Genomic DNA, 115343 nt, shown 5'->3' on the forward strand with positions numbered 1-115343 from the left:
TAATTACGATGTTCTCTATTTTTAGCATTCCAATTTTTACATGCTTTTTGTTGGGGTGTTAATGCTTTTTCCATAGTTATCTCCAAATTAAATAAACGATTAGTGAGATGACAACAATCCAAGCTAATAGTGCTTTCCAATCAAATGGCTGTTTTATGATTCTAAACTTTACTTTCATATAATAGTTTGATATAGTTAAGACAAATCCCCAGGTTGGGGAGGATAGTCGTTTGACTATCCGATTTCAATTTTCCACTCAAGTATTAAAAAAATATAGGTTTAAGCGGACCATTAATGATTTTTTAATACTTGGTGGTTTTAGTTTGTCTTTTCTATCTTATTCCTTTCTATCAATTTATTATACAATATAAAATCCATATTATTAACAATTATTTAAAAAAATAAATAAAAATTAATAAACATTAATAAAAAAATGAGATTAGCAGTTAAGCATTACCACTATTAATGATTATAAGCGATGTGGACTTACGAAAGAAGATCTTAATGAAAATAAGTAACATTATTAGGGCTTTCCTTAAATATTAAATGAACTATGCAAATAGTCATGATTAACCGTCTAATATTTATGACATATGATATACATTTCGACAATTAACTAATGACATTGAAAAAACCTTGTTAAATCAAGGTTTTTATTTTTGTATATATATAGTAAGTGTAAGCTAAAATAGTTCTTTTGTTTGAGCTTAACTATTTTTACTTCTGAAATATGTTGATTAGTCTGAAAACTTGTTCGCTAGTATTTTCTAGGTTATTTTTAGCAACTTCTGGTTTGAGAGCCTGTTCTAGTGTTGTAATGTCTCTTAAAATAGGGAAAAAAGCATCAATACCAGCTGTATGACACCTATTAGCTTCAGCTGTTACTATTCCTGAAAAAGCAATCACAGGTTTATTGAAGGATTTTGCAAGTTTGGCGATGCCGATAGGTGCTTTTCCCATGCTAGTCTGAGAGTCAAGTTTACCTTCTCCAGTTATAACAATATCTGCTTTTTCAAGATAAGTCCTAAGGTTTGTTTTTCTTAAGATGAGATCAATTCCTGATTCTAAGGTCGTCTTAAAAAAAGCCATAAACGCAAAACCTAACCCCCCAGCTGCACCACTACCTGGTGTATTTGAATATATCAATTTTACATCTTGGTTAACTAAATGTGCATAATTTGCTAGCCAAGTATCCATTTTTAAAATCATTTCAGGATTTGCTCCTTTTTGAGGGCCAAAGACACGGCTGGCTCCATTATTTCCTGTTAAGGGGTTAGTGACATCACTAGCGATACTAAAATCACATTCTTTCAATTCAGGAATAGCAGTAGTGATATCTATTTTGTGGAGTTCTTTAAGTCCTAGAGCACCACGCGAAACAGCTTTATCATTTTTATCTACAAGTGTAAAGCCAAGGGCTTGAAGCATACCAATACCACCATCATTTGTAGCACTACCACCAATACCTATGATGAAATGTCGAGCACCTTTTTTGATCGCATCTTTTATTAATTCCCCTAGTCCATATGTTGTTGTCAATAGGGGATTTCGGTGTTCTGTGGCAATCAGAGTTAGTCCTGAAGCAGTTGCCATTTCAATGATAGCTGTTTTTTGATGTTCAATAAATCCATAAGTAGCCGAAACTTTTTGGCCAAGTGGACCTGTCACAGTCTTTGTTATGATTTTTCCACCCATATCTTGAGTCAGTGCTTCAACTGTTCCTTCACCACCATCTGCGATTGGTCTAACAATAATTTCAGCGTTAGTATCAGCTTTTAATATGCCTTTTTTTATAGCTAAGCCAGCATCAAGTGATGATAAGCTTCCTTTAAAAGAATCAACAGCTATCACAATACTCATCATTTTCTCCTTAATTTGAAAAAACTTCAGAAAAATCCGAAGTTTCTAGTTAGCTAAGATATCTGTATAAGTTTCATCTTTTTCAAAAAGTTTTTGTGCATATGAACAAGTTGCGCTGACTTTTATTTGATTGAGTCGTGCTTGAGACACAACTTGGTCAACTAATCGACGTGCAATACCTTGACCTTGATAGTTTGAATCAACGATAGTATGATTGATTGTCCAAATGCCATTATTAGCTATAAAAGTGCATTCTCCAATTTCTTTATTATCATCTAAAGCAATAGCTCGCTGATTTGTTTTATCAAAAAGTATAGAAATCATAAGTCCCTCCAAGTGATTATGGCATCACTAAATTAAGTCCAACGGTTGTTAGAGTTCCCATAAGAATACCAGCTAAAATAACGCCAAGCATTACTGCAATAACACTCTGTTTAAATTCCCAATCTAAAATACTAGCAGCTAAGGTACCCGTCCAGGCACCTGTTCCAGGAAGTGGAATACCAACAAAAAGAATCAAGGCAATAAAGAGTCCTTTTTCACCAGCGGTAGCTGCTAATTTTTGACCACCACTATGTCCTTTTTTCAAGCACCAAGTAAAGAATTTACCAATGTATGCTTTGTTTGCTCCCCACTCTAAAACTTTGCGTGCAAAAAAGAAAATAATTGGAACAGGAAGCATGTTACCGATTACTCCTATAGCTAAAGCTTGCCACATAGGAATACCAGTTGCAATGGCGTAAGGCACAGCTCCTCTTAATTCAACAAGAGGAATCATTGAAATTAAAAATGTAATGAGATAATTCATAAATTATTGTAAAAAAACCTTTCGTCATATATCCAACTCTATTTTATCTTAGAATGAAAAGGAATACAACTGATAGTTAACAAGTAAAAATATCTGATAATAAAATAACATTAGAAAAAGTATTTCATTTTTAAAAAAGATAGAATTCTGCTATAATGTGATTAATAGTCAGTTTTAGTCAAAGAAAGAGAAAAGGAGTGACAAAATGCCTACAAAAAATACTTCTGATAATATTGAAGAATATATCAAAGAACTCTTGGCACAATCAGGCATAGCTGAAATCAAAAGGTCACATTTAGCGGATACTTTTCGAGTCGTTCCTAGTCAAATTAATTATGTTATTAAAACCCGCTTTACAGAGAGTAGAGGATACGTTGTTGAAAGTAAACGTGGTGGAGGAGGTTACATTAGAATAGCCAGAGTCCACTTTTCTGATAGACATCATATGTTTGGTAACTTACTAACAAATGTTAGTGATCAAGTCAGTGAACAGGTTTTCACGGATGTGATTCAACTTTTGTTTGATGAATCTATTATCAGTGAACGTGAGGGAAACCTTATCTTAGCGACAGCTTCAGATGATGTCTTGGGTGCAGACGCTCCAAAAATACGGTCACGTATGTTACGAAAAATTTTACAAAGATTAGATAGAAAAGGATTCCATCTATGAGTGATTATTCATACAAAATGCAAGAAATATTTAAACGAGCACAATTTCAAGCAGCTCGTTATAGAAGTTTATACCTTGAAACTTGGCATATATTATTAGCTATGGTAGCCGCAGAAGATTCTTTAGCAGGTCTTGTTTTTTCAGAATTTGATTCAAAATTTTCACCAGAAGAATATGAAGCGGCAGCAATTTTAGCTTTAGGTAAAGTGCCACAAGAAGTTGGTTCAGATATTCAATTAGTTCCCCAATCTAGAGCTTTAACTGAAATCTTGCGTTTCTCAGATGCTATTAGACAAATTACTGGTTCCAATGCAATTGGTTCAGAACATGTTTTATTTTCAATGCTTTTTACTCCAGATTTGTTAGCAACGAGATTGTTAGAAATCGTTGGCTTTAGAGTAAAAGATGATGGAAATAATGAGCCTCGTCTTATTGATTTACGTCGGGTTGTTGAAAAGCATGCTGGTTTTACAAAGGAACATTTAAAAGCTATCCATGAATTACGTAAACCGAAGAAAAATAAAACTGCAGGTTCATTTTCTGACATGATGAAACCCCCTATAACAGCAGGAGACTTATCAGATTTCACTAGAGACTTAACTGAAATGGCAAGACAGGGACGTTTAGAGCCAGTTATTGGTCGTGATAAAGAAGTGTCTCGTATGGTTCAAGTTTTAAGCCGAAAAACAAAAAACAACCCTGTTTTAGTTGGTGATGCTGGGGTTGGTAAAACTGCTCTAGCTTATGGTTTAGCACAGCGTATTGCAACTGGAGCTATTCCTTACGAACTTCAAGATATGAAAGTGTTAGAGCTTGATATGATGAGTGTTGTTGCAGGAACGAGGTTCAGAGGTGATTTTGAAGAACGAATGAATCAGATTATTGATGACATTGAATCTGACGGCAACATTATTCTCTTTGTTGATGAGTTACACACCATAATGGGTTCAGGGAGTGGTATTGATAGTACTTTAGATGCCGCAAATATTCTAAAGCCAGCTCTCTCTAGAGGAACACTTCATATGATAGGTGCAACAACACAAGAGGAGTATCAAAAACATATTGAAAAAGATGCGGCATTATCTCGTCGTTTTGCAAAAGTTTTAATTGAAGAGCCAAGTCTTGATGATGCTTATCAAATTTTATTGGGTCTCAAATCATCTTACGAAGATTATCATCATGTAACCATATCAGATGATGCTGTATTGACAGCAGTTAAAGCAGCAAAACGGTATTTAACCAGTAAAAACTTACCGGATTCAGCAATTGATTTATTAGATGAAGCGAGTGCGACTGTCCAAGGTCTTGTTAAAAAATCTCAAGAACCTTTGTTAAGTCCAATTGATGAAGCAATCCTTTCTGGTGACTATAAGAAAGTTGCAAAGCTTATTAAATCAACAAATGAGAAAAAAGAAAAGACACATACTCCAGTGACGTCTGAGGATATTATGGTAACGCTAAGTAAGCTTTCTGGCATTCCTCTTGAAAAATTAACAAAAGCAGATAGTCGTAAATATTTACAACTTGAAAAAGAACTCCATAAACGAGTTATTGGTCAAGATGATGCTGTTTCAGCAATTTCTAAAGCAATCCGACGTAATCAATCTGGTATTCGCACTGGAAAACGCCCAATTGGTTCTTTTATGTTTTTAGGTCCAACAGGTGTTGGTAAGACAGAATTGGCCAAGGCATTGGCAGAAGTGCTATTTGATGATGAATCAGCTTTGATTCGTTTTGATATGTCTGAATATATGGAAAAATTTGCCGCCAGTCGATTAAATGGAGCACCTCCAGGCTATGTTGGCTATGATGAAGGCGGTGAATTGACAGAAAAAGTAAGAAATAATCCTTATTCAGTCTTACTCTTTGATGAAGTTGAAAAAGCACATCCGGATATTTTTAATGTCCTTCTACAAGTTCTTGATGACGGTGTCTTAACAGACAGTAGAGGTCGTAAAGTTGACTTTTCAAATACCATCATTATCATGACAAGTAATCTTGGGGCAACAGCAATTCGAGATGATAAAACAGTTGGCTTCGGTGCGAAAGATATTTCATTTGATCATTCGGCGATGGAAAAACGGATTATGGAAGAACTTAAAAAAGCCTATCGACCAGAATTTATCAATCGTATTGATGAAAAGATTGTATTTCATAACTTATCTGAAACAGATATTAAAGATATTGTTAAAATCATGGTTCAACCCCTTATTAGTAATCTAGCAGAAAAAGGTATTAGGCTAAAATTTCAACCTTCTGCTCTAAAACATCTGGCTCAAGATGGTTATGATGTTGAAATGGGTGCTCGACCACTGAGAAGGACAATCCAAACACAAGTAGAAGATACGTTATCAGAATTGATTCTTTCACAAGAAATAAAAGCTGGAGATAGCTTAACAATTGGTGTTTCAAAAGGAAAATTAAAATTTACATATTGAGAAAAAAGCTTATTAAAAATAAGCTCTTTTTTCTTGACTATTTTTGACCAAGTGATAAAATAGATACAGAAATTAGCACTCGTTACTAAAGAGTGCTAGATACTAGAAATTATTGGAGGTCTAAACATGTTAAAACCATTAGGTGATCGTGTTGTCGTAAAAATTGAAGAAGAAAAAGAACAGACAGTTGGTGGCTTTGTTTTAGCAGGTACTCATAAAGAAGATACTCAAATCGCTACTGTTGTAGCGGTAAGTGAGACTGGTATAAGGACACTAACGGGCGAAGTTATTCCGACTGATTTAACAGTCGGCGACAAAGTTGTATTAGCAGTAGGAAGTGGCCTAACTGTAAAAGATGGCGATGAAACAGTGACAATCGTTAGAGAATCAGATGTTTTAGCTGTTTTAGCTTAAAACATTAAATTGAAAAAATAGAGTAAAGAAGGAATTAGATATGGCAAAAGATATTAAATTTTCAGCAGATGCTCGTTCAGCAATGGTTCGAGGTGTTGATATGCTAGCAGATACAGTCAAAGTAACCTTAGGTCCCAAAGGGCGTAATGTTGTTTTAGAAAAAGCATTTGGTTCACCATTGATCACAAATGATGGTGTCACAATTGCCAAAGAAATTGAATTAGAAGATCATTTTGAAAACATGGGTGCTAAGTTGGTTTCTGAAGTTGCATCAAAAACTAACGATATTGCTGGTGACGGAACAACAACAGCAACTGTTTTAACACAGGCAATTGTCCGTGAAGGGCTTAAAAATGTCACTGCTGGAGCAAATCCAATTGGAATCCGTCGTGGGATTGAAGCAGCAACAGCAACCGCTGTTTCAGAATTGAAAGCTATCGCACAACCTGTATCAGGTAAAGAGGCAATTGCTCAAGTAGCTGCAGTTTCGTCACGATCTGAAAAAGTAGGTGACTATATTTCTGAAGCAATGGAACGTGTTGGTAATGATGGTGTTATCACTATTGAAGAGTCACGTGGTATGGAAACAGAATTAGAAGTTGTTGAAGGAATGCAATTTGATCGTGGTTACTTATCTCAATATATGGTAACTGACAATGAAAAAATGGTTGCTGACCTAGAAAATCCATATATCTTAATCACTGATAAGAAAATCTCAAATATCCAAGATATTCTTCCATTGTTAGAGGAAGTCTTAAAAACAAATCGTCCATTTTTAATCATTGCTGATGATGTTGATGGTGAAGCACTCCCAACCCTAGTTTTAAATAAAATTCGTGGAACATTTAATGTCGTAGCTGTTAAAGCACCTGGATTTGGTGATCGTCGTAAAGCGATGCTGGAAGATATTGCCATTTTAACAGGTGGAACAGTTATTACCGAAGATCTTGGCCTTGATTTGAAAGATGCTACAATGGAAGCACTTGGTCAAGCAGCACGCATTACAGTTGATAAAGATAATACAGTTATTGTTGAAGGAGCTGGTAGTACAGAAGCCATTTCAAATCGTGTAAGTCTTATCAAATCTCAATTAGAAACAACTACTTCTGACTTTGATCGTGAAAAATTACAAGAGCGTTTAGCTAAGTTATCAGGTGGTGTGGCAGTGATTAAAGTTGGTGCTGCAACAGAGACAGAATTAAAAGAAATGAAATTACGCATTGAAGATGCTCTAAATGCAACACGCGCTGCTGTTGAAGAAGGAATCGTAGCAGGTGGTGGAACAGCACTTGTCAATGTTATTGAAAAAGTTGCTAGTTTGGAACTTGATGGTGATGATGCAACAGGACGAAATATTGTTCTTCGTGCTCTAGAAGAACCAGTTCGTCAAATTGCCTACAACGCTGGTTTTGAAGGTTCTGTCATTATTGATAAATTGAAAAATAGTCCTCTAGGTACTGGTTTTAATGCCGCAAATGGTGAATGGGTTGATATGATTGAAACTGGAATTATTGATCCAGTAAAAGTGACTCGTTCTGCTTTACAAAATGCCGCATCAGTTGCTAGTTTGATTTTGACAACTGAAGCAGTTGTTGCTAATCAACCAGAACCTGCAGCACCAAGTATGCCAGCAGGAATGGATCCATCTATGATGGGTGGAATGATGTAAAAAAGAAGCAATTAATTGCTTCTTTTTGTTTTTTACAATAAAAAAGCCCATCTAGGGATGGACTCTTTCGAAAAAGAAAAGTTTTAATTTAGGAGTAAAGATAGTATAGGAAATTTTTCCTAAAAAAGCTTAAGCATAAAAAGGTATATTTAAAATTAAAAAGTAATATTATTTAAGTTTTCTTTAAGTAAGCCTGGTTATACTATATTTATCCTAAAATTTTTCATAAAATCTCCCGAAAACACCTGACTTTTTAAGACCAGGTGTTTTCTTGTCTTTTCCTAAGCATCTCAATTAGCTTTTTGTTATAATGAGAGTGATTGGAAAAGAAAGTGAGAAATGATATGAAAAAACTATTACAACGTAAATCAATCAAAATCGTTGCCATAGTTACTGCTATTATTGCAGTCCTTTTAATAGCATGGGGTGGTTTTTATTATTCAAAAGCCAATCAAATGAATCGTTTTATTAATGCTTACAAAAAATCAAATGGAGATACTTTTGAAAATATTAAAGAGTATCTTGTTTGGTCTGATACCAAAAAACAAGTAACAAATGATGAAGCTCAATTTGCCAACTACAAACATTTGACTTCAAGCCAGGCCGATACTCTTAAAACGGAACTAAAATTAGCTCAATCCGGTGATGACAGGTATATGGTCAGTGTCGGTAGACGATTTTTCATTTTTCCAGATTATCGTGTAGCTATTAAACCTATTTCTTTAACTCTGAAAACAAATGTTCCAAATGTTGATATTCTATTGAATCAAAAAAAAGTTACCACTTCTAATTCTGAAGATTTCAGTACTAAAGTCAATCATATTCCTAAGGCTAATTATACTGCAAAATTATCTGGACAATATAAAAACCAGGCTATTGAAGTCAGCAAAGATTTTGATGGTGAAAATACAACTCTTGATTTGACAGTAACATTTAAAAATTTCACCGTCACCAGTAATTTGGGTGAGGGAGAGCTTTATTTTGATAAAACACGTATTGGTAGTTTAAAAGAGGGACAGTATCAAGTAAAAGAGTATCCCTTAACAGATTCTGCAAAAGCTTATGTGGAGAAAAACTTTTCTGATGGTTCATTATTGTCAGAGAAAAAAGATATTTCAAGTATTGATGATAATGCGACAGTTTCTTTAGATGCAACAAATCTATTGAATAATGAAACTGCAGGACAACAGTTAGTAACTATCTTTAACCAACTTATTCAATATGTTAACAGCGGTCAAGATGCCGCAAATATAGAATCCATTTTTGAAGGTGGGACGTCAAATCCATTTTATATAGGTCTAAAAGATAGTGTTAAATCAAGGATGAGTACTGATAGTCGGAAGGCTTCAAGTTTTAATATTCCAAATATCAATCTAACAAGTCTGACTCAAATAGGTAAAAACAGCTATCAAGTTAACTTCACCGCTGTCTATGACTTCTTTTATGATAAAGCAACAGATTCTGAGAAAGGAACAATTGGTCATGTTGTTCAGGATATTTCAGGACAATTAGTATTAAAAAAATCTGGTCAGTCTTATATTGTGACACAAAAAGGCCAACAAGAACTAAATGTGACAAAAGAAGATAACCAAGTTAAAGCTGAAAGTGTTTTTCCAGAATCACTGATTGGGACTTGGACTGGAACTCAGAATGAATTAGAAGTGGAAATGACTTTTGCAAAAGACGGGACGATTACTCGTAAAATCCATCAAAAAGATGGGAAAATACCTGATGAGACCAAGACTGCTAAAGTAACCTCGCTTGAAGATAAAGGAAATCATAATTACCTTTATCATTATGATTCGTGTACTGACACAAGTGCCTTTATTACCAGTGGAATTGGTGGTGCTGGTGTTAAATATGCTTATGGTATACAGATTAATGATCAAAAAATTAAAATTATTATCTGGCAAACAAGTATCAATTCAGACTTTAACTATGATAAACCAATGACTGGTCCCGAACTTAGTAAGAAATAAAAAAAGAGCATATCCTTGTGGTATGCTCTTTTAAAAGTAAGTAGCTAATATTTTTTCAAATGAATCTGAGATTGCATTTACCCTAATTTTTTCAAGTGATAATGGATGGATAAAACTTAATCTATGCGCGTGTAACATTAAACGACTAGCTTTTTCAGTAGCATATAGTGGATCACCAATAATAGCATGTCTATGATAAGCTAGATGAACTCTAATTTGATGGGTGCGTCCGGTTTTTAAACGGCAATTAATCAAACTGACATGACTTCCTTTTTTAAGTAACCTGACCTCAGTAATAGCATTCTGACCGTATTTTTGATCCACGATACGTTTTCGTCTATCGTGACGGTGACGCCCGATTTTATCTTTGTAGACGACCGTTTTAGAATCAAATGGTCTTTCGGTTACTGCCCAATACTCCCGATAAATGGTTTTATTTTCTAGAAGACGATTTAAGATAGGCAAAATAAAGGGATTTTTGGCAAATAAGATGGCACCACTTGTTTCCATATCTAGACGATGAACAACATAACAAGTTTGCTTTGTATAAGCGCACACATGGTTTAATAAAGCAATCTCGTTAGGTTCATTGCCATGCGTTTTAATGCCCTCAGGTTTGTTGACAACAATCAAGTGTTCATCTTCGTAAAGACAGTCTATTTTATGACTATCTCCCCAAAGGATTTTCTTTTCAGGATAGACAGAATCTTCAAAATAAAGTTTAATCAAATCACCAGGTTTGACGACAGTTTGCCAATTAATATTGTGTCCGTTTATCCAAATATGCTTAGTTGTTCTTAGATAATGTCTGACTTTACGTGGAATGAGTAAAGAATCCTCCAGCAAAGTTTTAACTGTGGATTCAGGATATGGGTTTTGAAATCCTATTTCAAATGTCATTGTTCATTATCGCTATCATTTAACCAAGCTTGGTATTTATCCACTAAGTTGATGGCCATTTGAGTCGCAATCGCAGCAGAGAAAGCTTCAGTTCCTTCTAACTCTTCATCGGCAACTTCTAATTTCGTTTCATCGTAAATTTCTTTTAAACTTTCTGGTGATAATGTTTCTTTAAATGCATCAAATTTATTCATATCAAATATCCTCTCAAGTATACAGTCTGCTTATTAATAACAAGTCAATGTTTTTTATTTATTATACCATTATTTTTTTCATAATTTATGGAAAAAAGAAGGAAAAAAGCGACAAAAAATAGCTTTTTTAAGGTTGTTTTTTTAAGAAATTGTTATAATAAAGTATTGTTAAAAAAAAGAGTTTAAATTTGGATGAGGGAAAGAAATGAAAAGTATTACAAGATATGATGTTAGTGATGAATCTGCCTACACAGGATTAGTTGGTGCTGGTGATTTTTATTTCATTAACTTTTGTACAGGACCTGTCGGAGAGTCTATTGAAGCACAAATCAATGGTGCTTTTGATGAGTTAGAACGTCGACTTGGTTTAGTAGGATTAACATTAGAAGCAGTGGTCAAAATGGATTGCCTGTTTAGAGATATTTGGAATGTCTCTATTATGGAGAAGGTTATTAAAGAACGTTTTGATGGAAAATTCCCTGCTCGAAAATCAATTCAAACTGAGTTTGCACACAGTGGTGGTGAAAATGGAATGCAATTCCAGGTTGATGCTATGGCATACTCAAAAACCATTACTATAAAATAAGGAAAGCCGTTTAAATAACAGTTAATTTTGACATATGTATTTATTGACATTATTAAAAAAGAAATTTTTTCCTGATCGCCCACGTCATTCAAATCAAAAGGCGATCAAGAAGCATCAAGAAGAGAATTTTGAGGAAACAAAAGCGTATTCCTTTAGCCAAGAATCTAAAGAAGAACAAGTATCAAAAAATGAGTCAAGAAAAGGCTATACCAGAAGTCATTATGATACAGAAGAAAAAAAGACTTACCCAGCCTGGATTGAGACATTCAGGCATTTTGTTCCTTCTCCACAACATCCAATAAGACGTTTTTGGAGAAGATACCATATTGGGAAAATTTTAATCATTGCCATTTCATTATTTATCTTGACAATGGGGTCTTATCTGTTTTACCTTTCAAAGACTGCTAAAGTATCAGACTTGCAGTCTGCCTTGAAAGCGACAACTATGATTTATGACAATAAGAATAAATACGCAGGTAGATTATCAGGTCAAAAAGGAACTTATGTCGAATTAGACAAAATTTCAGATAATCTTGAAAATGCCGTTATCGCTACTGAAGATAGAACATTTTACACAAATAATGGTATCAATATAAAACGGTTCTTACTTGCTGTAATCACTGCAGGTCACTTCGGTGGTGGCTCAACCATTACCCAACAATTGGCAAAAAATGCTTATTTGAGTCAGGATCAGACGATCAAACGTAAAGCAAGAGAGTTTTTCTTAGCTTTGGAGTTGACTAAAAAATACAGTAAAAAAGAAATCTTAACCATGTATCTCAATAATGCTTACTTTGGTAATGGTGTATGGGGTGTTGAAGATGCTAGTCAAAAGTATTTTGGGACTAGTGCAGCAAATCTGACAGTTGATGAATCTGCTGTTTTAGCTGGCATGCTAAAAGGACCTGAAATATACAATCCTATTTATTCCATAAAAAATGCCACAGCGAGACGAGACACTGTTTTGCAGGCCATGGTAGATGCTAAAAAAATTACTCAAAGTCAAGCAAATCAAGCAAAACAAATAGGTATTGGGAATCGCTTGTCTGATAATTACATTGGTAAAACAAATGATTACAATTACCCATCCTATTTTGATGCTGTAGTCAACGAAGCCATTTCCAAATATGGAATATCAGAAAAAGATTTGGTTAACAATGGCTACAAAATCTATACAGAACTAGATCAAAATTATCAGACTGGTATGCAGACTACTTTTGATAATACTGCTCTATTTCCAACTTCTGACTACGATGGTACCACAGCACAAGGTGCAAGTGTTGCTTTAGATCCAAAAACTGGCGGGGTAAGGGGATTAGTAGGACGAGTAAGTAGTACAGAGAACCCAACTTTTAGAAGTTTTAACTATGCTACTCAGGCAAAACGAAGCCCAGCTTCAAGTATCAAACCCTTAGTTGTTTATTCTCCAGCAATTGCTGAGGGGTGGTCTATTTCTAAAGAGTTACCAAACCAAATTACTAATTTTAATGGCTATGAACCACATAACTATGCAAATTATGAATCCGAAGATGTTCCTATGTATCAAGCATTAGCAAACTCTTACAATATTCCTGCCGTGTCTGTTTTAAATCAAATTGGAATAAACAAGGCATTTACTTATGGAAATAAGTTTGGTCTTGATATGTCTAATGTTAAAAAAGAATTTGGAGTTGCTTTAGGTGGTGGTGTCGTAACAAATCCTCTTGAGATGGCGCAAGCTTATTCTACTTTTGCTAATAATGGCGTTATGCATACAGCTCACTTGATTACAAAAATTGAAACTGCAAGTGGTAAAACGGTTAAAACCTATACGGATAGATCGAAGCGCGTGATTAGTCAGTCAGTCTCTGATAAGATGACAAGCATGATGCTTGGAACCTTTTCAAATGGTTCTGCTGTTAATGCCAATGTTTATGGATACACATTGGCTGGTAAAACTGGGACAACCGAAACAGATTTTAACTCAGATCTAACAGGTGACCAATGGGTCATTGGGTACACACCAGATGTTGTCATAAGTCAGTGGATAGGTTTTAATAAAACAGATGAACATCATTATTTGACAGATTCTAGTGCAGGAACAGCATCTCAGATTTTTAGTACACAAGCTTCCTATATATTGCCATATACAAAAGGCACGCTGTTTGATGTGAAAAATGCCTATTTCCAAAATGGAATTGATCCTATTTATCGGGCAAATGATAGTACAAATGAGACGGCGACGGAGTCTAGAAGTATCATCGATGACTTGAAAGAATCAGCATCAAATGCGACGAAAAAACTCAATGATGCAGTAGACAAATCTGGTATAAAAGAAGATGCACAATCACTTTGGAATAGCATTAAAGACTACTTTAGATAACTTGCTAAAACGATAGAAGCATGCTACAATAACATCTACGGAGGGATTATGGCACAGAAAAAAGCAAGCCTAGCGTGCGTCGAATGTGGGAGTCGCAACTACTCTATCGGAGTGAGCAGTAATCCAAAACCAACGCGTCTAGAAGTTAATAAGTATTGTAAATATTGTAAAAAATATACCTTGCATAAAGAAACAAGATAAAAGAAAGGATGAAGCTCGTGAAATTTATCAGCGGCACCTTCAGATTACTGAAGGACACAACATGGCCAGACCGCAAACAACGCTGGAAAGATTTTCTTTCAGTGCTTGAATACACACTCTTTTTCACTGTTGTCATTTATATATTTGACAAAGTACTCTCAACAGGAGTTGTTAAACTACTTGATTTATTTTAATGTCATTAAGTGAACCAGCCTCTAGGCTGGTTTTTTACTGGACTAAACAACGGTAATTCATTGACACTTGTTTTGAAATCTATTATAATTTAAATGAAAAAGTCGCACAAGAAAGCCTAAGGAGGCTTTTTTATAATGAAAGGAAATGCTAATGTTAGATTCTTTTGATAAAGGTTGGTTTGTTTTACAAACTTACTCAGGTTATGAAAATAAAGTCAAAGAAAACTTACTTCAACGTGCCCAAACTTATAATATGCTTGACAATATCTTACGTGTGGAAATCCCAACACAAACAGTTAATGTCGAAAAAAATGGAAAAACGAAAGAAGTTGAAGAAAATCGTTTTCCAGGTTATGTTCTCGTTGAAATGGTGATGACTGACGAAGCTTGGTTTGTTGTTCGTAATACGCCAAATGTTACAGGTTTTGTGGGTTCACATGGTAACCGTTCTAAACCAACACCATTGTTGGAGGAAGAAATTCGTTCTATCTTAATTTCTATGGGACAAACGGTTGATGTCTTTGATACCAATATTAAAGAAGGTGACGTTGTTCAAATCATTGATGGTGCCTTTATGGGACAAGAAGGTCGCGTAGTTGAGATTGAAAATAACAAAGTAAAATTATTGATTAATATGTTTGGTTCTGAGACACTTGCAGAAGTTGAATTATACCAAATTGCCGAACTCTAAGATAAAACCGACTTACAATAAGTCGGTTTTTTAATGTCTTATTCATTTTTAAATAAAAAATTATCAAGTATTTCTTAAAAAAAGAGATGCTTTTTTTATTAAACCAAGATAAGTTACTTCCTTTCAAAATAGCATTATTAATATTGAAAGAACTCATCCAAATATGAAATAAAGATGAAAATGGAAAGAAAACATTAAATTTTTAAAAACATTACTTTTAATGTTTATTTATAAAAAATTAAGGTGTATAATAAAAATGAAATTTATATTAGGATAATTTCACATAAAAATATTACTTACTCTTAACAATAAGATTGTTTAGAAAATGTTAAAAGGGGAAAAGATGAAAAAAGGTTAAATACTTTTTAAGAAAATCTGCCTACTGTCTTGCTTCTGTATCGGCAGCTTTTATTGTGTGTAATGCAACTATCCACGCTGATGCAACAACAGGATTAGATGAAAACACAACGTTAACTGCAAATGAAGCTTCATCTGCTGAGGATAAGTTTGCAAATACATGGGAAAATGTAGCAAATGATGTAGCTGAGAAAGATAATGTTGATCCAAGTAAAGTAAAAGATGCACAATTTGCTACTTTAGAAAAACTAAAACAACTTGGTACAGATGTAGTTGATCCTGAAATTACAAGAATTGTTAATGAAGCAACGGATGCTATTTTTAATGCAACTTCAGTTTCTGCTGTAAACCAATTATTGAATCAAGCAGTTCAAGATGTACAACATGTACAACAAGAACTGAAAGATAAAGCTGCTGTTGAAGCAAAAGTAACATCAGATGCTGAAAATTTGACTAAAGTAGAAGCAGAAACAGCTATTGCTACTGAAACAGAACGATTACAAGATGCTAAAGTAGAGGATATTACTCGTCTATACGCTGACACTTCACTTACAGATCAACAAAAATCTGATTTTGAAGAAAAAATGATTGAAGCAACTTCAATTGATGAATTAACAACAATAAATAGTGAAGTTGAAGAAACAAAATTAGCTAATAATGCTTCAGGAATCTCAGATGGTTTGAACGATATTACTGGAGGGGAAGTAAAAACTGTAAAAGATTATGCATTAGAAGATGCTAAATCACTTGCCAAATCTGCTCTAAAATCAGAGGGTGCTTCAGATTTTTACATCAATAAAATTGATTCAGCTAATACAGTTGAAGGTGTTAATTCACTTAAAGATTCTATCATTGAATCATTAAAAGCTTCAAATGCTGAAAAATACAATGCCAATGTATTAGTTTCTTACGTTGATACTGAAGGTAATGTCCTTCGCGAAACAGTTGCAGTTTCTCAAGGTCAAAAAGACTTTGATTACAACACAATTCCACTTCGTCTTGATAACTTAACAGTTAACGGACAAGAATATGCTTTCAAGATGGTTCAAGAAGGATCAGCTCCAGAAGTTGGAACAACTAAAGAAGGCGATACTCGAGTTGTTTACGTCTATAGTAAAGTAGCTCCTATGATGTCATTAACTCCAGCTGAAAAAGTTGAAACACCAACTACAAATGCTTACTCATTAGTATTAGATAAAACTGGTGAGACAGTAGCACTTGGTAATTTTGCAACACCAAAAGAAGCAAAAGAAGCAGCCTTGACAGAATTAGCAAAACCATTTGGAAAATACGCTGGTTACTCATTTGATCGTTTCGTTGGCACACGTATTATCGCTAAGAAAGCTGAAAATACTGTAGTACCAGAAACACCTGAAATGGCACCAAAATCACCAGAAACAATTCCTCCAATGACCTTAGCACCAGCTAAGAAAGCTGATCCAGTTATAAAAGAAACAAAATAAGATAAAACACAAGCACCAAAAGCTTCAACTGTTAAAAAAGAAGAAGCTAAGAAAGCTGAATTACCTACTACAGGTGAAACAACAAATCCATTCTTTACAGCAGCTTTAGCAGTTATTGCAACAGCAGGCGCAGTAGCAGTTGTTGGAAAACGTAAAGAAGATTAATTATTAGCATTTCTCTAAACTTATCTTATTAAAAGGAGACCGATTTTGGTCTCTTTTTTTGTATAAAGATAATATTATTTTTTGAATTATGTATTAATGTATTGATACAATAAAAAGTTATTGTTATTATAAAAAATGTCAAGACAAGACAAAAAATTATTTTAAGGAGGGTCTTTAATGAACCTAAAAAACATTTTTTAACTTTTTCTAGCATAGCTTTACTGGGTGTCATCTCAACAGTAAGTGTTTCAGCGGATCACAGAGATGCCAAAACTTGGAATAGCTTAGAGTCAAAAGCAACTTTACAACTGACAGATGATCAACTTTGGGAACATTTGGAAAACATTTTTACCACAACACCGTGGTCAAGGTTTAATAGTTATGGTGTACCTGAAAAAGTTTATTACCCGCTAGCAGAGACAGCTGATGAATTTCAAAGTATTAAGACACCAATTGCTTTTTCATCATTTGAAGATATCAAAGCAGAAACAGCCGATGAACATCAAAGTATTAAATTACCTTTAAAAAATGTGACTTACAATAGCTATGGTGTTCCTGAAATTGAAGAACCATTGGCAGAGACGGCTGATGAATTCCAAAGTATCAAAACACAATTACCGACTGAAGATGTCAAAGCAGAAACAGCCGATGAACGTCAAAGTATTAAATTACCTCTAAAAAATGTGACTTATAATAGCTATGGTGTCCCTGAAATGGAAGAACCATTAGCAGAGACGGCTGATGAATTCCAAAGTATTAAAACGCAATTACCGGCTGAAGACGTTAAGGCAGAGACAGCTGATGAACACCAAAGCATCAAACTACCCTTAAATCAACTGTAACTAAGACATAACCATTATTCCTAATAAAAAACACTTTCTATAAAGACATTACTTATCTAAGTAAGAACAGTTATTTCTGTTCTTACTTTTTTGTTTTAGCTATAAATAGGATAATAAATGACTCTATTTAATTAATCTTAATATCGTGCTATAATGAAGAAGACTATACTTTTTGACATGGAGATGTGAGATGACATTTTACAATCACAAATCAATTGAACCAAAATGGCAATCATTCTGGGCTGAAAATAAGACATTTAAAACTGGGACAGATGCTAATAAACCAAAATTTTATGCCATGGATATGTTCCCTTACCCTTCTGGTGCTGGACTTCATGTTGGGCATCCAGAAGGCTATACAGCTACAGATATTTTAAGTCGATACAAACGTGCTCAAGGCTACAATGTATTACACCCTATGGGTTGGGATGCCTTTGGTCTTCCGGCCGAACAATATGCTATGGATACAGGAAATGATCCAGCTGAATTTACCGCTGCTAATATTGCTAATTTTAAGAGACAGATCAATGCACTTGGTTTTTCTTATGATTGGGATCGTGAAGTTAATACAACTGATCCAGAATTTTACAAATGGACACAATGGATTTTTACCAAGCTTTATGAAAAAGGCTTAGCTTATGAAGCTGAAGTTCCCGTTAACTGGGTAGAAGAATTAGGCACGACAATTGCCAATGAAGAAGTGCTTCCAGATGGCACTTCAGAACGTGGAGGCTACCCTGTTGTTCGTAAACCAATGAGACAATGGGTGTTAAAAATCACTGCTTATGCTGAACGCTTGCTTGAAGACTTGGAAGACTTGGATTGGCCAGAATCTATTAAAGATATGCAACGTAATTGGATTGGGAAATCAACAGGTGCTAATGTGACTTTTAAGGTTAAAGAGACTAACCGTGATTTCACCGTCTTTACAACTCGTCCTGATACGCTTTTTGGTGCTACTTATGCGGTACTTGCACCAGAGCATGAATTGGTTGATGCGATTACAAGTGAGGCTCAAAAAGAAGCTGTTTCAGAATACAAACGTCAAGCTAGTTTGAAATCAGATTTAGCCCGTACAGATTTAGCCAAAGAAAAGACTGGTGTTTGGACTGGTAGCTATGCTATTAACCCAGTAAATGGAAAAGAAATTCCAATTTGGATTGCAGATTATGTCCTTGCAAGTTATGGTACTGGAGCTATTATGGCAGTTCCTGCCCATGATGAAAGAGACTGGGAGTTTGCAAAACAATTTGACATTGACATTATCCCAGTGCTAGAAGGCGGTAACGTAGAAGAAGCTGCTTATACTGAAGATGGCCTTCATATCAATTCAGACTTCTTAAATGGTCTTGATAAAGAGCAGGCTATTGCCAAAATGATTGAATGGCTTGAATCAAATAATGTTGGTCATGAGAAAACAACTTATCGTTTACGTGATTGGTTGTTCTCACGTCAACGTTATTGGGGAGAACCTATTCCAATTATTCATTGGGAAGATGGCACTTCAACAGCTGTTCCAGAAAATGAATTACCGGTTGTTTTACCTGTGACAAAGGATATTAGACCTTCAGGAACAGGAGAATCACCTTTAGCTAACTTAACAGACTGGCTTGAAGTAACACGTGAAGATGGTGTTAAAGGTCGTCGTGAAACGAACACAATGCCACAGTGGGCTGGTTCAAGTTGGTATTATATCCGTTATATTGATCCACATAACAAGGAAAAAATTGCTGATGAAAAACTTTTAAAAGAATGGTTACCAGTTGATATTTATATCGGTGGTGCTGAACATGCCGTTCTTCACTTACTCTATGCACGTTTCTGGCATAAAGTACTTTATGATTTAGGGGTTGTTCCAACAAAAGAACCATTCCAAAAACTGTTTAACCAAGGAATGATTCTAGGAACGAGTTACCGTGATCATCGTGGTGCTTTAATTGCAAGTGATTTAGTGGAAAAACGAGATGGTTCTTTCTTCCATATTGAGACTGGTGAAGAATTAGAACAAGCACCGGCTAAAATGTCTAAATCACTTAAAAATGTTGTCAATCCAGATGATGTCATTGACCAATTTGGTGCAGATACTTTACGTGTTTATGAAATGTTTATGGGACCACTCGATGCTTCAATTGCTTGGTCAGAAGAAGGCCTTGAAGGATCGCGTAAATTCTTGGATCGTGTTTACCGTCTTTTGACAAGTAAATCAATTGTAGCTGAAAACAGTGGCAAACTAGATAAAGTTTATCACGAGACAGTAAAAGCAGTAACGGAACAAATTGAATCTATGAAGTTTAATACTGCTATTGCACAACTCATGGTATTTGTTAATGCAGCCAATAAAGAAGATGATCTATTTATTGATTATGCAAAAGGCTTTATTCAACTAATAGCACCATTTGCACCACATTTAGGTGAAGAATTGTGGCATAAAGTCACTGATTCTGATCAATCTATCTCTTATGTTGCTTGGCCAACTTGGGATGAAACAAAATTGGTTGAAGCAAATGTTGAAATTGTTGTCCAAATAAAAGGAAAAGTAAAAGCAAGATTGACAGTACCAAAAGATTTGTCTAAAGAAGAATTGGAACAAGCTGCGCTTAGAAACGAAAAAATTGCTTCTGAAGTTGAAGGAAAAGAAATTATCAAAGTTATTGCTGTTCCCAATAAATTAGTTAATATTGTAATCAAATAAGAATAACGCTCTAATTATTTGGTTGGAGCGTTTTCTTTTGTGAGAAAGACATGTTTTGGAACTTCTTTTTGCTATAATAGGGTTATGAAGAAAATAGGTATCGTGCTTTTATTATCTGTTTTTTTATTTGGTCATCTACATCCTGTTTTTGCTGACGACTCAAGACAAAAAAACAATAACATCACTTTAGTACATCTAAAAGATTATTTAATGAAAACCTTTAAGATTTCAGATCAAGAAGCAACAACTGTTGAAAAAGATATTTTATCTAAAACCAATCAATTGAGACAAAAAGGTTGGAGTAAAAAGACCGTAGAAATGGTTTTTCTTAAAAAAACAAAGAAAGAAAAGACTCTTAAAGAATATCAGTCACTCTTATCAAGTCGTTTTCAAAATGATTTACTGTTTGGGTCTAGTGATTTCCAAGAGATGTGGCTATCTCAGATGAATCAAGCAAATACTCAAAAAATGAAAAAATTATTAAGTATTGCAATGAAGACCATTGGTATGCCAGATGACCTCTCTGGGAAACAGACTGAAACCCAGCAATTATTAACTCACTTTTCACCATCACTAGCACCAGATGATCCTTTTTGGAAAGATATCTCTAAAAGTGTTCAAAAAGCATTTCCTAGACAGAGCTTATTAGCAAAAGGGACATTAAATCAGCAAGTCCATCAATTTCGCTATGTGATTTCAGCTCAACAAGCACAATGGATCCGTCATCATATAAAAAAGTCTGGCGAAACAGATGCACAAGCTCTAGCTAGATACCTTAAAAATATGGATGAGATGAATACCTTTTTGGAAGAACAAGGTATTGATAAATCAGATTACTATTTTGATTATAGTTATAGTGAATCGTCAAGATTACATAATAAAATCGCCTTATCAACAAGAAATGCCTCTCATTATATAAAGATATATCCAGATGGTAAGTTAAGAACAAATTATAAAATCGTTTTACACTTTTATTCTGAATTTATTCTTGATAATGAAGGACAATTTGTAAATGAATTGGATCCTGAACACCAAACTGAAAATGGCATCATTAATGGAGCTAGCTTTAATTATGCAGATCGCAATAATTCTAGGCATAGAGAATTGGATGTTTTTCCTGTCAGTCATCATGATCCGACATTTAGAATCAAAGCTTATAGAAAGTACCCATATCCTATTAAAGTACCCATATCCTATTAAAGCACCAAATGGACTTTTTGAAAATACAATGAGTCAACGTTGGTTGTATAGTTATTATAATGCTGAAGGATTTTACAGTCAGTCTGATAATAGTTTGTTCAATCGTGTGAAAGCAGAAGTATTAAAGTTTAAAAAATTAGTCGAGAAGGAGTCAAAATGAGAAAACATAAAAAATTCGTAATGCTATCATCGCTCTTTTTAGGACTTTGTGTGATTGTTTTTATTATTTGGCAACTTCTCAGTTACCGTTCTGTTACAACATTACGTATTGGTCAAACTTATGAAGCTGATGCGATTTTTAAACTCGTTGATAATAAACATTGGGTGATGAAATGGGATAATAGTCATTATAGATCTGAAGAAGAGCTTGAAGAAGAAAGAGCAGAAAATTATCCTAGTAAAATTTACCCTGAAATAACTTATTTAGAAGGAACTTATATTAAGAAGAAAGAAGGCTATTATTTCACAATTACAAAGTCAGTTTTAGTGAAATTTAAGTCTGTTAAAGCAGTCAATCGCAAGGAGATTTTTAAAAAATCGATAGATGATACCAAAGAAACGCTTTATCCAGACATTCCCTTATTAGCAAAGAAAAAGGGACAGTATGTTTATCATAATCAATATAGTGTATTGGTAGGTGATAAAGAAAAACTAAAAACAGAAAGTATCCTGATTGACCGTTCAAAAGAAGACCTACCAAATTCTATATCTGAGTTTTTGAAACAATATAAAATGACAAAATAAAAAGAGATCTTGATGAAAAGATCTTTTTTTATTTTTGATAAAGATGAACACATAAAGATGATTAAAGTCTAATTTTGAACACTTTATTGTGTGATAGTTGGTCTTTTTTAAAACGCTTTCAAAAACTATAATAAACATGTAAAGAAAACAAATAAAAAAACTTTGAAAAGAGGTAGTCGTCATGGATATTATCCTAGCTCCCCTAAATTGGTTCTCGCAAAATATTTTGCAAAATCCAGCATTCTTTGTAGGTCTTTTAGTTTTAATTGGATACCTACTTTTGAAAAAGCCATTTCATGAAGTCTTTGCTGGTTTTATAAAAGCCACAGTTGGTTATTTAATTTTGAATGTTGGTGCAGGTGGACTTGTTAGCACATTTAGACCAATCTTAGTGGCATTAGCTAGTAAGTTTCATTTGAAAGCAGCTGTTATTGATCCTTATTTTGGTTTAGCTGCTGCCAATGCAAAACTTGAAACAATGGGATTCATAAGTGTTGCTACAACAGCTTTGTTGATAGGATTTGGTGTTAATATTCTATTAGTTGCACTTCGTAAGATTACAAAAGTACGTACTCTATTTATCACTGGTCATATCATGGTACAACAAGCAGCAACGATTTCTGTCTTTGTACTATTGTTAATTCCAAAATTCCAAAATGCTTTTGGAGCGTGGGCAGTTGGTATTATCTGTGGTTTGTATTGGGCAGTAAGTTCAAATATGACTGTTGAACCAACACAACGTTTAACAGGTAGCGGTGGATTTGCTATTGGACATCAACAACAATTTGCTATTTGGTTTGTTGATAAAGTGGCTCCATTCTTTGGTAAAAAAGAAGAAAATCTTGATAACTTAAAATTACCAGCATTCCTATCTATTTTCCATGACACTGTTGTTGCTTCAGCAACGTTAATGCTTGTCTTCTTTGGTGGTATCTTAGCTGTGCTTGGTCCAGATATTATGTCAAATGTGAAATTGATCGGTCCAGGAGCTTTTGTTCCAGCAAAACAAGCATTCTTCATGTATATTCTTCAAACATCACTAACATTCTCTGTTTATCTCTTCATTTTGATGCAAGGTGTTAGAATGTTCGTTGCTGAATTGACAAATGCCTTCCAAGGTATCTCTAATAAATTACTTCCAGGTTCATTCCCAGCGGTTGACGTTGCTGCTTCATATGGTTTTGGATCTGCTAACGCTGTACTTTCAGGATTCGCATTTGGTTTGATTGGACAATTAATCACAATTGCTCTTCTCGTTATTTTCAAAAATCCAATTCTAATTATTACTGGATTTGTACCAGTATTCTTCGATAACGCTGCAATTGCAGTTTATGCTGATAAACGTGGTGGATGGAAAGCAGCAGTTGCCTTATCATTCATCTCTGGTGTTTTACAAGTTGCACTTGGTGCCATCGCTGTTGGTCTCTTAGGCCTTAAAGGTGGTTACCATGGAAATATCGACCTTGTTTTACCATGGTTACCAATTGGTTATATCTTTAAATACCTTGGTATTGCAGGATACGTTATTGCTTGTCTCTTCTTCTTAGCTATTCCACAATTACAATTTGCTAAAGCTAAAGACAAAGAAGCTTATTATCGTGGTGAAGCTCAAGCAGAAGATTAATGATTAAAGTCAAAAAACATTAATAATGGAGGAAAAAACAATGGTTAAAGTTCTTACTGCATGCGGAAATGGCATGGGTTCATCAATGGTTATTAAAATGAAAGTTGAAAATGCACTTCGTCAACTTGGTGTTACAGATATCCAATCTGCATCATGCTCAGTCGGTGAAGCAAAAGGCTTGGCTTCAGGTTATGATATCGTTGTCGCATCAAATCATCTTATTCATGAATTAGATGGCCGTACACAAGGACACTTGGTTGGCTTAGACAATTTGATGGATGATAATGAAATCAAAACAAAATTGCAAGCTATATTATAGTTGAAATATTAATAAAGAGTTGTGAAAATCATTTCCCAACTCTTTATCTTTAAAGGAAAAATGGAAAGAGAAAATTGATCTCAATAGAGAATCAAGAAAGGAAAACGATATGAACTTAAAAAAAGCTTTTATTGAAAATGATTCAATAAGACTAGGTCTCAGTGCTTCTACATGGGAAGAAGCAGTTCAATTATCTGTTCAACCACTGATTGAAAGTGGTGCTGTTACTGAAGAATATTACCATGCTATTATTGACTCTACTAACGAACATGGTCCTTACTATATTTTAATGCCTGGTATGGCCATGCCTCATGCAAGACCTGAAGCTGGTGTTAAAAGAGATGCTTTCTCACTAATAACATTGACAGAACCTGTTAAGTTTTCAGATGGAAAAGATGTTCAAGTGTTACTTGCTTTAGCTGCAACAAGTTCAAAGATTCATACTTCTGTGGCTATTCCACAAATCATTGCTTTATTTGAACTTGAGGATTCCATTCAACGATTAGTTGATTGCAAAACAGCTGATGAAGTTCTTGCAATGGTTGAAGAATCAAAAAACAGTCCCTACTTAGAAGGACTTGACTTAGAAAGTTAAAGAGAAAAAAGGAGTTTCAAAATGACCAAACAATTACCAAATTTACAAGTTGCCTTAGACCATTCTGATTTACAAGGAGCTATTAAAGCTGCCGTTTCCGTTGGCAATGAAGTTGATGTTATTGAAGCTGGTACAGTTTGTTTATTACAAGTTGGTAGTGAATTAGTAGAAGTACTTCGTAGCTTATTCCCAGAAAAAACAATTGTTGCTGACACAAAATGTGCCGATGCTGGTGGTACAGTTGCTGCCAACAATGCCAAACGAGGAGCTGACTGGATGACTTGTATTTGTTGTGCAACGATTCCAACGATGAAAGCTGCCCTTAAAGCAATCAAAGAAGAACGTGGAGAAAAAGGTGAAATCCAAATTGAACTTTACGGTGATTGGACTTTTGAACAAGCACAACAATGGTTAGATGCTGGTATATCACAAGCAATTTACCACCAATCACGCGATGCGCTACTTGCTGGTGAAACTTGGGGTGAAAAAGACCTTAATAAAGTGAAGAAATTAATTGAAATGGGCTTCCGTGTTTCTGTAACAGGCGGTTTGTCAGTTGATACCTTAAAGTTATTTGAAGGTGTTGATGTATTTACCTTTATTGCAGGACGTGGTATTACTGAAGCTGCAAATCCAGCTCAAGCTGCACGTGACTTTAAAGATGAAATTAAACGTATTTGGGGGTAAGAAATATGACTCGCCCAATTGGTATTTATGAAAAGGCTACTCCAAAAGGAATGTCTTGGCTAGAGCGTCTTAATTTTGCAAAAGGACTTGGCTTTAACTTCGTGGAAATGTCTGTTGATGAATCAGATGACCGCCTAGCACGTTTAGAATGGACTAAAGAGGAGCGTCTTGATATTGTTAAAGCTATTTATGAAACAGGTGTTCGCATTCCAACTATTTGTTTCTCAGGACACAGGCGTTATCCTTTAGGGTCAAATGATCCTGAAATTGAAGCAAAATCATTAGATTTAATGAAAAAATGTATTGAGTTAGCACAGGATCTAGGTGTGCGGACTATTCAATTAGCAGGCTATGATGTTTATTATGAAGAAAAATCACCTGAAACAAGAGCTCGTTTTATAAAAAATTTGAGACAATCTTGTACTTGGGCAGAAGAGGCTCAAGTTATCCTTGCAATTGAAATTATGGACGATCCTTTTATCAATTCCATTGAAAAATACTTGGCTGTAGAAAAAGAAATTGATTCACCTTATTTATTTGTTTATCCAGATACTGGTAATGTCTCAGCTTGGCACAATGATTTATGGAGTGAATTTTATAATGGACATCAATCAATTGCAGCCCTACATTTAAAAGATACTTATGCTGTTACAGAAAACTCCAAAGGACAATTTAGAGATGTTCCTTTTGGTCAAGGTTGTGTTGATTGGGAATCAATGTTTGATGTCCTTAAAAAGACAAATTATAATGGTCCATTTTTAATTGAAATGTGGTCTGAAAATTGTGATACAGTTGAAGAAACACGCAATGCAATCAAAGAAGCACAAGCATTCTTGTATCCACTCATTGAGAAAGCAGGTTTAATATAATGGCAAAAGATTTAAGAGAAATGAGAGAACGCGTGTGTGCGGCAAATAAATCATTACCAGCACATGGATTAGTAAAATTTACTTGGGGCAATGTTTCTGAAGTTTGTCGAGAATTAGGTTTGATTGTTATCAAACCATCAGGCGTTGATTACGATAAATTAACTCCCGAAAATATGGTTGTTACCGATTTAGATGGCAATATTGTCGAAGGTGACTTAAATCCATCTTCTGATTTACCCACTCATGTTGAGCTTTATAAAGCATGGCCAGAAGTTGGTGGTATTGTACACACACACTCAACTGAAGCAGTTGGTTGGGCTCAAGCAGGTCGTGATATTCCTTTTTATGGAACCACTCATGCAGACTATTTCTATGGGCCAGTGCCTTGTGCGCGTTCACTAACTGAACATGAAGTAAATTCTGCTTATGAAAAAGAAACAGGTACAGTAATCCTTGAAGAATTTACGAATCGTGGTTTAGATCCAATGGCAGTTCCAGGCATTGTCGTTCGTAACCACGGTCCATTTACTTGGGGTAAAACACCAGAGCAAGCTGTCTATCATTCTGTTGTCTTAGAAGAAGTGGCTAAAATGAACCGTTTCACTGAGCAGATTAACCCAAGAGTTGAACCAGCTCCAAAATATATCATGGATAAACATTACCTTCGCAAACATGGTCCAAATGCATACTATGGTCAAAAAGGTGATGCTCATTAATTTGTTAACCATTGTTTAAGGCGACTTTGTCGCCTTTTAGTGTTTTTTTAGAAAAAATGAAAAAATAATGAAAAGCTTAAAATAGTATGAATTTATGGTAAACTAAAGAGAGGAAAGTGGTTGAAAGGAAGATATAATGATTATTTTAGATAAAAAAAGTTATGAGCTCCTTTTCTATCTTATCAAATTGGAAGAACCTGAAACGGTAATGGCTATTTCAAAGACTTTGGGTCAGTCAAGACGTAAAATTTATTATCATCTTGATAAAATTAATGAAGCACTGCCTAAAGAAGTGAACCAGATTATCTCTTATCCAAGGATAGGAGTTGTTCTTGATCAAGATCAAAAAGAAGCTTGTAAAGATTTATTAGCTGACATAGATGATTATAGTTATGTTATGAGCGTTGAAGAGAGAATGCAACTCATAACAGCTTTTATTGCAGTTTCTATGGAACGCGTGACAATAGATAAGTTAATGCAATTGACAGAAGTGTCGCGTAACACTGTTTTAAATGATCTAAATGATATTAGGCGGCATCTTGAAAATGAACAATTTCAAATTAAGCTTGTTGCAACCAAAACTTGCGGGTATTTTTTAGAATCTCATCCGCTATCAAAATTTCAATTCTTTTACAAACTCTTAAGCGATATCGATAACCAAGCTAATCAAAATTTTGTAAAACTTTTTAATCAAAAGTTACGTACTTTTATTGCTGTTGAGGACTATTTTCCTCAAGTTGTTCTAGATGATGTTGGCAAATATTTGATGCACTCACAAAGTCAACTTGGAAAAAAAATCAATAGTCAAGACGTGCAATTTATGATTAGAAGTTTTCCCTATATTTTGCTTTGTTATCGAAATATGTTCTTGACGGATTTAGAAAAAGAATCGGTACATCAAGACTTTGATCTGATTTATAAACGCAAGGAATATACCCTTGCCAATGGTTTAGCACAATATTTAGAGGATTCTTATCAATTCAAGCTAGATTATAATGAAATTGGTATTATCGCAATGCTTTTGCTGTCTTTTAGAAAAGATAGAGACAGTCATCTTGAAAGTCATGATTATGATGATATGCGGTTAACTCTGGTAACCTTTCTAGATGTATTGACGAGTCACTATGGATTACAATTCAATCATAAGAAATTATTGCTTGACCAGCTTTTAACCCATTGTAAGGCCTTAGTATACCGAAAAAATTATGGCATATTTTCAAGCAATCCATTGACAGAGTACATCAAAGAAAAATATGCAGCATTATTTGAAATGACTCAAAGTGCTGTTTCGATTTTAGAAAAAGCTTGGTCAATTAAACTGAACGATGATGATATTTCTTATATAACGGTTCATATTGGTGGCGAAGTGAGACGGAGTCATTGTCAGGAACAAAAGAGGACTATCATCTTAGTTTGTGATGATGGCATAGGTTTACAAAAATTACTCTTACAACAATGTAAACAATATTTACCCAATCATGACATTGAAGCAGTCTTTACCACTGAGCAGTTCCATAGTGTTAGAGATTTAATTACCTCGGATTTGGTTATTACAACTACAGATGCCCTTGATTCACCAATCCCAACCTTATTAGTTCATAGTATTCTCACTGATAATGATAAGATCAGATTAATCCGCTTTGTCAGACAAAAAGGTCAAGTATCTGATAATGATATTTCAACTGCAATTGAAAAATGTATAAGACCCTATATCAAAGATGAAGGAGACCTTTACGTTCTAAAATCTCAGATTGAAAAGATTATCAATCAAGAACTACTATTAGATATCTATCGCTAATGTTAAAGATTAGCTTTTACCCAGATACCTAAAAAGCAATTTAAAAGGTACTGGGCCGTTTTTTTTTACTCTAAAATATTTTTATTTGTAAAGTGATAGATTAGACTTTTTACTGTTTTTGACTATTTTTAAGTCGTTTATGACATATTGCCATCTTTAATTGACATTAGCTTAACATAAATTAAAATAAAGTGGTAAATATATAAGATATATTTATAATAAAATAAAAAGGGGAGATTTTTTTGATGACAAAAAGATTTAGGACACTAGCTAGCATTGCTTTGGGAGTAGGACTAGTAACAATGGCTGCGACAACTACTGTCAAAGCTGATATGGAAAATGGAACAGAAACAGTTCCTTATGCTATTAACACTGTGACTGGGGAAAAACAGGTTAATAATGACAGTACTTCAGCTGACTTAAATGTAGCTTCAAATGAGAATGACTCAAATACTTCAGTTGAGAACCAAGACAATACTTTTCCAGAACATTTAGAATCTTACAGACAAGATTATGAGGCACTTGAAGCAAATCATAAAGCTTTAGTTGATGAGTACAAACGATTGGATACTGTCAATAAGCAAACTGAACTAAGTCCAGACAATCAAAAGGTACTAGGACAATTAAAACAGGAAGTTCCACAACTGCATGAACAAGTTAATCAAGCTGTTGAAAAGGCTGATTTAAGTAATCCAATCATATCGACAAATGTTCAAAAATTTCAAGAACAATTTAAATTATATGAAAATCAGCTGTCACAATTAAAAACGAGTCAGCAATTCTTAACAATTCACCAAGAAGAACTTAGACATTTAGACCAACTTGATAATCAGCGTCAAGCAATTGTTGCAAATTGGAAATCAACTTAAATTAATTTTCAAAAATTAAATCAAAATTTAGAAGTAACAAATACAACAATTTTAGTGTTAAATAAAGCATTGGTTGCTTATATCAACCAAAATGCTATCACAACAAATGCAAATGTTGAGATATTAAAACGGAATGCCGAAACTATTCGTAAAAACATTGCTATATTAGAAACTTATCATTCTACTGCAAATCGTAATGTTGAAGCAAAACCAAGTTCAGCACTAATGGACCCTAATACACCAACATTAGCAGATTTGAAAAATGAAGGCTACAATTTAAAGGATTATACTAAGGTCAACTTGACTGATTATTACAAAAATGATGTGGATTTACGTCAAGTTAGTGATTTAGCAACGCTAAAAGAAAAAGCTGATGAAGCTTATCGTTTATATGCTAAACAAATAAGATTTAACTTGAAGCAATAAAACTTAGGACCAGATATTAAATCTGCTGTAAGTCAATTTATTCGTAATAATATTTCTGACAGTCCAAATGCGCGTGGGGTCTCTAAAGGATTCACCTGGTCCTTAGCTGGCTATCAAAATCAAGATGATGTTACCATTACTTTAGTTCCAGATTATTATATGACAAAAGAACAGCACCAAGAATATCTGCAGTATCTAAGAAAATGGACGAAAGATAATATCTCAGCCACTGACTCTGAGGTCACTAAAATTGATAAGATTCAAGATTTCATCATGACCAATTTCCATTATGCCAATACAAAAGTTGGTGGTTACACACAAACAGGTATATCTGTGCAAACACCGTACGTATTTATTAAAGATAAAGAAGCTGTTTGTCAGGCGTATGCACAAATGTTCAAAGATATGGGACAATTAGCAGGTCTTGACGTTTATTACATCCAAGGATTTGGAGATCCGTATATGGGTGCTGATAGCCTTCACGCTTGGAATATTGTCAAAGTTGATGGCAAGTTTTATCATGTTGACCTAACGTGGAATGATACTATCGATAAGACAAGTAAAAACCATACTTTTACATTGCGTGGCAATGATTTTATGAAAAAAACGCACCGTTGGAATGCCGTTTATAATATTTCAAATGAAGATTATCAAGGCTACAATAGAAGTCTACCAGTTGCGACTCAATCTGGAACTGTTCTTAGAAATCATGCAGGAGTAGCCCTTTCAAGTCAAATGATTTAAGTTAATAGAACACCAAATAGATCAATGTTTAGTAAGTGTTCCCTTTCCTCAATCAAGAAACTGACAGCACATTTTTGAACACATAAATGTGTGAGACTTGGTCTTTTTTCCCTCCCTTAGAGAGTTTATACTAAGAGTGTATAAAAAAGGTTATTAAATCTTGGAGGAAAAACAAATGGCTAAAGTACAAGATATTACACGTGAATCATGGATTCTAAGCACTTTCCCAGAATGGGGAACATGGTTGAATGAAGAAATTGAAGCAGAAGTTGTGCCAGAAGGCAATTTTGCAATGTGGTGGCTAGGAAACTGTGGTATCTGGGTGAAAACACCTGGTGGAGCCAACATCGTTATGGACCTTTGGTCAAACCGTGGAAAATCAACTAAAAAAGTAAAAGACATGGTACGCGGACATCAAATGGCTAACATGGCAGGTGTTCGTAAGTTGCAACCAAATCTCCGTGTGCAACCTATGGTAATTGATCCATTTGCCATTAATGAGTTAGATTACTACCTTGTATCACATTTCCATAGTGATCATATTGACATCAATACAGCAGCTGCTATTGTTAATAATCCAAAATTAGATCATGTAAAATTTATTGGTCCATACGAATGTGGTGAAATTTGGAAAAAATGGGGAGTCCCAGAAGATCGAATTATTATAGTCAAACCTGGTGACAGTATCGAATTAAAAGACATGAAGATTACAGCAGTTGAATCATTTGACCGCACTTGTCTTGTCACTTTGCCAGTTGAAGGTGCTGATGCACAAGACGGAGAATTAAAAGGACTAGCTGTTACTGATGAAGAAATGGCACGTAAAGCCGTAAACTATGTTTTTGAAACACCTGGCGGAACAATCTATCATGGTGCAGACTCTCATTTCTCAAATTATTTTGCAAAACATGGACGTGATTTCAAAATTGATGTTGCATTGAATAACTATGGTGAAAACCCTCTAGGAATTCAAGACAAAATGACTTCAGTTGACTTGCTTCGTATGGCTGAAAATCTCCGTGCAAAAGTAATCATTCCTGTTCACTATGATATTTGGTCAAACTTTATGGCTTCAACAGATGAAATTTTGGAACTTTGGAAAATGCGTAAAGAACGTCTTCAATATGATTTCCATCCATTTATCTGGGAAGTTGGTGGAAAATACACTTATCCACAAGATCAAAATAGAATTGAATATCATCACCCACGTGGATTTGATGATTGCTTCTTAGAAGACTCAAACATTCAATTTAAAGCTTTGCTTTAATTCATATTGAATTTTTCCGCATGTCTTGCGATGTGCGGAAATTTTTAATCTAAATAAGTTAAAAAAATCACAAAAAGAAATTGAGGAAATAACGAGATGATAGACTATAATTAAAAGGAATATTTAAATAAAGTGGATGCCTGGTGGCGTGCTGCAAACTATATTTCAGTTGCACAAATGTATCTCAAAGATAATCCATTATTGAGAAGAGAAGTTACAAAAGATCATGTTAAAGTTCATCCCATTGGACACTGGGGCACAATTTCTGGACAAAGTTTTATTTATGCTCATCTAAATCGTGTAATCAATAAATATGACTTAAATATGTTTTATATTGAAGGTCCTGGGCATGGTGGACAAGTCATGGTTTCAAACTCCTATATTGATGGATCTTATACAGAATTATATCCAGAAATAACACAAGATGAGTCTGGATTAAAACAACTTTGTAAAATCTTTTCATTTCCTGGGGGAATTGCATCTCATGCTGCACCAGAGACACCAGGTTCTATTCATGAAGGTGGTGAACTAGGTTACGCCTTATCACACGCAACAGGTGCTATCTTAGATAATCCAGACCTTATTGCTGCAACAGTTATAGGAGATGGTGAAGCGGAAACAGGTCCTTTAAATGCAGGATGGTTCTCAAATACTTTTATTAATCCTGTGAATGATGGTGCGGTTCTACCTATTTTGTATCTTAATGGTGGTAAAATCCATAACCCAACCATTCTAGAACGTAAAACAGATGAAGAATTAACGGATTATTTCAAAGGATTAGGATGGAAACCCTATTTTGTAGCTGGAGAAGATCCAAATAGTCTTCATCAAGACATGTCAGAAACACTTGATAGGGTTATTGAAGAAATAAAAGCCATACAAGAAAAAGCTAGACAAAATACTTCTGAAGATGCTAGCCAAGCAGTGTGGCCAGTTATTATTGCTCGTATTCCTAAGGGATGGACAGGTCCAAAAAGAATGTCAATGAACCCTGTTACAAATGCTGGTATTGTTAAAAAATTAGATTTAGCTAACTGGGAAAAATATGCAATTGATACTAGTAAGCCAGGTGCTGTTATTAAACAAGATATGATTGAATTTGGGAAATACGCAGCTGACCTTGTTAAAGCAAACTCAGATAATTTCAGAATCTTTGGGCCTGATGAAACAAAATCAAATTGACTAAATGAAGTTTTCAAAGCAACTAACCGTCAATGGTTGGGTCGTCGTCATCCAGAATACGATGAATGGTTATCACCAGCGGGACGTGTTATTGATTCACAGTTGTCTGAGCACCAAGCTGAAGGTTTTTTAGAAGGATACGTCTTAACAGGTCGTCATGGATTCTTTGCTTCTTATTAATCATTCTTAAGAGTTGTTGATTCAATGATTACACAACATTTCAAATGGTTACGAAAATCAAAAACTCATGCACCATGGCGTAAAAACTATCCATCTTTAAACCTTATTGCGACTTCAACAGTATTCCAACAAGATCATAATGGTTATACGCACCAAGATCCCGGTTTACTAACACATTTGGGTGAAAAAACACCTGAATTTATTAGAGAATACTTACCTGCTGATAGTAACTCTTTATTCGCAGTTATGGAAAAAGCTCTATCTGACGAAGATAAAGTCAATGTTATTGTAACTTCAAAACATCCAAGACCACAATTTTATTCTGTTTCTGAAGCTAGAGAACTTGTCAGAGAAGGTCATAAAGTTATTGACTGGGTTTCAAATGACCAAGGTCAAGAACCAGATGTTGTCTTTGCAGCAGCTGGTACAGAACCTAATTTAGAAGTTTTGGAAGCCATTTCATTACTTCACAAAGCATTTCCAACCATAAAAATTCGCTTTATTAATGTTGTTGATATTTTAAAACTTCGCTCACCAAAAGTTGATGCGAGAGGGCTAAGTGATAAAGTATTTAACCAATTATTTACAGAGACTAAACCAATTGTTTTTGCTTATCATGGCTATGAAGGACAAATTCGTGACTTATTCTTTAACCGTGACAATCACAATGTTTATATCCATGGTTATCGTGAAAATGAGGATATCACAACACCATTTGATATGCGAGTAATGTTAGAAATGGATCGTTACCATATGGCAAAAGAAGCGGCTACGGCAGTTTTAGCAGAAGAAGCCAAGTATTTTGCTGAAGAAATGGATCATACGATTGCCTATCATAAAACCTATATTAGAGAAAATGGTGATGATATTCCAGAAGTTCGTGATTGGACTTGGGAAAATATCAACCAATAAAAAATAAAAAGATGACTTCGGTCATCTTTTTTTGTTTTGATTAACGTCTAAAAAATTAAGACAATTTTAAGAGATGATAATTATAATCATTCTAAATATTTAAGGAGGTAGTTACATGCGAAAAAAGATTATAGGTTATTTAATAGCAAGCATTGCTATTGTGGCAGCTTTTATCGATGGCTATGTCTTATTTTTTAAAAATAAAACGGAAGCAGAAAGTCAGACAACAATAAATCAAGCGAGTCAGAAAACAAGTAGTTCAGATACCAGCTCAAGTAGTACAGAATCTTCTAGTTCAGAAAAAAGTTCTAGCAGTTCAACATTAAAAGATGGTACCTATACAGGTGATTCGACTAGTACAGAATGGGGCGATGTCCAAGTGCAAATTACCATCAGCTCAGGAAAGATAAGTTCAATTAAGGTATTAGCTTATCCAGATAGTCATCAAAAATCAATTATGATAAATGAGCAAGTTTTACCCGTCTATAAAAGTGAAGCTTTAAGTGCACAAAGTGCCAATATAGATCAAGTTTCTGGTGCAACAGAGACTTATAAAGGATTTACAGGCTCACTTCAAAGTGCAATCACGCAAGCAGAAAGCTAGAGGCGATAGGATGGATAACTATTTCAGAGCATATGAAGTTATTGAATCGATGACGATTCCTTTTACACTAACCATTGTTAGTATTGATTCAAAAAGAGGTCGGCAATTAATGAATCAGCAATTGCCATTAATACAAAATGCATTAGATGAGATTGAAAGGAATTATTCTCCCTTTATAGCTAATTCTATGGTTAGACGCTTTCAAGAAGGCGATAAATCAATACTGATGACTAATCAGGAATTTCAATCAATCTACTTAGCAACTTCTGCGGCTAAATATAAAACAAAAGATTTATTTGATTCTTATTTTAATGGGCATTTTGATCCAACAGGATATGTAAAAGGTTAGGCAATTGAAAAAGTCTTTAAAACCCTTGTTAAATGATGACTTAATCATTGCAGTTTGTTTGAATGGTGGAGGTGACATGCAAATGGCAACTAAAGAAAATGTTAATTTTACATGGAAAATTGGAATTGAAGATCCTGATAAAATAAATAAATACTGTGCGACAGTTGAGCTAGCAAATGGTGCCTTAGCAACTTCTGGGTTTAGTAAAAGAGGACGACATGTGAAACAAAAGAATAATAGTCAAGTTAAACAAGTAACCATTGTTAGTAAAGATTTGAGTGTTGCTGATGTCTGGGCAACAGCAGGTTTATCTGGGACAAGTGATGATTTAAAAGATATGATTTCTAAGAATCATCTTTCAGGCTTTTTTGTTGATCACTACGGTCCACAGTTTTTTGATTATGGAGAATTAAGAGTATGATAAAACGAATACCATTTATACAAGGGATGGCCTGGTTGATAGTGTTATTTGTACTTCCACTACCATTCTTAGTTACCTTTAGTAGTGGTTTACCAAGTATTTATGCCAGTAAAGCACTGCCTTATATGTTGGGTGTTATTGCATATGTGTGGATGCCTTTTGCCATCTATGTTGGAACGAAACCAAAGTGGCTTGATCGTTTGATCGGAATGCCATATGCTTATATGATGCATGGTATTATTAGTATTTTAGCAATTGCACTAGCTTTTTTACATAAAGAAAATAGTCAGTCAAGCGGCTTGATTAAACTAACAGGTGATTATGCATTTACTATTTTCTTATCTTTGGCACTTTATTCTTTAATCTTCATGGCTGGCTGGTTAACCAGTCGTGTCAAGTTACTTCAATTGATTAAAAAAGGGTTGGAAAAACTATTTAAACATGAATTATCCTTGTGGTTACATAGACTTAACCTAATAGCAACTCTATTAGTCTTTATACATGTTCAGTTAATAGATTATGTTGTCGCAAACACACCTTTTATGGCAATGTTTTGGTTGACAAGTCTTTTTGTAGCAGTAGCCTATATTAGGTCATTCCTAAACCTAAAAAGAAGTAATGTCACTGGCCATCTTGTTAAGAATCAATTGATTGCTGATAATGTCAGAGAACTAGTCATTAGTGTTTCTAGAAGAGCACACTTGAAATTACAATCAGGGGATTACATTTTTATTTCATTTCCTGAAATTTCAGGGATGACTGAACCACATCCTTTTTCATTAGTGAATGATCCAAAGACAGAAAACCAATTTGTTTTAACTATTCGTGGAGATGGCGATTTTACAAAACAATTGTCTCAGGTAGCTATTGATTCAAAGGTTTTAGTAGATGGTGGTTTTAGTTTATTCCAATCTGTAATCCGGAAAAACAAAGCCAAAGAACTTGTTATGATTGGTGGTGGTATCGGAATTGTTCCTTTACTTTCAATAGCTGAAGGAAATCCAGATATACCGACACAATTATTCTATAGTGTCAAAAAAGAGCAAGACTTTCTTTATCAAGAAAAAATTGCACAGTGGAATCAAAGACCTCAGTTTAGAGGACAACTTCAAGTTGGTCGCTATAGTGATGACTATATTCTTAGTCACTTACCAGAAGATAAGACAAATCTTGTTGTATTATTAGGTGGACCTATAAGTATGGGACGACACTGGAAGTCATTCTTTTTAGATCAAGGTTTACATGCTGATCAGATTTATTTTGAAGAATTCTCGTGGTAAGAACAACCGTTTATGACTTTTTGATACTTTTTAGCCAATGATATGGTAATGTAAAACTATCATTTAAAGTATTAAAAGAAGGTGACAATACATTCATTATTATTCATAAACATTAACTAAACAAAAATGATTAAAAGCCTAACCTTCTTGAAAGGTTAGGCTTTTTTATGGGAAAAAAGGAGAAACATGAAAAAACAAACTAAAGTAGTTGCTTTGTTTTCATCTATTATACTAGGGAGTCTATTTGTCATACCTAGTATTAATGCTGAAGAAGTGACAACTATTGCTACAGAAGTTAATAAAGAACAGCAAGTGACAACTGAAAACCTAGAAAGTGCGCCAAAACAAGTAGTTACTGAAAAAACGGGATTTGAACAAAAGGAAGGGAGTTTATTAGAAAGACCTGATTTACAAGATGAAAAAGAACAAGTTATCACAACTGCTGATAATCTAGTAAAAAATGATCAATTTATAAAAAAATCCAATTCACAGAAAGGCAATGATAAACAAAATGAAGTAGTTGATGATTGGCATTTGTATCAAGATAAAGCGAAAACGACAGAACCTCCGGTAATTAAAACGTCACAACAAGGTATCAGTATTGAAAACCAAAAAGACCATGATTTTAAAGGTGTCATTTATCAAGATATTACTATTGAGCCAAAACAAGCATATCAACTACACTATGATGTCGAAACAAAAGGAATCACTTCACAAGTCTTTGTCAGGATTATTGAAAAAGATGACAAAAATCCAATTCAGAAAAAAGAACAGATTTGGTATTCTCAAATGACGAGGGGAAATGAAGATAAACAAACTAATATTCAACACTACTCACCAGACTTAATGGTTTCAAAAGTGAGACTAGAGCTTTATTATGATAAGGGACGCGGAAAAGTTACTTTCAATAATATTGGTCTAAGACCACTAGGTGAGAAAAAATTAGTTCAGATAAAAAAAGTGGATAATAGTCTTGAAACAAGTGTTGAATTGCCCTTACACAAAGCCTATGTTTTTAAAAATCAAAATCTATCTTATGCGATAGTTGATGCTAATAATGAAGTTGCACGGATTGAAAAAGGCGTGTTAATTCCTAAAAAAATAGGAAAAGGGACGATTGAAGCCCGTGATACCAATGGAAAATTACAAGGGACATTTTCTTTCACTATTGTGGAACAAAAAGGGAATCCATATCAAAAGCAACTCGACTATTGGCAACAAAGTATCTTAGGTGATCAGTTTTATCATCAAGATAATGTCAAAATGAGACAGATGACTCAACAGAGTGATAAAGAGATAAAACAAATCTTGGCTGAAAGACGGAATCTTTTAGGAACAAAAGAGATGTCAATGCATGATTTAAAAAAAATAAATCCTGATCAGTTAGTCAATAGTTATCGTCAATTAGAAAAAATGGCCAAACAAATTAGCATCCCGACGTCCATTTATTACCATGATGGGAAACTAATATCACAAATCAAATCAAATATGGATTGGTTAGCAAAAAATGCCTATCATCCTAATATGCAACAAAAAACGGATTCAAATTGGTGGTATTATGAAGTAGCCATTCCAAGAGCTATTGTAAATACGTTAACCTTACTTTCCCTTATTTTTCTGATAAAGAAATCGTAACTTATACAAGAGGAATTGACTATTTCTTACCAAACCACCACAGCTTTAGATCAACCTTAAGAAATCCTTTTGAAGCAAAAGGAGGTAATTTAGTTGATTTGAGTCGTATCAAAATTGTTGCAAGATAAAGACAGGCTGTCAGCAGCAATCAGTCAATTAAAACAACTGTTTACTTTTCAAGATGGCAAAGCTGTAAAAGAAGGCTTCTATAAAGATGGTTCTTATATTGATCACACTAATGTTGCCTATAATGGTGGTTATGGAGTTGTGCTATTAGATGGTTTTAGTCAACTAACACCACTTGTCAAATCATCTGGATTTGCTTTAAGTCAATTTGAATTATCAGTGCTGAATTCCTGGCTTAAGAAATCATTTTTACCATTTATTGTTAATGGAGAAATGATGGATTTGGTCAGAGGCCGTGCTATCAGTAGATCAAATGAAAGCTCTCAAAAAACAGCATTAGCGGTTATTAGATCTATACTAAGACTGATTGATACTTACCCAGAAAATAATGAACTGATTGCATTAAAACCTAGATTAAAGTCAGAATTAAACAAAGTAACTGAAAGGAACCGGTACCAAGGTATTTCAAGTTATTGGGATTTCTATCTCATGGATAAACTGATGTCTGATCAATCTGTGGCAGATTTTAAAGACAATAATCAACTTCATCTATATAATAGAATGGCGAGACTGGTTTATACAAATGCCAAAAAAGACTTTAGCTTTGCTTTAGCAATGCATTCAAAAAAAGTCTTGAATTTTGAAAGTATGAATAATGAAAATCAAAAAGGTTGGTATTCTGGTGATGGCATGTTTTACCTTTACCAAAAAGGCAATCAAGATTATTCAAACCATTATTGGCCAACTGTTGATGCTCACTCACTCCCAGGAACAACTGAGCTTGTTCAAGATCGAAAAAAGGTGACAACAGTTTTAATCAAAGAAATTGGAAAAGAAAAATCTGGGATGAGAACCTTATCGTCATCATTTGTTGGCTCTATCAAGGATGAGCATCAAAATGGTGTGGCTACGATGGCATTTAAAAATTGGGATGGTCAGTTATCAGCTAAAAAATCTTGGTTTATCTTAAATGATAAAATTGTCTTTTTGGGATCAGATATTAAGAATAAAAGTCAGTCAGAAGTGGTGACCACTATTGATCAAAAAAGGATAGATCCAAGCAATCCATATCAAGTCTATATTAATCAGACTTTGGTAAATCCAAAAGAAAAACAAGTGTATCAAAATGTAACCTCAATTTATCTTATCTCTAAAGATAAAAAAATAGCAGTCGGTTATCAGTTCTTTAATCCAACTTCAATTTCATTGGCTGAAGAGAGCCACAGTGGGAAATGGACAGATATCAATGAAAAAGATAAGAATAAAGAGAATCTGACACAGTCATTTTTATCCATTAAACAGTATCATACAAAAGAAAAAAAGACTTATGCTTATAGTATGATGCCAAATGTCAGTCAAGACCAATTTTCAAAAGAACTGGCTGAGCCATCACTTAAGCTTTTATCAAATCAAAAGGACCTCCAGGCTATTTACGATAGTAAGCAACAAATTTATGCACTAGCTAATCATACTCCAACTCAAAAAATCATTTCAAATCAGATAATTACTAAAACAGGTTTGTATCTGATTAATGAAAAAACAGCAATTATCAATCATCAATATTTAAAACATTAAAATAGATAATATTTCTAATCTTTGTGTTAAAATAGGTAAAATAAAAGAATTGATTGGGGAAATCTATTGAAAAATGCTATGTTAATTGTCAATCCAAGTTCAGGTGGAGAAAAGGCAAAATCTTATCAAGAAAAAGCCATGAAAAAGTTGAAAGCCTATTTTGATAGTGTTGATTTAAAGTTGACTGAAAAAGAGGGAGATGCTGTTCAATTTTCTAAACAAGCTGCAAAAGAACAATATCATAGTATTTTTGTCATGGGCGGTGATGGAACTGTAAATGAAGGTATTAATGGCATTGCTGAGCAAGCTCATAGACCCCATTTTGGCTTTTTCCCTCTGGGAACCGTCAATGATTTGGCGCGTGTCTTAAAGATGCCACTTGACCCAGAAGAAGCCATCTCAAAAATGTCTTTTGAAGAGACGAGTGATTTAGACATTGGAAGAGTAAATGAGCATTATTTTATGAATGTCATTGCTATTGGAACCATTCCAGAGTCAGTTAATGATGTTGACCCAAATGAAAAAACAAAATTTGGTAAATTAGCTTATTTTATCTCAGGCTTTAAGAATATGGTTAATAATGAAGCCTATCATTTTCAGGTTGACATTGATGGGAAAAAGCAAGAAATCAAAACCAGTACGATTCTCATAGGCTTGACAAATTCGATTGGTGGCTTTGAACAGCTCATTCCAGAGGCAAAAGTAGATGATGGAAAACTTCATTTTGTCTATTTAAAAGATCAGACCTTTATGGATACTGTTAAAGCTATTCCAAGTTTAGTGACTGGGGTTTATGATTCAGATCAAAATGTTTCTTATCACGTTTTTGAAAAAGCTAGTATCTCAACAGATCAAAAAGGATTAACCATCAATGTGGATGGAGATGAAGGAGATGAACTTCCCATTACAGTTAGTGTTCTACCATCTCATCTTACAATTTACACTTGTCACTAAAAAGTTTCTCTTGTCGAGAGGCTTTTTTAGCTTTAATAAAAATAGTTATTAGAAATTTTCGTTAAAATCCTCATTTTTTTGTTACCCCTTTCATTGCCTATAATGAGCTTTTTAGCTTCGTTTTTGAAATCTTATCAAATGAAAATCCTTGCTATTAAAGGCTTTTTTAGTGAACAAGACATTTGACAAAAAGAGACCACTCTTGTTATAATAGTTATGTTCTGTTTAGGCAGATTCTTTTTTTAAGAAAAAAAGAGACCATCTCATTTGAATTAAGATGTGTCACTTTTCGATAAGACATAAAATAATATTGGAGAAAAAAATGGGAAACATTTTAGAAGTTAAAAACTTAACCAAAATTTTTGGTAAAAAACAAAAGGCTGCCCTTGATCTCGTAAAACAAGGAAGAAGCAAAACGGAAATCTTAAAAGCAACTGGTGCTACAGTTGGTGTTTATGATGCTAGCTTTGAAGTTAAAGAAGGCGAAATTTTCGTTATCATGGGACTTTCTGGTAGTGGGAAATCTACACTGGTTCGTATGTTAAACCGTTTGATCGAACCATCTTCAGGGAGTATCTTATTAGATGATAAAGATATTTCAAAAATGAACCCTGAACAATTACGTGACATTAGACGTCACGACATTAACATGGTATTCCAAAACTTTGGATTATTTCCACATAAAACAATTTTGGAAAATGCAGAGTTTGGTTTGGAACTACGGGGAATTGCTAAATCTGAAAGACAAGAAATTGCCGAAAAAGCTCTTGAAAATTCAGGTTTATTACCATTTAAAGATCAATATCCAGACCAATTATCCGGTGGGATGCAACAGCGTGTTGGTTTAGCGCGTGCATTGGCAAATAGCCCTAAGATTTTATTAATGGACGAAGCTTTCTCAGCTCTTGACCCACTAATCAGACGTGAAATGCAAGATGAGTTACTTGATTTACAAGAAAGTAACCAACAAACTATCATTTTCATCAGTCATGATTTGAACGAAGCCCTTCGTATTGGTGATCGTATTGCATTGATGAAAGATGGGAAAATCATGCAAATTGGTACAGGTGAAGAAATTCTTACCAATCCAGCCAACGACTTTGTTCGTGAGTTCGTCGAAGATATTGACCGTTCTAAAGTCTTGACTGCTCAAAATATCATGATTAAACCGTTAACAACAACTGTTGAACTTGATGGTCCTCAAGTTGCATTAAATAGAATGTATACTGAAGAAGTTTCAATGCTAATGGCTACTAATAAACGACGTCAATTGGTTGGTTCACTAACAGCAGATGATGCAATCGAAGCTAGGAAAAAAGGTTTACCTCTTTCAGAAGTTATCGATCGTGATGTCAGAACGGTATCAAAAGACACTATCATTACAGATATTTTGCCACTTATCTATGACTCATCAGCACCAATTGCTGTAACAGACGAAAATAATCGTCTTCTTGGAGTTATTATCAGAGGCCGTGTCATCGAAGCCTTGGCGAATATTCAAGATGAAGAAGAGATTGAAGAAGAAGTAAAAGCATAGAGAGGATAAATTGGTTTGAATAACATTTTATTAGAAAAACTACCAGTAGCTAAAGTGGTGGAATCATTTACAGAGTGGATTACGGCTACTTTCTCTGGTTTATTTGATGTATTACAAAAAGGTGGTAATGCATTAATGGATTGGGTAACAAATACCTTACTCTTCATTAACCCACTTTTATTTATAGTACTACTCACAGTGGCGGTTTTCTTTTTAGCTAAAAAGAAATGGCCATTACCATTATTCACATTCCTTGGATTACTATTTATTTACAATCAAGGGTTGTGGGAAAACTTGATCAATACATTTACCTTAGTATTAGTTGCCAGTCTGGTTTCTGTGATTATTGGTATTCCACTAGGTATTTGGATGGCTAAGAGTGAAACTGTTAAGAAAATTGTAAATCCCATTCTTGACTTCATGCAAACAATGCCTGCCTTCGTTTACTTGATTCCTGCAGTTGCCTTCTTCGGTATTGGTATGGTTCCAGGTGTATTCGCATCCGTTATCTTTGCCTTACCACCAACTGTTCGTTTTACAAACTTAGGAATTCGTGAAATTCCAACAGAATTGGTTGAAGCATCTGATGCCTTCGGATCAACATCACGTCAAAAGTTGTTTAAAGTTGAATTGCCTTTGGCTAAAAATACCATTATGGCTGGTATTAACCAAACAATGATGCTTGCCCTTTCAATGGTTGTTACTGGTTCAATGATCGGTGCACCTGGTTTAGGTCGTGATGTCTTATCAGCGCTACAACATGCTGATATTGGTACTGGTTTTGTTAGTGGTCTTGCTTTAGTTATTTTAGCAATTATTTTGGACCGCGTGACACAAACCTTTAATACAAAAGTTCAAAAATCTGAAAACAGCAAGTATTCAGCAAATAAAATCGTTGCCATTGCAGCTATTGTTGTTTTTGCCATTGCAGCTATTGGACGCGTTGTTGCAAACATGACTTCTGAAGGTTCTGGTAATGGGGAAAAAGTTAAAATTGCTTATGTTCAATGGGACTCAGAAGTTGCTTCATCAAATGTTATTGCTCAAGTCTTGAAAAAAGAAGGCTATAATGTCGAAATGACACCACTTGATAATGCTGTCATGTGGCAGACTGTGGCAAATGGTAATGCAGACTTTTCAACAAGTGCATGGTTACCAGTCACTCATGGTGAACAATACAAGAAATACAAATCAAAATTGGATAATCTTGGACCAAACTTAAAAGGAACAAAATTAGGTTTAGTTGTACCAAGTTATATGACTGATGTTAACAGTATTGAAGATTTAAATGGTCAAGCAGATAACAAAATTACTGGTATTGAACCAGGTGCTGGTATTATGAATGCTGCTAAATCAGCTCTAAAAGATTATTCAAGTTTATCAAATTATGAACTTGTTTCAGCTTCAACTGGTGCGATGACGACATCACTTGATCAAGCTATCAAGAAGAAAAAAGAAATTATTGTTACTGGTTGGACACCGCATTGGATGTTTGCTAAGTATAAGTTAAAATACTTAAAAGATCCTAAAGGTTCATTTGGTTCATCAGAAAATATCAATACCATTGCTCGTAAGGGACTCAAAAAAGACAATCCTAAACTCTATAAAATCATCAATAAATTCCATTGGACTAAAAAAGATATGGAATCTGTGATGCTTGATATCAACAATGGTACTGATCCTGAAAAAGCTGCTAAAAAATGGATTGATGCTAACGAAGATAAAGTTTCTGAATGGACAAAATAAAAAAAGTACCCAAGTGGTACTTTTTTTATTTTCAAAACCCTAATTAACTCAGTTTTAAGCTATCCTATGCTATAATAACAATATGGAAAACAAGAATAAATTACTCTTAATTGATGGTTCATCAGTTGCTTTTAGAGCTTTTTTTGCTCTCTACAATCAAATTGATCGCTTTAAAAATAATAACGGCTTTCACACAAATGCTATTTATGGATTTCATTTGATGTTGGATCATATGATGAAACGTGTACAACCGACACATGTTCTGGTTGCTTTCGATGCTGGAAAAACAACATTTAGAACAGAAATGTATGCTGATTATAAAGCTGGACGCGCTAAGACACCTGATGAATTTAGAGAACAATTTCCTTATATCCGTGAAATGCTCACAGCACTAGGGATACCTTATTATGATCTTGTGAGTTATGAAGCTGATGATATCATTGGAACCCTAGATAAAATGGCAGAACATACAGAGATTCCATTTGATGTAACGATTGTTAGTGGTGATAAAGACTTAATTCAGTTGACTGATAGTAATACCGTAGTTGAAATTTCCAAAAAAGGTGTTGCTGAATTTGAAGAATTTACACCAGCTTACTTGATGGAAAAAATGGGAATTACACCAGAACAATTTATTGATTTGAAAGCACTTATGGGTGATAAATCTGATAATATTCCTGGTGTTACAAAGATTGGTGAGAAGACTGGTCTCAAACTTTTACATGAATATGGATCATTAGAAGGTATTTATGACCATATTGATGAGATGAAGGCTTCTAAGATGAAGGAAAACTTGATTAATGATAAAAATCAAGCCTTCTTATCAAAAACACTAGCAACTATTAACACACAGTCTCCTATTGCTATAGGACTTGATGATCTTGTCTACAAAGGTCCAAATCTTGAAACACTGCCATCATTTTATGAAGAGATGGGATTTACCCAATTAAGAGCTAGCCTCTCTAGTCAACTACCAACAAAAGCTGTTGAAAAAGTGACTTATACAGAACCAACTGAGATAACAAAAGAACAGTTTACAACAGATAGTTTCTTCTATTTTGAAGTTTTAAGAGATAACTATCATACAGAGCCTATTATCGGGTTTGCTTGGGGTGATGACAATGGCATTTTCGCTTCGACCGATTTGGAATTACTAAAAACAGAAGCATTTATTGAAGTCTTATCTCAGCCAATCAAGACATATGACATGAAACGAACCAAAGTTTTATTAAGTCATCTTGGAATAGATATGCCAACAGCAAGTTTTGATAGTCGACTTGCAAAATATTTACTATCAACTGTTGAAGATAACACTATCTCAACCATTGCTCATCTTTATGCACAGACACCTCTAGAATCAGATGATGTGGTTTATGGAAAAGGTGTCAAACGTGCTATCCCTGCAAAAGATGTTTTACTAGGACATCTAGCTAGAAAAGTTAAAGTCTTGATTGAGAGCGAGCCAGTAATGCGTCAGCATTTATCTGACCATAATCAAGATGACTTATTTTTTGAGATGGAGTTACCCCTAGCTAATGTTTTAGCAAAAATGGAAATTGCAGGTATCAAGGTTAATAAAAACAGTCTTCAAGATATGGCGATTCAAAATAAAGTCATCATCGAACAGTTAACTCAAGAAATCTATGATATGGCTGGCGAAGAATTTAATATTAATTCTCCAAAGCAATTAGGTCATATATTGTTTGAAACCATGGGTTTACCACTTGAAATGACTAAAAAAACAAAGACAGGTTATTCAACAGCAGTTGATGTCTTAGAAAGACTTGCCCCAGTAGCCCCGATTGTGGCAAAAATTTTAGAATATCGTCAAATTACAAAGTTACAATCGACATACGTCATTGGTTTGCAAGATTATATTCTAGAAGATGGGAAAATACATACACGCTATCAACAAGATTTAACACAAACGGGCCGTCTATCAAGTATTGATCCAAACCTTCAAAATATTCCAATTAGACTTGAACAAGGTCGCTTAATACGTAAAGCTTTTACCCCTTCTCATCAAGACTCAGTCTTATTGAGTTCAGATTACTCACAAATTGAACTTCGTGTGCTTGCACATATTTCTAAAGATGAGCATTTGATAGCAGCATTTAATGAAGGTGCTGATATCCATACATCAACTGCAATGCGTGTCTTTAACATTGAAAAACCGGAAGATGTAACTCCAAATGATAGAAGAAATGCTAAAGCTGTAAACTTTGGAATTGTTTATGGTATTTCAGATTTTGGATTATCAAACAATTTGGGAATTAGTCGTAAAAAGGCTAAAGACTATATTGAAAGATACTTTGAACGTTATCCAGGCATCAAAAACTATATGGATAATATTGTTAGAGAAGCAAAAGATAAGGGCTATGTTGAGACTCTTTTCAAGAGACGTCGTGAACTTCCAGATATTAATTCTAGAGACTTTAACGTTAGAAGTTTTGCTGAGAGAACAGCTATTAACTCACCAATTCAAGGAAGTGCTGCAGATATCTTGAAGATTGCCATGATTAATCTTGATAAAGCTCTTGAAAAGGGACACTATAAATCTCAGATGCTATTACAAGTGCATGATGAGATTGTTTTAGAAGTGCCTAACGATGAATTAGAAGCAATACGAAGATTGGTCAAAGAAACGATGGAATCAGCAGTTCAATTCACAGTTCCAATGATTGCTGAGGAAAATGCTGGGAAAACATGGTACGAAGCCAAATAAATGTAATGCTTACTTTGTTTTTAAAGTATTTATGATATAATGATTGAGAAAAATGGGTGATTGTTGAAAGGAGTGGCTTATGGATACGCATTCTCATCAAAAAGCTTTAGATGCCTATGACAATGTCCTTGAGCATCTAAGAGACAAACACATTAGAATTACTGAAACACGCAAAGTCATTATTTTATATATGATACAGTCAAAGGAACATCCTAGTGCTGAAATGATATATAAAGATTTAAAACCTAAATTTCCGAATATGAGTTTGGCAACAGTTTATAATAATTTAAAAGTGTTGGTTGATGAAGAGTTTGTCACAGAAATAAAAATTGCCAATGATAATACTTCCTATTATGATTTTATGGGTCATCAGCATGTCAATGCTGTTTGTGAACGCTGTGGGAAAATTATTGACTTTATGGATGTTGATATATTGGATATTGCAAAAGAGGCTTACGAACAAACGGGATTTAAAATCACTAGAATTCCAATTGTGGCCTATGGTATTTGTCCAGAGTGTCAATTAAACGAAAAAAAATAATTAAGGCAAACACCTTAATTATTTTTTCATTTAGATACCTATAGAAGTTTGTTTCAGCTGTTAATTGATAAGGTAATACATAGAATAAAGCAAAGCCAAAAGTTAAAAAGACCAATATAAAATAACCAATAAAACTCAAATCAAAGATAAAAAGTTTCCATTTGTAATGCTTCATTAAAGCATTACTTTCTTTTAAAATTTGACTTGGTTTATGATCCTGATTGTCTTCAAAATGGTCATATAGGATAAAAGGGACCATACGATAGGCGTATCGTCTATTGATAACAATAGCTAATTCTAGCACATACAATATTACACCAGCTAAAATAACTAACAAGACAGACACCGTCAATTGATGCCCTGCTTGTTGAAATAGTAGGAAGCCCCAAATTATGATGAAGAGACCACTCATCCAGATCATAGCCCACAATGTTATCACAAGTAGCCTTAATAAGAGTACCAAAATCAATTTTAAAAAAAGAGGTGATTTCCATGCTTTACTTGTATCATCAAAATTGACTTGAGTCTTTTTGTGACGAAAAACATCTAAAATTGTAAAACTAGCTGAGCATCCAAAAATAGTTAGGATACCAAGAATTAATAGTGGAAAACTAGAAGCAGAAATTGGAACATCAATCCCATTGCTAGTTGCTATTGACTCATGAATACTGATACCATAGTAAAAAATAGATAAAATAATAGGAACGACAAACAAAAGGTATTTTTGATTGAGCCCTCTCAAAAGCTCTTTTGCTTCTTTTTTAATCATGCTAATACGCATATAAATCTCCTTTGCTTCCTAATATTATAACATAGTGCCAATATAAAAGAGGTTAATGAAAGTTAATCATAGTCATTTCGAAGAAGGATGACAACTAAATACTTTTTTGCTAAAATAATAAAGCTAAAGAAGAAAAAGTCATAAAGCCCACGACTGTTTTTCGTGGTAGCAAGGAGAAAAAATGGCAGACTATCCGATTAAATATCGTCTTATAAAAAAAGAAAAGCATACAGGTGCTCGTCTTGGAGAAATTATCACTCCACATGGGACTTTCCCAACACCAATGTTCATGCCAGTTGGAACACAAGCAACTGTTAAAACACAATCCCCAGAAGAATTAAAAGAAATGGGGTCAGGTATCATCCTTTCAAATACTTATCACCTTTGGTTAAGACCAGGAGATGAGTTGGTTGCAAAAGCTGGTGGACTTCATAAATTCATGAATTGGGATCAAGCTATTTTAACTGATTCAGGTGGTTTTCAAGTATACTCATTAGCAGATTCAAGAAATATCACAGAAGAAGGAGTCACCTTTAAAAACCATCTAAATGGGTCAAAAATGTTTCTGTCACCAGAAAAAGCAATTTCTATTCAAAATAATTTGGGATCAGACATCATGATGAGTTTTGATGAATGCCCACAATTTTACCAACCTTATGATTATGTTAAAAAATCTATTGAAAGAACTAGCCGATGGGCTGAAAGAGGTTTGAAAGCTCATCGCAGACCAAATGATCAAGGACTTTTTGGTATTGTTCAAGGAGCGGGTTTTGAAGATTTGAGAAGACAATCTGCACATGATTTAGTTGGAATGGATTTCCCAGGCTACTCAATTGGAGGTTTAGCTGTTGGTGAAAGTCATGAAGAAATGAACGCCGTACTTGATTTTACAACACCTTTATTACCGGAAAATAAACCACGCTACCTCATGGGTGTGGGTGCACCAGATAGTCTTATTGATGGTGTCATTAGAGGTGTTGACATGTTTGACTGTGTTCTCCCGACTCGCATTGCACGTAATGGGACTTGTATGACAAGTGAAGGGAGACTGGTGGTCAAAAATGCAAAATTCGCTGAAGACTTTACGCCATTGGACCATGATTGTGATTGTTATACTTGTCGAAACTATACTAGAGCTTACATTAGGCATTTGCTCAAAGCAGATGAGACCTTTGGTATTCGCTTGACCAGTTATCATAATCTCTATTTCTTGCTTAACCTCATGAAAAAAGTTCGTCAAGCAATCGTGGAAGATAATCTACTTGAATTCCGAGCTGACTTCTTAGAACGCTATGGTTACAATCAATCAAGTCGTAATTTTTAAAATCCTAAATATTTAGGATTTCTTTTTTTATTTTTAAAGTTAACCATTTTAAAAAATATAGTTGACAATAAATAAAAAATTGATTAAACTATGATACAAGGATTAAGAAATGACGAAATTATTTGGAAAGACCATCGATAAAGAAGGAAGATGTATTCATTATCATACAGTAAACGATATCGTTGCTTTAAAATGCAGCTATTGTGAGCGCTATTATGCTTGTTTTCACTGTCATGATGAATGCGAAAACCATAAGTTTAAACCGACAACTTTAGAAGAAGCTATTCCTGTTTTATGTGGAAAATGTCGAAATTATCTCACCTTAAACTAATACAAATTAGGAAGTTGCCCTTATTGTCATCATTCTTTTAATCCCAATTGTAAACGGCATGAAAGTGTCTATTTTCAAAAGGAGTAAATAATGCAATCAAAACACCTCATTCAAGTCGCCATGATGACAACGATATTAGTTATTCTTGGACTAATCCCAGGGATTCCACTAGGCTTTATCCCTGTACCAATTGTTCTTCAAAACTTAGGCGTTATGTTAGCAGCGATATTATTAGGTACTAAAAAAGGAAGTTTATCAATATTATTATTATTTATCTTGGGCTTGTTTATCCCTGTCTTTTCAGGTGGTAGAATGAGTGTTCCAGTCTTTATGGGACCAACAGCGGGTTATGTACTGGCTTGGTTAGCGGTTCCTCTTATAGTTGGCCGATTATCCCAATGGTTAAAGCCACAAACGACTCTAATGATTTTTGTTGTCTTGTTTATAGCTGGTGTTCTAGTTGTTGATGTGATTGGTTCTATTTGGTTAGGTATATATACAGGAATGCCTCTTTTAAAAGCACTTATTACAAATCTAGTCTTTATTCCAGGGGATACCGTCAAAGCAATGGTAGCTGCTGTTATTGCACACCGTTATAAAGATAGTTTAATAAAACAGATAGGATAAATGATAAAATCGTAACCTGATACCATCAGGTTATTTTTTTATCTTTTAGAAAGGCAAAACCTTAGTCATTTGATATAATGAAGAAAATGGTATAAGGAAGGTGTAAATATGAAATTAACTACATTAGGTTGCTGGGGAGGTTATCCCTATAAAGATGGTGGAACAACTTCTTACCTAGTTACTAGCCAAGATGGATTTCAATTATTGATGGATGCAGGAAGTCGTTCTTTAAATGAGTTAGAAAAAGAAATAAGTCCTTTAGATTTAGATGCCGTTATCATAAGTCATTATCATCCTGATCATGTTGCTGATTTAGGTGTTTTAAGACATTATAGACAACTCTATCCAAAACACCTTTGGGAGCCAAAAAGTTTACCAATATATGGTCATGATGAAGATAAACATGAATTTGCTAAATTGACAATGGAAGGTGTCTCAGATGGGATTGCCTATGATGTTAATGGTAGTCAGGCTATTGGTCCTTTTGATATTACTTTTATCAAGACAGTTCATCCAGTGGTTTGTTATGCTTTTAGGATTGTTGAGCGACAAACTGGTCACGTTCTTGTCTTTACTGGAGATACTGGTTACTTTAAAGAATTGGCACCATTTGCTAAAGAGGCAGATTTGTTATTAGCTGATGTTTATTTATATGAAGGCAATGAAAATCATTTTGCTCATCTAACCACTAAAGAAGCTGGGGAAATTGCGACACAAGCTAAAGTAAAACGCCTTGTGCTAACTCATATGCCACCACTCCCACCAAAAGAAATAGAAGCAGAAAATCACTTAGAGTTATTGAGACAAGAAGCTGAGTTGTACTCATCTGGAATTCCAGTAGATTTAGCTCAACCTCACAAATCTTGGGATTTAGGAAACTAGCTGATGGATTTCTCACAAGAAGAAAAAGAGTATTTTATGACGCAAGCTCTATTGGAAGCAGAAAAATCACTTGCCAAAGATGAGATTCCAATAGGTTGTGTCATTGTTAAAGATAATCACATCATCGGACGAGGACATAACGCTCGAGAGGAATTAAATCAAGCAGTCATGCATGCAGAAATAATGGCAATCAATGAAGCCAATGCAGTTGAAGGGAATTGGCGCTTGTTAGACACAACATTATTTGTAACAATAGAGCCATGTATTATGTGTAGTGGTGCTATTGGACTTGCAAGAATTCCACACGTCATTTATGGTGCTAGTAATCAAAAATTTGGAGCGGCAGGGAGTTTATATGATATTTTGACAGACAAACGTCTAAATCATAGAGTTCTTGTTGAAACAGGCATATTAGCAGACAGATGTGCTGAGATGATGCAGACCTTTTTTAAAAAAAGAAGAGATGCTAAAAAACAAAATCAGGTAACTGATAGTCACTAAAATGAAAAGAGAAGAAGAATCTTCTCTTTTTTTTGATATGTCTAATATAGAAGGTTGACTTTGAGATTATAAAGTCATTTTAAAAGTATTATTTTGGACCAAAGCCACTAAAGAATTGGTTTAAATCCTTATCAACTTTTTCTTTAATTTGTTCTTTGGTTTGTTTTGAAAATGTCTGGGAAAAGCTGTTATATTGACTTTCATCAGTAATGACTAAGAAAAATCCAGCGTCATAGTCATCGATACCATTGGCTAGTAAAAGCATATTTAGTTTTTGATAAGAAGGCAAGGCGTAGCGTGCTTCTAATTCTGGAAATGAAAGCTCTTCACTAGGACTTTTAGCAATAGTATCTGCATTTGCTGTTGTTGTGAATTGACTTGCTAAGCTGATGCCTAAAGCAAGTGTCGCAATTAGAGATAAGAATAAATGTTTTGTCTTTATCATATAAATTGATTCCATTCTAAAAGTTAAAATAATAATTAGTTGTTTTTCAAGCACTTTATATCAACCAAGTAATACAATAATACAAAAAATAAAAAATCTTTTCAAGAAAAAACTGTCATTAAGGAAGATTGTTTTTAAAGTTGAATAATTTTATTCTTTATGCTATATTATAGGTGGAGCAACATGAGTGCGTGAAGTGGGTCAGGAGAGGAATCTAGCAGCCCTAAGCGATTTCTTGTGTGTGCTCTTTTTTGTAACTAGTCATTTCATTGCTAAGTTTAGAATTTTAAGGTATATTAGTATTAGTTAGTCTAATCTAATGAACTTGAAAAAGAGAAATGAGGACAGTGCATGCGTAAATTTTTACAAACAACACTTTATGAAATTTCATTTTACATTGAAATTTTTATCTCAATGATACTAATTTTAGTTTTAGGATTTTTGTCCATCCGACTTATTTTTGAAATTTCCACTTTAACAGGTCCATTTAAAGGTGAGATGGGAGACTATTTACAAGCTTTTCTAAATGAAGCTCTTAGCATCGCAATTGGTGTCGAGTTGGTAAAAATGCTTAGTAAACATACTTCTGGAACCATTATTGAAGTTTTATTATTTGCAATTGCAAGGCAGTTGGTTATTTCACATGGTAGTGCAAAAGATTCTTTGATTAGTGTCTTAGCCTTGGCCGTCTTATTTGCAACACGTAAGTATTTATTCACGAACTTTGATGATTCTAATAATATTATCGTTAGAGCAAGTCAAAAAGTTAAAATTGCTAATCTTCTTGCGCGTGTTAATCTTAAAGCTCAAAAGGGTGAACTTTTACGTGATTTTATGGTAAGACATTTAGAAGAAGAAGAAAAATCAATTACCATCGGTTCTACCATATATTTTAAGGACACAGCTTTGCGGATTGATAGCATGAAAGATGGCATTATTACCCGCGTTGAAATTATTAAAGCATTATATTAATAAAAAGACTGACATTTGTCAGTCTTTTTTAGTGATTTGGTGTAATGGTAATCGTGAGACTTTCTGGTGAGAGAGCATATGAAAACCCTGTATAGTTTGACCAGTAGTTCATTAAGGCTTGATGATAAATCTCTGTGTTGCTTTCTAAGTCATCGACGATTGCTTGATAATGATTCTTATTGTCAAATTGTAAGTCAATAGTTTCATTTCCGGCTTTAGCTTGATTAGAAAGGTATTGACAGATGACATCACTTGAATTGCTTGTAAAATAATAGCCATTTTGGACAGAATCTAATAATGAATCATCATTGTAGGATGGTAATTTCCGTAAATTATCAGAAGTTGCTGATTGACTTGCATCAATTTTCAAGTCAGCTTTGTGAGATTGGTTGAAAATTGATTCAGGTAAAGCAAAAAAATGATAATTGGTGACATTCTTGGCTTGATTGTTGATTGCTCCTTCAAAAATAGGATCACCCCAAGTTGTGTCAACAGAGTAATAGTGCTGATTAATCTTGACAAGATTCCAAGCATGAGGAATCTTTTGACTAGAAGAAGTAAGAGCATCTCCTGTTATATAGATTGTTTCCAATCCAGCTTTGTGAGCAAGGAATTGAAACGTATGAGCATAACCATTACAAACAGAAAGGTGTTTTAGGAGAACGCTTCTAATATCTTGTTCAGTCTTAATAGAAGATAGATCACCTTCTTGATAATCCTCTAAGACTGACTTGTCATAGTCTGTATGGTCAATAATATAACGATATAAGTATTTTGCTTTTGAGAGGTCATCTGTTTTTGGCATATCACTGATAATTTGATTTGCAATTTGGTCTAATTGCTCTTTGGTTTTCTGAGCATCTTTTGGAACATTAAATGTGATAGTTGCACTATCTTCGCTACTTTCTATTTGATAATTAGTTGAAGTCATCCAAAAGATATCAGAATTATCCATGATAAAAGCCCTAATTGTCTTCTTAAGACTATCTTGATTATCTGAATTTAGCGAAATTGTCCCTTCAAATTGATTTGCAGCTCTTCTGATGAGCAAGTAATTTTCCTTTTGGCTTTTGTTGAGCTGTTGATAGTAATAGTTTGATTTAACTTCTTGTCTTAATTTGTCTTTTTGTGTTTGTGTCAGATTAATCGTGTTGCTTGTGGATAAATGACTAATATTATTTGTAATTGGTAATTGTTGACAGGCTGTTAGGGTCAATAAAGCAATTAGTGACAAACCTAAAAATGGTAATTTTTTCATGTTATTCTCATTTCCCCAAGGTGTTTTATCACAAGTATAACATAAATTAAAAGCAATGTAGGAAAGAGATAGGAGGTTTTGAAAGTGTAAAAATAACGTCAAAATCATTGAAAAATAAGTCACAAAGAGGTATCATAGTACATGAAACCGAATTTAAAAGGGAGTTTAAAAATGACACATATTCAATTTGATTATTCAAAATTATTAGGCCAATTTGTTAATGAAAATGAAATCGATTTCATGCAAGATCAAGTAACTCAAGCGGATACCATTTTACGACAAGGTACTGGTCCAGGTTCTGATTTCTTGGGTTGGTTAGATTTACCAGAAAACTATGATAAAGCTGAATTTGATCGCATTCTTAAAGCAGCAGAAAAAATTAAAGCTGACAGTGAAGTCTTGGTAGTTATTGGTATTGGTGGTTCATATCTTGGAGCAAAAGCAGCAATTGATTTCTTAAACAATCATTTTGCTAACTTACAAACAGCTGAATACCGTAAAGCACCGCAAATTCTTTATGCTGGAAATTCAATTTCTTCAACTTACCTAGCAGACTTAGTTGAATACGTCCAAGATAAAGATTTTTCTGTAAACGTTATTTCAAAATCAGGAACAACGACTGAACCTGCTATTGCCTTCCGTGTTTTCAAAGAACTTCTAGTTGAAAAATATGGTCAAGAAGAAGCTAACAAACGTATCTATGCAACAACTGACAAAGTAAAAGGTGCAGTTAAAGTTGAAGCAGATGCTAATAATTGGGATACATTTGTTGTTCCAGATAATGTTGGTGGTCGTTTCTCTGTATTGACTGCTGTTGGACTATTACCAATTGCGGCATCTGGTGCAGATATTAAGGCACTTATGGAAGGTGCTAATGCAGCTCGTAACGAATTAACATCTGATAAGATTTCTGAAAATATTGCCTATCAATATGCTGCTGTGAGAAATGTCTTATATCGTAAAGGCTATATTACTGAAATCTTAGCTAATTACGAACCATCACTACAATACTTTGGTGAATGGTGGAAACAATTAGCTGGAGAATCTGAAGGTAAAGACCAAAAAGGGATTTACCCAACATCAGCAAACTTCTCTACTGACCTACATTCACTTGGTCAATTTATCCAAGAAGGTTACCGTAACATTTTCGAAACGGTTATCCGTGTCGACAAACCTCGTCGTAATATCACAATCCCAGAACTAGCTGAAGATCTTGATGGCTTAGGTTACCTACAAGGAAAAGATGTTGATTTTGTTAACAAAAAAGCAACTGATGGCGTTCTTTTAGCTCATACTGATGGTGGTGTTCCTAACATGTTTGTGACACTTCCACAACAAGATGCCTTTACACTTGGTTATACTATTTACTTCTTTGAATTAGCCATTGCACTTTCTGGTTATTTAAATGCTGTAAATCCATTTAACCAACCAGGTGTAGAAGCTTACAAGAAAAATATGTTTGCACTTCTTGGAAAACCAGGATTTGAAGACTTGTCAGCAGAATTAAACGCACGTTTGTAATATAAAAAAAGAACCTTGAAGAGGTTCTTTTTTTATTTGTTAATATTTATTAATTCTGTTTGAGTTCCCCAAGCACCAGTTTGAACTTGTAGTTGTAAATCAGAGTTTTCAACAACATCTTGATTCACATCAAAAACAACATTTCCTGTAATATTATTGCCAGGATTAACTTCACTTAAAAAGAATTTAGCATCTTCATTTGCATAAGCTCCTGCAGAAGAATCAGATGAATACTCAGTTTCTCCTTTTATTAATTTGAAAAAATTGGAATCAACGGTAACTGCTTTTTTTCCATTATTTTTAACAGTTACATTCAGTATTAAATAAACACCTGATGCATCTTTTCCATATTCACCACCAACATTTGAAGCAGTAGACTTAGAATTAACAACATATTCTAAATCGCCAACTTTAACATTTTGTCCAACTGAATACACTGTTTTTTTATTACTTTCAGATGAAGTCTTAGTTGAACTTGAACTACTTGAGGATTGACTATCAGCATTTGATGTTTTCTTATTCGTTGATGTACTACTTCCCATATTAGCGAAAACTGAAATTAAAATTATAGCTACTAAAAGAATGAACCATATACGTTTATAAAATGGTTTCTTTTGAACATAAACATTTCCATTCTCATCTTTAATTTTCTTTGCCACAATGTTTCTTCTAAAATATTAAAATTTTTCTAAAATTATTATATAGTTAGTTTCATTTTTTGTCAACCGCTTTCATAAATTAAATTTATTAATATATTTAACAAAAAGCACTAGTATAAAGGACATTTTTATTTGTGAAATTATCAAATTTTCTGAAAATTTGATATAATAAGAAAAATACAAGGAAGTAGGTATTGAGATGACATCAGAAAAAATGACAGCACAAGAAATTATTGCCTTTATTGGAAATGCAGAGAAAAAAACAAAGGTTAAGGTTACATTTGAAGGTCAGCTAAGTGGACAAGTTCCAGAATCAGTTATTAAACTAGGAAACACATTATTTGGTGATTGGAAAGATATAGCCCCCTTACTCTCTAAGCTTGTTGAAAATAAAGATTATGTCGTCGAACAAGATGGTCGAAACTCAGCAGTCCCCTTATTAGATAAGCGTTACATTAATGCTCGTATTGAACCTGGTGCTATTATTCGTGACCAAGTAACGATTGAAGATAATGCTGTCATTATGATGGGAGCAGTAATCAATATTGGTGCAGAAATTGGTCGTGGAACCATGATCGATATGGGTGCTATTTTAGGAGGCAGAGCAACTGTTGGTGAAAACAGTCATATTGGTGCTGGCGCTGTTTTGGCTGGTGTTATTGAGCCTGCTTCAGCAGAGCCTGTCAGAATCGGTAATAATGTTTTAGTTGGTGCTAATGCGGTGGTGATTGAGGGTGTTCAAGTTGGAAACGGTGCTGTTGTTGCAGCTGGTGCCATTGTAACGCAAGATGTCCCAGAAAATGTCGTTGTTGCCGGTGTACCAGCTAGAATTATCAAAAAGATTGATAGCCAAACACAACAAAAGACAGCCTTAGAGGAAGCACTACGTCACTTATAAGTAAGATAGAAAAGGGAAATGAGATGCCAATAGATTTTACCCAAATTAGAAGAGATTTACATCAGATACCAGAAATCGGATTTGAAGAGTTTGAAACACAGGCATATCTCTTAAAAACCTTAGACAGTATTTGTCGTGGAAAAGCATTTATTGAACGCAAAACATGGAAAACAGGCATTCTAGTATTTATTAAAGGTAGTCAACCTAGTAAAACTATTGGTTGGCGTACAGATATAGATGGTTTGCCAGTGGTGGAAGAGACTGGATTAGCTTTTGAAAGTCAACATGAAGGAAAAATGCACGCTTGTGGGCATGATATTCATATGACAGTTGCTTTAGGACTTGTTGAAGCTTGTAGTAACGTTCAGCCTAAAGATAATCTACTCTTTTTATTTCAACCTGCGGAAGAAAATCTAGCTGGTGGGATGGAGATGTTTAAGGCTGGAGTATTAGAAGAATGGAAACCAGACGAATTTTATGGTTTACATGTACGACCAGATTTAAAAGTGGGAGATATCGCAACAAACACAAGTACTTTATTTGCAGGTACTTGCGAAGTACTTGTTACCATAACTGGTAAAGGTGGTCATGCAGCATTTCCTCATAATGCTAATGATGCTCTAGTCGCAGCAGCCTACTTTATTACTCAAGTACAGACCATAATAAGCCGCAATGTAGACCCTATTCAAGGTGGTGTTGTTACCTTTGGTTCTTTACATGCGGGAACGACAAATAATGTGATAGCAGAATCAGCAATCTGTCATGGAACTATTAGATCATTGACCCAAGACATGAACCTTCATATTCAAAAACGTTTGAAGGCAATCGGCGAAGGAATTGCAGCATCCTTTGGTGTAAATGTCGTCGTTGAATTAAAACAAGGTGGCTACCTACCAGTTGAAAATGACCCCAAATTAGTTCAAGAGTTAATGATTTTCTTTAAAGATAGACCAGCTGTAAATCTAATTGATTGCGAACCTGCAATGATAGGTGAAGATTTTGGTTATCTGTTGCACCAGATACCAGGTGTCATGTTTTGGTTAGGAGTAGACAGTCCTTATCCACTACACCATAGCAAAATGACACCTGATGAGGATGCTATTTCTTTTGCCATCACAGAAATTGCAGCATTCTTAAACACTAAGGTTACCATATAAAAATAACTAGCACATTTTTGTGCTAGTTATTTTTTGTAACAAAAAGGGAGGGCACCTACAAAGTAGATGCCCAGGAGATTTATGAAAAAGGAAAATAATTAGGAAAGGTTATTTTCCTTACGGTTTTGGGATAAACCGTCATTTTTAGGATACATGAAGTATACCACAGAAAAATAAAATTGTCTAAAAATAAGTATTATTTTAATAAATTATTTTTTGTATTTAGTTTTTTGATCAAAATAGTTGTGCTTGGAACCAAAACAAGTATACTTCCAATCCATGCTGCTGGATTGGCTGCAGCAACACCATCAAATCCAAAATAGATTAAACCAATAACAGCCACTAAAGCTCTCATAACTAATTCCATAATACCTGCCAAGGTTGGCACAAAGCCATGTCCTAACCCTTGTACAAAACTTCTTAGTATAAATAATATGGCTAGTATCCAGTAACAAGAACCATTAATAATATAGTATCTTAAGGCTAATGCAAAAACTTGAGTACTACCACTAGTTAAGAAAAGCCCTGAGAAGAATTGATTGAAGCTAATGAGCAAAATAGCAAAAACAATAGACCATAAAATGGTAATGGTAAGTGTTTTTCTGAGACCAGATAAAATTCGATCATATTTTTTGGCACCATAGTTTTGAGCAGTATATGTAGAAATTGCAAGTCCAAGATTAAGCATTGGTAACATTGCTAGTTGATCTGTTTTGCTAGCTATCGCTTGGGCAGCAATAGCATTTGTTCCTAAATGATTTAAAGTCACTTGTAAAATAATAGCTCCAATTGCGATGATGCTGGCTTGAAAAGCCATTGGAAAGCCAAGTCTTGCGTGATTTTTTAGATTTTCATGATCTAGTTTTAAATCCTTTTTGGAAAGTTTAAAATAGGGAATGTGATAATTGATATAAATCATAAGATAAATGACAGAAAAGGCTTGCGCAATGACAGTAGCAAACCCTGCTCCAAAGACTCCTAGATGAAAGTGGAGTATAAAGATAAAGTCAAGTACAATATTAATAAGGCAAGCAATAATTAAAGCTATTAATGGTGTTTTTGAATTGCCTAATGCCCTAATAGCACTAGAAAAAAAGTTAAATAAAATGGTGAAAATCATACCACCAAATATAGCTGAAAGAAAAGAATAAGATGATGAAATTAAATGCTTTGGTGTTTGCATGATTTCAAGAAGTGGTCTTAAAAAGGTAAGAGCCAAAATGGTTAAAACTAAAGCAGTTACCATAGCATAAAAAAGACCATGGACAAAACTTTTTTTAATATCTTCAGGGTCATTAGCTCCAAACTTATGAGAGGTTATGATTGTCAGTCCAGAAGTTAACCCTTCAGCAAACCCTAGGATCAAAAAAGTAATACTACCTGTCGCCCCTACACTAGCAAATGCATTTTTTCCTAGTGTATGACCAACAATAATGCTATCTGCAAAATTGTAAGTTAACTGAAAAAAACTACCAATTAATAAAGGAATGGTAAACCATAAGATAACTTTTAGAGGATTTCCTTTTGTTAAATCATGCATTTTAATCACCTCTCAATTTTAAAAATATCACTAGTTTCTATTTTATTATGACTTGAAAATTAATGCAATAGCGCTTTCTATTTAATAATTAGAAAAATTCATGATATGATAGGTTTATGGAAAAAAGAGAACAAAGACAAAACATATTAAAGGCTTTAAAAGAGCATGACAAGACTCGAAAAAAAGCTAAAGATCATGCTTTTATTAGCGCATTAATCAAAACAGACAAATACCAAAATGCTCGTACGATAGCTAGTTTTCTAGCCTTTGACTTTGAGTTTAATACAGATTTATTAATAAAACAGGCTTCAAAGGATGGCAAAATTATCTTAATTCCTAAAACGTATGCTAATAGAGATATGGTTTTTGTTCCATATCATCCAGATAAACTGAAAAAAACAAATTTTGGTTTGATGGAACCAACTAATATTGAAGAGGCATATGATAAAAAAGATATTGATTTGATTCATGTTCCAGGAGTTTGTTTCAATCAAAATGGCTATAGGATTGGTCATGGTGCTGGTTATTATGATCGCTTTTTATCTGATTATCAAGGTAACACTATTAGTACCGTTTACGATTGCCAAATGGTTGATTTCACACCAGAAAGTCATGATATTGCTGTTGAGGAGTTAATCATTCAATGAAATCTTTTTTTAAACACTATCCAGCAACAACATTTTTATTAACCATTACAATTTTAGTATTTGTAGGAATGCAAACTGCTTATCCTGGTCAAGCCACATCTCCCCAAGCAATTTTAACCTTTGGAGGGATGTATGGACATTATCTGGCTTATGACCATACACACATTTGGAGACTGGTAACCCCCATTTTTGTTCATATTGGGCTTGGCCATTTCTTTTTAAATATTTTGGCCTTGTATTTTGTTGGACAGATGGCTGAAGGTATTTGGGGCTCACCTTACTTTTTACTACTTTATATTTTAGCTGGTATCAGTGGGAATGTTTTTACATTACTATTTACTCCAGACGTAATTGCAGCTGGTGCTTCTACTTCTTTATTTGGTCTTTTTGCAGCGATTATGATGGTAGCAGTATTTAGTCCTGATGCTTCTTTAAAGGGTTTGGGTAGAGATTACTTTATGCTAATATTAATTAATTTAGTCATGAATATCTTTATGCCAAATGTTAGTATCGCTGGACATATTGGTGGCCTTGTTGGCGGTATTTTAGTAGCTATCTTTTTACCTGCAAGAATCCCGTTAAATCATCAAAAATGGTTTTACCGTTTGAGTGCATTATGTCTTTATATAGCTTTAATGATTGGAATGCTTTCAATTTCCCTATAAAAAAACAGTAGCTTATTGCTACTGTTTTTATTTTATTTCTTTGAAAGTTCTTGGCCTAGCTCAATGATATATTTGGTTAAATCATCTTTGACCTGTGGGTGTTGAAGAGCATAGTCAATAGATGTTTTCATAAACCCAAATTTATCACCAACATCATAACGATTACCAGTAAATTGATGTGCAAAGACACGCTGCGTTTTATTTAAAGTGTCAATGGCATCAGTAAGTTGAACTTCGTTACCGGCACCAGGTTCTTGAGTTTCTAAAATACTAAATATTTCGGGAGTTAGAAGATAACGACCAATGATAGCTAAATTGCTTGGGGCCTCTTCTGGAGAAGGTTTTTCAACAAATTTGCTGACGCTATAGCGTCCATTAACTCCTTCACCATGAGGAGCAATAACACCATAGGCTGAAACATCCTCATGTGGGACTTCCATAACAGCAATAGTGGAAGCATGTGTTTCTTTAAAGTCATTCATTAATTGCTTCGTTAGGGGAACAGCATCAGGATCAGTAATGTCCATTAAATCATCACCAAGCATTACAACAAAAGGTTCATTCCCAACAAATGCCTTTGCTTGTAGGACCGCATCACCAAGACCTCTTGGATGACTCTGGCGAATGAAGTGAAGATTGATAGCTGTAGTGTCATTAACAAGTTTTAATAGGTCTGTTTTACCTTTTTGTTCAAGATTGTACTCTAATTCAAAATTAGAATCAAAATGATCTTCTATTGATCTTTTTGATTTACCTGTAACAATCAAAATATCTTCAATTCCTGACTTTAAAGCTTCTTCTACGATGAATTGTACTGTAGGTTTATCGACAATTGGCAACATTTCCTTTGCTAAAGCTTTTGTTGCAGGAAGAAAACGAGTTCCAAGTCCAGCAGCTGGAATAACAGCTTTTCTCACTTTTTTCATTGAAATCTCCTTTTGTTTATTAATGCCATTCATTTTCAGAACGGAATTCATTAAACATCATCCCTAAAATGCTTTCTTTAATATCTGCACCTTCATAGATTGATTTGTAAATAGCAGTAGTAATAGGCATATACACGTCTAGTTCTTTAGCAATCTCATAGGCAACTTTTGTTGTTGAGATACCTTCAATAACCATTCCCATGTTACGTTCAATATCTTCGAGTTTTTCACCACGTCCAAGAGCATCACCTGCTCTCCAGTTTCTTGAGTGAACCGAAGTACCAGTAACAATTAGATCTCCAACTCCTGATAGCCCACTATATGTTAAAGGATCAGCTCCTAATTTGACACCTAAACGTGTGATTTCAGCCAAACCACGTGTGATGACAGCAGCTTTAGCGTTATCACCATATCCGAGACCATGAAGAGCTCCAGCACCCACTGCAATGATATTTTTCAAAGCACCAGCGGTTTCAACACCTATTACATCTTGATTTGTGTATAAACGGAAATAGTGATTGCTGAAAAGCTCCTGAACATATTTAGCAGCTTCTAAATCTTTTGATGCTGCGGTAATTAATGTAATGTCACGAACAATGGTTTCTTCTGCATGACTTGGACCTGATACAACAACAATCTCACTGCGAAGGTCGGCTGGAATTTCTTCTTCAAGAATAGTAGATAATCTTTCGTGAGTACCTGGTTCAAGACCTTTAGAGGCATGCATGATAATCGCTTTATGATCTAAGATTTCAGCAACTTGTTTAGCTACTAATCTAGTTACTTTGGTTGGGACAACTAATAAAATAGCGTCTACATTATTCAAAGCTTCTTTTAAATCTGTTGTTGCTTTGATAGCCGGGTCTAAGACCACATCTTTAAAGTAATGTGTATTGGTATGTTTTGTTTGTAATTCTTCAATTTGTTCTGCTAGGTTTCCCCAAAGTGTAACATCATGACCATTATCATTAAGTACTTGGGATAGTGCAGTTCCCCATGAACCAGGGCCTAAGACTGCAATTTTTTGACTTTGCATTTTTATCTCCTTAACTATTTATAGTCTATAGGTATAATCAGTTCATTATATCATAAGAAAGCGTTTTTGTCTTAAATTGCTTTTTTTCAAAATAACTAAAACCAATCAAAAATAGAATCTGATTAGGGTTCTTGATAAGATTATTTGCTAAAGAACTCATTCAATGACAAAAAAAGACAGACAGAAGAGTGTAATCAAATAATAGTCATAAAAACAGATTTGGAAATTGTCCAAATCTGTTTTTTTTAATCTTGATGTAGTGTTTTTGTTTTATTCAAAAAAGCATAACCGAGACCAATGAAAAGTCCGCCTCCTATCCAATTCCCCATAAAAACTACACTCCATTGACGTAAAATATTGAGTAGTGTCAATCCTTTGATTGGATGAACAGGACTAAGACCAGCTAACATAAAAGAAGCAAAGTTAGCTATCAAATGCTCGTTTGCTAAGAAAACAAACATAAAGATAGCAGACATGGCAATAAAGCATTTCGCAGATTCTTCTTTCAAAAGCATGTAACCGAGAATTGCAATATTAACGAACATATTTGCAGTAATACCTTCGATAAAATTCATACTGTTAGTCTTAGATAGTTTTATCTGAACAGTATTGATAAGATAACTTTTAGTTGTCAATTTATGGAAAGCAAATGATTGATTAAACAACCATGCTAAAATAATTGTTCCTATGAGATTAAAGAGAGTACAGTACGCTAAGATGTAAATTGTTTTTTTCCAACTAATAACTTTGTAGTAAGAACCTGTTGTTAGATACATCATATTTGAAGTCGCTAATTCACCATTAAAAATAAGAACATAAACCAAGCCTATAGCAAAAATAAATGGAAAGACAAAACGTGATAATGATGGGAATTGTGTTCCTATAACATCAGCTGCGATAACACCAACAGCTGTGGACATGGTTAAGAAAGCTCCCGCGTAAATTGAGCGTAAAGCATAACGTGCTAAACTTTCATCAAATAACGCTTCTTTTTTTCGACAAGCTGCGCTTACCTTTTCCTCAAATTGTGACATAAAATCTCCTTGTGAATTGTTAAACAAATATTTTTTTCCTAATAAAAGCGGGAGGAAAACCTTCCGCAAAAAACATTATTTTTCTGAGGCACCAGAAGTGGCATCCGCAGCTGGTGCCGCTGCCGCTTGACCAGTATCAGAAGCGCCAGAAGTTACATCAGCACTGTGTCCACCAGCATCAGAGGCGCCAGAAGTTGCATCTGTAGCACTTGGTGAACCAGCTTTACCACCAGCTAAGTATTGGCCTGTTTCTTTAAGATACCAGTCTAACCAAGGTTTGAAATTAAAAACAATTTCATTAATACCTGCATATGAACCGTCTGGATAGTACATAGCTTGGTAATTGTGAGTGTTAATAATTTCTGCAGGAGAACCAGGAACAATAGTTCTGACATATTCTTCATTACCGTTTCGTAGAGAACCAATAACCCATTCTACATTTTTCATACGAGCAGGTGGAAGTGATCCGTGAACTGTTGATAGACGGTTACCAACTTGTTCAGGGACACGTTTTGCAAACATTGTATCTGGATCTTGATGTTGACTATTGTAATATAAGAATTGGTTGTTATCATCAGCGTATGTTAATTCAAAAGGCATAGCTTTCAAGAACATATTGATTTGGTCAACTGTTAACAAACCATTATCAAGTTTAACATAAGTATCACCTTCGACAGCACCTACAATTTTTGAAGCTTTTTCTAACCAGTCGGGATCATCTGGATCAACTTCACGAATAGTCGTTGCAATTGGTTTACCAGCGTCTAAGTCTTCAGGTTCAATAGGCTTAGGCTGTCTAAGTGTTGAAACAACACCTACATATTTGATGAAGTTATCTAAGCAAGTTTCTAAGAATTTCACAGTTCCCTCGTTAATAATATTACCATTATCATCAAATGCTTCTTTAGCTTTACCAAGTAAAAATTCATTTCCTGGAAGAGTATAGGCATTGACACCTGGAGCATCCAAGATTTTACGAAGATGGACTTGAGCGCGCGATGTTCCTTGATCATAGTATGAAGCTCCTACAATCATAACAGGTTTGTTTTCAAATGGATGTAAGTTGAAAGATAACCATTCTAGAGTACTTTTCAAAGCAGGTGTAATCGTATGATTGTGTTCAGGAGTTGCGATGATAACACCGTCAGCTCTGTTGATTTTATTGTATAGATATTGAACGGCAAAAGATTGTGATTGATCATCATCTTGGTTAAACATTGGAACGTCTTTGATTTCCAAAAGTTCTAGTTCAAATTTTGTTTTAAATTGTTTGCGGATGAATTCTAATAACATACGGTTGTATGATTTTTCAGCATTAGAGCCAACAAGTCCTACAAATTTCATATCTTATTCCTTTCTGTTTATAAATTTTCCCAATCAAAGTTTTCTGCTTCTTTGTGTAGAAGCTCTTGTGCATTTGATAATTTTCCAGTGATAATGACAAATAATCTGAAATCATCAAAAATTGCATCTAACTTTTGAATCGTTTCAAGATCAAATAAATTACCATCTTCGTCAAATGCTTGTAAGGAATGAGATAGTAAAAACTCATCAGGAAGGACATTTGCTTTTAATTCAGGAGCATTTAAAATTTGTCTCAATTGTAATTGGGCACGCGATGAACCAAGTGTTCCGTAAGAAGCACCAGTAATCATGACGGGTTTGTTAAGAAGTGGGTAAATGCCATAAGATAACCAAGCGAGCGCATTCATCAATGAAGCAGGGATAGAATGGTCATATTCTGGCGTTCCAATGATGACACCATCAGCTTCTTCAATTTTTTGAGCTAATTCTAAAACACTTTCAGGAAGAACTTTTTCAGAAGGTTTGTTAAAGAATGGAAGATCTTTAATTTCAACAAGTTCGATGTCAGCTTTGTCAGCGTAGTGTTTTTCAATGTATTCTAGAAGCTTACGATTTGTAGAGCGAGCGGAATTTGTACCGACAAGTCCGATAAGTTTCATAATAGTCCCTCTTTTCTGAAAATGGTTGATAATTTAATATCTAATACTATAATACCGAATTTTTGATAATTAAGCCAACGGTTTCCGAAAAGTCAACTTTTATGCTTGATTGAAAATTCACAAGAAATTTTCAGAAAACAATTAATCCTCTAATGTCTCAAAACTCTTTTTTAATGGTAAACTATGAGAATACTTGAATTGGGAGAGATTATGAAGTCTATTATCACATTAGTAAAACAAGAAACCTTGTTATTTATTTCGGCGCTCTTAGCTGTTTTTAGTTTTTTGGTACAACCAAATATTAGAAAAACAATAGCTTCTGTTGACCTAAAAACACTTCTTAGTTTATTGTTATTAATGGTTATTGTAGCTGGTTTTCGTCAAGCTGGTTTTTTCCAATGGCTGACAAATACTATCTTAAAAAAGGTTAGTAACTTAAAAAACTTAGTTTTGGTCTTAGTTGGTTTCAGTTTTTTCATCAGTATGTTAGTGACAAATGATGTGGCCTTAATCATGTTAGTACCGCTAGCAATTAGTATTCTTAAAAAGCTTGAACTCAAAAGACTCATTTTCACCATTGTTCTCATGACAATTGCTGCTAACATGGGAAGTAGTTTAACCATTATTGGTAATTCTCAGAATTTATATCTTTTCCAGTATGGTCATTTTAAATGGTTTAGCATTACACATTTGATGTTTCCATATGTCTTTTTAACTGGCTTATTATTAGTTATATTCATTTATCTCCTTTTACCAAATCAAATGATTAGACAAGAACCCATTCAGGTAAAAATGGATATAAAATCATTATTATTTCTTCTTGTTTTGTTTAGTTTTACATTTTTATTTATAATTGATGTCTTACCTGTATGGTCACCTATCATCATTATTATTTTCTTGTTAATGTTTGATAGAAAACTCTTTTATCAAGTTGATTATGCTTTATTATTAACCTTCTTCTTTCTCTTTCTCTTTCTCTTTCTCTTTCTCTTTCTTTTCATAGGAAATATCAATCAAATTCCGTTGATAACAAATAGCATCCATCGTGTGTTATCTGGTCACGAAGTGATTGTCACGGTCATTTTAAGCCAATTGATTAGTAATGTTCCCAGTGCTATTGCCTTAACAAACTACACAAGGCAAATAAGTGATTTAGTAATTGGCACAAATCTTGGTGGCCTTGGTACCCTGATAGCATCTATGGCTAGTTTGATTTCTTATAAATACATAGTTAAAGAAAAAGAAATGAATCGAAAATCCTATCTTTTGATGTTTAGTCTTTATAATGTAGTTGTTCTACTTGTGCTTCTGACTTTTCATTATTTAACCTCAAACTAGCATTGTAGAAAGAAATGGTGACTTTGATTATGCTATAATAACAAAAGGAGATTTTGCAATTAGGGGATTAGGAAAATGATTGATATCAAAGAGATTTTGGAAAAAATGCATCCAAATCAAAAGGTAAATTATGACAAAGTCATGCAACAAATGATTAAAGTATGGCAAAAAGAGGAAAAAAGGCCAAGGATTTTGATGCATGTATGCTGTGCACCCTGCTCTACATACACACTTGAATACCTGTCAGAGTATGCGGATATTACCGTTTATTTTGCGAATTCTAATATCCATCCAAAGGATGAATACCATAGAAGAGCTTATGTGACACAAGAATTTATTTCAAACTTTAATAAAAAAACGGGATACTCAGTTCATTTCATTGAAGCGCCCTACGTACCAAACGAATTTTTTAAGGTTGTTAGAGGTTTAGAAAGTGAGCCAGAAGGTGGTGATAGGTGCCGGGTTTGTTTCGATTATCGTTTGGACAAAACTGCCCAAAAAGCTCTTGAGTTAGGATTTGATTATTTTGCCAGCGCTTTAACTATTAGCCCTCATAAAAATGCTCAAACCATTAATTCAGTTGGCATTGATGTCCAACAGCTCTACGCAACACATTATTTACCAAGTGATTTTAAAAAGAATAATGGTTATCGACGATCAGTAGAGATGTGTGATGAATATGATATCTATAGACAATGTTATTGTGGCTGTGTTTTTGCAGCAAAAGCACAGCAAATCGATTTGGTCGCAATCAAAAAAGAAGCTAGAGCATTTATGAATGAAAAATCAGAACATGATTTTCCAAATATTCGCTTTACCTATGAAGGAAAAGAAGTATAAAATACGAATAGAAGAGTATCATCCCAATTTATGCTATAGTAATGAACAGAATGAAAGTAAATGACAAGGAGTAGTTATGCGAAAACGTGGATTTGAATTAATATCATCAATGACAAATAAAGATTTATTACCAAAAAGAGAAACAGCTCATGCAGCGGGGTATGATTTATCTGTTGCTGAAAAAACAGTAATTAAGGCAGGTGAGATTGTACTCGTTCCAACTGGAGTAAAAGCCTATATGCAGGCTGGTGAAGTATTATATCTTTATGATCGCTCATCAAACCCTCGAAAGAAGGGCTTGGTTCTTGCTAACTCTGTTGGAGTCATTGATGGGGATTATTATAATAACCCCTCAAATGAAGGTCATATTTTTGCTCAAATGCAAAATATTACAAAAAAAGATGTTGTTTTAGAAGTAGGAGAACGCATTGTTCAAGGTGTCTTTGCGCCATTTTTAGTTGTGGATGATGATGAGGCAAGTGGTGAAAGAACTGGTGGATTTGGAAGTACAGGACAGTAAAAGACTTCAAAAGGAAAAAAGAAATGGCTAAGAAAAAAACAACTTTTGTCTGTCAAAAATGTGGCTATCAATCTCCTAAATATCTAGGACGTTGTCCCAACTGTTCGGCATGGTCATCATTTGTTGAAGAGGTTGAAGTAACAGAAGTAAAAAATGCGCGTGTTAGCTTAACGGGTGAAAAAACAAAACCAATCAAATTAAAAGAAGTTGATTCGATCAATTACGCGAGAACCAAGACAAAAATGGATGAGTTTAACCGTGTTTTAGGCGGTGGTGTCGTTCCTGGCTCCTTAGTCTTAATTGGTGGTGATCCAGGAATAGGGAAGTCAACGTTACTTTTACAAGTTTCAACACAATTGGCTGACAATGGGACAGTATTATATGTTTCAGGTGAAGAGTCTGCAGAACAAATCAAACTTCGAAGTGAGCGACTTGGCGATATTGATAATGAATTCTATCTTTATGCAGAGACAAACATGCAAAATATAAGAGCCGAGGTTGAAAAAATCAATCCTGATTTTTTAGTTATTGATTCTATTCAGACTATTATGAGTCCTGAAATTTCAAGTGTTCAAGGATCTGTATCTCAAGTTAGAGAAGTAACTGCAGAATTAATGCAATTAGCAAAGACAAATAATATCGCAACTTTTATTGTTGGACATGTTACAAAAGAAGGGACATTGGCTGGACCCCGCATGCTTGAGCATATGGTGGATACAGTTTTGTATTTTGAAGGAGAAAGACACCATACGTTTAGGATTCTAAGAGCAGTTAAAAATCGTTTTGGTTCAACCAATGAAATTGGCATATTTGAGATGCAGTCTGGTGGTTTAGTAGAAGTATTGAACCCTAGTCAAGTCTTTTTAGAAGAACGGTTGGCTGATGCCACTGGTTCTGCAATTGTGGTAACGATGGAAGGTAGCCGCCCTATTCTAGCCGAAGTCCAAGCTTTGGTGACACCGACCGTTTTTGGAAATGCAAGACGAACAACAACAGGTTTAGATTTTAACCGTGTTAGTTTGATTATGGCTGTCTTGGAAAAAAGATGTGGCTTACTCTTACAAAACCAAGATGCCTACTTAAAGTCTGCAGGTGGTGTGAAGCTTAATGAACCAGCAATTGATTTAGCAGTAGCAGTTGCAATTGCTTCAAGTTATAGGGAAAAACCAACAAACCCTCAAGAGGCTTTTATTGGTGAAATAGGTTTAACTGGTGAAATTAGACGGGTTACAAGGATTGAGCAAAGAATTAATGAAGCTGCTAAGTTAGGGTTTACCAAGATTTATGCACCAAAAAATTCACTTTCTGGCATAACACTTCCTGAGACAATCACAGTAGTTGGTGTAATGACAGTAAATGATGTCTTAAAAGCAGTCTTTAAATAAAAATGGTTGGCTAATCTTAGCTAACCATTTTTTATAAACAGATTCTATGACAGCTGATTTTAAAAATGATAAGATTAAAAGTAATTTGATTGTCAAACAATTAATGCTTAAGTGAGGGAAATGAATGTCTTATTTTGATAATTTTTTAAAAACCAATCAAGCTTATGCAGATTTGCATGGAACTGCTCAATTACCCTTGAAACCAAAAACAAAAGTTGCTATTGTGACCTGTATGGATTCAAGACTTCATGTTGCTCAAGCTTTAGGTCTCGCTCTTGGAGATGCCCATATTTTAAGAAATGCCGGTGGCCGTGTAACAGAAGATATGATTAGATCACTTGTTATTTCTCAGCAACAAATGGGGACCAGAGAGATAGTTGTCTTACATCATACAGATTGTGGGGCACAGACATTTACTAATGACGAATTTACGAAACACATTCAGGATGTTTTAGGTGTAGATGTTTCCGGGCAAGATTTTTTACCGTTTGAAAATGTTCAAGAAAGTGTTAGAGAAGATATGGCAATTTTAGAGGCATCACCACTTATTCCTGATGATGTTGTCATAAATGGTGCTGTCTATGATGTTGAAACTGGGCGAATGACAGCAGTTGGTAAATAGTATAAAAAATTGACATCAAATGAATTTTTTATTAAAATAAAAAGTTTGACAGGAGATTAAACGATGTCAAATATTAATGAAAAAGCAAAGAATGCTTTAATTAATGCATTATTGGATGTTGAAGTTGCAAGTGATAAAGAACTTTATCAGATATTACTCCAATCAAAGGAGCAACTTGAAAAAGGACAACCTGAGAATCTTGTGTTTTCAAAACTAAATAGTTTTTTAACAACTTATTTGTTAACGCATCAATTTAAAATACCAAAGGGCGCTCAAGAACTTTTTAAATATAGTCAAAGAATTGCTGCTAGTTATCGTGGGACAGCAATGCAAACCATGCTTTTTATGGGGTTGGGACCACACGGAGGTTTCTAGAAAAAATTTTCTTTTTAAAATGTCCTCATGCTTTTAGTTGATATTGATGAAAGAGCTGTCGATACTTTTAGACTATGATGATATTGCTGTTCAACATTTAAATTTAGAATCATTTGCTAAGATAATTAAAAATAGAATTACAAGAGGTGTGGTGACGTTAAAGCATCGCTGTCAGAAGCTCTCATGTAATAGTGACACAATAATTTTTGGTGCTTTGCCTTTTTTCAAAGCACCTTTTTTGTTATAATAAAAAGGATTGAAATGAACAGGAGAAAATGGAATGTCAAAACCAATTCGTGTGCGTTACGCACCAAGTCCTACAGGATTATTACATATCGGAAATGCGCGTACAGCGCTATTTAACTATTTATATGCTCGTCATCACAATGGCACATTTGTCATTCGTATCGAGGATACCGATCGCAAAAGACATGTTGAAGACGGGGAACGTTCACAGTTAGAAAATCTTAGATGGCTAGGAATAGATTGGGATGAAAGTCCTGAAACACATGAAAAATACCGTCAATCAGAACGACTTGACTTATACCAAAAGTATATTGATCAGTTATTAGCTGAAGGTAAAGCCTATAAATCATATACTACAGAAGAGGAATTAGCAGCAGAACGTGAACGCCAAGAGGCTGCTGGTGAAACACCTCGTTACATTAATGAATTTATTGGCATGTCTGAAGCTGAAAAGTCAGCTTATATTGCTGAACGAGAAGCAAAAGGGATTATCCCAACCGTTCGTCTTTCTGTCAATGAATCTGGTATCTATAAATGGCATGATATTGTTAAAGGTGATATCGAGTTTGAAGGTGGAAACATCGGTGGTGACTGGGTAATTCAAAAAAAAGATGGCTATCCAACTTATAATTTTGCTGTTGTTATTGATGATCATGATATGCAAATTTCTCATGTTATTCGTGGAGATGACCATATTGCAAATACACCAAAACAATTGATGGTCTATGAAGCATTAGGTTGGGAAGCGCCAGAATTTGGACACATGACCTTAATCATTAATTCTGAAACTGGTAAAAAGTTATCTAAACGTGATACCAATACTTTACAATTTATTGAAGATTACCGTAAAAAAGGTTATATGCCAGAAGCAGTCTTTAATTTTATTGCGCTACTAGGATGGAATCCTGGTGGTGAGGATGAAATTTTCTCACGCCAAGAGTTGATTACATTATTCGATGAAACAAGGTTAAGTAAATCACCAGCAGCATTTGATCAAAAGAAAATGGACTGGATGAGCAATGAATACATTAAAAATGCTGATTTTGAAACAGTCTTTAATTTGTGTAAACCCTTCTTAGAAGAGGCAGGACGTTTGACAGATAAGGCTGAAAAGTTAGTTGAACTTTATCAACCACAATTAAAATCAGCTGATGAGATTGTCACTTTAACCGATTTGTTCTTTACAGATTTCCCAGCATTAACTGAAGCCGAAAAAGAAGTTATGGCTGGTGAAACGGTACCAACTGTATTAGAGGCATTTAAAGCAAAATTAGAAGCTATGTCTGATGATGATTTCCAACCAGAAAATATCTTCCCTCAAATTAAGGCCGTTCAAAAGGACACAGGTATTAAAGGAAAAAATCTCTTTATGCCGATTCGTATCGCTGTTTCTGGTGAGATGCACGGGCCAGAACTTCCTAACACGATTTATTTATTGGGTAAAGAAAAATCAATTGAACATATTGAAAATATGTTGGCTAAACTTGTCTAAATGAAAAAGCTTCCTTGGAAGCTTTTTTTCTTATTTGTGTCTTTGTTTAAAGTATTGAGGCTTTTTGTAACTTTATGGTATAATAGTAATAATTTAGATGTTTGGAGTAACGCTTTGAAAAAGTCTTATCGAGTAAAACGTGAGAAGGATTTTCAGGCTATTTTTGAAACGGGTCAAAACGTAGCTAACCGAAAATTTGTTATTTATTTTTTGGAAAAAAATCAAGCTCATTTTAGAGTTGGAATATCTGTTGGAAAAAGACTTGGAAATGCTGTTACACGTAATGCTGTAAAACGAAAAGTCAGACATGTTTTGATCGCTAATCAAGATAAGTTAAAAAATTATGACTTTGTTGTTATAGCAAGAAAGGGAGTTGAAGAACTTGATTTTGATGAAGTCAAGAAAAATTTGGAGCATGCCCTACGTTTAGCCAAACTTTATCAGGAAGGTTTAGAAGAGTGAAAAAAAAGCTTAAGTTCATTAGTTTATTAGGGTTGGTTCCCTTACTGGTTGCCTGTGGTCGTGGTAATGTTACTAGTCATTCAACAGGTTTGTGGGATAAACTAGTCTATTTTTTTGCCAAATCCATAGAAGTCTTATCATTTGAACAATCTATAGGTTTAGGTATTATCCTATTTACTTTAGTTGTTAGGTTAGTATTATTGCCTTTGTATAACATGCAGATTAAGTCAAGTCGACAAATGCAAGATATTCAACCAAAACTAAAAGCTTTACAAGCTAAATATCCTGGTAAGGATAATGAAAGTCGAATGGCCTTGGCACAAGAAAGTCAAGCTTTATACAAAGAGCATGGTATTAATCCATATGCAAGTATGATTCCGCTTTTGATTCAAATGCCGGTTATGATTGCCTTGTATCAAGCTTTGATTCGTGCACCATTCTTAAAAACAGGAACTTTTCTTTGGTTCGAGCTTGCTAAGCCAGATCATTTAATTATTTTACCTATTTTGGCAGCAGTATTTACTTTCTTATCAACTTGGTTGACAAATAAAGCTGCATCTGAAAGTAATCTTATGATGACAATGATGACATATCTTATGCCAGTTATGATTTTCTTTATGGGACTTGGCCTTGCAAGTGGTGTCGTCTTATATTGGACAGTGTCAAATGCTTTTCAAGTTGCTCAGTTAATGATTTTTAATAATCCATTTAAGATAATTGCAGAACGTGAAAAAGTTATAGCTGCCGAAAAAGAACGTCAAGCAAAAATGAGACGTGCTAAGAAGAAAGCAAAACGTCAAAGAAATTAAGGAGTATTATTATGGTATTATTCACAGGAAAAACTGTTGAAGAAGCTATTGAAAAAGGACTTTCAGAACTTAACATTTCACGGTTAAAAGCCCATATAAAAGTTGTTTCAAAAGAGAAAAAAGGATTCCTTGGCTTTGGGAAAAAACCAGCACAGGTTGATATCGAAGGAATCAACGAAAAAACAGTATATAAAGCAGATAAAAAAGCAACACGTAGCGTTCCAGACGAAATTAATAAACAGAACGCACCTGTTGTTAAACCAAAAGCAGACAAAGAGCCAGTTGAGGAAGTTACAGCCGAGGAGCCTGTCACGCAAGAAGAATCCGTGGAAATAATTCCGACTGAGTCGGTTTCACAAGATAATGTTGAAGAGATTAAAGAAGTAAAAGCAACAGAATCATCATCAACTGAAGAAACCTTTGAAGAATTTGTTGCAAAAGAATTTAAGGAAGATGATACTAGTAAAGATATTGCTGAAGCAGCAAAGGAAGTATCTGATTATGTTTCAAAAGTCATTTATGAGATGGACATTGATGCTAGTATTGAGACAAGTCATAATAGACGTCAAATAAACCTTCAAATTGAAACACAAGAAGCTGGTAGAGTTATTGGATATCATGGGAAAGTATTGAAATCCCTTCAATTATTAGCTCAAAACTACCTTCATGATCGCTATTCTAAAAACTTCTCAGTTGTTCTAAATGTGCATGATTACGTTGAACACCGTACCGAAACACTTATTGATTTTACACAAAAAATTGCACAGCGTGTGATTGATTCTGGCGAATCTTATACATTGGACCCAATGAGTAATAGTGAACGAAAAATTGTTCACAAAACGGTGTCAAGCATTGAAGGCGTGGAAAGTTATTCTGAAGGCAATGACCCTAATCGTTTTGTGGTTGTCTCAGTCAAAAATGAATTAGACTAAAAATCTGACATTGTTCAGGTTTTTTTATTATCTTTACAACCACTTACCTCATCTTTTTAACCACTTAGCAAAAAGGTTAACTAAGAAAAGCTAAAATTTGATAGGATAATATCAAAGGAGAGATGCAGATGAAATGGCTATTTAAAGAAGTAGAGCAGCAAAATGAGATGATTGTTACCGTCACAAAAAAACAATTATGATCATGAAGTCAACAGTTTAATGACATATTTGGAAAGTTATGCACAAGAAAAATCAGATATTATTCCTTTAAAGACACCTGATGGCATTAGATTGTTAAAGAAAGATAGCATTATTGCTGTTGATGTTGACGGAAGACAATTACAGTTAAAGACTTTAAAAGGGAACTTTTACATAACTGAAAGATTATATCAATTTAAAGAGAGGATAAACTCAACTGATATTGTTCAAGTTTCTAAGCAAAGTTTAATCAATATTAATCATCTGAATAAGCTTGAAGCCAGCTTTTCAGGAAATATGTTAGCTATTTTGATAAATGATGTTAAAGTTATGGTTAGTAGACGTTATTTGAAAAATTTAGAACAAAAATTAGGTTTATAAGGGGGTTAAAAATGAAAAAAGGTATTATTTATTTTATCATTGGAGTTGGGATTGGTTCTTTTCTTTATATAATTAATTTATTGATATATCAATTTGAACCATCAGTTCAAAATGCTCTGATTACTTGGGTTTGTTCAGGATTAATGGGATTAGTATCATTGATTTATGAGAAAACAAAATGGTCAGAAATGTTAAAAATAAGTGTTCATATGTTATCTATTTATCTTTTAGTAATGACAATGCTTTTAATCAATCAATGGATTCCTTTTCAAATAGGTTATCTTTTAGGAGTTAGTTTTGAATTCATGATAATCTATTTAATCATAGCTGCCTTCTTTATTTGGGAAAGTAAAGAAAGAGTCAGTGAAATCAATAAAAAATTAAATGAAAGAAAGTAAAACTAGAAAATAAACCTTGACAAGACCTATTCATTTATTATAAAATATTATGGTATGTTTAGTAACTGATATCACAATAGCCGGCTAAACGAATACAAAATCTATGAGGAGGTATTCACTGTGAAACGTACTTATCAACCAAGTAAAATTCGTCGTCAACGTAAACACGGATTCCGTCACCGTATGTCAACTAAAAACGGACGTCGCGTGCTTGCTAGCCGTCGTCGTAAAGGACGTAAAGTATTATCAGCTTAAGAATTGATTAATACAAATTATCTGAAAAACCAAGAGTGCTCGAGGCTCATGGTTTTTATTTTTGCCTTAATATCGCTTTTTAAGCGATAATAATCATTTTCCTTAAAAAATGTGATAAAATGAACTTAATAAAGAAATTAAGGAAAAAATATTATGGATATTACACAAGTAATAGAAGTAAACTACGCTTCCATGGGTAATAAAGAAAAAAAGGTTGCTGAGTATGTTATGAAAAATGCTCAAGAACTACATAATATTACTATTCATGAGTTAGCAGAGATATTATCTGTCGCACCATCCACTATCACACGCTTTTGTCAAAGATTAGGCTGTCAAAATTTCGTTGATTTTAAAATGCGTCTACATGCTAATAATCAGCCCAAAAAAGAACTCAAATCAGGCTTACATCAACTGGTAACATCATATTACGATGATGTTATTAGTCGAACAGCTAAATTGGTTTCTGAAGAAGAGATTGATGCCGTTGTTAAAGCTATGAAAGAAACAAAACGGATTTTAATTTACGGTTTGGGAAGCTCTGGACTATCAGCTGAGGAATTTAGGATGCGTCTTGTTAGGATGGGATTGCAAGCATGGAGTGAAAGAGATGGACATATGATTATTATGGGAAGCAAAATGACTTCTGAAACAGATTTGATCATTGGCATTAGTAGTTCAGGAGAGACCCCAGAAATTGTAGAAGCTCTAGAAAATGCTCACGCAAATGGAGCTAAAACAATTGCTATGACGAGTGTTCCAACAAGTTCATTAGACAATTTAGATGTTGATATTAGGCTCTTTATGCATAATAAACAATTTCTAAACGAAGCTTATTTTATGAACAGACAAATTACAGCGCTTTACATTATTGATTTAATTACCATGAAACTTTTAGAAGACAGTGCTTTAAAAACTAATATTCAATCGACCTATCATCGCATTGTAGCAGGAAAACATTAGAAGACTTTCAATTGATGAAAGTCTTTTTTTATTTCGGAAAAATTTAGAAATAAGATGTAATAAAGAAAATAATTTCATTTTTATAATTATATTGAATTTTATTTCATTAATGATATAATTAAAAATGTGAGTGCTTACATTAAAATTAGGAGGAAATAATGAGAGGAGAAATAAAAGGTCAATTGATTGTCTCTTGTCAAGCATTGGAAAATGAGCCACTTCATAGTGAATTTATCATGGGAAGAATGGCTAAGGCTGCTGAATAAGGCGGAGCAAAGGGGATAAGAGCCAATTCAATCAAAGACATTAAAGAAATAAAAAAAACAAGTTAATCTACCAATTATTGGGATAATCAAAAAACATTATCAGGATTCAGAAGTGTATATCACGACAACAATGGTTGAAGTAGAAGCTTTGGTAGATGTCGGTGTGGATATTATTGCATTAGATGCAACATCATCATTGAGACCTGGTGGAAAAACACTATCGCAATTTTATAAAGAAATTCGTCAAAAGTTTCCCCACCAAAAATTGATGGCGGATTGTTCCACCTTAGAAGAAATGCTGATTGCTGATAAACTGGGTTTCGATTTTATAGGCACCACTTTAGTGGGTTATACAAAACAAAGTAAACATTTAAAAATTGAAGCCCATGATTTTGAAATAATCAAAAAAGCAGTTTCTATTCTTAGACACCCTATTATTGCTGAAGGGAATATTAGTACTCCTGAAAAAGCAAAACGCGTTATGGAATTAGGAGTCTATTGTATTGTTGTTGGTTCAGCTATCACACGACCACAGTTAATCACAAAAACATTTGCAGATGCTATTTTAGAAAATAGGAGTGAATAAAATGAGAGATTTAAGAAAATATCAAGGCGTGATTCCAGCTTTCTATGCTTGTTATGATAAGAATGGCGAAATTAGTCAAGAAGGTGTTAAAAAACTGGTACAGTATTTTATCGATAAAGGTGTTCAAGGCATTTATGTTAATGGTTCTTCTGGAGAATGTATCTACCAAAGTGTTGAAGATCGTAAGTTGATTATAGAAGCTGTTATGGAGGTTGCAAAAGGGAAATTAACAGTTATCAATCACGTTGCTTGCAATAATACAAAAGACAGTATGGTTTTAGCCAGACATTCAGAAGCATTGGGAGTGGATGCTATTGCAGCAATTCCTCCAATATATTTCAAATTACCTGATTATGCCATTGAGAAATATTGGAATGATATCAGCAGTGCCGCTCCAAACACTGATTTTATTATCTATAACATTCCACAGTTAGCAGGTGTTGCATTAACACCAAAACTTTATGAAAAAATGCGCCAAAATCCACGAGTTATTGGTGTTAAAAATTCCTCTATGCCTGTTCAAGATATTCAACAATTTGTTGCGGACGGTGGAGATGACTATATTGTCTTTAATGGACCATATGAACAGTTCCTTGGTGGACGTATGATGGGTGCAAAAGCAGGTATTGGAGGTACTTATGCGGTAATGCCTGATTTATTTTTAACTTTAAATCAAATGATTGCTGATAAGAAATTAGACAAGGCTAGAGAGTTACAGTATGCGATTGATTCAATTATTTATAAAATGGTTTCAGGTCGTGCCAATATGTATGCAATTGCAAAAGAAATCCTAAAAATGAATGAGTCATTAGACTTAGGATCGGTTCGTTTACCATTAGAACCATTACATGATTCTAATGATCACAAAATTGCTAAAGAAGCCGTTCAGATGATTAATAAAGCTAGAAAAGACTTTTTATCATAAAAACAGGGAAAAATCTTAACATAAGGGAATTTTAGGAGAAATTTATGTCGGATTCAGGATTTACACTCATTGATTTAGCGATTATTATTGTCTACTTAATTGCTGTTTTAGCAGTTGGGTTAATTTTGTCAAAGAAAGAAATGCAAGGAAAAGAATTCTTTAAAGGGGATGGTTCTATACCTTGGTATGTTACAGCTTTTTCTATCTTTGCAACTTTATTAAGTCCCATATCATTCATGGCATTAGCAGGAAATTCTTATGCAGGGACATGGTTAATGTTTTTTGCTCAATTGGGGATGGTGATTGCCATTCCTTTGGCAATTCGTTTTTTCTTACCAATATATGCCTATCTGGATATTGATTCTGCTTATCATTATCTAGAGTTACGATTTAACTCTAGAAAGTTACGTGCCTTATCAGCGATATTCTTTATCATTTACCAAGTCGGTCGGATGTCTATTATTATGTACCTACCTTCAGTTGCACTGAGTATTTTAACTGGCATTGATGTTAATACGTTAATTATTGTTATGGGAATTATTGCCATTATTTACTCTTACACAGGTGGTATCAAATCAGTGTTATGGACTGACTTTATTCAAGGTCTCGTTTTATTTATTGGTGTGATTATTGCTTTACTCTTTTTAATTCATGATTTAGATGGTGGTTTAACTGCTATCTCAGATCAGCTTATTCACCATGGAAAGTTTTTAGCTGCAGACCAACCATTATTTAACCCAAATTTATTACAAAGTTCAGTTTTTCTATTAATTGTTGGGGCTGGTGTTAATACTTTATCCAGTTACATGTCATCTCAAGATATTGTTCAACGCTTTACCACAACTCAAGATATTAAAAAATTGAATAAAATGATGTTTACAAATGGTTTTTTGTCAATTTTTATCTCAATCTTTTTCTATCTTATTGGAACAGGACTTTATGTACTCTACACTATCCAAAGTCCAAGTTCTACAGTACAGTCACTTCCACAAGATCAGGTCTTTATGTATTATATCTCCGCTGGTTTACCAGTAGGTATAACAGGTATCATGATTGCGGCTATTTATGCAGCAGCTCAATCAACTTTATCAACAGGATTAAATTCTGTAGCTACATCATGGACTTTAGATATTCAAGATGCTATTAGTAAAGACTTGACAGATAAACAAAGAACCAAAATGGCACAATACATCTCCTTGGGTGTTGGCATTTTCTCAATTGTAGTATCAATTATTATGGCACATTCAAATATAAAATCTGCTTATGAATGGTTTAATGGATTTATGGGATTGGTACTTGGTGTTTTAGGAGGAATATTTATTTTAGCAGCTTTCTTTAAACGATCAAATAAATATGGAGCATGGGCTGCATTAGTGACATCAAGTATTGTCATGATTGCTATTAAATATGGTGTCTCAGCAGAGGCTGTTAATTTCTGGTCATATGGCATTATTTCAGTTATTGTTTCTGTTATCTCAGGTTTATTAGTGTCTTATTTAACTCCAAAAACAGAAACACCATTTGGAACAACTATTTATGATATTAAAGCTATAAAATCCGATCAATCATGGAAAGTGAGAAATTAATATGGAATTTTATCAAAGTAGTCAATTTGTGAAAAATCATCCTTTACTTCAAAAGATTACAGAAGTTCTTGAAACTTTAGACTTTGACAAACTTGAAAAAGGGATGCATCAATTTAATGACCAACTTTATTATAATGTCATTCAATACCAGTCAACTAAAGAAGAAAACAGAGTTTGGGAAAGTCACCGTAAAGAATATGATGTGCACTACATTATATCTGGTGAAGAAAGAATTTATCATAACTTTCTAGATCAAATGACACTGGCAGATTATGATGACAAGAATGACTGGCAACAAATGTCTGGTCAAAAGGGTAGTGAGATTGTATTGAGGCAAGGTAATCTCCTCTTGCTAGATGCAAATGATGCTCATATGACAGGATTAATGGTAAATGAAGAAATGACAGTCAAAAAAATTGTCTTTAAATTGACAATGTCATTAAAGAAAGGATAAAAAGGGATCCTAGGGATCCCTTTTTCGGTAGGTGACGCTCATGATTATTGGTATTGATATAGGAGGTACAAGCATCAAAGCAGAACTCTTTGATGCTAATGGTCAATCGCAAAGTAAACTAAAAGAAATCAAAACCCCAATTGATTATCATAAACAAACAAATGATATTCTTAATGCGGTGAAGCAATTGGTCCAATCATTTCTCAAAGAGGAAACTCAAATTGAAGGAATTGCTATTTCAAGTGCTGGTGTTATTGATTCTGAAAAAGGTAAAGTCGTTTATTCTGGCCCGACAATACCTAACTATAAGGGAACAAATTTAAAAGACGAAATTGAAAAAACGTTTAAAATAAAATGCGAAGTAGAAAATGATGTCAACTGTGCTGCTCTAGGAGAAATGTGGAAAGGTGCTGGGAGGACGAGTCATAGTTTCATTTGCATAACAGTTGGTACTGGAATTGGTGGAGCTATTATTTTAAATCAAACATTATGGAGAGGATTTCAACATTGTGCAGGTGAAGTCGGCTATATTCCAGTAAGTGATAAAACTTGGCAAGATCTAGCATCGACAAGTAGTTTAGTCAGTGATTATGAACAATTGACTAAGAAAAACAATTCTAATGGGAAACTCATTTTTGCTGCCTATGAGGCTGGAGAAGAGAGTGCGCAAAAAGTGATCAAGCAATTAGTGGATAATCTAACAAAAGGATTATTACCGCTTTTATACATTATAAATCCAGAAGCTATTATTTTTGGCGGTGGTATTTTTGAAAGAAAAGAAATTTTACTACCATTAATCGAAGAAGCATTAGCCTCTCAATTACAAGACAATTTCTTTAAACCTGACCATATTTTTGGGGCAGAATTAGGAAATAAGGCAGGAAGACTAGGCGCTGTTTATCATTTCATTAGTAAAAATGCATTTAACTGAATATTCTAATTTTATAAACTTTTTTAAATATTCTTTTGAAAACGCTTTTAGAAGATGTTATAATAAAACAAGACCTATTATTTTAGTTGATCATTAAAAATGTACTTTAAATGAAAATAAAATTAAATTTAAATTAGAATAATAGACTAATTTAGAATTGAGAGGGGGTGCCAAGGTGACAAATTCAATTTTTGAAACAATGAAAGAAATTGAGAAGCAAGCTGAGGTAATTGTCGAAGATTATGAAAAAAAATCTAAACAACTACAAGAACAGGCTAATCAAGAACTTGTGGGACTAAAAATGGAATGTGACCAAAAAAGACAAGAAATCTTGAAGGAAAAAGAGGACACTCTTTCAAGTGACCTAGCTAATTTGAAAGATAATCTCAGTCAAAAAATGCAACAGAATGAAACTAAAGTTAGGTCGGTTTTGACTGATCGAAAAGCTATTCTAGTTGAACAAATTGTGGAGAAGGTGGTAGAGACATATGGCCATTAGTCAGATGAAAAAACTTTCTATCATTTTTGGCAAAGAACATCTTGATGCTATCTTAAGTTTACTTCAATGCTCAAATATGATTGAAATTAGAGATGTCTCCAAAATGATAAATTGGCAGGAGGGTTTTGAGACCAATCAAGTTTTCTTACCAATAGGACAACATGATAGTCAAACTGATAATCAAGCTTTTAATAATAAAAATAACCTAACATTTTTAGAGCAAAAGCAAAATGAATTAGAAAATACAATGACGAAGTTGAATAGCTTTTTGCCGAAAAAAGGAATGTTAGCGAACCTTAAAACAAAAGACAAAGTGCTGACTTTTGAAGAATTACAAGAATTAGGAAATGAAAATTTTGATGAAGACACTAGTGAAGAAATCCTTCAAAAGATAAATCAATACCATTTTTTAGAAAAGAAAATAGAAGAAACACAAAAAAACGATAATGATTTAGAAAAATGGAGAAATCTCTCGGTTTCGCCAAATCAACTAAAGCAGTTTACTTACCTCGGAACAGCAGTAGGGACCATTCCAAATACTGAAAATGATGAGATTTTAAAAGCATTAGAAAAAAATGACTTTGTAGTTGTTGAAGAAGTATTTCATACAGAATTTGAACATGGCTTACTTCTTTTTTGGGATAAAAATCATAAGCCTCCTTTAGACGATTATCAATTTAACGTTTTTGATTATGAATATGATCAATTACCAAAACAATTACTAGAAAATGATTTTGAGAAAATCACGAAATGGCAATCTGAAAAAAACACTCTTTATATAGAACTACAGCAATCACAAAAAGCTTTAGAGTCTCTCCAGTTACAAACCGAATATATTTTGTCCATTTCTGGAAGGCAAGAAGTCAAACAAAGACTAGCGAGTACTAAATACTTAGTTGCGTTAGAAGGTTGGATTGAAGCAGAAAGATTAGAAGAGTTAAGAGCTAAACTGGATGAACAATATGCAAACCAAGTTTTAATACAAGAAAGTTTTATCACTGAAGAAGATATTGAGGAAGTGCCAATCAAGCTAAAAAATCATGGACTGATTGAACCCTTTGAGATCATTACTGAAATGTACTCTCTACCAAAATATAATGAAAAAGACCCAACTCCGATATTGGCACCTTTTTATTTTACTTTTTTTGGAATGATGGTTGCAGATTTAGGATATGGTTTACTTTTATTCTTGGTCACTTTTCTAGCACAGAAACGCTTTTATTTTTCAAAGGGAATGGCAAGATTTGTTAAATTCTTCAATATTTTATCTGTGTCTGTTGCATTATGGGGCTTGGTATATGGTTCATTTTTTGGTTATACTTTACCATTTGTTTTGATATCAACAACGACAGATGTGATGACCATTTTAATATTATCTGTTGCATTTGGATTTATTACCTTGTTAACAGGCCTTTATTTAGGTGGACGTCAAAAAGTTAGAATAGGTGATTTTACCAGTGCTTATAATGAAGGTTTTGCTTGGTGCTTAATCTTACTTGGGATTCTACTATTGGTTCTAGGAATGTTTATTCCAGGCTTGTCGATTTTCTCAGTTATTGGCAAATGGCTAGCTATAGCAAATGCAGTTGGAATATTATTGGTTTCAATAATGAATAAGAAAAGTTTACTAGGCTTGGGTACTGGACTTTACAATCTCTACAATGCTTCAGGTTATGTCGGTGATTTAGTCAGTTTTACAAGACTAATGGCTTTGGGGCTTTCGGGCGCTAGTATAGGGTCAGCTTTTAATTTAATTGTTGGGCTCTTTCCGCCGGTTGGTCGTTTTACAGTTGGTCTGATCTTATTTATCTTTTTACATGCCATAAATATCTTTTTATCATTACTTTCAGGATATGTTCACGGTGCAAGACTTATCTTTGTAGAATTCTTTGGAAAATTTTATGAAGGTGGTGGAAAACCATTTCAGCCTTTTAAAACAAGTGAAAAATACATCAAAATACATTCAAATACACAAGTGGAGGAAAAATAACATGGAACAATTAGCGCATTACTTTTCAACTTATGGTGGAGCATTTTTTGCAGGTTTGGGAGTTGCTTTAGCAGTATCACTAAGTGGTATGGGTTCTGCCTATGGTGTAGGTAAAGCTGGTCAAGCTGCTGCGGCTCTATTAAAAGAACAACCTGAGAAATTCTCTTCTGCTTTGATTTTACAATTGCTGCCAGGAACTCAAGGACTGTATGGATTTGTTATTGGCTTTATCGTCTTATTACAAATTACTCCAGAGTTAACACCTTCTAAAGGTGTTGCCTACTTCTTTGCCTGCTTACCAGTAGCCATTGTCGGTTACTTTTCAGCAAAACATCAAGGGAATGTGTCTGTTGCAGGGATGCAAATCTTAGCAAAACGTCCAAAAGAATTTATGAAAGGTGCTATCTTAGCAGCTATGGTTGAAACTTATGCTATTTTGGCATTTGTTGTATCCTTCATATTAACAACTCGTGTTGGCTAAATCATCACTGAAACTTTTAGTCATTTGTATTGGAGGAATTTGAGTGAGTGATATTAATCAATTAAAAAGTGCTGTCCTTGAACAAGCACATCAAGAAGGAAAATATCGTCTTGAAATGGCTCGAAAAAAGGTAAATCAGCAATTTCGGGAAGATAAAAAAAGAATCCTAACGGATAGTGATTCAGAAACAAGTAGACAGCTAAAAGAGTTAAATCAAAAATTTCAAGTGGAAAGTCAACAAATTAAAAATCAAGAACGACAATCAACACTTGTTACAAAGCAAACCGTTTTAAAAGAGCTATTTCAAGCTGCTTTAGAGAAGATGGAAGCATTTGATGTTGAGGAAGAATTGTATTTTTTAAATCTGATTTTAAAAAAATATCAGGACCAAGACATTCTTGTTAGTCTAGGTGAGATAACAAGTCAAAAATTTAGTTCTCAAGCTTTGGCTGAGTTGATAAAACAGTATCCAAATGCAAGTTTTAATGAAAAGAGTATTGATAAGGAAGCAGGTTTTATGATTTCAATAGGCCAAGTAGATCAAAATTATCTCTACTCTAATCTTGTTAATTCAATTTTTAAAGAGGAAAGCTCTCGTATTGCAAATGCTATTTTTAAAGAAAATTAGGAGGCTATTTTATGAATGATACCTTATTTTCACAAATAAATACAAGCATCAGTGTTAGGGAGCATCAATTATTAAATTCAGAACAGTTTTCAAAATTATTGCAAACACAAGATAAAAACCAAATTGCCAATCTATTGCAAACAACGCCTTATCAGTTGAGTTCTGATGATCTGGATGATTTAAATAAGGTAGAGTCTGTTCTGATGAGAGAACTAGAAAAAACATATCACTGGGCTTATGAAGAAACGCCTATTATAGGTTTAGTACAATTTTTTACATTACCTTACACTTATCATAATTTGAAAGTTCTCTTAAAATCAAAAGCTAATCAAAAAGACTTTAGTCATCTACTCATTTCAATAGGAGCTAAATCTTTGTCAGAGCTTGAACACTTGGTGACAACTTTGAATTCTGAAAAATTTCCAAAAAGTGTTGTTGAAGAAGTTCAATCTATTTGGTCAGAATTTCAAGATTATCAAGATGTGAGAGTGTTAGAAGTTGGTGCTGATTTGGCTTACTTCAAACACTTGAAGTGGTTGGTTGAGCAGTTAGAAGAACCAATATTAAAAAAAGCTGCTCTTGTTATTACAGATTTGTATAATATTCAAGTTGTAAAGAGGGCAGAAAAACAAAATAGACCTGCTAGTTTCATGAAACAATTAATCTCTGATGAAGGAAGTTTGACATTAAATGATTACCTTTCTATTAGTAAAGATAGTGGACTAGCTACTTGGTATAACCAATTAGGTTTAAACTTATTGACTTCTGAATTAATCAGGTATGAAGAAAAAATGGTGAATGGAACCATTTCATTATTGGAATTATATCAATTGACTGATATCCTATTGTACCAGTTGTTCTTAGAGGGTAAATATCAAGTTCAAGGCCCTTTACTATTAGCAAGATATCTCTTTGGCAAAGAACTCGAAGTTAAAAACTTAAGGCTTATATTATCTGGTGTTTGTAATGAGTTACCAATTCAATCGATTAAAGAAAGGATGAGACCAATTTATGACCAATAAAACCTACAAAATAGGTGTTATCGGTAATCGTGATGCGATTTTACCTTTTCGAATGATTGGTTTTCAAACCTTTCCTGTTACTAAAGCACAAGATGCCATTAACACCCTAAGAAAACTCTCAAGAGATGATTTTGGAATTATTTATCTAACCGAAGATATTGCAAGAGAAATTCCTGATACAATTGCTTATTATGACAGTCAAGTTAAGCCTGCAGTCATATTGATTCCAACGCATAAAGGAAGTAATGGTTTAGGAATAAAACGTGTCCAAGACAATGTAGAGAAGGCAGTTGGACAAAATATACTTGAACAAAAATAGAAAGAGATTGTTAAATTAAAGGAGGATAAACTTGAGTCAAGGAAAAATAATTAAAGTTTCAGGGCCCCTAGTAGTAGCATCTGGAATGGAAGATGCCAATATTCAAGATATTTGTCGAGTGGGCCATTTGGGTTTGATTGGTGAAATTATTGAAATGAGACGCGATCAAGCTTCTATTCAGGTATATGAGGAAACATCTGGAATTGGCCCTGGTGAACCAGTAGTGACAACAGGCAGTCCTCTTTCAGTGGAATTAGGGCCTGGATTGATTTCAGAAATGTTTGATGGTATTCAAAGACCTTTAGATCGTTTCAAACAAAGTACTAATAGTGATTTTCTAATTAGAGGAGTTGAGGTTCCAAGCCTCAATCGTGAAAAGACTTGGGATTTCAAAGCACAATTATCAGTAGGAGATCCAGTTGTTGCAGGCGATATTTTAGGTGTTGTAGAAGAAACACGTGTTATTGAACATCGCATTATGGTGCCTTATCCTATTTCAGGAACTTTAAAATCTATTTCTGAAGGGAAATTTACTGTCACTGATATTGTTTATGAAATTGAAAAAGAAGATGGAACACTCTATCAAGGAACGTTAATTCAGAAATGGCCAGTTCGTAGAGCAAGACCAGTTACCAAAAAACTGATACCAGTTGAGCCTCTTATCACAGGTCAACGGGTTATAGATACTTTTTTTCCAGTAACAAAAGGTGGTGCAGCTGCAGTTCCAGGTCCTTTTGGAGCTGGAAAAACGGTTGTGCAACATCAGGTAGCAAAATTTGCGAATGTTGATATTGTTATTTATGTTGGTTGTGGCGAACGTGGAAATGAAATGACGGATGTTCTAAATGAATTTCCAGAATTGATTGATCCAAATACAGGACAATCTATTATGCAACGCACAGTCCTAATTGCCAACACATCTAATATGCCAGTGGCAGCGCGTGAAGCGTCTATTTACACAGGCATAACAATTGCAGAATATTTCCGTGATATGGGTTATTCTGTTGCTATCATGGCTGATTCAACATCACGGTGGGCTGAGGCACTACGTGAAATGTCTGGTCGGCTTGAAGAAATGCCTGGAGATGAGGGTTATCCTGCATATTTAGGTAGCCGTATTGCAGAATATTATGAACGTGCTGGACGTGTTCAAACGCTGGGTGGCGAAGAAAGAGAAGGTACCATTACAGCCATTGGAGCCGTTTCGCCACCAGGAGGTGATATTTCAGAACCAGTCACACAAAATACCTTACGTATTGTTAAGGTGTTCTGGGGTCTAGATGCACCTTTAGCACAAAGAAGGCATTTTCCAGCCATTAATTGGTTAACATCCTATTCACTTTATAAAGATGAAATTGGAAAATATATTAACAAAGCGCAAGAAACAAATTGGGCTCAAAAAGTCTCTAAAGCAATGAATATTCTCCAAAGAGAAGCTAGTCTTGAAGAAATTGTTCGGCTCGTGGGTCTTGATTCGCTGTCCGAACAAGATCGGTTAACAATGGCAGTTGCTCGTCAGATTCGTGAAGACTATCTTCAACAAAATGCTTTTGATAGTGTTGATACTTTTACGTCATTTGCTAAGCAAGAAGCTATGTTAACGAATATTTTAACGTTTAACAAAGAGGCTTCTAAAGCATTAGAATTAGGTGCTTACTTTAGTGAGATAATGGAAGGGACAGCTAGCATTAGAGATAAAATTGCTAGAAGTAAATATATACCAGAAGATCAATTAGAGGAGATTAAATCCTTATCGGATGTTCTAAAAACGGATATTCACCATGTTTTAGAAAAGGGAGGAATTTAGATGAGTGTTCTTAAAGAATATCGAACGGTCAGCGAAGTTGTCGGCCCTTTGATGATTGTAGATCAGGTTTCAGGTGTTCATTACAATGAATTAGTGGAAATCAAATTGCATGATGGTGAAATACGTCAAGGACAAGTATTAGAAGTCCAAGAAGATAAAGCTATGGTTCAGTTATTTGAAGGTTCCAGTGGTATTAATTTAGCAAAAGCAAAAGTTAGATTTACTGGACATCCACTAGAATTAGCTGTTTCAGAAGATATGGTTGGTCGAATTTTTGATGGAATGGGAAATCCAATAGATGGAGGTCCTGAACTAATTCCAGAAAAATATTTGGATATAGATGGCCAAGCCATTAATCCTGTTGCAAGAGATTATCCTGATGAATTTATTCAAACAGGCATTTCAGCAATTGATCACCTGAATACACTTGTGCGTGGACAAAAACTTCCTGTGTTTTCTGGTTCTGGTCTCCCACATAATGAACTAGCAGCGCAGATTGCTCGTCAATCCACTGTTTTGAATTCTGATGAAAACTTTGCTGTGGTCTTTGCAGCTATGGGAATTACTTTTGAAGAAGCAGAATTTTTTATGAATGACCTTCGTGAGACTGGTGCCATTGATCGTTCAGTTTTATTTGTTAATTTAGCTAATGATCCTGCTATTGAAAGAATCGCAACGCCAAGAATTGCCTTAACGACAGCTGAATATTTAGCCTATGAAAAAGACATGCATGTTCTTGTCATCATGACAGACATGACCAATTATTGTGAAGCTTTACGTGAAGTTTCTGCAGCTAGACGAGAAGTTCCAGGTCGTCGTGGCTATCCAGGTTACCTATATACAAACTTATCAACCCTTTATGAACGTGCCGGACGATTAGTGGGGAAAAAAGGCTCTGTAACTCAAATTCCTATTTTAACCATGCCTGAAGATGATATCACACATCCAATTCCTGACTTAACTGGCTATATTACCGAAGGACAAATTATTCTATCACATGAATTGTACAATAGTGGTTATCGTCCACCAATTAATGTCTTACCTTCCTTATCTCGTCTGAAAGATAAAGGCTCTGGTGAGGGAAAAACACGAGTTGATCATGCAGCTACAATGAACCAACTTTTTGCTGCTTATGCACAAGGAAAGCAAGCAAAAGAGTTAGCTGTTGTTTTGGGTGAATCTGCTTTATCAGAAACAGATAAAAAATACGTACGATTCACAGATCGTTTTGAAGAAGACTATATTAACCAAGGATTCTTTACAAATCGAAGTATTGAAGAAAGTATAGATCTTGGTTGGGAATTATTAACAATCTTGCCTAGGACGGAATTAAAACGAATTAAAGACGATATGTTAGATCAATACCTCCCTAAAGTACAAAAAGAAGATGACTAGTACAAAAACGGCAGTAATTAAAGGAGGTTGAAATAGTGGCTCGATTAAATGTAAAACCCACACGCATGGAGTTAAGTAATCTCAAAACACGATTAAAGACGGCTACTAGAGGTCATAAATTATTAAAAGATAAACGTGATGAACTGATGAGACATTTTGTTGATCTTATTAAAGAAAATAATGATTTAAGACAAGAGGTTGAGAGAGATTTGGCTTCTAATATGCAAGACTTTGTATTAGCAAAGTCTCAAGAAAATGATTTGATGGTGGAAGAACTCTTTGCAGTTCCCTTTCAAGAAGTTGATCTTTTCATTGAAACGGAAAATATTATGAGTGTCAATGTTCCTAAATTTCATGTTAATACAAATCAGCACGATGATAATAAAGGCGAATTTTCTTACAGTTTTTTGTCTTCAAATAGTGAAATGGACGAGACAATTTCAAAGATTGAATCTTTACAATCTAAAATGTTAAGATTGGCAGAAGTTGAGAAGACCTGTCAATTAATGGCGGATGAAATTGAAAAAACAAGACGTAGAGTTAATGGCTTAGAGTATGCTATTATTCCACAGCTAGAAGAAACCATTCATTATATTGAACTTAAACTAGAAGAAGCTGAGCGAGCAAATCTTGTTAGAATCATGAAAGTAAAATAATTGAAGCCCCCTTTTGCATTCCACAAGAGGGGGCTGAAATTTGTTTCAAAAAATAATAAAAAGAGAGACATTTTGAAAGTTTAATCAGAATAATAAATAGGTATTGAAAGCGTTTTATAATAGCTTATAATGATCCTGTAAGAAAGTGAAAGGAGAAAAAATGACTCATACTTGGACAAAAGAAGAATTGTTAAAACAGATAGGACAAGGTATAATCGTCTCTTGTCAAGCTCTGCCAGGAGAACCTATGTATCTTGAAAGTGGAGGGGTAATGCCTCTATTTGCTAAAGCAGCAGAAGAAGCTGGTGCAGTTGGGATTCGTGCTAATTCTGTTCGTGATATTTTAGAAATTAAAGCAGTAACACGTTTACCAATCATTGGGATTATAAAAAAAGACTATTTGCCTGAAGAACCTTATATCACTGCAACAATGGCTGAAGTTGATCAGTTGGCCAATTTGAATATAGCTGTTATTGCTTTAGATTGTACAAAGCGTCAAAGACACGACGGAAAAACAATTCCTGAAATAATAGCTCAGATTAAAGAAAAATACCCACAACAGTTACTAATGGCTGATGTAAGTACCTATGAAGAGGGGCTAGTAGCATATGAAGCAGGGGTAGACTTTGTTGGGACAACTTTATCAGGATATACCTCATACAGTAGACAACTTGATGGACCAGATCTTGAGTTAATGAAAGCATTGAAAAGATACGGAATATCGGTGATTGCAGAAGGGAAAATACATTCTTTAGAAGATTTGAAGAATGTCAAAAGAATAGGAGTTGCAGGAATAGTAGTTGGTGGAGCTATCACACGGCCAAAAGAAATTGCCCAACGTTTTATTCAAGCATTTGAGGAAGGAAAATAAGATGGATTTTAAGAAATTTTCAAAACTTGGTCAGGCATTTATGCTACCAATATCTATTTTACCGGTAGCAGGTTTGCTTCTTGGTATTGGTGGTGCCTTATCAAACAGTAATGCCATTGCTCAGTTTCCAGTTTTAAATCAAGCATGGTTGCAAGCTATCTTTACAATTATGAGTACTGCTGGCAATGCTGTTTTTTCAAATATTGCTTTGATTTTTGCTATTGGTGTTGCTGTTGGATTAGCAAATGGTGATAAAGGAACAGCTGGATTATCTGGTGGGGTAGCCTATCTTGTTTTTACAGCGACAATTAGTGGTTTTTTAAGCCTCTACTCACCAAAAGATGCCAAAATCGATACTGGAGTTTTGGGTGCATTAACCATCGGGCTTATTGTTGCCTATCTACATAATCGCTATCGTAAAATTGAACTTCCTGCCTTTCTTGGATTTTTTGGAGGTTCACGCTTTATTCCAATTGTTTCTTCTTTTGCAGCGATTGCAATTGGTTCTATTTTTTATGTCATATGGCCCTCCTATACAACAACTACTAGTCGATTTTGGTGAACGCATTGCACAAATGGGAAGTATTGGAACCTTTTTATATGGTTTCTTCCTTAGACTTACTGGAGCAGTCGGCCTTCACCATACAATCTATCCAATGTTCTGGTATACGTCACTTGGCGGTACGGAAGTTGTTGCCGGTAAAACAATCGAAGGAGCTCAAAATATTTTCTTCGCCCAACTTGCTGATTCTCATCATACAGGTTTATTTACTTATGGAACACGTTTCTTTGCAGGACGATTTGCAACAATGATGTTTGGATTACCAGCAGCTTGTTTAGCTATGTGTCATTCCATTCCAAAAGAAAATCTCAAAAAAGTGGGAAGTTTCTATTCAAGTAGTGCTTTAACATCTCTATTGACTGGGATTACAGAACCTATTGAATTTTCATTCTTATTTGTAGCACCATGGTTATATGTTATTCATGCTTTTTTAGATGGTTGTTCATTCTTAGTAGCTGACCTTTTAAAAATAAGAATTGGTAATTCATTTTCTGGTGGTCTTATTGATTTCTTGATATTTGGGGTATTTCAAGGAAATAGCCATACAAACTGGATGCTTGTGATTCCTGTTGGAATTGTGTGGTTTGCTGTTTATTATGTCGTCTTTAAATTCTGTGTCACTAAGTTCAAAGTAGCTGTACCAGGCATGATAAGTACGCTTGAAGAAAAAGATAGCAGTGATAATCCAGAAGTATCTTCAAGTCAAAAACAAAGTTCTTTGCATGAGACATCTATGGGAATCATTACTGCACTTGGTGGTGAATCAAATATCGAGGACGTAACAGCTTGTGCTACACGTTTACGTGTTTCTTTAAAAGAAAGCCAAGTTGTTGATAAAGATAGATTAAAAATGTACGGTGCAACAGCTGTATTAGACGTTAAGAATGGTGTTCAAGCAATTTATGGTGGCAAGGCTATTCTTTATAGTCAAGAAATTAATCAGATTCTTGGAAAAGAAGACTAAAAAACTGAGCTAGAGCTCAGTTTTTTTCTCTAAAGTTTCATTGAATAACTGTTCTTTTTTGACTTTGTTTATGGCAAAAAAATAGGCATACAGTATGTCAATCATGATAAGCAAAGGTAGTTGTGGAGAAACACGATTCCCATAATTAAGGTGGTGAGCTGAAGCAACGGTGAGCCATTCACTATAAATAAACTCATCAGGAGGTTTTTTTGTCGTTAATAAGACAGTTTTGATTCCCTTTTGAGCAACATAACTTAATGAGTGTATGACAGATTGGGTTTCTCCAGAAATGGAAAAACCGATAACAAGACTTTTTTCGGATAAAATGGTTTTTGCCCATTTAAAGCTATCACTATCTGAAAAAGCATCACAGATAACACCAAGTCTCATAAAACGAAGTTTAAGCTCTTGGGCAACAAGGCCTGAACTTCCTTTCCCAAAGAAATAGACTCTATCAGCTTTTTCAATCATTTCTGCAATCAGTTGTAATTGATCTTCATCTACTAATCGATAAGTTTTCGAGATAATCTGATCATAATCTAGCAGTACTTGTTTTGTTAAATGTCTGTTAAAGGGTTGTAAATCATCATTTTTACTGGCGATGCAAGTTAAATAATCATAGACAAATTCACGATATCCACTGTAATGACATTTCTTTGCAAATCTTGTTAGTGCTGCAGGTGAAACATGCAGTTTTTGTGTGATTTGTTCGGTATTAATACTTTCTTTAGTAAGATGGTGCGTCAAAAAATAGGTTGCAATATCAACTTCTAAAGCTGTCATATTAGGGATAGCTTCTTCGATGGTTATGTATATTTTATCTAAATCTTGTATCCCCATTTAAACTCCCACTTATAACTATAATTAAGTATTTTCACTTTATTATAACATAAACGGGAATAAAAAAGCGCTCTCATTTTAGCTGACAAAGATCTTATAAAAAAGCTAAATGAGTGGCATTGTAAAATATGTTATAATGTCCTATACAAGACTTAAAAGCAGAAAGAGGGAGAAAAATGATGATATTTGATACCCATACTCATCTGAATGTTGACCAATTTTTAGATAGAGTTGATGATGAATTAGCAATTGCAAAAGAACTAGGTGTTTATTATCATAATGTTGTTGGCTTTGATCACGAAACCATTTCTCACGCTCTTAGTCTAAGTCAGAAATATTCTGAAATTTATGCTTCGATAGGGTGGCATCCCACAGAAGCTGGTTCATATAGCAGTGAAATTGAGAGACTAATCACTTCTCATCTAGGAGATCCAAAAGTTGTTGCTTTAGGTGAGATTGGCTTGGATTATCATTGGATGGAAGATCCAAAAGAAGTTCAAATAGAGGTTTTTAAACGTCAAATTCAACTGTCTAAAGATTATAATTTACCTTTTATTGTTCATACGAGAGATGCTTTAGAAGACACCTATGACGTCATTAAATCTGAAGGAGTTGGTCCTAGAGGTGGCATCATGCATTCTTATTCAGGCTCATTAGAAATGGCGCAAAAATTTATTGATTTAGGTATGATGATATCATTCTCAGGTGTCGTGACTTTTAAAAAAGCGTTGGATGTTCAGGATGCGGCTAAACACATACCATTAGATAAACTTTTAGTAGAAACAGATGCGCCTTATCTTGCTCCTGTTCCAAAACGTGGAAAAGAAAATCATACGGCTTATACGCGTTATGTTGTTGACAAAATTGCTGAACTCAGAGGTATTTCTCAAGAAGAAGTCGCACAAATGACTTGTCAAAATGCAAAGAGGATTTTTCAACTTGACTAACAAACAAAAAATTCAAGAAATTATAGTAGTCGAAGGAAAGGATGATACAGCAAATCTTCGACGATTTTATGATGTTGACACTTATGAAACGAGAGGTTCAGCTATTGATGATGATGATTTAGAACGCATTGATCGTTTGAATGAACAACGCGGAGTCATCGTTTTTACAGACCCTGATTTTAATGGCGAACGGATTAGAAAAAAAATAATGCAAGCTGTACCAACTGCAAAGCATGCTTTTTTAAATAGAGATGAAGCCAAACCAAAGTCAAAAACAAAAGGTCGTTCATTAGGGGTCGAACATGCAAGTTTTGAAGACTTACAACGATCTTTAGAAAAAATGATTAATCACTATGAACAAAATAATTCTATTTTTGACATCACTTCAACTGATCTCATTCAACTAGGTTTACTAATGAGTGACGATAGCCGAAAACGACGAGAGTTTCTTGGCGAAAATTTAAGAATAGGTTATTGTAATGGCAAACAATTACTCAAGAGGTTGGAACTGTTTGGAATCACAAAGACTGAATTAAGATCAGTCATGCAGTCATTTGAAAATAATGGAAAATAGATACTATTGTGAATAAAGATGGACTGTCATCAGAATAAGAAAGGAATGAGCAGTTAGCTCAATTAATTATGAGAATTGCAGATTATAGTGTTACAAGGGCAGTCTTAGAGAGACATGGATTTACATTTAAAAAATCTTTCGGTCAAAATTTCTTAACAGATACTAATATTCTACAAAAAATTGTAGATACTGCTGAGATTGATAAAAGAGTTAATGTTTTGGAAATTGGTCCAGGAATCGGAGCATTGACAGAATTTTTAGCTGAAAATGCAGCAGAAGTAATGGCTTTTGAGATTGATGATAGATTAATACCAATTTTAGAGGATACTTTAGGGCATTTTGACAATGTCCAAATAGTTAACCAAGATATTTTGAAAGCTGATTTACAGACACAGTTAAAACGGTTTAAGAATCCTGATTTACCACTTAAAGTAGTGGCTAATTTGCCTTATTATATTACGACTCCGATATTAATGCATTTGATAGAATCAAAAGTTCCTTTTCAAGAATTTGTTGTCATGATGCAAAAAGAAGTGGCTGATCGTATTTCTGCTTTGCCAAATTCAAAAGCTTATGGTTCATTATCAATAGCAGTTCAATATTATATGACAGCAAAGGTAGCATTTGTTGTACCAAAAACGGTGTTTGTACCTGCTCCAAACGTAGATTCTGCTATTTTAAAAATGACAAGACGAGAAGAACCACTTGTTAAAGTAGAAAATGAAGATTTTCTTTTTAGAGTTGCTAAGGCTAGCTTTGCACATAGAAGAAAAACGTTATGGAATAATCTAACAAGTCATTTTGGGAAAAGTGATGAGATAAAACTCAAATTAACTAAAGCACTTGAAGAAGCAGAAATTGAACCAAGTATCAGAGGAGAAGCACTCTCCATTGAATCTTTTGGGAAATTGGCTGACGCTTTAATACATAAAGGTTTATGATGAAAGACAATTCATGACATCACAGCTTCCATTCATGATAAACTGACAATATTTTAAAAAAAGTCGCCATACTATTATTAGTCGTTGCGACGAACTCATCATTATTTAAAAAGAATCTCAACGGATTGAGACTTTAATAAATAAGAGATTGATTTAGTCTTTTATGGGGAAATAGACTAGAGGTAGCTGTTATTTAGAATTGGGGATGTGCTCAAGTTAATCTATTATGGGATGAGATTTATGTAGGAATGATTAGAATTACATGGAGTAATTAGGGATACTCAAAAAAGGTAAGACTACTCTTAAACGACTAGTATGGGGAACTAGTAATTACTAAAAATAGATTTTCGTTTTTGTTGAGAAAAGATGGTTTTTAACCTAATTTTTAAATATGATTCAAAATCGAGTAGAATATCTACTCGATTTTTTGTTTCATAGATTAACCTACTGTTTTAAAGGAGAATTTTTGATATAATAGACCATGTAATATATTGGTATTTTGCTATTAAAACATAGAATGTTAGGAGTTCATTTGCAAGGAAAAATTATTAAGTCTCTGGCTGGGTTTTATTATGTTGAGTCTGAAAGTCGTGTTTACCAAACAAGAGCACGTGGTAATTTTCGAAAAAAAGGACATAAGCCTTATGTTGGGGACAATGTTGAATTCTCTGCAGAAGATAATTCTGAAGGTTATATCCTTGAAATAAAAGAGCGTTCAAATAGTTTAGTCAGACCGCCAATTGTTAATATAGACCAGGCTGTTGTTATTATGTCAGCAAAAGAGCCAGACTTTAATCAAAATCTCTTGGATCGTTTCTTGATTTTGCTAGAGCATAGAAGGATAAAGCCAGTTATTTATATTTCTAAAATGGATCTTCTTTCCAACATTTCAGATATGCAATTAATCAAAAAAGAATATGAGCATATTGGGTACCCCTTTGTATTAACAATGTCTGATTTAATTCCGCTTTTAGCTGGAAAAGTGACAGTTTTTATGGGGCAAACGGGTGTTGGGAAATCGACTTTATTAAATCGTTTAGTCCCAGAGTTGAAATTAGAAACAGGTGAAATATCAGATAGCTTAGGTCGAGGTCGACATACCACTAGAGCGGTAACTCTATTTGATGCTTATAATGGGAAAATTGCTGATACACCAGGATTTTCATCACTCGATTATGAAATCAATAATCCCTCAGATCTCAATGAATCCTTTCCTGATATCCGTCATTTGAGTCACCAATGTAAGTTTCGTTCTTGCACGCATACACATGAGCCTAAATGTGCTGTTAAAAAAGCATTAGAAACGGGTCAATTATCAAAAAAACGTTACCAAAATTATCTTCAATTTTTAAGTGAAATTGAAAATCGTCGTGAAACTTATCAAAAAGTCATAAAAAGAAAGTAGGAAATCATGTCAGTCAATAAAATCGCACCATCAATTTTAGCTGCAGATTATGCTAATTTTGCTTCAGAATTAGCTAGGATTGAAGAAACTAATGCTGAATATGTTCATATCGATATTATGGATGGACAATTTGTACCAAACATCAGTTTTGGTGCGGATGTTGTTGCAAGCATGAGGAAACATTCTAAATTGGTTTTTGACTGTCACTTAATGGTGGTCAATCCAGAACGTTATATCACCTCATTTGCTCAAGCAGGAGCGGATATTATGACTATTCATGTGGAGTCAACAAATCATATTCACGGTGCTTTACAAAAAATTAAGGCTTCAGGAATGAAGGCAGGTGTTGTAATCAATCCAGGAACTCCTGTTGAAGCTTTAAAACCATTGCTTGCTATTGTTGATCAAGTTCTTATCATGACCGTTAATCCAGGATTTGGAGGACAAGCTTTTATTGAGGATTGCTTGGATAAAGTGAAAGCTGTCTCTAAATTGCGAGAAGAGCTTATGCTTGATTTTGACATCGAAGTTGATGGTGGTGTTGACAATCAAACCATTTCATCTTGCAAAAAAGCAGGTGCAAATGTCTTTGTGGCAGGATCTTATTTGTTTAAAGCAAAAGATCTTGTCAGTCAAGTCCAAACACTAAGAGAGGCTTTGAATGACTGATATTGCTTTATTTGTTGGCGGAGATTTAGATTTTTACACTGGACAATTTGATCTTTATGTTGGTGTGGATAGAGGTAGCCTATTTTTACTAAAAAATGGGCTTTCTTTGGATTATGCCATAGGAGATTTTGACTCTGTTTCTTCTGATGAATTTTCGAATATAAAAGAGAAAGCAAATTTTCTTTTAGTTGCACCAAAAGAAAAAAATGATACAGACACTGAACTGGCTATAAAAACAATATTTAAGACATATCCAGATGCTAAAATGACTATATTTGGAGCATTTGGCGGTAGAATTGATCATATGCTATCAAATTTATTTCTACCAGGTGATCTAGATATTTTTCCTTATTTGCAACAAATTAAGTTATCTGATCAGCAAAATGAAGTTTCTTATTTCCCGCCAGGAACTCACAAGATAGAGCATTGTGAAGGTATGAAGTATGTTTCTTTTATGACAGAACAAGAAAGTACACTTGTCATAAAGGATGCTAAATATAATCTAGATGATTCTAATTATTTTCAAAAAAAGATTTATTCAAGTAATGAATTTATTGGCAAACCAATTGAAGTTAATGTTGGATCAGGCTATTTAATTGTGATACAAAGTAAAGATAGGTAAAATATGCAAATGATGATTCTCATTACTGTTTTTATCAGTATTTTAATAACTATTTTAGTTTATTTAAAATTAGATCAATTGAAACAGACATTTTCACGACAACTTGAAGACCATGCTGATAATTTATCAGACCAATTATCTTATCAACTTAATTTATTTGAAAAGACGCAGTCGGTTGTATTGACAGAACAAATTTCGCGTTTACAAAGTGACCTTTATCAACAGTTAAATGATATCCGAGACGTCCTTTACCAAAGTACAAATGAAACGAGAGATAAGACAGATAATCGTCTTGACTTGATGAATAAAGAACTCGTTAATTCTGTTGAAAAATTACAATTTTCAAATGAAAAACGGTTAGAAGAGATGCGTCAAACTGTTGAGGAAAAATTGGAAAAAACATTACAAACAAGGCTTCACGCATCATTTGAAACAGTCTCTAAGCAATTAGAAAGTGTTAACCAAGGTCTTGGAGAAATGAAAAGTGTTGCACGTGATGTGGGGACACTTAATAAAGTTCTATCAAATACTAAAACAAGAGGTATTCTAGGTGAGCTTCAATTGGGTCAAATTTTAGAAGATATTTTAACCATTAACCAATACGAAAGAGAATTTGCTACGGTTTCAGGATCTAGCGAACGAGTTGAATATGCTGTGAAATTACCAGGAAACAGCCAAGGAGATTATGTTTATCTACCAATAGATTCAAAATTTCCACTGGAGGACTATTATCGTTTAGAAGATGCTTATGAGCTTGGAGATAAAACTCAAATTGATTTATGTCGCAAAGCCTTATTAACGAGTGTAAAGCGTTTTGCAAAAGATATCCAAAAGAAATACTTAAATCCACCAGAAACAACAAACTTTGGTATTATGTTTTTACCAACTGAAGGCTTGTATTCTGAAGTAGTTCGCAACGCATCATTTTTTGATAATCTTCGTCGAGATGAGAATATTGTAGTTGCAGGCCCGTCAACATTGTCAGCTTTACTCAATTCATTATCTGTAGGTTTTAAAACATTGAATATACAAAAAAACGCAGATGATATTAGTAAAATTCTTGGAAATGTCAAAGTTGAATTCGAGAAATTTGGAAATTTACTGGTTAAAGCTCAAAAACAAATTAACACAGCAAATAACACATTGGATTCTTTGATTTCAACAAGGACAAATGCTATTATAAGAGCTTTAAATACCATTGAATCTTATCAAGATCAGGATACCAAGTCTTTATTGGACCTGCCAATATTAGAAAATGAGGAAAATCATGAAAATTAATCAAATGAAAAAAGATGAATTATTCGAAGGCTATTATTTGATCAAATCATCAGAAGTTAGAAAAACAAGAGCAGGAAAAGATTATATTTCATTGGTGTTTCAAGATGATACAGGTGAAATCTCTGGTAATTTATGGGATGCTCAACCTTATAATGTTGAAGAATTTGTTGCTGGGAAAGTTGTCCATATGAAAGGTCGAAGAGAAGTTTATAACGGGACACCTCAGGTAAACCAAATTACACTTAGGAATGTCAGAGATGGGGAGCCAAATAACCCAAAAGATTTTAAGGAAAAAGCTCCAGTTAATGTTGAAGATGTTAAAGATTATTTGGAACAAATGATGTTTAAAATTGAAAATGCAACTTGGCAAAGAATTGTGAGAGGTTTATATCGTAAATTTGATAAAGAATTTTTCACCTATCCAGCTGCAAAAACAAATCATCATGCCTTTGAATCAGGTTTGTCATTTCATACAGCAACAATGGTGAGACTGGCTGATAGCATTGGTGATGTCTATCCAGAATTAAATAAAAGTCTTCTTTTTGCTGGGATTATGTTGCATGATTTAGCCAAAGTCATCGAGCTATCAGGACCTGATAATACGGAGTATACTATACGTGGAAATTTGATTGGTCATATTGCCTTAATTGATGAAGAAATGACAAAAATGATAGCAGAATTAAATATAGATGATAAAAAAGAGGAAGTTACTGTTTTACGCCATTTAATCTTAAGTCACCACGGATTATTAGAATATGGTAGTCCCGTTAGACCAAGAATTATGGAAGCGGAAATTTTACACATGATTGATAATATTGATGCTAATATGATGATGATGATGACAGCCTTAAATCGTGTCAACAAAGGGGAGATGACTAACCGAATCTTTGCCATGGATAATAGATCATTTTATAAACCAAAATTGTAAAATAACAGTAAATAAATAGCGAACATTACAGGTTTAATGTTCGTTTTTTTGTGACATTATGATATAATAGTAAAAAGTATATTAAAATGGGGAAAATATGAAATTAAGACGTAGTGAGCGCATGGTTGTTATTTCTAATTATTTAATCAACAATCCTTATAAATTAACAAGTTTAAATACCTTTGCTACAAAGTATGAAGCAGCAAAGTCTTCTATTTCTGAAGATATTGCTATTATTAAGCGTGCATTTGAGAATTCTGGCATTGGACAGATTGAAACCGTTACTGGAGCAAGTGGAGGTGTCATATTTACACCAGGCATTTCAAAAGAAGAAGCGGTACAAATTGCTAACGACTTATGTGAGCGTTTATCTGAAAACAATCGAATCCTACCTGGAGGTTATATTTACCTGTCGGATTTATTAAGTACACCATCTATCCTACAAAACATTGGTAGAATTATTGCTAATGCTTTTAAAGGTGAAAAAATCGATGCTGTTATGACAGTCGCTACAAAAGGTGTCCCTTTGGCAAATGCTGTTGCAAATATTTTGAATGTCCCTTTTGTCATTGTAAGACGTGATTTGAAAATAACTGAAGGTTCGACAGTCTCTGTCAATTACGCAAGTGCATCAAGTGACCGTATTGAAAAAATGTTTTTATCAAAACGAAGTTTGAAACCAAACAGTCGAGTACTAATAGTCGATGACTTTCTTAAAGGTGGTGGAACTATTACTGGTATGAAGAGCTTGCTTACAGAGTTCGATAGTACATTGGTTGGTGTCGCGGTCTTTGCAGAAAATGCCCAAGAAGAACGTGACCATATGCAGTACAAATCATTATTAAAAGTATCAGAAATTGATGTCAAAAATAATAAAGTTGTGGTTGAAGTGGGAAATATTTTTGAAGAGTAATCTTGATTTCATCCTAATGTCATACACTTGAAATATTTGTATGCTATCATGATATTAGTGTCTACTAGCGAAAAATAGAAAAGGATCAAGGAAAGAGTGAAAAAGATTAAATTAAGTAAAAAAAGCCCATTCAAGGTAGTAACAACATCAACAATTACTTTGTTAGGTTTGGGAGTGACAGGTCATCACGTCGTTTCTGCTGACGATAACCTTAAGTCAACTGATAAGTCCCAAGAGTCAACAGCAACTACTGGAAATTCAACCCCTACAACATTAGCTGAAAGTCAAGTGGCAACTGCACAAGCTCAGACACAAGTTGACGAAGCAAGTGCACAAGTTGAAGCGGATCAGAATGCTGTTGATTCTCAAGCACAAACTGTTGAGCAAATTCAAAAAGAAGTCGAAGAAACTGAATCACAAGTAGAAACAACAACATCTGACATTGCAGAAGCTGATGCAATTGCAAAAGAGATGACACCTGAAAAGACACAAGAAGTTCAGTCACAAGTAGAAACGCAAACAACACAAATTTCAGAAGCTGAAGCAAATCAAAATGAAGTGTCTAGTCAGGTTGAAACACAAGAGGCGACAGTTACTGCGGCTGAAACTGCTGTTGAAGCAGCTCAAACACAGGTTGATGCAGATACTAAAAAAGTTGAAATTATAGAAAGTCAAATCAATGCTCCAGAAACAATTGCTGGAGACTTAGCTCAAGCACAATCAGATGTTAACCGTATTGAAATTGCTATTGGAAGAGCTGAAAATGACTTGAAGTTAGCTGAAGAAAGTGCAAAAGCTTCTATAGAAGCAAGCTTAGCAGAAAAACAAACTGAATTAGCTCAAAAACAAGCATTGTTAAAATCTTTGCAAATTGAACAATCAAATGCTCCTCAAGTAGCAGATGTGACTCATGGAAATACTATTCAATTACCAGCGTCATACGTAAATACATCTTTCCCAGCATTGAAGAACCTTACAAGTACTGATTACACTTACTCAGGTTCATATATGGCTGCACTGAATCGTTGGACTTCAACTATAGAATCAGGTGTTGATAAAGCAAGATATGGTGCGTGGAAAGCAGTTAATGCCTATAAATCAAATGCAGCTGATCAAAATCATGTGATTAATGTTAACAATTTAACGAAAGCTGAACAAAATGAAATCGCACAATTTACAAGTGATCTTTTGAATTCTGTGAGAACACAACTTGGACTTTCAAAAGTAGTTGTTAGTGTTACTTCTCAAGACTTTGCTAAAAAAGCAACTGATCAGTATGTTGCTCAAGGTTATGCTGCAGGGTCACCGCATAAGTTTAAAGAAATTGTATATCCAACTGCCCAGTCATTAGGTCTTAAATATTCTGATAACCGTGGTTATGAATCACTAGGTTTGATGGGAAATTCAATGACAATGGACCAACTAAAATTGAATTTCTACAATACTTTAGTATACATGTTGTTTGACGATGTCACTTCAAATTATAGTCATACAGTAAGTTTACTTCAGGATAATGGTAGAGATACATACTATATCGGTGTATCTGCAACATCAAGTGCGCAACATATCTATATTATTCCTTCAAGTAATATTGTAAACTCTAGCATTTTCAATAAGGCACTTGTATTTGCAGGTAAATCTGTTGATAACTCAGCTAAAATAACATCTGTTTCAAATGATATAAAAGCTATTCAAAAAACAATTGGTCAATTACAAACAGCCAAATCAGATTATTCTAAACTTTCAAGTGTTACAAGTAAAGCTGATCAATTAACAAGTCTTAAAAGTCAATTAAGTGCTAAACAAGATCAAATTAAATCTCTTGAAATTCAAGCTCAAGGATTGACTAAAACTAAAGAAGAATTATCAAGTGAACTTGTAAAAGCTAAAGAACAAAAAACACAAAGTTTAGCGAAACTTCAAAAAGTTACAGCAAACTTAACAGTTCAAAAAGCAACTTTACATGCATTGCAAAATCGTAAACAACAACTTGAAAAAGAAGTTACAAGTTTGAAAGAATCAAAAGCGAAATTGCAAGACTTATTAGTTAAAGCCCTAGATAAAGATTTGAAAGCTAACTTGGAAGATCGTCTAGTGACATTGCAAACAACTTTAGCAAATAAGAAAGAAACATTAGCGCTAGAAACTGCTAAACTTTCTGATTTAACCGCTAAACTATTAGACTCAAAAAACACACTAGTTTCTGCTGAAAGTAAACTGAATGAAGCAAGAGCAACCTTAAATAAATTGTTGGCTCAAGAAGAAAGTTTAGTAGCTAAAACATATCAAAACCAAATGTTAGCTATTACAAATAGAGTGTTAACAGATACTAAGCAAATGGGATACATTGCAACAGCAAAATCTGGACAAACTCAATCATCAAATGTTGTATCTGCAGATGAAAAAACAAGTCTTAATTCTGATAAAAATACAAAAGTTTCAGGTTATGAGGCTTCACCAGTAATTTCAGATAAAACAGAAGTAACTTCAGAAGTTAAATCAACTGGGCAAAACGCAACAACTCAAAAACAAGCATCGGACAAAACAGCAACTTCATCGACAGGACAAGCTTCTTCAACAAAACAAAATCTTGCAAAAGTTGCAATTGCAGGTTTAGGTATGGTTGGTGTTGCTGGAGCCGTCTTGACAAGAAAGAAATTAAAATAATTTTTGGTAAAAAAGGAGACCTAAGGTCTTCTTTTTTCTTTTGAAATATAAATATTATGATTGACAAATAGTATTGATAGTAGTATTATATAAGACGGTACTTTTTACTTTTGGTCTCTCAAAAGTGTACAGAGACGTGCTGACAATTGTTGCAAAAGTACACCCAGATATGGGCTGTCACCAAGTGCCATATCAACCAAAACTAAAAAAATACAGGAGAAATGTAGATGCCTACAATTAACCAGTTGGTACGTAAACCACGTAAATCTAATGTTGAAAAATCAGATTCACCTGCTTTGAATATTGGTTACAACAGTCATAAAAAAGTTCACACTAAAATGTCTGCACCTCAAAAACGCGGTGTTGCAACTCGTGTGGGAACAATGACACCTAAAAAACCTAACTCAGCCCTTCGTAAATTTGCTCGTGTACGTTTGAGTAACCTTATTGAAGTTACAGCATACATCCCAGGTATCGGACACAACCTTCAAGAACACAGTGTTGTTCTTATTCGTGGTGGCCGTGTGAAAGACCTTCCAGGTGTACGTTACCATATCGTTCGTGGTGCACTTGATACTGCAGGTGTTGCTGATCGTAAACAAGGCCGTTCTAAATACGGTGCAAAACGTCCTAAAGGATAATAGAAGGGGGATAAGAAGAAATGAGTCGTAAAAATAGAGCGCCTAAACGCGAAGTATTACCAGATCCATTATACAATTCAAAACTTGTAACACGTCTTATCAACCGTGTTATGCTTGATGGTAAACGTGGTACTGCAGCAACAATCGTATATGATGCTTTTACAGAAATTAAAGAATCAACAGGGACTGATGCACTTGAAGTATTTGAAACTGCTATGGATAATATCATGCCAGTTCTTGAAGTACGTGCACGTCGTGTTGGTGGATCAAACTACCAAGTTCCGGTTGAAGTTCGTCCAGAACGTCGCACAACTTTAGGATTACGTTGGTTAGTAAATGCTTCACGTGCTCGTGGTGAACACACTATGAAAGATCGTTTAGCTAAAGAAATCATGGATGCTGCTAATAACACAGGTGCATCAGTTAAGAAACGTGAAGATACACACAAAATGGCTGAAGCAAACCGTGCATTTGCACACTTCCGTTGGTAGGATTAAAAGACAGAAACGAAAAGAGCAAAAACAGAGTAATAAAAATTATGAAGAAATCTTAGTTTCTTGTAACTGTTACCTTTTTAGATTCTTGCTCTTAAGTTGATTTCAATTAGTTTTGAGACCTTGTAGTTCAAACTCAGCTAAATTAGCTACAAAAGTCATTGAAGGTACGAGATGTTTTATCTCTCTGACTTTGTGTCTAGGTTGACTACAATTATATCAAAAACCAAGTGGTAAAAAACGGGTAGGTCCTGCCTATCCGTTTTTACTAAATAATGTTATAATAAATCGTAAAATAAAATAATAGGAGAAAACCAAATGGCTCGCGAATTTTCATTAGCAAAAACTCGTAATATCGGTATTATGGCTCACGTCGATGCTGGTAAAACAACTACAACTGAGCGTATTCTTTACTATACTGGTAGAATCCATAAAATTGGAGAAACTCACGAAGGAGCTTCTCAAATGGACTGGATGGAACAAGAACAAGAACGCGGTATCACTATTACATCAGCTGCAACTACTGCACAATGGAATGGTCACCGTGTAAATATCATCGATACACCAGGACACGTGGACTTCACAATTGAAGTACAACGTTCTCTCCGTGTACTTGATGGTGCTGTAACAGTTCTTGATGCACAATCAGGTGTTGAACCTCAAACAGAAACAGTTTGGCGTCAAGCTACTGAATACGGAGTTCCTCGTATCGTTTTTGCTAATAAAATGGATAAAATCGGTGCAGACTTCTTGTACTCAGTAAGTACTTTACATGAACGTCTTCAAGCAAATGCACATCCAATTCAACTACCAATTGGCTCAGAAGATGATTTCCGTGGTATTATCGACTTAATCAAAATGAAAGCAGAAATCTATACTAATGACCTTGGTACAGATATTCTTGAAGAAGATATTCCAGCAGAATACTTAGAACAAGCTGAAGAATACCGTGAAAAATTGGTTGAAGCCGTTGCCGAAACTGATGAAGACTTAATGATGAAATACCTTGAAGGTGAAGAAATCACAAATGAAGAGTTGATGGCTGCAATCCGTACAGCAACTATCAATGTAGAATTCTATCCAGTACTATGTGGTTCTGCCTTCAAAAATAAAGGTGTTCAATTGATGCTTGATGCTGTAATTGATTACCTACCAAGCCCACTTGATGTACCAGCAATTAAAGGTGTTAATCCAGATACTGAAGAAGAAGAAACTCGTCCAGCTTCAGATGATGAACCATTTGCTGCCTTAGCCTTCAAGATTATGACTGACCCATTTGTAGGACGTTTAACATTTATTCGTGTTTACTCAGGTGTACTTAACTCAGGTTCATATGTTTTAAACACTTCAAAAGGCAAACGTGAACGTGTTGGGCGTATTCTTCAAATGCATGCTAATAGCCGTCAAGAAATCGAAACAGTTTATTCAGGTGATATCGCAGCTGCTATCGGTTTGAAAGATACAACAACTGGTGATTCATTAACAGATGAAAAAGCTAAAATTGTCTTAGAATCTATTGAAGTTCCAGAACCAGTTATCCAATTAATGGTTGAACCAAAAACAAAAGCTGACCAAGACAAGATGGCAATTGGTTTACAAAAACTTGCTGAAGAAGACCCAACATTCCGTGTTGAAACAAATGTTGAAACTGGTGAAACAGTTATCTCAGGTATGGGTGAACTTCACTTGGACGTACTTGTTGACCGCTTGAAACGCGAACATAAAGTTGAAGCAAACGTTGGTGCACCACAAGTTTCATATCGTGAAACATTCCGTGCTTCTACACAAGCACGTGGATTCTTCAAACGTCAATCAGGTGGTAAAGGTCAATTTGGTGATGTTTGGATTGAATTTACGCCAAATGAAGAAGGTAAAGGCTTCGAATTTGAAAATGCTATTGTTGGTGGTGTTGTTCCTCGTGAATTTATCCCAGCAGTAGAAAAAGGTTTAGTAGAATCAATGGCTAATGGTGTTCTTGCAGGATACCCAATCGTTGACGTAAAAGCTAAACTTTATGATGGTTCATACCATGATGTCGATTCATCTGAAACTGCCTTCAAGATTGCTGCATCATTAGCTCTTAAAGAAGCTGCTAAATCTGCACAACCTGCTATTCTTGAACCAATGATGTTAGTAACTATCACAGTACCAGAAGAAAATCTTGGTGATGTAATGGGACATGTTACTGCACGTCGTGGTCGTGTTGATGGAATGGAAGCACATGGTAACAGCCAAATCGTTCGTGCTTATGTTCCACTTGCAGAAATGTTTGGTTACGCAACAGTACTTCGTTCAGCATCACAAGGTCGTGGTACATTCATGATGGTGTTTGACCACTATGAAGATGTTCCAAAATCTGTACAAGAAGAAATCATCAAAAAAAATCATGGTGAATAATTAAATAATAAAAAAGAAGGTTATGTTAACCTTCTTTTTGTTTTTATGAAAGAACCATTATTATTTGCAATTTTTCTGAAATAGTTATATAATAGTTTCTGTTGAAAGGTTGATATACAGATGTATAAGTTAATCTTTTCACAATAGTTGGGGAGAAATCCCGTAAATAATATAATTTTTTGATTTTCAATAAGGAGGAAATCACAAATGACAGTTAAAGTTGGTATTAACGGTTTCGGTCGTATCGGTCGTCTTGCTTTCCGTCGTATCCAAAATGTTGAAGGTGTTGAAGTTACTCGTATCAACGACCTTACAGATCCAAACATGCTTGCACATCTTTTAAAATATGATACAACTCAAGGTCGTTTTGACGGTGATGTTGTAGTTAAAGATGGTGGTTTTGAAGTTAACGGAAAATTTGTTAAAGTTTCTGCAGAACGCGAACCAAAAAACATTGACTGGGCAACTGACGGTGTAGAAATCGTTCTTGAAGCTACTGGTTTCTTTGCTAAGAAAGAAGCTGCAGAACAACATATCCATGAAAATGGTGCTAAAAAAGTTGTTATCACTGCACCTGGTGGAAACGATGTTAAAACAATCGTATTTAACACTAACCATGATATTCTTGATGGTACTGAAACAGTTATTTCAGGTGCTTCATGTACTACAAACTGTTTAGCTCCAATGGCTAAAGCTTTACAAGATAACTTTGGTGTTAAACAAGGTTTGATGACTACTATTCACGCTTACACTGGTGACCAAATGATCCTTGACGGACCACACCGTGGTGGTGACTTACGTCGTGCACGTTCAGGAGCTAACAACATTGTTCCTAACTCAACTGGTGCTGCTAAAGCTATCGGACTTGTAATTCCAGAATTGAATGGTAAACTTGACGGTGCTGCACAACGTGTTCCAGTTCCAACTGGTTCTGTTACTGAACTTGTAGCAACTCTTGAAAAAGAAGTTACTGTTGAAGAAGTAAATGCAGCAATGAAAGCAGCTTCAAACGAATCATATGGTTACACTGAAGATCCAATCGTATCATCAGATATCATCGGAATTTCTTACGGTTCATTATTTGATGCTACTCAAACAAAAGTACAAACTGTTGATGGAAGTCAATTAGTTAAAGTTGTTTCATGGTACGACAACGAAATGTCATACACTTCACAACTTGTACGTACTCTTGAATACTTTGCTAAAATTGCAAAATAATTGAGATAAAAACCTAGCTTAGGCTAGGTTTTTTTTATTGTTAAATATTGACAAGATAAAATGAAAGCGCTACAATTCTAATTAAATAAGGGAAATAGGAGATTCTTATGAAATTAAAAAAAGGAATTGTTGTCTTTGGTCCTGGAGTAACACTATTATGTACGAGTGCTTGCAGTCAAACCAAAAAGGAAATGAGCACTAATGCTCATTCAAACAAAGTTGAAATGACTTATGATAAATTAAGGTCACGAGAGAACACGATGGCTGTGGCTTGGTATCAAGAGTCGGATGAAGCAAAAGCATTATATTTACAAGGTTATCATTTAGCAAAACAAAAATTAGAAATGATTACGCAAACACCATCTTCAAAACCATACTCTGTAATATTAGACATTGATGAAACAGTTTTAGATAATAGCCCTTATCAAGCTAAGAATGTTAAGAATGGAAAGACTTTTAATCCTAAATCATGGGATAAGTGGGTTAAGAGTAAAAAAGCGAAAGCTGTTCCTGGCGTAAAAGAATTTCTAAATTATGCAAATGAAAAAGGTGTAAAAATCTATTACGTTTCAGATAGAGCTGATAGTCAAGTAGATGCCACAAAAGAAAATCTTGAGAGTGAAGGTTTGCCAGTTCAAGACAAAAGCCAATTGCTTTTTTTAAAAAATGAGATGACTTCCAAAGAGAGTCGACGAAAAATGGTTGGAGAATCAACAGATATTGCCTTATTATGTGGTGATAATCTAGTTGATTTTGCTGAATTTTCAAAGACTTCACAGACTGATAGAACAAAAATGATGTCTGAACTCGAAAATGAGTTTGGTAATAAATTCATAATACTGCCAAACCCAATGTATGGTTCTTGGGAAACAACGATTTATAATGGTAAAAAATTAGATAGTAAAAGGCAAGTAAAAGCAAGAGAAAAAGCGATTGAAAAAAATAGCGCGAAAGATTAAGTCTGAAAAAGTTTTATATTTTCAAGAAAATAGGTTATATTTGTGAAAAATTGTTCATTATACAACAAATAATTTTGACTTATGTTATAATATAGAGGTATAAAATATTTAAGGAGTTAGAACTCATGGCTAAATTAACAGTAAAAGACGTTGATTTAAAAGGTAAAAAAGTTCTCGTTCGCGTTGACTTTAATGTACCTTTGAAAGACGGTGTTATTACAAATGATAATCGTATCTCTGCTGCTTTACCAACAATCAAATACATTGTTGAAAATGGCGGACGTGCTATTCTTTTCTCACACCTTGGACGTGTAAAAGAAGAAGCTGATAAAGAAGGTAAATCACTTGCTCCAGTTGCAAAAGACCTTTCAGAAAAATTAGGTCAAGAAGTTGTATTTCCTGGAGTTACTCGTGGTGAAAAACTTGAAGAAGCTATTAATGCCCTTAAAGACGGTCAAGTTCTACTAGTAGAAAACACTCGCTTTGAAGATGTTGATGGTAAAAAAGAATCAAAAAATGATCCAGAATTAGGTAAATATTGGGCTTCACTTGGTGATGGAATTTTCGTCAACGATGCATTTGGTACTGCTCACCGTGCACATGCATCAAATGTTGGAATTTCAGCTAATGTTGAAAAAGCAGTTGCTGGTTTCTTACTTGAAAACGAAATTGCCTATATCCAAGAAGCTGTTGAAACTCCAGAACGTCCATTTGTAGCTATTCTTGGTGGTTCAAAAGTATCTGATAAGATTGGTGTTATCGAAAACTTACTTGAAAAAGCTGATAAAGTACTTATCGGTGGTGGGATGACTTACACTTTCTTTAAAGCTCAAGGTATCGAAATTGGTAATTCACTTGTAGAAGAAGATAAACTTGAAGTTGCTAAATCATTACTTGAAAAAGCAAATGGTAAATTAGTCTTGCCAGTTGATTCAAAAGAAGCTAATACTTTTGCTGATTATACAGAAGTGAAAGATACTGATGGTGAAGCAGTTGATGCTGGGTTCTTAGGACTTGATATTGGTCCAAAATCGATTGCAAAATTTGATGAAGCATTAACAGGTGCTAAAACTGTAGTTTGGAATGGACCAATGGGTGTCTTTGAAAACCCAGATTTCCAAGCTGGAACAATCGGTGTTATGGACGCTATTGTAAAACAACCAGGCGTTAAATCAATCATTGGTGGTGGTGATTCAGCTGCAGCTGCAATCAACCTAGGTCGTGCAGATAAATTCTCATGGATTTCTACTGGTGGTGGAGCATCTATGGAATTATTAGAAGGTAAAGTTTTACCAGGTCTAGATGCTTTGACAGAAAAATAATCAGTTTATATTATTTCAAAAAAAGAGGTACTTTCAAGTACTTCTTTTTTTATTTATAGATTCATTTATAGTAATTGTTAATTTTAAAAGTATGGTATAATACATGCTATAAAAGGAGATTTACCATGGTTATAATGGGATTTTTGATTACTTCATTTTTGATGTTCTTTTTTATGATTGTTTTTATGAAAATTCTAACCCAACATAAAAAAGAGAGTAAGGAAACTGGTTACTACTATTACCCTTATATGGTTACTTTTAAAAATGGTCCGACACTGGATGAACTTAAAAGTAATGAGAACTTGATGGCTATAGTTCATGAAATTAATTATGAAGCAGGAACATATGTCATTTTTAGTCGAATAAATGATGTTAAACTAAAAAAGCTACTCATGAAAGAATTCAACTTAGATGCAAAATCTGTCTTGGTCAGAAGCAGGACATTTATAGGTGTCTGGTAGATATAATACAAAAAAGCTTTTATATATGAAGTATACCTAAGAGAAAGATGAAGAGTTATCGTATGAAATACAAATTTGATCCCCAGAAATTTAGATTAGGTATGCGGACCTTAAAAACAGGACTAGCTGTCTTTTTAGTTTTACTTTTATTTACACTTTTTCACTGGAAAGGTCTCCAAATTGGTGCGTTGACAGCTGTCTTTAGTTTACGGGAAGATTTTGGAAAATCTATCTCTTTTGGTATGTCTAGAGTTTTAGGAAATACAATTGGTGGTATCTTATCTTTAGTTTTTTATTTGATAAATGCCATCTTGCCCAATCAAATATGGGTTACTTTAATTTTTGTTCCCATTTTGACGATGTTAACCATTATGTTAAATGTCTCCTTTAATAATAAATCAGGTGTTATTGGTGCTGTTGCTGCACTATTAATTATTACGTTATCAATACCGTCTTCGCATACTTTTATGTATGCTTTATCACGGATTTTTGAAACTTTTTGTGGTGTTTTTATTGCAATCATAGTTAATACAGACTTAGAAATTATTATTCAAAAAGTTAAAGGGAAAAATTAATGTTAGAAAACCTAACATTGTCTCTTGACAGCTATTTTGTTTAGTTCTATAATATTGTCATGAAGGGAGGAAGTCATGAAAGAAAAAGAACTGAGGCGTTCAATGTCTGTGTTTTCGATTGGTGCCGTCATGAAATTAACAGATTTAACTGCTCGTCAGATACGTTATTATGAAGATCAAGATTTAATAAAACCTGAACGAACAGATGGTAATCGTCGAATGTTTTCGTTAAATGATATGGATCGTTTGTTAGAAATAAAAGATTTTCTTGATGAGGGTTTGAATATTGCAGGAATCAAAAAAGAATATGCAGACCGTGAAGAAAAAGCTAATCAGAAACAAAAAGCACTAACTGACGCCGATGTTCGAAGAATCTTACAAGACGAACTCCGAAATCAAGGTGGTTTTGGAAAACCTTCACAAGGAATGGGGATTTTTCGTATTTAGCAAAATACAAAAATCAGTCTTTTTGGCAGTAATAAAAGGGGATCAACTTTATGACAATTACAGCAGCAGATATTCGCCGCGAAGTAAAAGAAAAAAATGTTACTTTTCTTCGTCTCATGTTTACCGATATTCAAGGGATTATGAAAAATGTTGAAATACCAGCAACAGATGAACAATTAGATAAAGTCTTATCTAATAAAGCAATGTTTGATGGTTCTTCAATTGAAGGGTTTGTTCGTATTAATGAATCAGACATGTTCTTATATCCTGATTTGAACACCTGGATTGTATTTCCATGGGGCGATGAAAATGGTGCAGTAGCAGGATTGATTTGTGACATCTATACTCCAGAAGGTGAACCTTTCCCAGGAGATCCTAGAGGGAACTTGAAAAAAGCACTTAAGCATATGGAAGAAGTGGGTTATAAATCATTCAATCTAGGACCAGAACCAGAATTCTTCTTATTTAAAATGAATGAAAAAGGTGAGCCAACACTAGAAGTCAACGATAAGGGTGGTTATTTTGATTTAGCACCAACTGATCTTGCTGATAATACACGTCGAGAAATTGTAAATGTATTAACAAAAATGGGATTTGAAGTTGAAGCTAGCC

111 protein-coding genes, 1 other RNA gene and 6 pseudogenes (2 of these 118 cut by a window edge) are annotated in these 115343 nt (G+C 34.3%); 101 read left to right on the forward strand and 17 right to left on the reverse strand.

Going from position 1 to position 115343, the window contains the following annotated elements; genetic code table 11:
- The 4 genes from STRUR_RS00545 to STRUR_RS00560 all read right to left on the reverse strand — a co-directional run.
- Positions 1-74 carry the beginning of a hypothetical protein gene (locus STRUR_RS00545; RefSeq protein WP_006739661.1) on the reverse strand. Its footprint begins 106 nt before the window's first position, so only the first 74 of its 180 coding nucleotides appear in the window; it begins with the start codon at positions 72-74; the stop codon falls past the left edge of the window.
- A gap of 643 nt (positions 75-717) precedes the next feature.
- Positions 718-1860 (reverse strand): glycerate kinase, encoded by a 1143-nt coding sequence (locus STRUR_RS00550; protein WP_006739306.1) that lies wholly within the window; start codon positions 1858-1860, stop codon positions 718-720.
- Between the two features lie 45 nt (positions 1861-1905).
- Entirely contained in the window at positions 1906-2184 is a 279-nt protein-coding gene (locus STRUR_RS00555) for a GNAT family N-acetyltransferase (RefSeq protein WP_006738397.1), read from the reverse strand.
- A 16-nt stretch (positions 2185-2200) separates the two neighbouring features.
- A complete protein-coding gene (locus STRUR_RS00560) occupies positions 2201-2668 on the reverse strand; it encodes a COG2426 family protein (RefSeq protein WP_006739324.1) in 468 nt (155 codons plus the stop codon).
- 205 nt (positions 2669-2873) lie between these two features.
- Here STRUR_RS00560 and STRUR_RS00565 point away from each other — a divergent pair, with 205 nt between their 5' ends.
- The 5 genes from STRUR_RS00565 (at position 2874) to STRUR_RS00585 (ending at position 9838) form a co-directional block, all read left to right on the forward strand.
- A complete protein-coding gene (locus STRUR_RS00565; protein WP_006739555.1) occupies positions 2874-3338 on the forward strand; it encodes a CtsR family transcriptional regulator in 465 nt (154 codons plus the stop codon).
- Positions 3335-5776, forward strand: coding sequence for an ATP-dependent Clp protease ATP-binding subunit (locus STRUR_RS00570; protein WP_006740029.1), 2442 nt, complete (start codon positions 3335-3337; stop codon positions 5774-5776). Before STRUR_RS00565 ends, STRUR_RS00570 begins: the two co-directional genes overlap by 4 nt.
- Positions 5777-5902: 126 nt before the next feature.
- Positions 5903-6190, forward strand: coding sequence for a co-chaperone GroES (groES, locus tag STRUR_RS00575; RefSeq protein WP_006739058.1), 288 nt, complete (start codon positions 5903-5905; stop codon positions 6188-6190).
- Between the two features lie 40 nt (positions 6191-6230).
- On the forward strand, positions 6231-7859 hold the full coding sequence (groL, locus tag STRUR_RS00580; protein WP_006738714.1) for a chaperonin GroEL: 1629 nt from the start codon (positions 6231-6233) through the stop codon (positions 7857-7859).
- A 344-nt stretch (positions 7860-8203) separates the two neighbouring features.
- Positions 8204-9838, forward strand: coding sequence for a zinc ribbon domain-containing protein (locus STRUR_RS00585; protein ID WP_006740628.1), 1635 nt, complete (start codon positions 8204-8206; stop codon positions 9836-9838).
- A gap of 30 nt (positions 9839-9868) precedes the next feature.
- Here STRUR_RS00585 and STRUR_RS00590 read toward each other — a convergent pair whose 3' ends face one another.
- Together STRUR_RS00590 and STRUR_RS00595 are read right to left on the reverse strand one after the other, a co-directional pair.
- On the reverse strand, positions 9869-10738 hold the full coding sequence (locus STRUR_RS00590; protein WP_006739688.1) for an RluA family pseudouridine synthase: 870 nt from the start codon (positions 10736-10738) through the stop codon (positions 9869-9871).
- The gene (locus tag STRUR_RS00595; protein WP_006738814.1) at positions 10735-10932 is read right to left on the reverse strand and encodes a hypothetical protein; all 198 of its coding nucleotides are present in this window, start codon (positions 10930-10932) and stop codon (positions 10735-10737) included. Before STRUR_RS00595 ends, STRUR_RS00590 begins: the two co-directional genes overlap by 4 nt.
- Positions 10933-11137: 205 nt before the next feature.
- On the opposite strand from STRUR_RS00595, the gene STRUR_RS00600 reads away from it, so the two are divergent.
- The 34 genes and pseudogenes from STRUR_RS00600 (at position 11138) to perR (ending at position 48110) form a co-directional block, all read left to right on the forward strand.
- Entirely contained in the window at positions 11138-11518 is a 381-nt protein-coding gene (locus STRUR_RS00600; RefSeq protein WP_006738491.1) for a RidA family protein, read from the forward strand.
- 34 nt (positions 11519-11552) lie between these two features.
- A complete protein-coding gene (gene pbp2a, locus STRUR_RS00605) occupies positions 11553-13880 on the forward strand; it encodes a penicillin-binding protein PBP2A (protein ID WP_006739793.1) in 2328 nt (775 codons plus the stop codon).
- Between the two features lie 48 nt (positions 13881-13928).
- Positions 13929-14081 (forward strand): 50S ribosomal protein L33, encoded by a 153-nt coding sequence (gene rpmG / locus STRUR_RS11145; protein WP_006740629.1) that lies wholly within the window; start codon positions 13929-13931, stop codon positions 14079-14081.
- Between the two features lie 17 nt (positions 14082-14098).
- Positions 14099-14275: a preprotein translocase subunit SecE gene (secE, locus tag STRUR_RS11150; protein ID WP_081479453.1), complete on the forward strand. Its 177-nt coding sequence runs from the start codon at positions 14099-14101 to the stop codon at positions 14273-14275.
- 151 nt (positions 14276-14426) lie between these two features.
- Positions 14427-14966, forward strand: coding sequence for a transcription termination/antitermination protein NusG (gene nusG, locus STRUR_RS00610; protein WP_006740149.1), 540 nt, complete (start codon positions 14427-14429; stop codon positions 14964-14966).
- A 413-nt stretch (positions 14967-15379) separates the two neighbouring features.
- Positions 15380-16786 (forward strand): albumin-binding GA domain-containing protein, encoded by a 1407-nt coding sequence (locus tag STRUR_RS11800; RefSeq protein WP_006738471.1) that lies wholly within the window; start codon positions 15380-15382, stop codon positions 16784-16786.
- A 36-nt stretch (positions 16787-16822) separates the two neighbouring features.
- Positions 16823-16951: pseudogene (locus tag STRUR_RS11805) on the forward strand (LPXTG cell wall anchor domain-containing protein); the annotation flags it as partial.
- 335 nt (positions 16952-17286) lie between these two features.
- The gene (locus tag STRUR_RS00620; protein ID WP_006738859.1) at positions 17287-17793 is read left to right on the forward strand and encodes a hypothetical protein; all 507 of its coding nucleotides are present in this window, start codon (positions 17287-17289) and stop codon (positions 17791-17793) included.
- A gap of 190 nt (positions 17794-17983) precedes the next feature.
- Positions 17984-20485, forward strand: a complete 2502-nt coding sequence (gene leuS / locus STRUR_RS00625; protein WP_006739938.1) for a leucine--tRNA ligase — start codon at positions 17984-17986, stop codon at positions 20483-20485.
- A gap of 210 nt (positions 20486-20695) precedes the next feature.
- Positions 20696-21685 (forward strand): DUF3114 domain-containing protein, encoded by a 990-nt coding sequence (locus STRUR_RS00630; RefSeq protein ID WP_162097620.1) that lies wholly within the window; start codon positions 20696-20698, stop codon positions 21683-21685.
- Positions 21686-21713: 28 nt separating this feature from the next.
- The gene (locus STRUR_RS11975; RefSeq protein ID WP_265092858.1) at positions 21714-21845 is read left to right on the forward strand and encodes a hypothetical protein; all 132 of its coding nucleotides are present in this window, start codon (positions 21714-21716) and stop codon (positions 21843-21845) included.
- A complete protein-coding gene (locus STRUR_RS00635) occupies positions 21842-22429 on the forward strand; it encodes a hypothetical protein (RefSeq protein WP_006739195.1) in 588 nt (195 codons plus the stop codon). The genes STRUR_RS11975 and STRUR_RS00635 overlap by 4 nt, the downstream gene beginning before the upstream one ends.
- A 181-nt stretch (positions 22430-22610) precedes the next feature.
- On the forward strand, positions 22611-24053 hold the full coding sequence (locus STRUR_RS00640; RefSeq protein WP_006739011.1) for a PTS sugar transporter subunit IIC: 1443 nt from the start codon (positions 22611-22613) through the stop codon (positions 24051-24053).
- 40 nt (positions 24054-24093) lie between these two features.
- On the forward strand, positions 24094-24372 hold the full coding sequence (locus tag STRUR_RS00645) for a PTS sugar transporter subunit IIB (protein WP_006739463.1): 279 nt from the start codon (positions 24094-24096) through the stop codon (positions 24370-24372).
- Between the two features lie 109 nt (positions 24373-24481).
- Positions 24482-24967, forward strand: a complete 486-nt coding sequence (locus STRUR_RS00650; RefSeq protein ID WP_006739936.1) for a PTS sugar transporter subunit IIA — start codon at positions 24482-24484, stop codon at positions 24965-24967.
- A gap of 21 nt (positions 24968-24988) precedes the next feature.
- Positions 24989-25654 (forward strand): 3-keto-L-gulonate-6-phosphate decarboxylase UlaD, encoded by a 666-nt coding sequence (locus tag STRUR_RS00655; protein WP_006738534.1) that lies wholly within the window; start codon positions 24989-24991, stop codon positions 25652-25654.
- A gap of 5 nt (positions 25655-25659) precedes the next feature.
- Positions 25660-26523 (forward strand): L-ribulose-5-phosphate 3-epimerase, encoded by an 864-nt coding sequence (locus STRUR_RS00660; RefSeq protein WP_006739101.1) that lies wholly within the window; start codon positions 25660-25662, stop codon positions 26521-26523.
- Positions 26523-27239: an L-ribulose-5-phosphate 4-epimerase gene (locus tag STRUR_RS00665; RefSeq protein WP_006740277.1), complete on the forward strand. Its 717-nt coding sequence runs from the start codon at positions 26523-26525 to the stop codon at positions 27237-27239. The genes STRUR_RS00660 and STRUR_RS00665 overlap by 1 nt, the downstream gene beginning before the upstream one ends.
- A 136-nt stretch (positions 27240-27375) precedes the next feature.
- Positions 27376-29037, forward strand: a complete 1662-nt coding sequence (locus STRUR_RS00670; protein WP_006740269.1) for a BglG family transcription antiterminator — start codon at positions 27376-27378, stop codon at positions 29035-29037.
- 245 nt (positions 29038-29282) lie between these two features.
- Positions 29283-29906, forward strand: coding sequence for a hypothetical protein (locus tag STRUR_RS00675; protein ID WP_006738863.1), 624 nt, complete (start codon positions 29283-29285; stop codon positions 29904-29906).
- Positions 29907-29960: 54 nt separating this feature from the next.
- A complete protein-coding gene (locus STRUR_RS00680; RefSeq protein ID WP_006739370.1) occupies positions 29961-30332 on the forward strand; it encodes a hypothetical protein in 372 nt (123 codons plus the stop codon).
- A gap of 159 nt (positions 30333-30491) precedes the next feature.
- The gene (locus STRUR_RS00685) at positions 30492-31076 is read left to right on the forward strand and encodes a transglutaminase domain-containing protein (RefSeq protein ID WP_006739590.1); all 585 of its coding nucleotides are present in this window, start codon (positions 30492-30494) and stop codon (positions 31074-31076) included.
- 175 nt (positions 31077-31251) lie between these two features.
- A complete protein-coding gene (gene ulaG, locus STRUR_RS00690) occupies positions 31252-32343 on the forward strand; it encodes an L-ascorbate 6-phosphate lactonase (RefSeq protein WP_006739545.1) in 1092 nt (363 codons plus the stop codon).
- A gap of 114 nt (positions 32344-32457) precedes the next feature.
- Positions 32458-34617, forward strand: a pseudogene (locus STRUR_RS11810) (phosphoketolase family protein); the annotation flags it as partial.
- A gap of 115 nt (positions 34618-34732) precedes the next feature.
- Entirely contained in the window at positions 34733-35221 is a 489-nt protein-coding gene (locus tag STRUR_RS00705) for an FMN-binding protein (protein WP_006738455.1), read from the forward strand.
- A 10-nt stretch (positions 35222-35231) separates the two neighbouring features.
- Positions 35232-35570, forward strand: a complete 339-nt coding sequence (locus STRUR_RS00710) for a hypothetical protein (protein WP_006739027.1) — start codon at positions 35232-35234, stop codon at positions 35568-35570.
- 4 nt (positions 35571-35574) lie between these two features.
- Complete coding sequence (locus STRUR_RS00715; RefSeq protein ID WP_126430484.1) at positions 35575-35991, forward strand: FAD:protein FMN transferase; 417 nt, start codon at positions 35575-35577, stop codon at positions 35989-35991.
- Positions 35988-37271, forward strand: coding sequence for an FAD-binding oxidoreductase (locus tag STRUR_RS00720; protein ID WP_006740182.1), 1284 nt, complete (start codon positions 35988-35990; stop codon positions 37269-37271). The genes STRUR_RS00715 and STRUR_RS00720 overlap by 4 nt, the downstream gene beginning before the upstream one ends.
- A 186-nt stretch (positions 37272-37457) precedes the next feature.
- Positions 37458-40607, forward strand: a pseudogene (locus STRUR_RS12075) (polysaccharide lyase 8 family protein).
- A gap of 66 nt (positions 40608-40673) precedes the next feature.
- Positions 40674-41561, forward strand: a complete 888-nt coding sequence (locus tag STRUR_RS00735) for a diacylglycerol/lipid kinase family protein (protein ID WP_006739748.1) — start codon at positions 40674-40676, stop codon at positions 41559-41561.
- A gap of 322 nt (positions 41562-41883) precedes the next feature.
- Positions 41884-43098, forward strand: coding sequence for a quaternary amine ABC transporter ATP-binding protein (locus STRUR_RS00740; RefSeq protein WP_006740420.1), 1215 nt, complete (start codon positions 41884-41886; stop codon positions 43096-43098).
- Positions 43099-43113: 15 nt separating this feature from the next.
- Positions 43114-44844: an ABC transporter permease/substrate binding protein gene (locus STRUR_RS00745; protein WP_006740154.1), complete on the forward strand. Its 1731-nt coding sequence runs from the start codon at positions 43114-43116 to the stop codon at positions 44842-44844.
- Positions 44845-44926: 82 nt separating this feature from the next.
- Entirely contained in the window at positions 44927-47569 is a 2643-nt protein-coding gene (gene polA / locus STRUR_RS00750; RefSeq protein WP_006739388.1) for a DNA polymerase I, read from the forward strand.
- 79 nt (positions 47570-47648) lie between these two features.
- Positions 47649-48110 (forward strand): peroxide-responsive transcriptional repressor PerR, encoded by a 462-nt coding sequence (gene perR, locus STRUR_RS00755; protein ID WP_006740635.1) that lies wholly within the window; start codon positions 47649-47651, stop codon positions 48108-48110.
- Here perR and STRUR_RS00760 read toward each other — a convergent pair.
- On the reverse strand, positions 48049-48891 hold the full coding sequence (locus tag STRUR_RS00760) for a DUF975 family protein (protein ID WP_006740092.1): 843 nt from the start codon (positions 48889-48891) through the stop codon (positions 48049-48051). The genes perR and STRUR_RS00760 overlap by 62 nt on opposite strands.
- A gap of 181 nt (positions 48892-49072) precedes the next feature.
- Between STRUR_RS00760 and tgt the strand changes: the two genes are divergently transcribed.
- From tgt to tadA, 5 genes and pseudogenes are all read left to right on the forward strand, one after another.
- The gene (tgt, locus tag STRUR_RS00765) at positions 49073-50215 is read left to right on the forward strand and encodes a tRNA guanosine(34) transglycosylase Tgt (protein WP_006738438.1); all 1143 of its coding nucleotides are present in this window, start codon (positions 49073-49075) and stop codon (positions 50213-50215) included.
- A 109-nt stretch (positions 50216-50324) separates the two neighbouring features.
- Positions 50325-50633: pseudogene (locus STRUR_RS11165) on the forward strand (CHY zinc finger protein).
- Positions 50634-51173: a biotin transporter BioY gene (locus STRUR_RS00770; RefSeq protein WP_196792577.1), complete on the forward strand. Its 540-nt coding sequence runs from the start codon at positions 50634-50636 to the stop codon at positions 51171-51173.
- 108 nt (positions 51174-51281) lie between these two features.
- Entirely contained in the window at positions 51282-52055 is a 774-nt protein-coding gene (locus STRUR_RS00775) for an MBL fold metallo-hydrolase (protein ID WP_006739396.1), read from the forward strand.
- A 3-nt stretch (positions 52056-52058) separates the two neighbouring features.
- Entirely contained in the window at positions 52059-52556 is a 498-nt protein-coding gene (gene tadA, locus STRUR_RS00780; protein WP_006739179.1) for a tRNA adenosine(34) deaminase TadA, read from the forward strand.
- A gap of 88 nt (positions 52557-52644) precedes the next feature.
- On the opposite strand, the gene STRUR_RS00785 is transcribed toward tadA, so the two are convergent.
- Positions 52645-53001 carry a hypothetical protein gene (locus STRUR_RS00785; RefSeq protein ID WP_006740637.1) on the reverse strand — a complete coding sequence of 119 codons (357 nt, stop codon included), beginning with the start codon at positions 52999-53001 and terminating at the stop codon, positions 52645-52647.
- A 165-nt stretch (positions 53002-53166) separates the two neighbouring features.
- Here STRUR_RS00785 and ffs point away from each other — a divergent pair.
- Together ffs and STRUR_RS00790 are read left to right on the forward strand one after the other, a co-directional pair.
- Positions 53167-53263, forward strand: an RNA gene (gene ffs / locus STRUR_RS11125) — signal recognition particle sRNA small type.
- Between the two features lie 89 nt (positions 53264-53352).
- Positions 53353-53973 carry a hypothetical protein gene (locus STRUR_RS00790; RefSeq protein WP_006739467.1) on the forward strand — a complete coding sequence of 207 codons (621 nt, stop codon included), beginning with the start codon at positions 53353-53355 and terminating at the stop codon, positions 53971-53973.
- Between the two features lie 28 nt (positions 53974-54001).
- Here the strand turns inward: STRUR_RS00790 and STRUR_RS00795 are convergent, their stop codons facing one another.
- Positions 54002-55231 (reverse strand): transglutaminase domain-containing protein, encoded by a 1230-nt coding sequence (locus tag STRUR_RS00795; RefSeq protein WP_006739138.1) that lies wholly within the window; start codon positions 55229-55231, stop codon positions 54002-54004.
- Between the two features lie 171 nt (positions 55232-55402).
- Here STRUR_RS00795 and STRUR_RS00800 point away from each other — a divergent pair, with 171 nt between their 5' ends.
- Positions 55403-56752: a glucose-6-phosphate isomerase gene (locus tag STRUR_RS00800; RefSeq protein ID WP_037595738.1), complete on the forward strand. Its 1350-nt coding sequence runs from the start codon at positions 55403-55405 to the stop codon at positions 56750-56752.
- Between the two features lie 32 nt (positions 56753-56784).
- Here STRUR_RS00800 and STRUR_RS00805 read toward each other — a convergent pair whose 3' ends face one another.
- Entirely contained in the window at positions 56785-57411 is a 627-nt protein-coding gene (locus STRUR_RS00805; RefSeq protein WP_006738803.1) for a DUF4352 domain-containing protein, read from the reverse strand.
- Positions 57412-57610: 199 nt separating this feature from the next.
- Between STRUR_RS00805 and dapD the strand changes: the two genes are divergently transcribed.
- Both dapD and STRUR_RS00815 read left to right on the forward strand, forming a co-directional pair.
- Positions 57611-58309: a 2,3,4,5-tetrahydropyridine-2,6-dicarboxylate N-acetyltransferase gene (gene dapD / locus STRUR_RS00810; protein ID WP_006740331.1), complete on the forward strand. Its 699-nt coding sequence runs from the start codon at positions 57611-57613 to the stop codon at positions 58307-58309.
- Positions 58310-58332: 23 nt separating this feature from the next.
- Positions 58333-59466, forward strand: a complete 1134-nt coding sequence (locus STRUR_RS00815) for an N-acetyldiaminopimelate deacetylase (RefSeq protein ID WP_006739766.1) — start codon at positions 58333-58335, stop codon at positions 59464-59466.
- A gap of 196 nt (positions 59467-59662) precedes the next feature.
- Here the strand turns inward: STRUR_RS00815 and STRUR_RS00820 are convergent, their stop codons facing one another.
- The gene (locus STRUR_RS00820) at positions 59663-61006 is read right to left on the reverse strand and encodes an MATE family efflux transporter (RefSeq protein ID WP_006739165.1); all 1344 of its coding nucleotides are present in this window, start codon (positions 61004-61006) and stop codon (positions 59663-59665) included.
- Between the two features lie 116 nt (positions 61007-61122).
- Here STRUR_RS00820 and STRUR_RS00825 point away from each other — a divergent pair, with 116 nt between their 5' ends.
- Together STRUR_RS00825 and STRUR_RS00830 are read left to right on the forward strand one after the other, a co-directional pair.
- Entirely contained in the window at positions 61123-61653 is a 531-nt protein-coding gene (locus tag STRUR_RS00825; RefSeq protein WP_006738540.1) for a 5-formyltetrahydrofolate cyclo-ligase, read from the forward strand.
- The gene (locus tag STRUR_RS00830) at positions 61650-62318 is read left to right on the forward strand and encodes a rhomboid family intramembrane serine protease (protein WP_006740068.1); all 669 of its coding nucleotides are present in this window, start codon (positions 61650-61652) and stop codon (positions 62316-62318) included. Before STRUR_RS00825 ends, STRUR_RS00830 begins: the two co-directional genes overlap by 4 nt.
- 32 nt (positions 62319-62350) lie before the next feature.
- Here the strand turns inward: STRUR_RS00830 and galU are convergent, their stop codons facing one another.
- From galU to STRUR_RS00855, 5 genes are all read right to left on the reverse strand, one after another.
- Positions 62351-63250 (reverse strand): UTP--glucose-1-phosphate uridylyltransferase GalU, encoded by a 900-nt coding sequence (gene galU / locus STRUR_RS00835; RefSeq protein WP_126430502.1) that lies wholly within the window; start codon positions 63248-63250, stop codon positions 62351-62353.
- Between the two features lie 13 nt (positions 63251-63263).
- A complete protein-coding gene (locus tag STRUR_RS00840) occupies positions 63264-64280 on the reverse strand; it encodes an NAD(P)H-dependent glycerol-3-phosphate dehydrogenase (protein ID WP_006738820.1) in 1017 nt (338 codons plus the stop codon).
- A 245-nt stretch (positions 64281-64525) separates the two neighbouring features.
- Entirely contained in the window at positions 64526-65314 is a 789-nt protein-coding gene (locus tag STRUR_RS00845) for a formate/nitrite transporter family protein (protein ID WP_006739717.1), read from the reverse strand.
- Between the two features lie 75 nt (positions 65315-65389).
- Entirely contained in the window at positions 65390-66658 is a 1269-nt protein-coding gene (locus tag STRUR_RS00850) for an NAD(P)H-dependent oxidoreductase (protein ID WP_006739556.1), read from the reverse strand.
- Positions 66659-66675: 17 nt separating this feature from the next.
- Positions 66676-67278, reverse strand: coding sequence for an NADPH-dependent FMN reductase (locus STRUR_RS00855; protein WP_006739024.1), 603 nt, complete (start codon positions 67276-67278; stop codon positions 66676-66678).
- Between the two features lie 210 nt (positions 67279-67488).
- Here STRUR_RS00855 and STRUR_RS00860 point away from each other — a divergent pair, with 210 nt between their 5' ends.
- The 30 genes and pseudogenes from STRUR_RS00860 to STRUR_RS11980 all read left to right on the forward strand — a co-directional run bounded on the left by STRUR_RS00860 (position 67489) and on the right by STRUR_RS11980 (position 94433).
- Positions 67489-68616, forward strand: a complete 1128-nt coding sequence (locus STRUR_RS00860) for an SLC13 family permease (RefSeq protein WP_006738610.1) — start codon at positions 67489-67491, stop codon at positions 68614-68616.
- Between the two features lie 75 nt (positions 68617-68691).
- A complete protein-coding gene (locus tag STRUR_RS00865) occupies positions 68692-69456 on the forward strand; it encodes an epoxyqueuosine reductase QueH (RefSeq protein ID WP_006740348.1) in 765 nt (254 codons plus the stop codon).
- A gap of 76 nt (positions 69457-69532) precedes the next feature.
- A complete protein-coding gene (locus tag STRUR_RS00870) occupies positions 69533-69976 on the forward strand; it encodes a dUTP diphosphatase (RefSeq protein WP_006739741.1) in 444 nt (147 codons plus the stop codon).
- A 23-nt stretch (positions 69977-69999) separates the two neighbouring features.
- Positions 70000-71361: a DNA repair protein RadA gene (gene radA / locus STRUR_RS00875; protein ID WP_006738838.1), complete on the forward strand. Its 1362-nt coding sequence runs from the start codon at positions 70000-70002 to the stop codon at positions 71359-71361.
- A 124-nt stretch (positions 71362-71485) separates the two neighbouring features.
- Positions 71486-71983, forward strand: a complete 498-nt coding sequence (locus STRUR_RS00880; RefSeq protein WP_006740083.1) for a beta-class carbonic anhydrase — start codon at positions 71486-71488, stop codon at positions 71981-71983.
- Positions 71984-72046: 63 nt separating this feature from the next.
- Positions 72047-72358, forward strand: coding sequence for a bacteriocin immunity protein (locus STRUR_RS00885; protein ID WP_006739514.1), 312 nt, complete (start codon positions 72047-72049; stop codon positions 72356-72358).
- Positions 72359-72638: 280 nt separating this feature from the next.
- Positions 72639-74096, forward strand: a complete 1458-nt coding sequence (gene gltX / locus STRUR_RS00890; RefSeq protein ID WP_006740043.1) for a glutamate--tRNA ligase — start codon at positions 72639-72641, stop codon at positions 74094-74096.
- A gap of 114 nt (positions 74097-74210) precedes the next feature.
- Positions 74211-74558, forward strand: coding sequence for a ribonuclease P protein component (rnpA, locus tag STRUR_RS00895; RefSeq protein WP_006739743.1), 348 nt, complete (start codon positions 74211-74213; stop codon positions 74556-74558).
- On the forward strand, positions 74555-75367 hold the full coding sequence (locus STRUR_RS00900) for a YidC/Oxa1 family membrane protein insertase (RefSeq protein WP_006739154.1): 813 nt from the start codon (positions 74555-74557) through the stop codon (positions 75365-75367). The genes rnpA and STRUR_RS00900 overlap by 4 nt, the downstream gene beginning before the upstream one ends.
- An 11-nt stretch (positions 75368-75378) precedes the next feature.
- The gene (jag, locus tag STRUR_RS00905) at positions 75379-76299 is read left to right on the forward strand and encodes an RNA-binding cell elongation regulator Jag/EloR (RefSeq protein WP_006739041.1); all 921 of its coding nucleotides are present in this window, start codon (positions 75379-75381) and stop codon (positions 76297-76299) included.
- Between the two features lie 219 nt (positions 76300-76518).
- On the forward strand, positions 76519-76878 hold the full coding sequence (locus tag STRUR_RS00910; RefSeq protein WP_006738510.1) for a LytTR family DNA-binding domain-containing protein: 360 nt from the start codon (positions 76519-76521) through the stop codon (positions 76876-76878).
- 11 nt (positions 76879-76889) lie between these two features.
- Positions 76890-77276, forward strand: coding sequence for a DUF3021 domain-containing protein (locus tag STRUR_RS00915; RefSeq protein WP_006740216.1), 387 nt, complete (start codon positions 76890-76892; stop codon positions 77274-77276).
- Positions 77277-77396: 120 nt separating this feature from the next.
- Positions 77397-77531: a 50S ribosomal protein L34 gene (rpmH, locus tag STRUR_RS00920; RefSeq protein ID WP_000831903.1), complete on the forward strand. Its 135-nt coding sequence runs from the start codon at positions 77397-77399 to the stop codon at positions 77529-77531.
- 153 nt (positions 77532-77684) lie between these two features.
- Complete coding sequence (locus STRUR_RS00925) at positions 77685-78491, forward strand: MurR/RpiR family transcriptional regulator (RefSeq protein WP_006739264.1); 807 nt, start codon at positions 77685-77687, stop codon at positions 78489-78491.
- A gap of 158 nt (positions 78492-78649) precedes the next feature.
- A pseudogene (locus STRUR_RS00930) lies at positions 78650-79343 on the forward strand (N-acetylmannosamine-6-phosphate 2-epimerase).
- A 1-nt stretch (position 79344) separates the two neighbouring features.
- The gene (locus tag STRUR_RS00935) at positions 79345-80268 is read left to right on the forward strand and encodes a dihydrodipicolinate synthase family protein (RefSeq protein WP_006740499.1); all 924 of its coding nucleotides are present in this window, start codon (positions 79345-79347) and stop codon (positions 80266-80268) included.
- Positions 80269-80312: 44 nt separating this feature from the next.
- Complete coding sequence (locus tag STRUR_RS00940) at positions 80313-81854, forward strand: sodium:solute symporter family protein (protein WP_006740091.1); 1542 nt, start codon at positions 80313-80315, stop codon at positions 81852-81854.
- 1 nt (position 81855) lies between these two features.
- Positions 81856-82308: a NanQ anomerase/TabA/YiaL family protein gene (locus STRUR_RS00945; protein ID WP_006739327.1), complete on the forward strand. Its 453-nt coding sequence runs from the start codon at positions 81856-81858 to the stop codon at positions 82306-82308.
- A gap of 40 nt (positions 82309-82348) precedes the next feature.
- Positions 82349-83239: an ROK family protein gene (locus STRUR_RS00950; RefSeq protein ID WP_006739141.1), complete on the forward strand. Its 891-nt coding sequence runs from the start codon at positions 82349-82351 to the stop codon at positions 83237-83239.
- A 175-nt stretch (positions 83240-83414) separates the two neighbouring features.
- Positions 83415-83738 (forward strand): hypothetical protein, encoded by a 324-nt coding sequence (locus STRUR_RS00955; RefSeq protein WP_006739180.1) that lies wholly within the window; start codon positions 83415-83417, stop codon positions 83736-83738.
- Positions 83728-85728, forward strand: coding sequence for a V-type ATP synthase subunit I (locus STRUR_RS00960; protein ID WP_006739492.1), 2001 nt, complete (start codon positions 83728-83730; stop codon positions 85726-85728). The genes STRUR_RS00955 and STRUR_RS00960 overlap by 11 nt, the downstream gene beginning before the upstream one ends.
- A 1-nt stretch (position 85729) precedes the next feature.
- Positions 85730-86209, forward strand: coding sequence for a V-type ATP synthase subunit K (locus tag STRUR_RS00965; protein ID WP_006738682.1), 480 nt, complete (start codon positions 85730-85732; stop codon positions 86207-86209).
- A gap of 43 nt (positions 86210-86252) precedes the next feature.
- Positions 86253-86837 carry a hypothetical protein gene (locus STRUR_RS00970; RefSeq protein WP_006738574.1) on the forward strand — a complete coding sequence of 195 codons (585 nt, stop codon included), beginning with the start codon at positions 86253-86255 and terminating at the stop codon, positions 86835-86837.
- 11 nt (positions 86838-86848) lie between these two features.
- A complete protein-coding gene (locus STRUR_RS00975; RefSeq protein ID WP_006739908.1) occupies positions 86849-87859 on the forward strand; it encodes a V-type ATPase subunit in 1011 nt (336 codons plus the stop codon).
- A complete protein-coding gene (locus tag STRUR_RS00980) occupies positions 87849-88178 on the forward strand; it encodes a V-type ATP synthase subunit F (RefSeq protein WP_006740486.1) in 330 nt (109 codons plus the stop codon). Before STRUR_RS00975 ends, STRUR_RS00980 begins: the two co-directional genes overlap by 11 nt.
- 31 nt (positions 88179-88209) lie before the next feature.
- Positions 88210-89985, forward strand: coding sequence for a V-type ATP synthase subunit A (locus STRUR_RS00985; RefSeq protein ID WP_006738447.1), 1776 nt, complete (start codon positions 88210-88212; stop codon positions 89983-89985).
- A complete protein-coding gene (locus tag STRUR_RS00990; protein ID WP_006738566.1) occupies positions 89986-91380 on the forward strand; it encodes a V-type ATP synthase subunit B in 1395 nt (464 codons plus the stop codon).
- A 35-nt stretch (positions 91381-91415) separates the two neighbouring features.
- Positions 91416-92036 (forward strand): V-type ATP synthase subunit D, encoded by a 621-nt coding sequence (locus STRUR_RS00995; protein WP_006740356.1) that lies wholly within the window; start codon positions 91416-91418, stop codon positions 92034-92036.
- Between the two features lie 160 nt (positions 92037-92196).
- On the forward strand, positions 92197-92907 hold the full coding sequence (locus STRUR_RS01000) for an N-acetylmannosamine-6-phosphate 2-epimerase (protein WP_006739763.1): 711 nt from the start codon (positions 92197-92199) through the stop codon (positions 92905-92907).
- 1 nt (position 92908) lies between these two features.
- Positions 92909-94433 (forward strand): annotated as a pseudogene (locus STRUR_RS11980) (PTS transporter subunit EIIC).
- A gap of 9 nt (positions 94434-94442) precedes the next feature.
- Here STRUR_RS11980 and STRUR_RS01015 read toward each other — a convergent pair.
- Positions 94443-95273 (reverse strand): MurR/RpiR family transcriptional regulator, encoded by an 831-nt coding sequence (locus tag STRUR_RS01015; protein WP_006739530.1) that lies wholly within the window; start codon positions 95271-95273, stop codon positions 94443-94445.
- Positions 95274-95449: 176 nt separating this feature from the next.
- On the opposite strand from STRUR_RS01015, the gene STRUR_RS01020 reads away from it, so the two are divergent.
- The 20 genes from STRUR_RS01020 to glnA form a co-directional block, all read left to right on the forward strand.
- Entirely contained in the window at positions 95450-96220 is a 771-nt protein-coding gene (locus STRUR_RS01020; protein ID WP_006738936.1) for a TatD family hydrolase, read from the forward strand.
- Complete coding sequence (gene rnmV, locus STRUR_RS01025) at positions 96192-96794, forward strand: ribonuclease M5 (RefSeq protein WP_196792573.1); 603 nt, start codon at positions 96192-96194, stop codon at positions 96792-96794. The genes STRUR_RS01020 and rnmV overlap by 29 nt, the downstream gene beginning before the upstream one ends.
- Before the next feature lie 68 nt (positions 96795-96862).
- Positions 96863-97735 carry a 16S rRNA (adenine(1518)-N(6)/adenine(1519)-N(6))-dimethyltransferase RsmA gene (gene rsmA, locus STRUR_RS01030; protein WP_006740357.1) on the forward strand — a complete coding sequence of 291 codons (873 nt, stop codon included), beginning with the start codon at positions 96863-96865 and terminating at the stop codon, positions 97733-97735.
- A gap of 532 nt (positions 97736-98267) precedes the next feature.
- Complete coding sequence (gene rsgA, locus STRUR_RS01035; protein WP_006739774.1) at positions 98268-99140, forward strand: ribosome small subunit-dependent GTPase A; 873 nt, start codon at positions 98268-98270, stop codon at positions 99138-99140.
- A 6-nt stretch (positions 99141-99146) separates the two neighbouring features.
- Complete coding sequence (gene rpe, locus STRUR_RS01040) at positions 99147-99809, forward strand: ribulose-phosphate 3-epimerase (protein WP_006739565.1); 663 nt, start codon at positions 99147-99149, stop codon at positions 99807-99809.
- Positions 99802-100431 (forward strand): thiamine diphosphokinase, encoded by a 630-nt coding sequence (locus STRUR_RS01045; RefSeq protein WP_006739185.1) that lies wholly within the window; start codon positions 99802-99804, stop codon positions 100429-100431. The genes rpe and STRUR_RS01045 overlap by 8 nt, the downstream gene beginning before the upstream one ends.
- A 3-nt stretch (positions 100432-100434) precedes the next feature.
- Complete coding sequence (locus STRUR_RS01050) at positions 100435-101709, forward strand: DNA recombination protein RmuC (protein WP_006739503.1); 1275 nt, start codon at positions 100435-100437, stop codon at positions 101707-101709.
- Positions 101699-102637, forward strand: coding sequence for a 3'-5' exoribonuclease YhaM family protein (locus STRUR_RS01055; RefSeq protein ID WP_006740344.1), 939 nt, complete (start codon positions 101699-101701; stop codon positions 102635-102637). Before STRUR_RS01050 ends, STRUR_RS01055 begins: the two co-directional genes overlap by 11 nt.
- 97 nt (positions 102638-102734) lie before the next feature.
- Complete coding sequence (purR, locus tag STRUR_RS01060; RefSeq protein ID WP_006738707.1) at positions 102735-103550, forward strand: pur operon repressor; 816 nt, start codon at positions 102735-102737, stop codon at positions 103548-103550.
- 96 nt (positions 103551-103646) lie between these two features.
- The gene (locus STRUR_RS01065) at positions 103647-106217 is read left to right on the forward strand and encodes an SEC10/PgrA surface exclusion domain-containing protein (RefSeq protein WP_006739398.1); all 2571 of its coding nucleotides are present in this window, start codon (positions 103647-103649) and stop codon (positions 106215-106217) included.
- A gap of 227 nt (positions 106218-106444) precedes the next feature.
- On the forward strand, positions 106445-106858 hold the full coding sequence (rpsL, locus tag STRUR_RS01070) for a 30S ribosomal protein S12 (protein ID WP_006739874.1): 414 nt from the start codon (positions 106445-106447) through the stop codon (positions 106856-106858).
- A 20-nt stretch (positions 106859-106878) separates the two neighbouring features.
- Positions 106879-107349: a 30S ribosomal protein S7 gene (gene rpsG, locus STRUR_RS01075; protein ID WP_006738469.1), complete on the forward strand. Its 471-nt coding sequence runs from the start codon at positions 106879-106881 to the stop codon at positions 107347-107349.
- A 321-nt stretch (positions 107350-107670) separates the two neighbouring features.
- A complete protein-coding gene (gene fusA, locus STRUR_RS01080; protein WP_006738928.1) occupies positions 107671-109749 on the forward strand; it encodes an elongation factor G in 2079 nt (692 codons plus the stop codon).
- A 207-nt stretch (positions 109750-109956) separates the two neighbouring features.
- Positions 109957-110967: a type I glyceraldehyde-3-phosphate dehydrogenase gene (gene gap, locus STRUR_RS01085; protein ID WP_006738473.1), complete on the forward strand. Its 1011-nt coding sequence runs from the start codon at positions 109957-109959 to the stop codon at positions 110965-110967.
- 107 nt (positions 110968-111074) lie between these two features.
- Positions 111075-111926, forward strand: coding sequence for a 5'-nucleotidase, lipoprotein e(P4) family (locus STRUR_RS01090; protein ID WP_006739130.1), 852 nt, complete (start codon positions 111075-111077; stop codon positions 111924-111926).
- 125 nt (positions 111927-112051) lie between these two features.
- A complete protein-coding gene (locus STRUR_RS01095) occupies positions 112052-113248 on the forward strand; it encodes a phosphoglycerate kinase (RefSeq protein WP_006739617.1) in 1197 nt (398 codons plus the stop codon).
- 125 nt (positions 113249-113373) lie between these two features.
- On the forward strand, positions 113374-113709 hold the full coding sequence (locus STRUR_RS01100; protein WP_006740118.1) for a hypothetical protein: 336 nt from the start codon (positions 113374-113376) through the stop codon (positions 113707-113709).
- 47 nt (positions 113710-113756) lie between these two features.
- The gene (locus STRUR_RS01105) at positions 113757-114284 is read left to right on the forward strand and encodes an FUSC family protein (protein ID WP_406874632.1); all 528 of its coding nucleotides are present in this window, start codon (positions 113757-113759) and stop codon (positions 114282-114284) included.
- Between the two features lie 75 nt (positions 114285-114359).
- Positions 114360-114731, forward strand: coding sequence for a MerR family transcriptional regulator (locus tag STRUR_RS01110; protein WP_006739641.1), 372 nt, complete (start codon positions 114360-114362; stop codon positions 114729-114731).
- Between the two features lie 50 nt (positions 114732-114781).
- Positions 114782-115343: the 5' end (the start) of a type I glutamate--ammonia ligase gene (gene glnA / locus STRUR_RS01115; protein WP_006740239.1), read on the forward strand. It continues 785 nt past the right edge of the window; the window shows 562 of its 1347 coding nt (coding positions 1-562); it begins with the start codon at positions 114782-114784; the stop codon falls past the right edge of the window.

It is taken from the genome of Streptococcus urinalis 2285-97 (genome assembly GCF_000188055.2).
GTDB lineage: Bacteria > Bacillota > Bacilli > Lactobacillales > Streptococcaceae > Streptococcus > Streptococcus urinalis.

What these genes read in the sequence shown, in the direction of transcription:
- STRUR_RS00830 (WP_006740068.1), top strand. Translation starts at nt 61,650, where the DNA reads ATGAAATCTTTTTTTAAACACTATCCAGCAACAACATTTTTATTAACC.
- STRUR_RS00990 (WP_006738566.1), top strand. Translation starts at nt 89,986, where the DNA reads ATGAGTGTTCTTAAAGAATATCGAACGGTCAGCGAAGTTGTCGGCCCT.
- STRUR_RS00915 (WP_006740216.1), top strand. Translation starts at nt 76,890, where the DNA reads ATGAAAAAAGGTATTATTTATTTTATCATTGGAGTTGGGATTGGTTCT.
- STRUR_RS00840 (WP_006738820.1), bottom strand. Translation starts at nt 64,280, where the DNA reads ATGCAAAGTCAAAAAATTGCAGTCTTAGGCCCTGGTTCATGGGGAACT.
- STRUR_RS00980 (WP_006740486.1), top strand. Translation starts at nt 87,849, where the DNA reads ATGACCAATAAAACCTACAAAATAGGTGTTATCGGTAATCGTGATGCG.
- STRUR_RS00940 (WP_006740091.1), top strand. Translation starts at nt 80,313, where the DNA reads ATGTCGGATTCAGGATTTACACTCATTGATTTAGCGATTATTATTGTC.
- STRUR_RS11975 (WP_265092858.1), top strand. Translation starts at nt 21,714, where the DNA reads ATGAGTCAACGTTGGTTGTATAGTTATTATAATGCTGAAGGATTTTAC.
- dapD (WP_006740331.1), top strand. Translation starts at nt 57,611, where the DNA reads ATGACATCAGAAAAAATGACAGCACAAGAAATTATTGCCTTTATTGGA.
- STRUR_RS01105 (WP_406874632.1), top strand. Translation starts at nt 113,757, where the DNA reads ATGAAGAGTTATCGTATGAAATACAAATTTGATCCCCAGAAATTTAGA.
- rpmG (WP_006740629.1), top strand. Translation starts at nt 13,929, where the DNA reads ATGGCACAGAAAAAAGCAAGCCTAGCGTGCGTCGAATGTGGGAGTCGC.
- gltX (WP_006740043.1), top strand. Translation starts at nt 72,639, where the DNA reads ATGTCAAAACCAATTCGTGTGCGTTACGCACCAAGTCCTACAGGATTA.
- STRUR_RS00655 (WP_006738534.1), top strand. Translation starts at nt 24,989, where the DNA reads ATGACCAAACAATTACCAAATTTACAAGTTGCCTTAGACCATTCTGAT.
- fusA (WP_006738928.1), top strand. Translation starts at nt 107,671, where the DNA reads ATGGCTCGCGAATTTTCATTAGCAAAAACTCGTAATATCGGTATTATG.
- STRUR_RS00600 (WP_006738491.1), top strand. Translation starts at nt 11,138, where the DNA reads ATGAAAAGTATTACAAGATATGATGTTAGTGATGAATCTGCCTACACA.
- STRUR_RS00630 (WP_162097620.1), top strand. Translation starts at nt 20,696, where the DNA reads ATGAAAACCTTTAAGATTTCAGATCAAGAAGCAACAACTGTTGAAAAA.
- STRUR_RS00550 (WP_006739306.1), bottom strand. Translation starts at nt 1,860, where the DNA reads ATGAGTATTGTGATAGCTGTTGATTCTTTTAAAGGAAGCTTATCATCA.
- STRUR_RS00645 (WP_006739463.1), top strand. Translation starts at nt 24,094, where the DNA reads ATGGTTAAAGTTCTTACTGCATGCGGAAATGGCATGGGTTCATCAATG.
- STRUR_RS01110 (WP_006739641.1), top strand. Translation starts at nt 114,360, where the DNA reads ATGAAAGAAAAAGAACTGAGGCGTTCAATGTCTGTGTTTTCGATTGGT.
- STRUR_RS00950 (WP_006739141.1), top strand. Translation starts at nt 82,349, where the DNA reads ATGATTATTGGTATTGATATAGGAGGTACAAGCATCAAAGCAGAACTC.
- STRUR_RS00710 (WP_006739027.1), top strand. Translation starts at nt 35,232, where the DNA reads ATGGATAACTATTTCAGAGCATATGAAGTTATTGAATCGATGACGATT.
- STRUR_RS00650 (WP_006739936.1), top strand. Translation starts at nt 24,482, where the DNA reads ATGAACTTAAAAAAAGCTTTTATTGAAAATGATTCAATAAGACTAGGT.
- leuS (WP_006739938.1), top strand. Translation starts at nt 17,984, where the DNA reads ATGACATTTTACAATCACAAATCAATTGAACCAAAATGGCAATCATTC.
- STRUR_RS00860 (WP_006738610.1), top strand. Translation starts at nt 67,489, where the DNA reads ATGAAGTCTATTATCACATTAGTAAAACAAGAAACCTTGTTATTTATT.
- STRUR_RS01000 (WP_006739763.1), top strand. Translation starts at nt 92,197, where the DNA reads ATGACTCATACTTGGACAAAAGAAGAATTGTTAAAACAGATAGGACAA.
- rpsL (WP_006739874.1), top strand. Translation starts at nt 106,445, where the DNA reads ATGCCTACAATTAACCAGTTGGTACGTAAACCACGTAAATCTAATGTT.
- STRUR_RS00670 (WP_006740269.1), top strand. Translation starts at nt 27,376, where the DNA reads ATGATTATTTTAGATAAAAAAAGTTATGAGCTCCTTTTCTATCTTATC.
- STRUR_RS00855 (WP_006739024.1), bottom strand. Translation starts at nt 67,278, where the DNA reads ATGAAACTTATCGGACTTGTCGGTACAAATTCCGCTCGCTCTACAAAT.
- purR (WP_006738707.1), top strand. Translation starts at nt 102,735, where the DNA reads ATGAAATTAAGACGTAGTGAGCGCATGGTTGTTATTTCTAATTATTTA.
- STRUR_RS00760 (WP_006740092.1), bottom strand. Translation starts at nt 48,891, where the DNA reads ATGCGTATTAGCATGATTAAAAAAGAAGCAAAAGAGCTTTTGAGAGGG.
- STRUR_RS01055 (WP_006740344.1), top strand. Translation starts at nt 101,699, where the DNA reads ATGAAAATTAATCAAATGAAAAAAGATGAATTATTCGAAGGCTATTAT.
- STRUR_RS00825 (WP_006738540.1), top strand. Translation starts at nt 61,123, where the DNA reads ATGGAAAAAAGAGAACAAAGACAAAACATATTAAAGGCTTTAAAAGAG.
- STRUR_RS00820 (WP_006739165.1), bottom strand. Translation starts at nt 61,006, where the DNA reads ATGCATGATTTAACAAAAGGAAATCCTCTAAAAGTTATCTTATGGTTT.
- STRUR_RS00685 (WP_006739590.1), top strand. Translation starts at nt 30,492, where the DNA reads ATGACAAAAGAACAGCACCAAGAATATCTGCAGTATCTAAGAAAATGG.
- STRUR_RS01020 (WP_006738936.1), top strand. Translation starts at nt 95,450, where the DNA reads ATGATGATATTTGATACCCATACTCATCTGAATGTTGACCAATTTTTA.
- STRUR_RS00555 (WP_006738397.1), bottom strand. Translation starts at nt 2,184, where the DNA reads ATGATTTCTATACTTTTTGATAAAACAAATCAGCGAGCTATTGCTTTA.
- STRUR_RS00785 (WP_006740637.1), bottom strand. Translation starts at nt 53,001, where the DNA reads ATGATAAAGACAAAACATTTATTCTTATCTCTAATTGCGACACTTGCT.
- tadA (WP_006739179.1), top strand. Translation starts at nt 52,059, where the DNA reads ATGGATTTCTCACAAGAAGAAAAAGAGTATTTTATGACGCAAGCTCTA.
- STRUR_RS01045 (WP_006739185.1), top strand. Translation starts at nt 99,802, where the DNA reads ATGACTGATATTGCTTTATTTGTTGGCGGAGATTTAGATTTTTACACT.
- STRUR_RS00965 (WP_006738682.1), top strand. Translation starts at nt 85,730, where the DNA reads ATGGAACAATTAGCGCATTACTTTTCAACTTATGGTGGAGCATTTTTT.
- STRUR_RS00665 (WP_006740277.1), top strand. Translation starts at nt 26,523, where the DNA reads ATGGCAAAAGATTTAAGAGAAATGAGAGAACGCGTGTGTGCGGCAAAT.
- STRUR_RS00975 (WP_006739908.1), top strand. Translation starts at nt 86,849, where the DNA reads ATGAATGATACCTTATTTTCACAAATAAATACAAGCATCAGTGTTAGG.
- STRUR_RS00865 (WP_006740348.1), top strand. Translation starts at nt 68,692, where the DNA reads ATGATTGATATCAAAGAGATTTTGGAAAAAATGCATCCAAATCAAAAG.
- STRUR_RS00590 (WP_006739688.1), bottom strand. Translation starts at nt 10,738, where the DNA reads ATGACATTTGAAATAGGATTTCAAAACCCATATCCTGAATCCACAGTT.
- STRUR_RS00795 (WP_006739138.1), bottom strand. Translation starts at nt 55,231, where the DNA reads ATGAAAAAATTACCATTTTTAGGTTTGTCACTAATTGCTTTATTGACC.
- nusG (WP_006740149.1), top strand. Translation starts at nt 14,427, where the DNA reads ATGTTAGATTCTTTTGATAAAGGTTGGTTTGTTTTACAAACTTACTCA.
- rsmA (WP_006740357.1), top strand. Translation starts at nt 96,863, where the DNA reads ATGAGAATTGCAGATTATAGTGTTACAAGGGCAGTCTTAGAGAGACAT.
- jag (WP_006739041.1), top strand. Translation starts at nt 75,379, where the DNA reads ATGGTATTATTCACAGGAAAAACTGTTGAAGAAGCTATTGAAAAAGGA.
- radA (WP_006738838.1), top strand. Translation starts at nt 70,000, where the DNA reads ATGGCTAAGAAAAAAACAACTTTTGTCTGTCAAAAATGTGGCTATCAA.
- groL (WP_006738714.1), top strand. Translation starts at nt 6,231, where the DNA reads ATGGCAAAAGATATTAAATTTTCAGCAGATGCTCGTTCAGCAATGGTT.
- groES (WP_006739058.1), top strand. Translation starts at nt 5,903, where the DNA reads ATGTTAAAACCATTAGGTGATCGTGTTGTCGTAAAAATTGAAGAAGAA.
- ulaG (WP_006739545.1), top strand. Translation starts at nt 31,252, where the DNA reads ATGGCTAAAGTACAAGATATTACACGTGAATCATGGATTCTAAGCACT.
- STRUR_RS00945 (WP_006739327.1), top strand. Translation starts at nt 81,856, where the DNA reads ATGGAATTTTATCAAAGTAGTCAATTTGTGAAAAATCATCCTTTACTT.
- STRUR_RS00910 (WP_006738510.1), top strand. Translation starts at nt 76,519, where the DNA reads ATGACATATTTGGAAAGTTATGCACAAGAAAAATCAGATATTATTCCT.
- STRUR_RS00870 (WP_006739741.1), top strand. Translation starts at nt 69,533, where the DNA reads ATGCGAAAACGTGGATTTGAATTAATATCATCAATGACAAATAAAGAT.
- rpsG (WP_006738469.1), top strand. Translation starts at nt 106,879, where the DNA reads ATGAGTCGTAAAAATAGAGCGCCTAAACGCGAAGTATTACCAGATCCA.
- gap (WP_006738473.1), top strand. Translation starts at nt 109,957, where the DNA reads ATGACAGTTAAAGTTGGTATTAACGGTTTCGGTCGTATCGGTCGTCTT.
- STRUR_RS00570 (WP_006740029.1), top strand. Translation starts at nt 3,335, where the DNA reads ATGAGTGATTATTCATACAAAATGCAAGAAATATTTAAACGAGCACAA.
- STRUR_RS00705 (WP_006738455.1), top strand. Translation starts at nt 34,733, where the DNA reads ATGCGAAAAAAGATTATAGGTTATTTAATAGCAAGCATTGCTATTGTG.
- STRUR_RS00885 (WP_006739514.1), top strand. Translation starts at nt 72,047, where the DNA reads ATGTCAAATATTAATGAAAAAGCAAAGAATGCTTTAATTAATGCATTA.
- tgt (WP_006738438.1), top strand. Translation starts at nt 49,073, where the DNA reads ATGGCAGACTATCCGATTAAATATCGTCTTATAAAAAAAGAAAAGCAT.
- STRUR_RS00595 (WP_006738814.1), bottom strand. Translation starts at nt 10,932, where the DNA reads ATGAATAAATTTGATGCATTTAAAGAAACATTATCACCAGAAAGTTTA.
- rpe (WP_006739565.1), top strand. Translation starts at nt 99,147, where the DNA reads ATGTCAGTCAATAAAATCGCACCATCAATTTTAGCTGCAGATTATGCT.
- STRUR_RS00560 (WP_006739324.1), bottom strand. Translation starts at nt 2,668, where the DNA reads ATGAATTATCTCATTACATTTTTAATTTCAATGATTCCTCTTGTTGAA.
- STRUR_RS01095 (WP_006739617.1), top strand. Translation starts at nt 112,052, where the DNA reads ATGGCTAAATTAACAGTAAAAGACGTTGATTTAAAAGGTAAAAAAGTT.
- STRUR_RS00585 (WP_006740628.1), top strand. Translation starts at nt 8,204, where the DNA reads ATGAAAAAACTATTACAACGTAAATCAATCAAAATCGTTGCCATAGTT.
- STRUR_RS01090 (WP_006739130.1), top strand. Translation starts at nt 111,075, where the DNA reads ATGAAATTAAAAAAAGGAATTGTTGTCTTTGGTCCTGGAGTAACACTA.
- STRUR_RS00815 (WP_006739766.1), top strand. Translation starts at nt 58,333, where the DNA reads ATGCCAATAGATTTTACCCAAATTAGAAGAGATTTACATCAGATACCA.
- STRUR_RS00675 (WP_006738863.1), top strand. Translation starts at nt 29,283, where the DNA reads ATGACAAAAAGATTTAGGACACTAGCTAGCATTGCTTTGGGAGTAGGA.
- STRUR_RS00960 (WP_006739492.1), top strand. Translation starts at nt 83,728, where the DNA reads ATGGCCATTAGTCAGATGAAAAAACTTTCTATCATTTTTGGCAAAGAA.
- rnmV (WP_196792573.1), top strand. Translation starts at nt 96,192, where the DNA reads ATGCAAAGAGGATTTTTCAACTTGACTAACAAACAAAAAATTCAAGAA.
- STRUR_RS01100 (WP_006740118.1), top strand. Translation starts at nt 113,374, where the DNA reads ATGGTTATAATGGGATTTTTGATTACTTCATTTTTGATGTTCTTTTTT.
- STRUR_RS00740 (WP_006740420.1), top strand. Translation starts at nt 41,884, where the DNA reads ATGGGAAACATTTTAGAAGTTAAAAACTTAACCAAAATTTTTGGTAAA.
- STRUR_RS00845 (WP_006739717.1), bottom strand. Translation starts at nt 65,314, where the DNA reads ATGTCACAATTTGAGGAAAAGGTAAGCGCAGCTTGTCGAAAAAAAGAA.
- perR (WP_006740635.1), top strand. Translation starts at nt 47,649, where the DNA reads ATGGATACGCATTCTCATCAAAAAGCTTTAGATGCCTATGACAATGTC.
- STRUR_RS00925 (WP_006739264.1), top strand. Translation starts at nt 77,685, where the DNA reads ATGGATATTACACAAGTAATAGAAGTAAACTACGCTTCCATGGGTAAT.
- STRUR_RS01050 (WP_006739503.1), top strand. Translation starts at nt 100,435, where the DNA reads ATGCAAATGATGATTCTCATTACTGTTTTTATCAGTATTTTAATAACT.
- STRUR_RS00775 (WP_006739396.1), top strand. Translation starts at nt 51,282, where the DNA reads ATGAAATTAACTACATTAGGTTGCTGGGGAGGTTATCCCTATAAAGAT.
- pbp2a (WP_006739793.1), top strand. Translation starts at nt 11,553, where the DNA reads ATGTATTTATTGACATTATTAAAAAAGAAATTTTTTCCTGATCGCCCA.
- polA (WP_006739388.1), top strand. Translation starts at nt 44,927, where the DNA reads ATGGAAAACAAGAATAAATTACTCTTAATTGATGGTTCATCAGTTGCT.
- STRUR_RS00880 (WP_006740083.1), top strand. Translation starts at nt 71,486, where the DNA reads ATGTCTTATTTTGATAATTTTTTAAAAACCAATCAAGCTTATGCAGAT.
- STRUR_RS00640 (WP_006739011.1), top strand. Translation starts at nt 22,611, where the DNA reads ATGGATATTATCCTAGCTCCCCTAAATTGGTTCTCGCAAAATATTTTG.
- STRUR_RS00935 (WP_006740499.1), top strand. Translation starts at nt 79,345, where the DNA reads ATGAGAGATTTAAGAAAATATCAAGGCGTGATTCCAGCTTTCTATGCT.
- STRUR_RS00565 (WP_006739555.1), top strand. Translation starts at nt 2,874, where the DNA reads ATGCCTACAAAAAATACTTCTGATAATATTGAAGAATATATCAAAGAA.
- STRUR_RS00790 (WP_006739467.1), top strand. Translation starts at nt 53,353, where the DNA reads ATGCGTAAATTTTTACAAACAACACTTTATGAAATTTCATTTTACATT.
- STRUR_RS00660 (WP_006739101.1), top strand. Translation starts at nt 25,660, where the DNA reads ATGACTCGCCCAATTGGTATTTATGAAAAGGCTACTCCAAAAGGAATG.
- STRUR_RS00800 (WP_037595738.1), top strand. Translation starts at nt 55,403, where the DNA reads ATGACACATATTCAATTTGATTATTCAAAATTATTAGGCCAATTTGTT.
- STRUR_RS01015 (WP_006739530.1), bottom strand. Translation starts at nt 95,273, where the DNA reads ATGGGGATACAAGATTTAGATAAAATATACATAACCATCGAAGAAGCT.
- STRUR_RS00720 (WP_006740182.1), top strand. Translation starts at nt 35,988, where the DNA reads ATGATAAAACGAATACCATTTATACAAGGGATGGCCTGGTTGATAGTG.
- STRUR_RS00635 (WP_006739195.1), top strand. Translation starts at nt 21,842, where the DNA reads ATGAGAAAACATAAAAAATTCGTAATGCTATCATCGCTCTTTTTAGGA.
- STRUR_RS00850 (WP_006739556.1), bottom strand. Translation starts at nt 66,658, where the DNA reads ATGAAATTTGTAGGACTTGTTGGCTCTAATGCTGAAAAATCATACAAC.